Annotated in this window: 69 protein-coding genes, 1 rRNA gene and 1 riboswitch; of the genes, 42 read left to right on the top strand and 28 right to left on the bottom strand. The window is 69.6% G+C overall.

The genetic code is table 11. The annotated features are described in order from the left end of the window. Positions 1-70: ribosomal RNA gene (locus tag MBA17_RS31680) — 16S ribosomal RNA — on the bottom strand; the annotation flags it as partial. 594 nt (positions 71-664) lie between these two features. Between MBA17_RS31680 and MBA17_RS50625 the strand changes: the two genes are divergently transcribed. Beyond that, positions 665-2,761: a S9 family peptidase gene (locus MBA17_RS50625; protein WP_238500406.1), complete on the top strand. Its 2,097-nt coding sequence runs from the start codon at positions 665-667 to the stop codon at positions 2,759-2,761. Beyond that, positions 2,758-3,771, top strand: coding sequence for an L-glyceraldehyde 3-phosphate reductase (mgrA, locus tag MBA17_RS31670; protein WP_238500405.1), 1,014 nt, complete (start codon positions 2,758-2,760; stop codon positions 3,769-3,771). The genes MBA17_RS50625 and mgrA overlap by 4 nt, the downstream gene beginning before the upstream one ends. 157 nt (positions 3,772-3,928) lie before the next feature. Here the strand turns inward: mgrA and MBA17_RS31665 are convergent, their stop codons facing one another. Then, positions 3,929-6,370 carry a lysylphosphatidylglycerol synthase transmembrane domain-containing protein gene (locus tag MBA17_RS31665; RefSeq protein ID WP_238500404.1) on the bottom strand — a complete coding sequence of 814 codons (2,442 nt, stop codon included), beginning with the start codon at positions 6,368-6,370 and terminating at the stop codon, positions 3,929-3,931. Between the two features lie 106 nt (positions 6,371-6,476). Between MBA17_RS31665 and MBA17_RS31660 the strand changes: the two genes are divergently transcribed. From MBA17_RS31660 to MBA17_RS31640, 5 genes are all read left to right on the top strand, one after another. Continuing rightward, positions 6,477-6,926 (top strand): RpiB/LacA/LacB family sugar-phosphate isomerase, encoded by a 450-nt coding sequence (locus tag MBA17_RS31660; protein ID WP_274386217.1) that lies wholly within the window; start codon positions 6,477-6,479, stop codon positions 6,924-6,926. Between the two features lie 163 nt (positions 6,927-7,089). Continuing rightward, the gene (locus tag MBA17_RS31655; protein WP_238500402.1) at positions 7,090-8,436 is read left to right on the top strand and encodes a M28 family metallopeptidase; all 1,347 of its coding nucleotides are present in this window, start codon (positions 7,090-7,092) and stop codon (positions 8,434-8,436) included. 40 nt (positions 8,437-8,476) lie between these two features. Further along, entirely contained in the window at positions 8,477-10,522 is a 2,046-nt protein-coding gene (locus MBA17_RS31650; protein WP_238500401.1) for a molybdopterin-containing oxidoreductase family protein, read from the top strand. 94 nt (positions 10,523-10,616) lie between these two features. Beyond that, positions 10,617-11,072: a hypothetical protein gene (locus tag MBA17_RS31645; protein ID WP_238500400.1), complete on the top strand. Its 456-nt coding sequence runs from the start codon at positions 10,617-10,619 to the stop codon at positions 11,070-11,072. A gap of 50 nt (positions 11,073-11,122) precedes the next feature. Further along, the gene (locus MBA17_RS31640; protein WP_455432894.1) at positions 11,123-11,488 is read left to right on the top strand and encodes a VOC family protein; all 366 of its coding nucleotides are present in this window, start codon (positions 11,123-11,125) and stop codon (positions 11,486-11,488) included. A gap of 9 nt (positions 11,489-11,497) precedes the next feature. Here MBA17_RS31640 and MBA17_RS31635 read toward each other — a convergent pair whose 3' ends face one another. Both MBA17_RS31635 and MBA17_RS31630 read right to left on the bottom strand, forming a co-directional pair. Next, positions 11,498-11,818, bottom strand: coding sequence for a DMT family transporter (locus MBA17_RS31635; protein ID WP_238500398.1), 321 nt, complete (start codon positions 11,816-11,818; stop codon positions 11,498-11,500). Between the two features lie 16 nt (positions 11,819-11,834). Further along, a riboswitch (guanidine-III (ykkC-III) riboswitch) is annotated at positions 11,835-11,901 on the bottom strand. Positions 11,902-11,908: 7 nt separating this feature from the next. Further along, positions 11,909-12,718, bottom strand: coding sequence for a class I SAM-dependent methyltransferase (locus MBA17_RS31630; RefSeq protein WP_238500397.1), 810 nt, complete (start codon positions 12,716-12,718; stop codon positions 11,909-11,911). A 111-nt stretch (positions 12,719-12,829) separates the two neighbouring features. Between MBA17_RS31630 and MBA17_RS31625 the strand changes: the two genes are divergently transcribed. Next, on the top strand, positions 12,830-14,641 hold the full coding sequence (locus MBA17_RS31625; RefSeq protein WP_238500396.1) for an acyl-CoA dehydrogenase: 1,812 nt from the start codon (positions 12,830-12,832) through the stop codon (positions 14,639-14,641). Positions 14,642-14,715: 74 nt separating this feature from the next. Beyond that, the gene (locus MBA17_RS31620) at positions 14,716-14,940 is read left to right on the top strand and encodes a DUF6458 family protein (RefSeq protein WP_238500395.1); all 225 of its coding nucleotides are present in this window, start codon (positions 14,716-14,718) and stop codon (positions 14,938-14,940) included. A 21-nt stretch (positions 14,941-14,961) separates the two neighbouring features. Here MBA17_RS31620 and MBA17_RS31615 read toward each other — a convergent pair whose 3' ends face one another. Both MBA17_RS31615 and MBA17_RS31610 read right to left on the bottom strand, forming a co-directional pair. Further along, positions 14,962-16,695, bottom strand: coding sequence for an AfsR/SARP family transcriptional regulator (locus MBA17_RS31615; RefSeq protein WP_238500394.1), 1,734 nt, complete (start codon positions 16,693-16,695; stop codon positions 14,962-14,964). Between the two features lie 38 nt (positions 16,696-16,733). Further along, on the bottom strand, positions 16,734-19,520 hold the full coding sequence (locus tag MBA17_RS31610; protein WP_238500393.1) for an AfsR/SARP family transcriptional regulator: 2,787 nt from the start codon (positions 19,518-19,520) through the stop codon (positions 16,734-16,736). A gap of 178 nt (positions 19,521-19,698) precedes the next feature. Between MBA17_RS31610 and MBA17_RS31605 the strand changes: the two genes are divergently transcribed. Continuing rightward, complete coding sequence (locus tag MBA17_RS31605) at positions 19,699-20,031, top strand: hypothetical protein (protein ID WP_238500392.1); 333 nt, start codon at positions 19,699-19,701, stop codon at positions 20,029-20,031. A 42-nt stretch (positions 20,032-20,073) separates the two neighbouring features. On the opposite strand, the gene MBA17_RS31600 is transcribed toward MBA17_RS31605, so the two are convergent. The 4 genes from MBA17_RS31600 to pdhA all read right to left on the bottom strand — a co-directional run bounded on the left by MBA17_RS31600 (position 20,074) and on the right by pdhA (position 24,030). Then, positions 20,074-20,367, bottom strand: coding sequence for a Dabb family protein (locus tag MBA17_RS31600; RefSeq protein WP_238500391.1), 294 nt, complete (start codon positions 20,365-20,367; stop codon positions 20,074-20,076). 146 nt (positions 20,368-20,513) lie between these two features. Then, on the bottom strand, positions 20,514-21,923 hold the full coding sequence (locus MBA17_RS31595; protein ID WP_238500390.1) for a dihydrolipoamide acetyltransferase family protein: 1,410 nt from the start codon (positions 21,921-21,923) through the stop codon (positions 20,514-20,516). Positions 21,924-21,934: 11 nt separating this feature from the next. Then, a complete protein-coding gene (locus tag MBA17_RS31590) occupies positions 21,935-22,912 on the bottom strand; it encodes an alpha-ketoacid dehydrogenase subunit beta (protein WP_238500389.1) in 978 nt (325 codons plus the stop codon). Beyond that, entirely contained in the window at positions 22,909-24,030 is a 1,122-nt protein-coding gene (gene pdhA / locus MBA17_RS31585; RefSeq protein ID WP_238500388.1) for a pyruvate dehydrogenase (acetyl-transferring) E1 component subunit alpha, read from the bottom strand. The genes MBA17_RS31590 and pdhA overlap by 4 nt, the downstream gene beginning before the upstream one ends. 266 nt (positions 24,031-24,296) lie before the next feature. Between pdhA and purS the strand changes: the two genes are divergently transcribed. From purS to MBA17_RS31540, 9 genes are all read left to right on the top strand, one after another. Continuing rightward, a complete protein-coding gene (gene purS / locus MBA17_RS31580; RefSeq protein ID WP_238500387.1) occupies positions 24,297-24,542 on the top strand; it encodes a phosphoribosylformylglycinamidine synthase subunit PurS in 246 nt (81 codons plus the stop codon). 223 nt (positions 24,543-24,765) lie between these two features. Continuing rightward, positions 24,766-25,155, top strand: coding sequence for an ATP-binding protein (locus MBA17_RS31575; protein ID WP_238500386.1), 390 nt, complete (start codon positions 24,766-24,768; stop codon positions 25,153-25,155). Between the two features lie 127 nt (positions 25,156-25,282). Next, complete coding sequence (purQ, locus tag MBA17_RS31570) at positions 25,283-25,963, top strand: phosphoribosylformylglycinamidine synthase subunit PurQ (RefSeq protein ID WP_238500385.1); 681 nt, start codon at positions 25,283-25,285, stop codon at positions 25,961-25,963. Beyond that, positions 25,960-28,212, top strand: coding sequence for a phosphoribosylformylglycinamidine synthase subunit PurL (gene purL, locus MBA17_RS31565; RefSeq protein WP_238500384.1), 2,253 nt, complete (start codon positions 25,960-25,962; stop codon positions 28,210-28,212). Before purQ ends, purL begins: the two co-directional genes overlap by 4 nt. Positions 28,213-28,376: 164 nt before the next feature. Further along, on the top strand, positions 28,377-29,612 hold the full coding sequence (locus tag MBA17_RS31560) for an AAA family ATPase (protein ID WP_238500383.1): 1,236 nt from the start codon (positions 28,377-28,379) through the stop codon (positions 29,610-29,612). A 77-nt stretch (positions 29,613-29,689) separates the two neighbouring features. Then, the gene (locus MBA17_RS31555; RefSeq protein ID WP_238500382.1) at positions 29,690-30,310 is read left to right on the top strand and encodes an RloB family protein; all 621 of its coding nucleotides are present in this window, start codon (positions 29,690-29,692) and stop codon (positions 30,308-30,310) included. A 328-nt stretch (positions 30,311-30,638) separates the two neighbouring features. Then, positions 30,639-32,726: an adenylate/guanylate cyclase domain-containing protein gene (locus tag MBA17_RS31550; protein WP_238500381.1), complete on the top strand. Its 2,088-nt coding sequence runs from the start codon at positions 30,639-30,641 to the stop codon at positions 32,724-32,726. 55 nt (positions 32,727-32,781) lie between these two features. Beyond that, positions 32,782-33,456 carry a Crp/Fnr family transcriptional regulator gene (locus MBA17_RS31545; protein ID WP_238500380.1) on the top strand — a complete coding sequence of 225 codons (675 nt, stop codon included), beginning with the start codon at positions 32,782-32,784 and terminating at the stop codon, positions 33,454-33,456. A 35-nt stretch (positions 33,457-33,491) separates the two neighbouring features. Then, positions 33,492-34,973, top strand: coding sequence for an MFS transporter (locus MBA17_RS31540; protein WP_238500379.1), 1,482 nt, complete (start codon positions 33,492-33,494; stop codon positions 34,971-34,973). Here MBA17_RS31540 and MBA17_RS31535 read toward each other — a convergent pair. Next, positions 34,880-35,566, bottom strand: a complete 687-nt coding sequence (locus MBA17_RS31535; protein ID WP_238500418.1) for a TetR family transcriptional regulator — start codon at positions 35,564-35,566, stop codon at positions 34,880-34,882. The genes MBA17_RS31540 and MBA17_RS31535 overlap by 94 nt on opposite strands. Positions 35,567-35,637: 71 nt before the next feature. Between MBA17_RS31535 and MBA17_RS31530 the strand changes: the two genes are divergently transcribed. Continuing rightward, positions 35,638-37,074: an MFS transporter gene (locus tag MBA17_RS31530; RefSeq protein WP_238500378.1), complete on the top strand. Its 1,437-nt coding sequence runs from the start codon at positions 35,638-35,640 to the stop codon at positions 37,072-37,074. Positions 37,075-37,143: 69 nt separating this feature from the next. Here the strand turns inward: MBA17_RS31530 and MBA17_RS31525 are convergent, their stop codons facing one another. Then, a complete protein-coding gene (locus MBA17_RS31525; protein ID WP_238500377.1) occupies positions 37,144-37,725 on the bottom strand; it encodes a TetR family transcriptional regulator in 582 nt (193 codons plus the stop codon). An 84-nt stretch (positions 37,726-37,809) separates the two neighbouring features. Here MBA17_RS31525 and MBA17_RS31520 point away from each other — a divergent pair, with 84 nt between their 5' ends. The 3 genes from MBA17_RS31520 (at position 37,810) to MBA17_RS31510 (ending at position 40,531) form a co-directional block, all read left to right on the top strand. Further along, positions 37,810-38,715, top strand: a complete 906-nt coding sequence (locus MBA17_RS31520; RefSeq protein WP_238500376.1) for an SDR family NAD(P)-dependent oxidoreductase — start codon at positions 37,810-37,812, stop codon at positions 38,713-38,715. A gap of 215 nt (positions 38,716-38,930) precedes the next feature. Then, on the top strand, positions 38,931-39,512 hold the full coding sequence (locus MBA17_RS31515; protein WP_238500375.1) for an RNA polymerase sigma factor: 582 nt from the start codon (positions 38,931-38,933) through the stop codon (positions 39,510-39,512). A gap of 2 nt (positions 39,513-39,514) precedes the next feature. Then, positions 39,515-40,531 (top strand): LCP family protein, encoded by a 1,017-nt coding sequence (locus tag MBA17_RS31510; RefSeq protein ID WP_238500374.1) that lies wholly within the window; start codon positions 39,515-39,517, stop codon positions 40,529-40,531. Between the two features lie 106 nt (positions 40,532-40,637). On the opposite strand, the gene MBA17_RS31505 is transcribed toward MBA17_RS31510, so the two are convergent. After that, on the bottom strand, positions 40,638-42,728 hold the full coding sequence (locus tag MBA17_RS31505) for a PhoX family protein (RefSeq protein ID WP_274386216.1): 2,091 nt from the start codon (positions 42,726-42,728) through the stop codon (positions 40,638-40,640). 117 nt (positions 42,729-42,845) lie between these two features. Here MBA17_RS31505 and MBA17_RS31500 point away from each other — a divergent pair, with 117 nt between their 5' ends. Then, positions 42,846-43,286, top strand: coding sequence for a sterol carrier family protein (locus MBA17_RS31500; protein ID WP_238500372.1), 441 nt, complete (start codon positions 42,846-42,848; stop codon positions 43,284-43,286). A gap of 6 nt (positions 43,287-43,292) precedes the next feature. Here the strand turns inward: MBA17_RS31500 and MBA17_RS31495 are convergent, their stop codons facing one another. Continuing rightward, positions 43,293-44,768: a DUF4190 domain-containing protein gene (locus MBA17_RS31495; protein WP_238500371.1), complete on the bottom strand. Its 1,476-nt coding sequence runs from the start codon at positions 44,766-44,768 to the stop codon at positions 43,293-43,295. 216 nt (positions 44,769-44,984) lie between these two features. Between MBA17_RS31495 and MBA17_RS31490 the strand changes: the two genes are divergently transcribed. From MBA17_RS31490 to purM, 3 genes are read left to right on the top strand one after another with little or no spacing between them, the layout of a single operon-like run. Then, a complete protein-coding gene (locus MBA17_RS31490; protein WP_238500370.1) occupies positions 44,985-45,761 on the top strand; it encodes an SDR family NAD(P)-dependent oxidoreductase in 777 nt (258 codons plus the stop codon). Positions 45,762-45,804: 43 nt separating this feature from the next. After that, positions 45,805-47,241: an amidophosphoribosyltransferase gene (gene purF, locus MBA17_RS31485; protein WP_238500369.1), complete on the top strand. Its 1,437-nt coding sequence runs from the start codon at positions 45,805-45,807 to the stop codon at positions 47,239-47,241. Then, positions 47,238-48,263 carry a phosphoribosylformylglycinamidine cyclo-ligase gene (gene purM, locus MBA17_RS31480; protein WP_238500368.1) on the top strand — a complete coding sequence of 342 codons (1,026 nt, stop codon included), beginning with the start codon at positions 47,238-47,240 and terminating at the stop codon, positions 48,261-48,263. The genes purF and purM overlap by 4 nt, the downstream gene beginning before the upstream one ends. 85 nt (positions 48,264-48,348) lie before the next feature. Here the strand turns inward: purM and MBA17_RS31475 are convergent, their stop codons facing one another. Further along, positions 48,349-48,597 (bottom strand): DUF3073 domain-containing protein, encoded by a 249-nt coding sequence (locus MBA17_RS31475; RefSeq protein WP_238500367.1) that lies wholly within the window; start codon positions 48,595-48,597, stop codon positions 48,349-48,351. A gap of 151 nt (positions 48,598-48,748) precedes the next feature. Continuing rightward, positions 48,749-49,852 carry a Leu/Phe/Val dehydrogenase gene (locus MBA17_RS31470; RefSeq protein WP_238500366.1) on the bottom strand — a complete coding sequence of 368 codons (1,104 nt, stop codon included), beginning with the start codon at positions 49,850-49,852 and terminating at the stop codon, positions 48,749-48,751. A gap of 116 nt (positions 49,853-49,968) precedes the next feature. Between MBA17_RS31470 and MBA17_RS31465 the strand changes: the two genes are divergently transcribed. Both MBA17_RS31465 and bldC read left to right on the top strand, forming a co-directional pair. Next, positions 49,969-50,862 (top strand): DUF8083 family protein, encoded by an 894-nt coding sequence (locus tag MBA17_RS31465; RefSeq protein WP_238500365.1) that lies wholly within the window; start codon positions 49,969-49,971, stop codon positions 50,860-50,862. A gap of 322 nt (positions 50,863-51,184) precedes the next feature. Next, on the top strand, positions 51,185-51,388 hold the full coding sequence (gene bldC, locus MBA17_RS31460; protein WP_013133571.1) for a developmental transcriptional regulator BldC: 204 nt from the start codon (positions 51,185-51,187) through the stop codon (positions 51,386-51,388). Between the two features lie 137 nt (positions 51,389-51,525). Here the strand turns inward: bldC and MBA17_RS31455 are convergent, their stop codons facing one another. Then, complete coding sequence (locus MBA17_RS31455; protein WP_238500364.1) at positions 51,526-52,197, bottom strand: TetR/AcrR family transcriptional regulator; 672 nt, start codon at positions 52,195-52,197, stop codon at positions 51,526-51,528. Positions 52,198-52,350: 153 nt separating this feature from the next. Between MBA17_RS31455 and MBA17_RS31450 the strand changes: the two genes are divergently transcribed. The 3 genes from MBA17_RS31450 to MBA17_RS31440 all read left to right on the top strand — a co-directional run bounded on the left by MBA17_RS31450 (position 52,351) and on the right by MBA17_RS31440 (position 54,792). Then, positions 52,351-53,448: a LacI family DNA-binding transcriptional regulator gene (locus MBA17_RS31450; protein WP_238500363.1), complete on the top strand. Its 1,098-nt coding sequence runs from the start codon at positions 52,351-52,353 to the stop codon at positions 53,446-53,448. A gap of 193 nt (positions 53,449-53,641) precedes the next feature. Continuing rightward, entirely contained in the window at positions 53,642-53,893 is a 252-nt protein-coding gene (locus MBA17_RS31445) for a hypothetical protein (RefSeq protein WP_238500362.1), read from the top strand. 62 nt (positions 53,894-53,955) lie between these two features. Next, on the top strand, positions 53,956-54,792 hold the full coding sequence (locus MBA17_RS31440) for an N-acetylmuramoyl-L-alanine amidase (RefSeq protein WP_238500361.1): 837 nt from the start codon (positions 53,956-53,958) through the stop codon (positions 54,790-54,792). Here MBA17_RS31440 and MBA17_RS31435 read toward each other — a convergent pair. Beyond that, positions 54,784-55,863, bottom strand: a complete 1,080-nt coding sequence (locus MBA17_RS31435) for a quinone-dependent dihydroorotate dehydrogenase (protein ID WP_238500417.1) — start codon at positions 55,861-55,863, stop codon at positions 54,784-54,786. The genes MBA17_RS31440 and MBA17_RS31435 overlap by 9 nt on opposite strands. Before the next feature lie 27 nt (positions 55,864-55,890). Continuing rightward, positions 55,891-56,349 (bottom strand): ATP-binding protein, encoded by a 459-nt coding sequence (locus MBA17_RS31430; protein ID WP_238500360.1) that lies wholly within the window; start codon positions 56,347-56,349, stop codon positions 55,891-55,893. Positions 56,350-56,578: 229 nt separating this feature from the next. Between MBA17_RS31430 and MBA17_RS31425 the strand changes: the two genes are divergently transcribed. The 3 genes from MBA17_RS31425 to MBA17_RS31415 all read left to right on the top strand — a co-directional run bounded on the left by MBA17_RS31425 (position 56,579) and on the right by MBA17_RS31415 (position 63,764). Further along, positions 56,579-57,478 carry a helix-turn-helix domain-containing protein gene (locus tag MBA17_RS31425; protein ID WP_238500359.1) on the top strand — a complete coding sequence of 300 codons (900 nt, stop codon included), beginning with the start codon at positions 56,579-56,581 and terminating at the stop codon, positions 57,476-57,478. 161 nt (positions 57,479-57,639) lie between these two features. Further along, positions 57,640-57,873 carry a DUF397 domain-containing protein gene (locus MBA17_RS31420; protein WP_238500358.1) on the top strand — a complete coding sequence of 78 codons (234 nt, stop codon included), beginning with the start codon at positions 57,640-57,642 and terminating at the stop codon, positions 57,871-57,873. Between the two features lie 680 nt (positions 57,874-58,553). After that, on the top strand, positions 58,554-63,764 hold the full coding sequence (locus MBA17_RS31415; protein ID WP_238500357.1) for a tetratricopeptide repeat protein: 5,211 nt from the start codon (positions 58,554-58,556) through the stop codon (positions 63,762-63,764). A 173-nt stretch (positions 63,765-63,937) separates the two neighbouring features. Here MBA17_RS31415 and MBA17_RS31410 read toward each other — a convergent pair whose 3' ends face one another. From MBA17_RS31410 to MBA17_RS31395, 4 genes are all read right to left on the bottom strand, one after another. Continuing rightward, on the bottom strand, positions 63,938-64,582 hold the full coding sequence (locus MBA17_RS31410; protein WP_455432893.1) for a response regulator transcription factor: 645 nt from the start codon (positions 64,580-64,582) through the stop codon (positions 63,938-63,940). Continuing rightward, complete coding sequence (locus MBA17_RS31405; protein WP_238500356.1) at positions 64,579-65,787, bottom strand: sensor histidine kinase; 1,209 nt, start codon at positions 65,785-65,787, stop codon at positions 64,579-64,581. Before MBA17_RS31405 ends, MBA17_RS31410 begins: the two co-directional genes overlap by 4 nt. 28 nt (positions 65,788-65,815) lie before the next feature. Then, positions 65,816-66,292: a pyridoxamine 5'-phosphate oxidase family protein gene (locus MBA17_RS31400; protein ID WP_238500355.1), complete on the bottom strand. Its 477-nt coding sequence runs from the start codon at positions 66,290-66,292 to the stop codon at positions 65,816-65,818. A gap of 280 nt (positions 66,293-66,572) precedes the next feature. Beyond that, positions 66,573-68,075: a golvesin C-terminal-like domain-containing protein gene (locus MBA17_RS31395; RefSeq protein WP_238500354.1), complete on the bottom strand. Its 1,503-nt coding sequence runs from the start codon at positions 68,073-68,075 to the stop codon at positions 66,573-66,575. 192 nt (positions 68,076-68,267) lie between these two features. On the opposite strand from MBA17_RS31395, the gene MBA17_RS49770 reads away from it, so the two are divergent. The 7 genes from MBA17_RS49770 (at position 68,268) to katG (ending at position 80,182) form a co-directional block, all read left to right on the top strand. Further along, the gene (locus tag MBA17_RS49770; protein WP_455432892.1) at positions 68,268-70,283 is read left to right on the top strand and encodes a family 10 glycosylhydrolase; all 2,016 of its coding nucleotides are present in this window, start codon (positions 68,268-68,270) and stop codon (positions 70,281-70,283) included. A 518-nt stretch (positions 70,284-70,801) separates the two neighbouring features. Further along, positions 70,802-73,129 carry a rhamnogalacturonan lyase gene (locus MBA17_RS31380; protein WP_238500353.1) on the top strand — a complete coding sequence of 776 codons (2,328 nt, stop codon included), beginning with the start codon at positions 70,802-70,804 and terminating at the stop codon, positions 73,127-73,129. Positions 73,130-73,234: 105 nt separating this feature from the next. After that, positions 73,235-74,281 carry an NAD(P)-dependent alcohol dehydrogenase gene (locus MBA17_RS31375; RefSeq protein WP_238500352.1) on the top strand — a complete coding sequence of 349 codons (1,047 nt, stop codon included), beginning with the start codon at positions 73,235-73,237 and terminating at the stop codon, positions 74,279-74,281. 581 nt (positions 74,282-74,862) lie between these two features. Continuing rightward, a complete protein-coding gene (locus tag MBA17_RS31370) occupies positions 74,863-75,957 on the top strand; it encodes a ThiF family adenylyltransferase (RefSeq protein WP_238500351.1) in 1,095 nt (364 codons plus the stop codon). Next, on the top strand, positions 75,954-77,225 hold the full coding sequence (locus tag MBA17_RS31365; protein WP_238500350.1) for a hypothetical protein: 1,272 nt from the start codon (positions 75,954-75,956) through the stop codon (positions 77,223-77,225). Before MBA17_RS31370 ends, MBA17_RS31365 begins: the two co-directional genes overlap by 4 nt. A gap of 263 nt (positions 77,226-77,488) precedes the next feature. Beyond that, positions 77,489-77,923 (top strand): Fur family transcriptional regulator, encoded by a 435-nt coding sequence (locus MBA17_RS31360; protein WP_238500349.1) that lies wholly within the window; start codon positions 77,489-77,491, stop codon positions 77,921-77,923. A 33-nt stretch (positions 77,924-77,956) separates the two neighbouring features. Further along, complete coding sequence (katG, locus tag MBA17_RS31355; RefSeq protein ID WP_238500348.1) at positions 77,957-80,182, top strand: catalase/peroxidase HPI; 2,226 nt, start codon at positions 77,957-77,959, stop codon at positions 80,180-80,182. Positions 80,183-80,494: 312 nt separating this feature from the next. On the opposite strand, the gene MBA17_RS31350 is transcribed toward katG, so the two are convergent. From MBA17_RS31350 to MBA17_RS31330, 5 genes are all read right to left on the bottom strand, one after another. Next, positions 80,495-81,778 carry an RNA polymerase sigma factor gene (locus MBA17_RS31350; protein ID WP_238500347.1) on the bottom strand — a complete coding sequence of 428 codons (1,284 nt, stop codon included), beginning with the start codon at positions 81,776-81,778 and terminating at the stop codon, positions 80,495-80,497. A gap of 5 nt (positions 81,779-81,783) precedes the next feature. Next, on the bottom strand, positions 81,784-82,122 hold the full coding sequence (locus tag MBA17_RS31345; RefSeq protein ID WP_238500415.1) for a YciI family protein: 339 nt from the start codon (positions 82,120-82,122) through the stop codon (positions 81,784-81,786). Between the two features lie 253 nt (positions 82,123-82,375). Continuing rightward, the gene (locus MBA17_RS31340; RefSeq protein ID WP_238500346.1) at positions 82,376-82,978 is read right to left on the bottom strand and encodes a hypothetical protein; all 603 of its coding nucleotides are present in this window, start codon (positions 82,976-82,978) and stop codon (positions 82,376-82,378) included. 89 nt (positions 82,979-83,067) lie between these two features. Then, complete coding sequence (locus MBA17_RS31335) at positions 83,068-83,436, bottom strand: hypothetical protein (RefSeq protein WP_238500345.1); 369 nt, start codon at positions 83,434-83,436, stop codon at positions 83,068-83,070. An 8-nt stretch (positions 83,437-83,444) separates the two neighbouring features. Next, on the bottom strand, positions 83,445-84,167 hold the full coding sequence (locus MBA17_RS31330; RefSeq protein ID WP_238500344.1) for an SDR family oxidoreductase: 723 nt from the start codon (positions 84,165-84,167) through the stop codon (positions 83,445-83,447). Between the last annotated feature and the right edge of the window lie 28 nt (positions 84,168-84,195).

Raw genomic sequence — 84,195 nt, 5'->3', positions numbered from 1 at the left:
TCCGCTCGACTTGCATGTGTTAAGCACGCCGCCAGCGTTCGTCCTGAGCCAGGATCAAACTCTCCAAAAAATGCTTGGAAACTTCACCTGGCTGACATAAATGTCAACCAAAGGAATCCGTCACAATTAACGTGACGGGGTTGTGCATCATGCACTGGCTTTTGAACACACTGTTGAGTTCTCAAGAAACGGACGCGTACACCCTCAAACCAGTTCCGGAGAACCAGCCCTCAGGGGCGCTCATTTCCTTGTTTCGATGTCCTTATTCTATTTCCACTCGCTGTTTTCAGTCAAATCAGCAGGTGTTCTAGAATTCGAACCGCCCCGTTTCCGGGACAACCCCTCTAACTTACCAGCTCTTAGTCGGTTCTGCGAACCGTGCTTCAGAACTGCTGATTTCAAGGGGGTGCCGACCAAGACAGCGCAAGCCAAGCCGATGCTCAGATGAGTGATCAGATTTGGTTGCGCCGGGCTTTGCCGACAACGAAAGATTAGCAGCCCTCCGGATGAGCTCGGGACACAATCGCCGACCCCGCAGGGAGATCCGGCGCACCGGCCGGCCGTTCCCGCAGGTGGCGCGCCGTACTTCGGAGTTCGGGTGAACACCCCCCGGCGAACTCGCGGGGCCCCGGCGAGGTGAGGGAGGCGACATAGACTCGGCCGGGTGAGTAGTGACACACCACCGGTGGCGAAGAAGATACCCAGCGAGCGGACCCATCACGGGGACTCGGTACGGGATGACTACGCGTGGCTGATCAGTAAGGACGATCCAGACACCGTTGCCTACCTGGAGGCGGAGAACGCCTTCACCAAGGAGTCCACCGCACACCTGGAGGAAATAGGGGAGAACGTCTTCCAGGAAATCAAGAAACGGACCCTTGAGACTGATCTGTCCGTGCCGACTCGCAAGGGCGGGTGGTGGTACTACTCCCGGACCGAGGAAGGCCGCCAGTACGGCATCCAGTGCCGGGTCGCGGCCGACGGCGAGACACCGCCCGAGATGGGCGAGGGCGGGCCGTTGCCCGGGGAGCAGGTGCTCCTCGACGGCAACGAACTCGCGGGCGACAGCGCCTTCTTCTCCATGGGCGCCTCCGCGGTCAGCCCGGACGGCACGCGGCTCGCCTACTCCACCGACTTCACGGGTGACGAGCGGTTCACCCTGAAGATCAAGGATCTCGTCACCGGCGAGACGCTGAAGGACGAGATCCCCGGCATCTTCTACGGCGGCACCTGGTCGGGCGACGGCTCGGTGTTCTTCTACACCAGGATCGACGACGCCTGGCGTCCCTTCCAGGTGTACCGCCACACGATCGGGGCTCCCGCCGAGGACGACGTACTGATCTTCGAGGAGTCCGACGAGCGGTTCTGGGTCGGCATCGGGCTCTCCCGGAGCGAGCGCTACCTGGTCCTCAGCGCGGGCAGCAAGATCACCAATGAGGTGCGCGTCCTCGACGCCGACGACCCGACGGGCGAGTTCACCGTGGTCAGGCCGCGGCGCACCGGCGTGGAGTACGGCCTCGACCACGCCGGCGACCACTTCCTCATCCTGCACAACGACGGCGCGGAGAACTTCGAGCTGGCCACCGCGCCGATCGACGACCCGGGCTCCTGGACGCCGCTGATCGAGCACCGCACGGACACCCGGCTGCTCGACATCGACGCCTTCGCGACCCACACCGTCGTGCACTTCCGGCGTGACGGGCTGACCGGCGTCAGGGTCCTGCCGAACGAGGCGGAGCCGTACGAGATCGGGTTTCCCGAGCCGATCTACACGGTGGAGCCCGGCGGGAACCCGGAGTTCGACACGAGGCGGATCCGGCTGGCCTACACCAGCATGGTCACCCCGCCCTCGGTCTACGACTACGACCTGGCCGGCCGCGAGCTGATCCTGCTGAAGCAGAAGCCGGTGCTGGGCGGCTACGACCCGGCCGACTACGAGCAGCATCGGGAGTGGGCCACCGCCGACGACGGCACGCGGGTGCCGATCTCCATCGTGCTGCGCAAGGGCACGGAACGGCCGGCGCCGACGGTCCTGTACGGCTACGGCAGCTACGAGATGTCGATCGACCCGGCCTTCTCCGTCGCCAGGCTCAGCCTGCTCGACCGAGGGCTGGTCTTCGCGATCGCGCACGTCAGGGGCGGCGGTGAGATGGGCCGCAGGTGGTACGAGGACGGCAAGTTCACCAGCAAGAAGAACACCTTCACCGACTTCGTCGCCTGCGCGCGGCATCTGAAGAACGCGGGCTGGTCGAGCGGAGTCGTCGCCAGGGGCGGCTCGGCGGGCGGGCTGCTCATGGGGGCGGTCACGAACCTGGCGCCCGAGGAGTTCGCGGGCGTGGTCGCCGAGGTGCCGTTCGTCGACGCGCTGAACACCATCCTCGATCCCTCGCTGCCGCTGACCGTCATCGAGTGGGACGAGTGGGGCGACCCCCTGCACAACCCGGACGTCTACGCCTACATGAAGTCGTACACGCCGTACGAGAACGTCGACGGCCGCGTCTACCCGCCGATCCTGGCGATCACCAGCTTCAACGACACCCGGGTGTTCTACCACGAGCCCGCGAAGTGGATCGCCCGGCTCAGGGCGACGGCCCAGGGCGGCCCGTTCCTGTTGAAGACGGAGATGGGAGCCGGGCACGGCGGCCGCAGCGGCCGTTACGACGCCTGGCACGAGGAGGCGTTCGTCCTCTCCTGGATTCTGGACAGGCTCGGATCCCCCGAAAAGGCACAAACCGAGATCACGGAGTTGGGTGCACGATGACTTACGTCGCTTCCGAGGACAGGTACGGCCGGCAGCCGTACAACCGGTGTGGCAGGAGCGGGCTGAAACTGCCCGCCGTCTCGCTCGGACTGTGGCACAACTTCGGCGACGACAAGCCGATCGACACCCAGCGGGCCATCCTCAGACGCGCCTTCGACCTCGGGGTGAGCCACTTCGACCTGGCCAACAACTACGGCCCGCCGTACGGCTCGGCCGAGACCAACTTCGGGCACATCTTCCGCGAGGATTTCGCGAAGTACCGGGATCAGCTGGTCATCTCGACCAAGGCGGGCTACGACATGTGGCCGGGGCCCTATGGCGAGTGGGGATCGCGGAAGTATCTGCTGGCCAGCCTCGACCAGTCGCTCGCCCGGATGGGACTCGACTACGTCGACATCTTCTACAGCCACCGGTTCGACCCGGAGACGCCGCTGGAGGAGACGATGGGCGCGCTGGACCACGCGGTGCGCTCGGGCAGGGCGCTCTACGCGGGCATCTCGTCCTACTCGCCGGAGAAGACCGCCGAGGCGGCCGCCATCCTGCGGGAAATGGGCACTCCGCTGCTCATCCACCAGCCGTCGTACTCCATGCTCAACCGGTGGATCGAGGGCGGGCTGCTCGACACGCTCGAAGCCGAGGGTGTGGGATGCATCGCGTTCTCACCGCTCGCGCAGGGGATGCTGACCGACCGGTATCTGAACGGCATCCCCGAGGGCTCGCGGGCCTCCCAGGGCAAGTCGCTCAGCCCTGACCTGCTGACGGACGAGGCCCTGCGACACGTGCGCACACTGAACGAGATCGCCGGCCGACGCGGCCAGTCCCTCGCGCAGATGGCACTGTCGTGGGCGCTCCGCGACCGGCGGGTGACCTCGGTGCTGATCGGCGCGAGCAGCGTCAAGCAGCTTGAGGACAACATCGCGGCCGTCGACACCCTCGGGTTCACCCCGCAGGAACTGGACGCCATCGACAAGGACGCGGTCGAGGCCGGCATCAACCTCTGGCCCGCCTGATACCCCTGGGCGACGTCGGCCGCTGGCCGTCTGATCTGCGGACCACCTGATGGCTGGACGGCCTGGCAGCTGGTCGGCCTCGTGGCTGGACCGCCCGGTGGGTGGTCGGCCTCGTGGCTGGACCACCTGATGGCCGGACGGCCACGAGGCCACGAGGCTAGATGGCCTCGTGGCGTTGTAGCCAGGTGAAGGAGGCCCAGCCCGGTAGCACGGGCAGCCAGAACGTGAGCAGCCGGTAGAGCAGCACCGCCGAGGTGGCCACCTCGGCGGGCAGCCCCGACAGCGTCAGGCCGAGGGAGAGCGCGCCTTCGACCGCGCCCAGGCCGCCCGGCGTGGGCGCGGCGGAGCCGATGGCGTTCGCGGCGAGGAAGACCACCGCGACGGTCGCGAAGCTCAGCGTGCCGCCGAAGGCCCGGATGCACGCGTCGAGGCAGGTCACGAAGGCCAGTGTGAGCAGCAGCGTGCCGGAGAAGCCCTCCAGGATCTTGCGGGGTGACTGGAGCACGTCGAGCAGTCGCGGCACCACGCCGGAGAACAGCGACCGCACCCGCGTGGTGATCATCCGGCGAAGCATCGGGATGCCCAGCACGATCAGGACCACCATGGCGAGGCCGAGCAGCACGATCAGCAGGCCGCGCGACGGCGTCAGCGAGGACGCCGCCGAGGAGCCGGTGAGGTAGGCGAAGAACGCCAGCAGCACCAGGTGGAAGGTCAGCCCGATGAGCTGGGAGGCTCCCACGCTGGCGACGGCCTGCCCTGGCGGGATGCCGCGTTTCTGCAGGTAGCGGGTGTTGATCGCGACTCCGCTCACGGCGGCGGGCGCGACGAGCTTGACGAAGGACCCGGCGAACTGCACCAGCACGGTACGGCCCATCGGCAGCGACTCGGGCACGAATCCCTTGAGCATCAGCGCCGCCGCCAGGTAGCTCAGCCCCGAGGCGACCAGGGCCAGCCCGGTCCAGGCCCAATCCGCCGTGGTGATCACCTGAACGAGGTTCACCTGGGTGAGCTGCGAGAGCAGGATGTAGGCGGCCAGCGCGCTGCCGATGATCGTCACGATGGTGCGCGGCCGGAACCGCTCCAGGCGGACCTCCGCGATCTCGCCCCTCGGCGTCAGTTCGACGATCTGCTCGCGGATCGCCGACAGCAGGTTCTTGTGCTGCCTGAGCGCCGACCGGGTCGTCCGGGTGAGTGCGATGCGCTGAAGCAGCGGCAGCGCCCCGGCCAGGGCCTCGGACCCGAGTACGGCCGCCGCCACGCGGACCGAGCGCTCGGCGCCCACGCGCAGCGACAGGTAGGTGAGGAGCTGGGCGATGTCCAGCCTGAGCAGCAGGTCGCCGGCGGCGATCTCACCGCTGCGCGCGTCGACCAGCACCACGTGTCCCGACCGGTCGAGGTGGATGCTCTCGCCCTCCAGCCGCCGGTGGGCGAGCCGCTGGGCCTGGAGCAGGCGGACCTGTTCCCAGATCTCCATCAGCACCCGGTCGGTGATCTCGTCGTCGGGGACGTCCTCCAGGGCGCGGGTCTCCAGGTGCTCGTAGGCCAGCAACGCGGCCTCGGTGCCGATCTCGCTGGTGCCCAGCAGGCGGGGGATGCCAGCCCCGGCGGCCTGCGCGGCGTACGCCATCAGCGCCTCGCGCTCCAGTTCGGCCCGCAGCGAGCGGATGGCCCGCCTGCGCGTCTCGGAGTTGAGCAGCAGCCGCCGCCACAGCCGGTAGAGCAGCCCGGCCACCTGCCGGTCGCGGTCGAGCACGGTGACGTCGATGCGGCGGCCGTCGTCGAGGCCGACGGCGTAGCGGCGGCTGCCCTGCGGGTCGTCGTCGATCCTGCGCGCCTTGACCGGGGCGAAGTCGAGCCTGCGCAGCGCGGCGATCATCGTGCTGCCGGGCGGCCTGGTGTTCGGGCTGCCGACCACGTAGAGCGTGCCGTACCCGAGGCCGAGGCCGACCAGGATGCTGACGATCACGCCGAGCACGGTGGCGTCGGTCGCGGTGAACAGCGCGAACATGTCCAGTGCGATGGCCACCCACATCAGGGCGCGCCACATCGGGCGGCGGGAGATGCGGACCGCGGTCATGTAGGCGACGACGGAGGTGAGCAGGGTGTTGAGCGGCTCGACTCCGGGGCGGTCGCCGGTGAGCAGTTGCCGCAGGTCCGTGGAGCCGGAGACCAGCAGCCACTCGCCCAGGGTGAAGGAGAGCAGCACGGCGACGATCGCGGCGATCAGACCTTCGGCGACGCGCAGGCTGTCGCGGCGGAAGACACGCTCGACCGCGAAGGCGACCGGGATGATGAGCACGGCGCCGCCGCCGACGAAGCCCGCCGCGAGGATCAGTGGACCGGGCGCCCGGCCGGTGCCGACCTCGACGTCCTGCTCGATGCCGTTGAGCGTCTGCTTGGCGACCAGGGCCAGCAGCACCACTCCGGCCAGCAGCAGGAGGGTGGCCAGGAAGCGCAGCGCGTCGGAGGGCCGCCTGATGCGTTGCGGCAGCAGTGGCTCGATCACCAGCACCTGCGGGGGAACAGCGGGACCGCCCGGAGGAGGCACATCGTCCTCCGCCGGGTTCCGCGCCCCGTCATGATCCCTGATTTGTGTCACCGCCCGTGATTCTGCCCTTTCCCGGTTGATTTCGCCTCATCGACGATCGTCCAGGACCCCCCCTGTACGCGTGCGATCTTCCCCCATACTCTCCACAATCTGTGTCATGCGTATATCACTCGCTTCGGACAGCCTGGACGGCGTGGCGTCACTCGTGGCACCCGAACTCGAGCGAAGAGGTCATACCGTGATACTGCATGGTGCTTTGGCGGATGAGCGCGCGGATTGGGCATGGGCTTGCGCGGAGGCCGCGGGGGCGGTCGCGTCGGGGGACGCCGACCAGGCGGTCGTCTGCTGCTGGACCGGCACGGGCGCGTCCATCGCGGCGAACAAGGTGCGCGGGGTGCGGGCCGCGCTCTGCGTCGACGCCGTCACCGCGGGCGGCGCCCGTACCTGGAACGACGCCAACGTGCTCGCGCTGAGCCTGCGGCTGACCTCGCCGCCGGTGCTGGTGGAGATCCTGGACGCCTGGTTCGCCGGCGTGCCCAGCGCCGACGACTCCGACCGGGCCAACATCGCGCACGTGGACGAGCTGGACTGGGGATCGCACCGCTGATCGGCTCCGCCCGGCCCCCTTGGCCACGACATCGCGAACATAAGACCGGGCGGCCAGAAGTCCGGCGTGCCGGATGGCCAGGCGAGAGCCCGTACGGCGGGCGTTGACGCGCCAACGCATCGCCATACTGGCCGAATCGTAATCGTCCTGTCACTCTTAGTACATGCGCTGCCATCTGCTTGCCGCCGCCGCGGCGATCGTGCCACTCGTCTCCGTACCCACGCCCGACCCGGTGGACCTGGTCGTGGATCAGGTGCGAGGTGCCGCCGTCAAGGCCCATCTCGCCGCGTTCCAGCGGATCGCCGACCAGTACGGCGACACCCGCGCCTCCGGCACGCCGGGCTACGACGCCTCCGCGTCCTACGTGGCGAGCCGCCTGCGAGCGGCGGGCTACCAGGTGCGGGAGCAGGCGTTCACGTTCCCGTTCTACCGCGAGATCGAAAAGCCGGTGCTGCGGAGGGGCCGGGCCTCACATCTGGTGAAGACCCTGGAGTACTCCCCTTCGAGCGAGGTCCGCGCGAAGGCCAGGCCGGTGGGGGCCAACGGGTGCGTGGCCGCCGACTACCGCGGCGCCCAGGGGTCCATCGCCCTGGTGCAGCGGGGCGAGTGCTCCTTCCGGGTGAAGGCGGATCTCGCCCAGGCCGCCGGAGCCGTCGGGGTGATCGTCGTCAACACCGCCGCCGATGCTCCCGACGGCACGCTGAGCAAGCCGGGACTGCGGATTCCCGTGGTCGCGGTGGGCCAGACGACCGGTCCCAAGATCAGCGGGAAGCAGGTGCGCCTGCGGGTGCGCACCGAGAGCGAGGATCGCGTCACCCGGAACGTCATCGCCGACTCGCCCGGCGGCCGGGCCGACCGCACGATCGTGCTCGGCGCCCACCTCGACTCGGTGATCGCGGGGCCGGGGATCAACGACAACGGATCGGGCAGCGCGGGGTTGCTGGAGGTGGCGCTGCGGATGCACGCGGTCAGGCCGGCCAACAAGCTGCGTTTCGCCTGGTGGGGGGCCGAGGAGCTGGGCCTGCTGGGGTCGACTCACTACGTGTCGCAGCTGCCGCCCGACCAGTACAGGACCATCGCCGCGTACCTCAACTTCGACATGATCGCGTCGACGAACTTCACCTACGGGATCTACGACGGTGACGACTCCGATGCCGTGGGCGCGGGTCCCGGCCCGGCGGGTTCGGCGCAGATCGAGAAAGACTTCGAGGGGTTCTTCCGGAGCCGCCGTCTGCCGTTCGTCGGGACCGACTTCAGCGGGCGTTCCGACTACGGGCCGTTCATCAAGGTGGGGATTCCGGCCGGTGGGCTGTTCACCGGGGCGGAAGGGCTGAAGACGGCGGCCGAGGCCGAGAAGTTCGGCGGTACGGCGGGCCAGCCGTTCGACTCGTGCTACCACAAGGCGTGTGACAACATCACCAACCTGAACGACACCGCGCTCGACGTGAACTCGGACGCGATCGCCACGCTGGCCGCGACGTACGCGTTCAAGGCGCCGTCCCGAAACTAAACAGTAGATCCCGACATTACGGACATCCTAGAATCCGGGTATGTCACGTGAACTGCGGGTGCTCGGGGCCTGCCCGCTCGACTGCCCCGATACGTGTTCCTGGGTGGTCGGCGTCGAGGACGGCAAAGCGGTTTCGATGCGGGGCAATCCCGAGCATCCGTTCACGCGTGGCGCGCTGTGCGTGAAGGTCAACCGGTATCTGGAGCACACCCGCGCCGACGACCGGATCCTGCACCCGCTGCGGCGGGTCGGACCCAAGGGATCGGGCCGGTTCGAGCGGATCACCTGGGACCAGGCCCTCGACGAGATCGCCACCAGGCTGACCGCGATCATCGAGGAGTACGGCGGCGAGGCGATCTGGCCGTACCAGGGCACCGGGACCCTCGGTTACATCCAGGGCGAGTCGGGATACGCGGGGCGGCGGCTCTGGAACGTCCTCGGCGCCTCGCGGCACGACCTCAACATCTGTGCCAGGGCCGGCGCCATGGGCCTCACCTACACGAACGGAACGTCCGGCGGCATGGACCCCGAGACGTTCGCCCGTTCCAGGCTGATCCTTTTGTGGGGCACCAACACGCTGACCAGCGGGCACCACCTGTGGAAGTTCGTCCAGGACGCCCGCAAGGCGGGGGCGCACGTCGTCTGCATCGATCCGATCAGGACCAGGACCGCGGACCAGGCCGACGAGCACCTGCCGATCCGGCCGGGCACCGACGCGGCGCTCGCCCTCGGCCTGCTGAACGTGGTGCTCGAAGAGGGCGCCGAGGACCGCGACTACCTGGCGAACCACACGCTCGGGTGGGACGAGTTCCAGCAGGAGATCCTCCGCTATCCCCCGGCACGGGTCGCCGAGATCACCGGTCTCTCCGAGGAGTCCATCCGCGCCCTCGGCGTACGGCTGGCACACACCCGTCCCACCGGGATCCGGGCGACGATGGGCATGCAGCGCCACGAGGGCGGCGGCACGGCCCTGCGCACGATCGCCTGCATCCCCGGCGTGACCGGCGACTGGCGGCACCCGGGCGGCGGGGTGTCCTACGACACCTCGCCGTACGCGCCGCTCAACGTGCAGCCCCGCTACGACCTGCTCGACCAGCCGGTGCGCAAGCTCACCATGACCCGCCTGGCCGAGGGCCTGGAGGACACCGGCAACCCGGTCAAGTGCCTGTGGGTCTACGCCGCCAACCCGCTCACCAGCACCCCCGACCAGAACCGCATCCGCCGCGCCCTGGCCCGCGAGGACCTCTTCACCGTCGTGATGGAGCAGTTCCCGACCGACACCGTCGACTACGCCGACCTCGTGCTGCCCGCCACGATGCAGATCGAGCACGCCGACCTGCACGCCGGCTACGGCCACCTGTATCTGCTGTGGAACGAGCCCGCCGTCGCGCCGCCCGGCGAGTGCCTGTCCACCACCGAGACCTTCCGCCGGGTGGCCGCCCGCCTGGGCCTCGACGAGCCGGCGCTGTACGACTCCGACCTGGAGCTCGCCGAACAACTCCTCACCTCCGACCATCCGTCGCTGGACGGCGTCACCTTGGACCGGCTGCGCAAGGAGGGCTGGGTCAGGCTCAACGTCGCCGACCCGTTCGTCCCATTCACCGATGGTTTCCCCACACCCAGCGGCAAACTGGAGTTCGTCTCCGCCAGGGCCGCCGCGATGGGCCACGGCCGGGTCGCGGGCTATGTCCCCTCGATGGTCTCCCGTACGGCGAGCCGCGGGCCGTACCCCCTGGCCTTGATCACACCGGCGTCGCACACGTTCCTGAACACCATCTTCGCCAACAATCCCGAGTTGCTGCGGCGGGCCAAGGGGCCGCGGGTGCTGGTCAACGAGGCGGACGCCGTCTCCCGCGGGCTGGTGGACGGCCAGCGGATCAAGGTCTTCAACGCCGGCGGCGAGTTCGTCGCCGATCTGGAGGTCTCCGACCGGGTCCAGCCAGGTGTGATCGCCAGCGCCAAGGGCCGCTGGTCGAAGCTCAGTGCCGGCGGGACCAGCGTGAACGCCGTGGTGGAGGAGCGTGACGCCGACATGGCGAAGGGCGCGGTCTTCCACGACAACCTGGTGGAGATCGCGCCGGCTTGACAAAGGACCCTGAGACGTGGGTGCGTCCGCCAGGGTAAGAACCAGGGTTCGTCCCCGATGCGGACAGGGGGGCCGATGACGCACTCTGGGATACATGAACGAACTGACTCGACGCGAAGAGATGTCACTGGCGGGCGCGGCGCTGCGTGGCGCGCCGTGGAAGGCCGCGGCGATCAGCGGCGGCGTCCTGGCCGCGACCAGCTTCGGCATGGGCGTGCTGCTGCCGGGCTCCGCCGACCTCACCTGGGCGCTGTGCCTGGGGATCACGATGTTCACGCTGGTGGCGGCCGTCGGTGCGATCGGCAAGCCGAACGTCGCCGACCGGGTGACCCGGCAGGCTCGCCTGTGGTCGCTGAAGCACCCGTTCAAGTTCGCGCTCTACCCCGGTGCGGGGGCGGCCGTCCTGATGTATCCGGTCCAGCTCATCCTCGACGGCGAGGGCATGTTCGGGGCGGCGTTCGACGCCCTGTGGGGCGGCGCGGTGGTCTACCTGATCGCGGGCGTGCTGGCGCTGGCGCTCCGGGGCAGGGCCGGTTCGAAACCGGCTTGACGGCTTTGCCGGTGTCACGGTTGGGTGGGCCCATGATTGGTATTCACTTTGTGACCATCGACGCACGCCGGCCGTACGAGCTCGCCCAGTGGTGGAGCCGTGTCACCGGCTGGACCATCGACGGCGACGAGCCCGGTGACGAAGAGGTGGCCCTGGTGTCCCCCGAGGGCCAGCCGAACCTGCTGTTCATCCAGGTGCCGGAGGACAAGACGGTCAAGAATCGCCTGCACCTGGACCTGTGGCCGCTCGACGACACGACCCGCGACGACGAGATCGCCCGGATGATCGCGCTCGGGGCCGAGCCGTACGAGGACCACCGGGAGCCTGACGGGCTCCGCCGCGGGTGGATGACGCTGCTCGACCCGGAGGGCAACGAGTTCTGCGTGGTCAGGGGGGAGGCCGAGCGGGTCGAGTGATCCGCTGGGTCAGTGGGCGCCGGCGAGGTTGAGGCCGACCACGCCGGCCAGGATCAGCCCGATCGACACGATCCTGACGAGTGACGTGTCGTCGCCCAGGGCGATCATGCCGAGTGCCGCCGTGCCGACCGCGCCGATCCCCGTCCACACCGCGTAGGCCGTGCCGACCTGGAGATCCTTGAGGGCCAGTGCGAGCAGGCCGAAGCTGAGCAGTGCGAAACCCAGGAAGCCGGCCGCCCACCACACGTGTGAGAACCCGTCGCTCATCTTGAGCGAGTAGGCCATGGCGACCTCGAACAGGCCGGCGACGATGAGCAGGATCCAAGCCACGACGTCTCCCCTCCGGGATGCGTCGTCTTGTCGATCCGGGTACGGCGCGTCTCGTCCGGGAGAACCTCGGTGGAGGCCTCTGCTTTCAGGCTAGCAAACCTCCCATGACATGGTCGTCCACCGTCGCGGCGGCAGCGGCCACACGCCCAGGACCAGGGCGGCGTCGGCGACCTCCGCGGCACGTGCGGGATCGAGGCAGAGCCGCCGGCAGGCGCTCCCGGCCAGCTCCTCCACCGATTCGAACAGGTCGTCGGGGGCGGGATAGGTCTCCTCGTCCACATCGTGTCCCATCGCGGCGGCCAGGTCGACGGCGTCCCGGGCGGTCGGCGTGACCGGCCGGGTGACGCCGTGGAAGTGCGCCCACAGCGGCGCGGCCCAGCTCGTCGGGTGCTCCTCCGGCAGCTCGACGACGACCCGGCGGCGGGCGTGCGCGGTCAGCGCGGCGAAGAACTCCGCCAGGTCGGGCACGTTGAACACCACATGGGCGCACATCGCTACATCCGCGACCGGGACCTTGTCCGCGATGTCCGGCCAGCGCCCCTCGATCGTGACGGCTTCGGGGGAGAGTTCGCCGAGCCGGGCGAGCATGCCGGCGTTCTCGTCGACGGCGATCAGCCGCGCGCGCCGATCCTTGGCGGCGGGCAGGCCGGCGGCGCCCGTCCCCGCGCCCACGTCGAGCAGTGTTCCGCCCTCGGGCAACGCCGCAAGGACCCGTTCGAACGTCGGACCACCGGGGCGGGCGAGTGACGCGTCCGTACGGCGGGCGAAGCGGTCCACCGCGTGTCCCCACGGGTTGACGGGCGCGTTCGCGGCGATCTCGGCGGGGATGGCCCAGCGTTCCAGGTCGGCCCGCCAGCGCGCCGCGAGTGCCGCGGGGGAGTCCGTGCTTCGTTCCGTCATCTCTCCGGAATACCCCGGTTCCAGGGTTCCTGGCGGGGTTACCGGCGGGTAGCATAGCCAGTAAGGTTACTCACCAGTAGGTTCCCCCGGGGTGCGAGGAGTTGACAGGCCATGGGCCACTTCCAGAGCAATGTGCGCGACTTGGAGTTCAACCTCTTCGAGGTGTTCGGCCGCCAGGAGATCCTCGGCACCGGGCCCTACGCGGATCTGGACGAGGACACCGCGCGGAGCATCCTCGACGAGGTGAACCGCCTGGCCACGGGCATCGTCGCCGACTCGTTCGAGGAGGGCGACCGCAACCCGCCCGTCTTCGACCCGGCCACCGGCTCCGTCACAATGTCCGCCTCGGTCAAGGCGTCGTACCAGGCGCTCGTCGACGGCGGCTGGATCAACCTCCACCTCCCCCAGGAACTCGGCGGCCCCGGCATCCCGAGCAGCCTCGCCTGGTCGGCCGCCGAGCTGGTGCTCGGCGCCAACCCCGGGCTCTACATGTACGGCGCGGGCCCCAGCTTCGCCCACACCCTGTGGCAGGTCGGCACTCCCGCGCAGAAGCGTTTCGCCGAGCTGGCCATCGAGCGCAACTGGGGCGCCACGATGGTGCTGACCGAGCCCGACGCCGGCTCCGACGTCGGAGCGGGCCGGGCCAGGGCGATCGAGCAGCCCGACGGCACCTGGCTCATCGAGGGCGTCAAGCGCTTCATCACCAGCGCCGAGCACGACATGAGCGAGAACATCTTCCACCTGGTGCTCGCCCGCCGTGACGGCGCCGGCCCCGGCACCAAGGGACTGTCGATGTTCCTGGTGCCGAAGTTCCACGTGGACCTGGAGACCGGCGAGCTCGGCGAGCGCAACGGCGTCTATGTGACCAACGTCGAGAAGAAGATGGGTCTGAAGGTCTCCACGACCTGCGAGCTCACCTTCGGCGACCGGCATCCCGCGATCGGCACCCTGGTCGGCGACGTCCACCAGGGGATCCGGCAGATGTTCATGATCATCGAGCACGCCCGGATGATGGTCGGCACCAAGGCCATCGCCACCCTCTCGACCGGCTACCTCAACGCGCTGGCCTACGCCAAGGAGCGCAGGCAGGGCGCGGACCTGGCCAGGATGGCCGACAAGGCGGCACCGCGGGTCACCATCATCGACCACCCCGACGTACGCCGCGAGCTCATGCTGCAGAAGACGTACGCGGAGGGCATGCGCGCGCTCGTGTGCTACACGGCGACCTTCCAGGACGCGGTCCAGATGAACCCGGACGACGCGGCCGCCGAGGCGATGAACGACCTGCTGCTTCCCCTCGTCAAGGGCGTCGGGTCCGAGCGGTCCTACGAGATGCTGTCCCGCTCGCTGCAGACCCTCGGCGGCTCCGGCTACCTGCAGGACTACCCGATCGAGCAGTACATCAGGGACGCCAAGATCGACTCCCTGTACGAGGGGACCACCGCGATCCAGGGCCTCGACCTGTTCTTCCGCAAGATCCTGCGGAACGAGGGCGCGGCCATCGGCTCGCTGATCGCCGAGATCACCGCCTTCGCCGGCTCCGAGGCGGGCAACGGCCGCCTGAAGGAGGAGCGCAAGCTGCTCACCGAGGCCGCCGCCGAGGTCAAGACCATGGGTGACACCATGGCGGGCTGGGCGATCGGCGCGCTGGAGGACTCCCGCGAGGTCTACAAGGTCGGCCTCAACACGACCAGGCTGCTGCTCGCCCTCGGCGACCTGGTGATCGGCTGGCTGCTGCTCCGCCAGGCGGAGGTGGCCCTGACCGCCCTCGCCGACGGTGGCGAGGACCAGGCGTTCTACACCGGCAAGGTCGCGGGCGCCGCCTTCTTCGCCCAGACCGTACTCCCCCGCCTCACCGCCGAGCGCCAGATCCTGACCGCCACCGGGCTCGGCATCATGGAAATCCCCGACGAGGCCTTCTAGGAGCTGATCGATTCCGCACGGCCAAGCCGGGTATGACGGTGTGCGGATGTTCTCTTTACCGTTCGGAGGCCGTGATGGGTGTCGGGGTCAGCATTTTCTTCCTCACCCTTGGTGCGATCCTGAAGTTCGCGATCGCCGACAACGTGCTCGGCGACGACATCAGCATCGACACGATCGGGCTGATCTTCATGATCGTCGGCGGCGCGGGCGTGGTGCTCAGCCTCGTGCTGGCACCACGCAGGGGAGCCACCTCCGACGATCGGCTGATGCATCGCGAGAACCACCCTCCCGAGGTGTGAGAACCCGCCCGCTCAGACCGCTCACACCGGGATGGCCTCCTCCGCCCGGGCACGCTCCCCGGCGTACAACCGGACCAGCCCCTGCAACCGGTACGACGCCCGCAGGGAGGGCCGGAGGAGCTGGGCGTCGACCAGTTCGTCGACCAGCTCCTCGGTACGGCTCGCCGAGGTGTCGAGCAGCCCGGCGAGCCACTGCGCCGAGATGCGCTCCGGCGACTCGGCCAGCTTCCTGAACGCGTGCGCCGCGTCGCTGGAGAGATCACGGTAGGACAGCTCGAACCCGGCACGCACCTCACCCAGCTGGTCCAGCCGGTCGTCGGCCAGCCGTACGGCCAGGTCGCCCAGGGTCCACTCCGGGCGGGTCACCAGCCGGGCGGCGGCGATCCGCAGGCCGAGCGGCAGCCCGTCGCACAGCGCGGCCAGCCGCAAGGTTCCCGCCGCGTCGTCGGTCACCCCGGCGATCCGCGCGACGAGCTGCGCCGCCTCCGAGACCGGCAGCACGTCCAGCGGCACGGCGCACGCGCCCATCCCCGCCACCAGACCCTGCAGCCGCCGCCTGGACGTCACGATCACGCAGCAGCCCTCGGACCCCGGCAGCAGCGCGCGCACCTGCGCCGAGGACGCCGCGTTGTCCAGCACGATCAGCACCCGGCGTTCGCGCAGCGTGCTGCGGAAGAGCAGCGCGCGCTCCTCGCCGCCGTCGGGAATCAGCTCGTCCGCGATGCCCAGCGCGCGCAGGAACCGGGCCAGGATCAGCGCGGCGGGCACCGGATCGGCGTCCGGGTCATATCCCCGGAGATCGGCGAACAGCTGACCGTCGGGGAACCTGTCGGCCACCCGGTGCGCCCAGTGCAGGGCCAGCGCCGACTTCCCGACCCCCGCCATGCCGCTGATCACCCCCATCCGGAGATGGCGGCCGCGCTGACCGAGCAGCGTGTCCATCAGCTCCAGCTCGGCGGCTCGGCCGGTGAACGCCCAGGCGGCCGGCGGCAGCTGCGCGGGCGCGCGGGCGAGCAGGATCGTGTCGTACAGATCGCGCAGACCTCTGCCCGGGTCCAGCCCGTGCTCCTCGACGAGGACCCGGTGTCCCTCCCGGTAGACCTCCAGCGCCTCGCCGTACCTGCCGGACCGGGACAGGGCCAGCATCAGCCCCTCGCGCAGCCGTTCGTTCAGCGGGTGCTCGGTCACCAGGACGTCCAGCTCGCCGATCAGCTCGCGGTGCCGGCCCCGGGAGAGCTCCAGGTCCATCCACTCCTCGGCCGCCGTGAGCCGCAGCTCCTCGATCAGCCGGGCCCGCGCGGCGACGATCGGGCTGTCCAGCCCGGCGAGCACCGGGCCGCCCCACAACGCCAGCGCCTCGCGCAGCAACCCCGCCGCCCGCTCCCCCGTCGTCTCACGGGCCAGCCCGACCTTGCGCTTCACCTCCTCCAGATCCAGCCGTACGGCCTGCGACCGCACGCGGTAGCCGCCGCTGACCGTCTCGATCACCTCTGCCGTGCAGCCCGCCTCCTTGAACGCCTTGCGGAGCGCCCAGACGTGGATGGAGATCTGTGAACGTGCCGACCTGGGCGGTTCCTCGTTCCACATCGCCTCGGTCAGCCGCTCCACCGGAACGGCCCGGCCGGCGTCCAGCAGGAGCGCGGCCAGCAGCAGCTGTGGACATGGTCCGCCGAGGTTGACCGGCCGCCCCCCGGCGGCGGCCACCAGCGGCCCTAGAATTCGGATGTCGACGTGCCTCGTGTCCCCGTACGTCATGAAACGCACTGTAAAAGAGTCGCCGATATCCGGCACCCTCACAGCTGATGGGATATGACCTCCGGAGTGGTGGGTTCGCGGCTGTCCTCAATCACCCGGCACTCCTCCGCGGTGATCAGTCCGAGCTCCCGCAGGATCGCCGCCGAGTGCCGCCAGGACGCGCGCCCGTCCCGCCCCAGGTCGTGCAGCGCCCGGCCCAGCCCCCACAGGTGCTCGGCCTCCCAGTAGGTGCCGGCGTAGTGCCGTGCCCGGCCCTCGCGCAGAACCTCCTCGAACACCACGACCGCCTGCTCGGGGTCGCCCGCGACCCGGTGGGCATTGCCGAGGTTGCCCAGCGACATGATCTCGGTGAGCCACGAGGTCGTCGTCCGCCTCGCGAGCTCCACCGCGGCCCGGTGCGCGGCGACCGCCTCCGCGTACCTCCCCAGCCTGCCGTAGGTGAGCCCGGTGCTCGTCATGCAGGCGGCCTCCCGCCGCCGGTCCCCCTGCGCGGCGCACACGGCGCGGGCCTCGGCCAGGCTCTCCAGCGACTCCTCCAGTCGTCCCAGCGCCCGCAGCGCCGCTCCCCTGCCCTGCAGTGCCAGAGCCACCCCCGCTCCGGTGCCCGCCGAGCGCCACATCTCCAGCGCCTTGTCGAAGTGGACGAGCGCCTCCGGCAACCGGCTGATCGCGAAGTAGACCCACGCGATGTCGTTGTGACCCAGACCATGATGAACGGGATCACCGGTACGGTCGGCGGCCCGCAGCGTCAGCTCGCCGAGCGCGCGTTGCTCCTGCCACCTGGCACGTTGCTCCAGCGAGGTGTTCAGCGCACCCGTCAGTCCGACGGCGATGCCGGGATGGTCGCTGTCGACGGCCTGGCGGGCCGCGTGGATGAGGTTCTCCGTCTCGGTCTGGATCCACGTGTCGCCCTGGCCTGTGTGGGGCACCGGGCCGGCGGCGCCCGCCGGCACCTCGGGACCGAGCCGGACCCTCCAGTCTCCCGGGGTGGCGGCGAGCACCGCCGTACGCGCCAGGTGGAGATAGCGCCACAGGACGCGCTCCACCGCCTGCTTACGCGACCGCGCCGACTCCTCGGCGCCCGCACGCTCCCTGGCGAACAGGCAGAGCAGGTCGTGCAGGCGGTAACGACCTGGCACGTGCTCCTCCACGAGCTGGCTCTCCACGAGCCGGTCGAGGAGCCCCGCCGCCGTCCCCTCCGGCAGCCCGGCGAGCGCAGCCGCGGCGAAGAGCCCGGTGTCGGGGCCGTTGAGCAGGCCGAGCAGGCGGAACATCCTGGCGACCTCGGGACTGTCGAGACTCTGGTAGCTGACCATGAAGGTGGCGCGCACCGCCTGGTCGTCGACCTCCAGCTCGGCGAGCCGGCGCTGCTGGACGGCCAGCCGGTCGGCCATGGTCCTCATCGTCCAGTCGGGCCGGGCGTTCAACCGGGCTCCGGCGATGCCCAGGGCGAGCGGTAACCCGCCGCACAGCGCCGCGACCTCGGCCACGCCCTCCCTCCGCCCGCCCGCGATCCTGCTGAGCAACTCGATCGCGTCGTCTTCCGGGAGCACGTCGAGCCGCTGGTGGATGATGCCGTCGAGGTGGCCGAGCACCGGCCGGCTGGTGATCAGCACGGCGCAGGTCGCGCTGCCCGGCAGCAGGGGGCGCACCTGCGCCGCGTCCACCGCGTCGTCGAGGACCACCAGCAGCCGCTTGCCGTTGGTGAGCGAACGGAACCTGGCCGCCGCCTCGTCATCGTCGGCGGGCACGGCGGCGGACAATCCCAGCGACCTCAGGAACCTCGCCAGGACGTCACCCGGTTTGGCGGGGGTCGCGTCGGGGGTGGCGCCGGCGAGGTTCACGTACAGCTGGCCGTCGGGGAAGTCCGCGGCCATCCGGTGGGCGACGTGGATGGCCAGCGCCGACTTGCCGATGCCGCCCGGCCCGGCGATGGCCACCCGGCCGCCGTGGCTCCCCTTTCCGGCCAGCAGCTCGCACAGCCGCTCGATCTCCTCGTCCCGCCCGGTGAACGTGCCCACGTCGCCGGGCAGCTCCGCCGGGACCATCGCCGCCATATCGCCGTGCCGGGGCTCCGGGGAGGGCAGGCCGAGCGAGGGATCCTCACGCAGGATCGCCTGTTCCAGCTCGCGCAGCTCGGGGCCGGGCTCCTGGCCCAGCTCGTCGACCAGCAGGACCCGGCCTTCGCGGTAGACCTCCAGCGCGTCGGCCTGGCGGCCCGATCGGGACAGCGCGAGCATCAGGGCGGCGCGCAGCCGTTCCCTGAACGGCTGCTCGGCGAGCAGGCTCGTCAGATCGCCGACCAGCTCACGATGCTGCCCCAGGGCCAGTTTCAGCTCCGCCCACTCCTCGGCGGCGGCCAGCCGCAGTTCCTCAAGCCGCCGCGCCCCGTCGGCGATGACCGCGCTGTCCAGCCCCGCGAGCACCGGCCCGCGCCACAGGGCGAGCGCCTCCTCCAGCACCGCGACCGCCTCCTCGGTACGGCCGGCCGCGACCTCCTCCTCGGCCCGTGCCAGGCGCCGTTCGGCGGTCAGCACGTCGATCCGCGCGTTCTCCGCCCGGATCCGGTAGCCGCTGTCGACGGTCTCGATCACGTCCGCGTTGCCGAGGGCCCTGCGCAACGCGGAGACGTGGATGGAGAGCTGCGTCCGCGCCGAACCCGGCGGCTCCGCCCCCCACACCGACTCGATCAGGCCGTCCAGCGGCACCCGCCGCCCGGGCGACAGCAGCAGGGTCGCCAGCAGCAACCTGGGCCGCACCCCGCCCAGACCGACCGGGCGACCGTCGACGACCGCCTCCAGAGGACCCAGAATCCGGAATTCCATCGGCTCCTCCCGCATCCCCGCATCGTAGGGGGTGCGCGGAGCCCGAAGTTGATCGACGGGTCACTCGATGATGTGGCTTGATCGCCACACGTTCGGCTGATCGCCGTGTCGGCCTGACAGATCGATCCTGGTTGCCGCATCGGCGCCGACGACACCGTCGCCGGCCACCTCAGCCGCGATGGCGGCGTCGTCGCCGGTCGCGGCATGCGGCGTCGGCTCTTACCACGTGATCGACAAGAAAGATCTCGGCAAAGCCGTCGTCTATCTGATGTACAACGGCACGACCAACTGTGTGGTCACCTGGAAAGACACGACAGACGATGTAAACGTCGGGGCCTACATCCGGCCCGCAGGCGGAACATCGCGTACGGAATACGATGACTACAAGTACTACGCCGGCCCGGTGAAGGTTAACGCTCCGGGGCAATGCATCTCGTGGGGCGGCGTTTATGGTGGCGACACGAGTTCCACGAATCTGTGGTACATCTCACCCATGGAGCACTGCGACTAAAGCAAAGCCCGCAGGCGATCCCGACCGGCCGATTCCCGACCGTCAGAGGGTGTACTGGACGGCGGCGCGGCCCGCGACGATCGGCTTGATGGTCTCGGCGATCACGGCCTGGTGGAGCGGGTGGTCGCGGTAGACCAGGTAGTCGTCGACGGAGTCGAAGTCGGCCACGACGGCGAAGTGGTAGTTGCCGTCGTTGATGCCCGCGTCGGCGCCGATGCGGTAGTCCCTGATCTGGGCGATGGCCCCGGGCAGCTCCCGCAGGCGGGTCGCGACCTCGGCCCGCTGCTCCTCGGTCGAGTCATCGGTCCAGGTGAACAGCACCACGTGGCGGAGCATCCGCTCTCCTTCTCTCAGCGCGGACCGGCCCTTGGCGCGGTCATCGAGCGTAGTCCGGAGAGCCGAACCCGACCTCCCGGCGTACGCCCCGCACCTTACGCGACCGCCTCCGCCCCCGGACGGGCGGAGGCGGTCGCGGCCCTGGGTCAGCTCCAGGCGAGGGTGCGCAGCGGGTCCTCCAGCATGGCCCCGACGTCGCGGAGCAGCAGCGACCCCAGCTCGCCGTCGATGACGCGGTGGTCGAAGGACAGTGCGAGCGTGCACACGCTGCGCGGCACGACCTGGCCGTCCACCACCCAGGGCAGGTCCCTGATCTGGCCGAGGGCGAGGATCGCCACCTCGCCGGGGTTGATGATCGGGGTGCCCGTGTCGACGCCGAACACGCCCACGTTGGTGATCGTGATCGTGCCGCCCGCCATGTCAGCCGGCTGCGTCTTGCCCGCCCTGGCGGTCTCGGCGAGCGCGGCCAAGGCTTGGGCCAGGTCTCGGAGCGAGAGGGAGTCGGCGTTCTTGATGTTGGGCACGAGCAGCCCGCGCGGGGTGGCGGCCGCGATGCCAAGGTTCACGTAGTGCTTGACCACGATCTCCTGGGCCTCCTCGTCCCAGGTGGAGTTGGCCATCGGATATCTGCGGGCGGCGACCAGCAGCGCCTTGGCGAGCAGCAGCAGGGGGGAGACCTTGATCTCGGCGTAGTCGGGCATCGCCCGGAGCCGCCGTACCGCCTGTACGGTCTCGGTCACGTCCACCTGGAGGAACTCGGTGACATGCGGAGCGGTGAAGGCGGAGGCCACCATCGCCTGCGCGGTGGCGCGCCGTACTCCCTTGATCGGGACGCGTTCCTCCTGGCCTCGTACGGCGGGCCGTACGGCGGGCGGGGGCTGGTCGGCGGCGGCGTGGACGTCGTCCCTGGTGATCGTGCCGTGCGGACCGGTGCCGGTGAGGGCGGTGAGGTCGACGCCCAGGTCCTTGGCGAGCTTGCGGACCGGGGGCTTGGCCAGCACGTCCGCCCGTGTGCCCCGCTCGGCGACGTGGGTTTCTCCGGCTGTCAGAGGCGGGCTCGCCTGGGACGGGATCACCTGGGACGGGCGAGGCTCAGGGGCGTGGTTCCCCGCCGGCGGCTGCTGGGCGGGTTTGCGGGGGCGGCGTTTGGTGGCGTCCATCTTGACGCCGTAGCCGACCAGCACCGGCTGGCGTTGCTCCTTGGGGGCGGGGCTGCCGTGGACGCCGGGTTCGACGGCGCCTTCGGCCGGTGGGGTGGGCACCAGGTCCTCGGCCCGCGCCGCGCGCCCGTCGTCAGCCGGCCCCGGCGGAGCCTCCTCCTCGGTGTCCACGGCGATGATGGGGGTGCCGACGTCGACGGTCTGGCCCTCGTCCACCATCAGACCGGCCACCACGCCCTCGAACGGGCACGGCAGTTCGACAATGGCCTTGGCGGTCTCGATCTCGACGATCGTCTGGTTCACCTTGACCGAGTCGCCGACCTTGACGTGCCAGCGGACGATCTCGGCTTCGGTGAGCCCTTCCCCGACGTCGGGGAGCCTGAACTCGCTTCGCATGAACCCACCTCTCAGAAGGTGAACGAACGGTCGACGGCGTCGAGCACTCGGTCGAGATCGGGCAGGTAGTGGTCCTCCAGCCGGGAGGGCGGGTAGGGGGTGGAGAAGCCGCCGACTCGGAGCACCGGGGCCTCCAGCCGGTAGAAGCACGTTTCGGTGATCCGGGCGGCCAGCTCCGCGCCGTACCCGCTGAAGACGGGCGCCTCGTGCACGACCGCGCAGCGGCCGGTCCGCTTGACCGACTCCATCACCAGCGCGCTGTCGAGCGGGTTGAGCGAGCGCAGGTCGACGACCTCGACCGAGCGCCCGTCCTCCTCGGCCGCCGTGGCGGCCTCCAGGCAGGTCTTCACCATCGGCCCGTAGGCGATCAGCGTGAGGTCGGTGCCCGGCCGTACGATCTTGGCCGCGTCGAAGGGGTACCAGTCGGCGCCCGCCGTGTCGACCTCGGCCTTCTCCCAGTAACGGCGCTTGGGCTCGAAGAAGATGACCGGGTCGTCGCAGCGGATCGCCTGCTGGATCATGCTGTAGCCGTCGGCCGGGTTGGAGCAGGCGACCACGCGCAGGCCGCTGGTGTGGGTGAAGTACGCCTCGGGGGACTCGCTGTGGTGCTCGACCGCGCCGATGCCGCCACCGCAGGGGATGCGGATGACGACGGGCAGCTTGAGCTCGCCGAGCGAGCGCATCGGCATCTTGGCGAGCTGGGTGATGATCTGGTCGGCGGCGGGGAAGACGAAGCCGTCGAACTGGATCTCGCAGACCGGGCGGTAGCCGCGTAGCGCGAGACCGATGGCGGTGCCGATGATGCCCGATTCGGCGAGCGGGGTGTCGATGACCCGCAGCTCTCCGAAGTCCTTCTGCAGACCGTCGGTGACCCGGAAGACGCCGCCGAGCTTGCCGACGTCCTCGCCCATGACGAGGACTTTGGGGTCGTCCTCCATGGCCTTGCGGAGTCCCTCGTTGATGGCTTTGGCCAGGGCCAGCGTGGTCATGATCCGTCAGCTCCCTCGAAGGTCGCGAGGTAAGCCGCGAACTGCTCGCGCTCCTCGTCCATCAGCGCGTGCCGCTCCGCGTAGACGTGATCGAAGATGGCCAACGGGCCGGGGTCGGGCATCGCCAGGCAGCGCTTGCGCACGTCGCGCCCGAGCTGGTCGGCCTCCGTGTCGATCGCGTCGAAGAACTCCTGGTCGGCGAGCTGGTTCTTGAACATGTACGCCTTCACCCGCTCGATCGGGTCCTTGAGCTTCCATGCTTCGAGCTCGCCCGCGACGCGGTAGCGGGTGGGGTCGTCGGAGGTCGTGTGGGCGCCCATCCGGTAGGTGAACGCCTCGATCAGGGTCGGTCCCTGGCCGCTCCGCGCGTCGTCGAGCGCCTTGCGGGTCACCGCGAGGCAGGCGAAGACGTCGTTGCCGTCGACCCGGATGCCGGGGAAGCCGAAGCCGCTCGCGCGCCGGTAGAGCGGGATGCGGCTCTGCTTCTCCAGCGGTTCGGAGATCGCCCACTGGTTGTTCTGACAGAAGAAGACCACCGGGGCGTTGAAGACGCTCGCCCAGATGAAGGACTCGTTCACGTCGCCCTGCGAGGTGGCGCCGTCGCCGAAGTAGACGAGCGCGGCGGCCTCGGCGCTGTCACGCTGGATGCCCATGGCGTAACCGACCGCGTGCAGGGTCTGGCTGCCGATCACGATCGTGTACAGGTGGAAGTTGTGCTCGGCCGGGTTCCAGCCGCCGTGGTTCACGCCGCGGAAGAGGCCGAGCAGCTTGACCGGATCGACGTCGCGGCACCAGGCCACGCCGTGCTCCCGATAGGTGGGAAAAGCCATGTCGGCGTCGGTCATCGCCCGCCCCGAACCGATCTGGGCGGCCTCCTGGCCGAGCAGCGAGGCCCAGATGCCCAGCTCGCCCTGCCGTTGGAGGGCCACGGCCTCCAGATCGACCCTGCGCACCAGGACCAGATCACGGTAGAGCCCGCGGATCTCGTCCGGCGTCAACTCGATGTCGTAGTCGGGGTGCTCGACCCGCTCTCCCTCAGGGGTGAGGAGCTGGACGAGTTCCGGGGGATCCTCGGTTCCACCCAACTGGCTGAAACCACGAGAGGCGTCGATTGCCACGTTGCCACTCCTGTTTTGCTCGGGGCCGCAGGGGATGGGGTCACCACCTGTCGTACGGCCGGCTCGCCACGCCCACGGTCCGGTTGGTGGTGGTCCATGTGCGTATGGGGACATCGTGGCAGAGGTCACATGCCTTGTGCACCCGCTCCCATGTGCTTTCCTCACCTCGTTCCTCACCGTTCCCGATGAGCCCCGGAACACACCGCCCGGAACCAGGCAGTAGCCTGGTTCCGCTCCAACCCCACCGCCCCAAGCAGGAGGAACACGTGGCGCGCGTCATCGTCGACGTCATGCTCAAACCGGAGATCCTCGACCCGCAGGGGCAGGCCATCGCCCGTGCGCTCCCCCGCCTGGGCTTCTCGGGCGTCTCCGCGGTACGGCAGGGCAAGCGGTTCGAGGTCGAGATCGACGGTCCCGCCGACGAGGCCGCTCTTGCGGACGTCCGAAACATGGCCGAGACACTCCTGGCGAACACCGTCATCGAAGACTTCACCGTGCGGGTGGAGGGGTAGAACAGCACATTTGACACACAAGACTTCGACACCAGGGTGTAAAGCCACCTTCGGACGTGCCACAATCCCACGGGTTGACCAACAGTAAATAACAACAGCGTTATTTTGCGGTTAGCCCTGATTTCTCGGGGAAACCTTCCAAGCGTGTAGTTCCTCGCCGGGGAGGGGTCCGGTGGATATTGAGTTCTCGTTGGCCTTGCCTAGGGATGCGGTAGGTATCCCGATGGTCCGCAGAGTCCTGGGGGATGCCCTGCGTTCGCTGGGCGTGGCGGAGAACTGCGTCGCCGACGTCCTGCTGGCCGCGTCCGAAGCCTGCGCCAACGCCGTACGGCACGGCGGCCCGGCCAACCGCTACGAGGTGACGGCCGCCATCGGCGAAGGCCGTTGCGATCTGCGCATCATCGACAAGGGTCTCGGCCTGGCCGCGCTGCCTGATCGCTATCCGCCCGCCGACATGGAGAACGGCCGCGGCATCCTGATCATGCAGGCGGTCGTCGACGAGATCTCCTTCGACATCAATCCCGGCCGTGGCACCACCGTCCACCTGCGCAAGCTCCTCCTGTGGGACGACGAGTCCGCCGTCCGCCGCGATCGGGTGCTGGCCACCGTGTGAGCGCACCGGGCACTGTCCGGTCCGTTTGCCCTGACCGGATAGCCTGAGGCGTACCTACCGCCGCAGACCACTGTCCGATTGGGTGAGACGGTGGCGCGGCGCTCTCGCGTGGAGGGGAACGACAGCCATGAGTGCTGCCCGGGTGGGCGTGGTCACTTTTCCCGGAACTCTTGACGATCAGGACGCCGCGCGTGCCGTACGGCACGCGGGTGGTGAGGCGGTGCCGCTGTGGCACGCGGACACCGACCTGAAGGGCGTCGACGCGCTCTTCCTGCCCGGAGGGTTCTCCTACGGCGACTATCTGCGCTGCGGGGCCATCTCACGGTTCGCGCCGCTGATGGGCGAGGTCGTCCGGGCGGCCGGTGCCGGGCTGCCGGTGCTGGGCACCTGCAACGGGTTCCAGATCCTTTGTGAGGCCCACCTGCTGCCCGGTGCGCTGGTGCGGAACGGCGGGCTGCACTACGTGTGCCGTGACCAGCGGCTTCGGATCGAGAGCACGGACACCCCCTGGACCTCCGGCTACACCGCCGGCCAGGAGGTGGTCATCCCGATCAAGCACGGTGAGGGCCGCTATGTGGCCGCCCCCGACACGATCGACGCCCTTGAGGCCGGCGGTCAGGTGGTCGTCCGTTATCTCGGCAACCCGAACGGCTCGCTCAACGACATCGCCGGCATCCGCAACGAGGCGGGCAACGTCGTCGGCCTGATGCCGCACCCGGAGCACGCCGTCGAGGACCTCACCGGCGGACCGGGTACCGATGGCCTCGGGTTCTTCACCTCTATCCTCAAGAAGCTGGTCAACGCATGATCGACTCTGTCAGCCGGGCGGAGCAGACCCCCGGCGAGCGCCTGCCGTACGTCGAGCTGGGCATGAAGGACGAGGAGTACCAGCGGGTCAGGGACATCCTCGGCCGCCGCCCGACGAGCAGCGAGCTCGCCATCTACAGCGTCATGTGGAGCGAGCACTGCTCCTACAAGTCGTCCAAGGTGCATCTGCGGCAGTTCGGGACGAAGGCCCCGAAATCCGAGGCGTTGCTCGTGGGCATGGGTGAGAACGCCGGCGTGGTCGACATCGGCGACGGCTGGGCGGCCACGTTCAAGATCGAGTCGCACAACCACCCGTCGTACGTCGAGCCCCATCAGGGCGCGGCCACCGGCGTGGGCGGCATCGTCCGCGACATCATGTCGATGGGCGCGCGGCCGGTCGCGGTCATGGACGCGCTGCGCTTCGGCGCCGCCGACGCCCCCGACACGCGCAGGGTGCTCCCCGGCGTCGTCGAGGGCATCAGCTCGTACGGCAACTGCCTCGGCCTGCCCAACATCGGCGGCGAGCTGGCCTTCGACCCCTGCTACATCGGCAACCCGCTGGTGAACGCGCTGTGCGTGGGCCTGCTGCGCAAGGACCAGATCAAGCTGGCCACCGCGCCGGGCCCGGGCAACAAGGTCGTCCTCTTCGGCGCGCTGACCGGCCCCGACGGGATCGGCGGCGCCTCCGTGCTGGCCTCGGCGACCTTCGAGGACGGCTCGGAGACCAAGCGGCCCAGCGTCCAGGTCGGCGACCCGTTCATGGAGAAGCTGCTGATCGAGTGCTGCCTGGAGTTGTTCCAGGCCGACGTGGTCGTGGGCATCCAGGACCTCGGCGCGGCCGGAGTCTCCTGCGCGACCACGGAGCTGGCCGCGAACGGCACCGGCGGCATGGACGTCCAGCTCGACCTGGTGCCGCTGCGCGACCCGACGCTGCGGCCCGAAGAGATCCTGATGTCGGAGTCGCAGGAACGGATGATGGCGGTCGTCACACCCGCCGACATCCCCGCCTTCCTGGAGATCTGCGCCAAGTGGGACATCCCGGCGACCGTGATCGGCGAGGTGACCGACACCAAGCGTCTGGTGATGACCTGGCACGGCGAGACCATCGTCGATCTGCCGCCCGGCACCGCCGCCAACGAGGGTCCCGTCTACGAGCGCCCGTTCCACGAGCCCGAGGGGCAGTCGGCCCTCAACGCCGACGACCCCGCCCGGCTCGCCCGCCCCGACGACCTGCGCGCGACCCTGCTGCGGCTGCTCGGCTCGCCCAACCTGGCCTCCAAGGAATGGGTCACCGGCCAGTACGACAGATATGTGCGCGGCAACACCGTGCTCGCCCAGCCGGCCGACGCGGGGGTGCTCAGGGTCAGCGAGGTGATGCCCGGCGCCACCGAGACCAACCGCGGCATCGCCCTCGCCACCGACGGCAACGGCCGCTACGCCCGGCTCGATCCCTACGCCGGAGCGCAGCTCGCCCTCGCCGAGTCCTACCGCAACGTCGCGGTGACCGGCGCCCGCCCGCTCGCCGTCACCAACTGCCTCAACTTCGGCTCGCCGGAGGACCCCGAGGTCATGTGGCAGTTCGCCGAGGCCGTACGCGGCCTGGCCGACGCCTGCAAGGCTCTCGGCGTCCCCGTCACCGGTGGCAACGTCTCCTTCTACAACCAGACCGGCGCGGCCCCCATCCACCCGACCCCCGTCGTCGGCGTCCTCGGCGTCCTCGAAGACGTACGGCGACGCGTCCCGTCCGGGTTCACCGGGCTGGGCGAGCGGGTGGTGCTGCTCGGCGAGACCGCCGACGAGTTCGGCGGCTCGCAGTGGGCCCAGGTCGACCACGACCACCTCGGCGGCCTTCCCCCTGCCGTGAACCTGGAAGCCGAGCGCGCCCTGGCCACGGTCCTGGTCGAAGCCGCCACGCGCGGCCTGCTGACCGGCTCACACGACCTCTCCGACGGCGGCCTGGCCATCGCCATCGCGGAAGCCTGCCTGGCGAACGACGTCGGCTGCGTCGTCACCCTCCCCGGCGACGACGCCTTCACCGACCTGTTCAGCGAGTCGGCCTCCCGCGCCCTGGTGACCGTCGTCCCTGAGTCCTTCCACGCCTTCGCCGAGCTCTGCTCCGTCCACGAGGTGCCCTGCTCCACCCTGGGCGTCACGGGCGGCTCGTCCCTCGTCGTCGAGGGCGTCCTCGACATCCCCCTCCCGGAGCTGCGCCAGACCCACGAATCCCCCCTCCCCGCCCTCTTCGGCTGACCTCCACCCCACACGGCCCGCGCGAACCACGCCCGGGCCGTGTTCTCTTTTCCCTGTAGGAGCGTCGATCAGGATCGAATCCGAATCACAGGGCCATCTGTGCAGGTTTTCGTTCACATCGGCCATAGAATGAGGCTGACTTCCTACCTGTGGAGAGGCTCGGCATGCTGGTCGGTTTTCGGGCCGCAAACGTCCTTTCGTTCCGTGGAGAGATCGAACTGTCATTGCTCGCGCCTGAAGGTGGCGATCGAGCCGCACGGTCGATCAGCGACCTCCGCGTCTCACCCGTCGCCGCCGTCTTCGGAGCCAACGCCTCGGGTAAGACGAATTTGCTCGGCGCCATGCGATGGATGCGCCATGCCGTCCTGGATTCGGTGGCCGACTGGGCCAGGGCCAAGGGGGTTCCGCGACAACCGTTCGCGGTCGATCGCGAGGCGGCGGAGGAAGCCTCCCTCTTCGAAGTCGACGTGGTCATCGGGGCCGATCGGTACGTCTATGGATTCGAAGTGTCTGACAGGCGCGTGGAGACCGAATGGCTTCATGTCTATCCGCGCGGGAGCCGTCGCCGTCAGGTCTGGTTTGATCGTGACGCGGACAGGAACGAGCAGTTCCGCTTTCCCAGCGACCGGCTGAAAGGCCCGAAGAAGCCGCTGATCGAGTACACCAGACCCAACGCGCTCTTCCTCACCGCTGCGGGATCGCTGCACGTCAAGCAGTTGGCGCCACTGTTCTCATGGTTCAACGACAATCTGTGGCTGGTCAGCCCGGGTGACGATCTGCACCGGCTGGATGCACACAGCCGACGAAAGCTTCTTGATCCGATCTTCCGGAAACGCGTTGAAAGGCTGCTGTCCGTAGCAGATCTTGGCATTACCGGCATCGAGGTCGAGGACAAAGACGAAGAGGCGCCGGCGGTCTCCCTTGTCCATCAAGGCAGGAACGGCTCGGTGGCGTTCGACATCCGCCACCAGGAGTCGTTGGGGACGCTGACCTGGCTTGCCTTGCTCATCCCCCTGCTCAAAGCGCTCGACGACGGGGCCGTCCTGCTGATCGACGAGCTTGATTCCAGCTTGCATCCCGTCCTGGTCGCCGAGATCGTCCGCCTGTTCGAGGACACCGTCGCCAATCCACTTGGCGCTCAACTGGTGTTCACCGGGCACGATGTGACCCTGCTCAGCAAGGCTCACCTTGAGCGTCCTCTGGACCGCGAGCAGGTCTGGATCACGGAGAAGATGAGCACGGGCGAATCCAGGCTGTATCCGCTCACCGATATGGGTGTACGGACGGACGAGAGCATGGAACGCGGATACCTCCGCGGCCGTTATGGCGGGATTCCGCGGATCGGGCTCAGAGACATGGCGGTGGAGACGGAGCAGCGCCGTACCGAGGCCGGCGGGTGAGCCCGGTCAGAAAGAGAGGAGCCCCGAAGGGGGGTCCTCGTGTCCCACGCGCCGTCACCGAGGGCAGGGGACGTCAGGTGATCTACGCCGTCGTGGAAGGTGAGAGCACCGAACGGGATTACCTGAAGTATCTCGAGGAGGAATACGCGGGGGAGCCTCGCGCTTTCGAGATTCACGTGATCTGGGAGCGGAAAGGCCTCAAACCGCGTGAGGTCGTCGCTCGGGCACTGGAGAAGATCAGCGAGCTCGACGATCTGAAGCGCGAGCAGGTATGGGCCTTCTTCGACAGGGATCAGCACACCCGCGTTCAGGAGTCCTATGCCGACGCCCTGGCACAAGGGGTCAACGTCGCGTTCTCCCATCCATCCTTCGATCTGTGGCTCTTGCTGCACTTCGTGGCCGGGCCTCCTGGGGCACAGGGCGGCTCTAGCTCGAATGTCCATCAGCTGCTGCGGGGCAGCCACCTCGCCTACCGCGATTTCGACAAGCGGGGCAAGCACGTGACCGGGATACGGCGGCAGGCGTTGAAGGGGCGTGCGGAGCATGCCGCCCAGCTGGCCAGGGTGCTGGTAGGCAACTGCCCTAGTCTTGGCTGCTCCCCCACGAAGGGTCACGCCGCGGATTGCGGGGTGCTCGCCCGTGACCCATCGACCGAGGTCTGGAAGCTGCTGGCAGAGCTGGGCATCGTCTCTCGTTGAAGGTGGCGGCCGGAGATGGCGAGTCGGGCCTGCCGTCCAGCATCGCGCTTCGCTGTTCGGGGGACCGTGCTCGAAGACGACGTGGTGGTCAGCGTGTGACGCGTTATCGCCAGCCAGGCCTACGTCGTCCTTGCTTGGAGGCCGGGTCGGAGCGTTCCGCCGGTCGGTCGGCTGGGGCTCATAAGTCGGGCTTGGCTGGACATGGTCATCCGGCGTCGCGCTTCGGGATAATGAACTCCGTTCGGGGGAAACCGCGCCTTCTGGCCGCGGGCGAACATGACGGGGCGCACACCCATGCGGCGAGCGTCCGCTGATCTGGAGGGCGATCGTGCCGACCAGCGCTTCCATGCCGGAAACCACCCCATCGGGCCACGACCCCGAGCCCTACCTGCCACCGGCCACCCAGCCGGTCCGCGCGGTCGTGTGGGCGATCCACCTGATCGTGCCGATGCTCGGCCTGTGGCTGCTGCTGGCGAATCCGCACATCGACGTCAAATGGCAACACGAGGTGAGCCATTTCTGGCTGATCCTCGGGGTCGCGGGCATCAATGTGGTGCTCGGGGCGATGATCAGCCAGGCGTCGGCCCGCCGGTCGGACGCGCGGCTGCTGCTGGTCTCGCTCGTCTTCCTGAGCACCGCCGGCTTCTTCTTCCTGCACGGGCTGACCACCCCGACGATCATCCTTCCGAAGGGGACCATCGGCTTCGACCTCGCCCAGCCCGTCGGGCTGACGGTCGCCTCGGTCTTCGCGTTCGTCTCCGCACTGCCCCTTTCCGAACGCGCCGCGCGTGCCGTGCTGAAGAACGCCGACCTGCTGCGCGGCGGGCTCATCGTGCTGCTCGTCGGCTGGGGGGTCGCGTCGCTGGTGCCGGGGCTCAGGGCGCTGCAGGACCGCCCGCCGCCCGGCGGGGCGACGCTGGGGCTGGGGGCGATCCCCTCGGTGCTGCTGTACACGGCCGCGGCGGCGCTGATGTTCCGCACCCACCGGCGGCGGCCGGCGGCGCTACTGATCAGCCTGATCACCGCGTACGCGCTGCTCGCCGAGGCGATGGTGGCGGGGATGTCGCACCACAACTGGCAGCTCTCCTGGTGGGAGTGGCACCTGCTGCTGACGCTGGCGTTCGGGTTCGTCGCCTACAGCGCCTACATCCAGTTCCGCCGGGAGGGTTCCAGCGCGGGACTGTTCGACTCGATCACGCTCGCGGCGACGGTCAGGCGGATCCAGGCGCAGTACGAGGAGGCGCTGGAGGAGCTCGTCGGCCATCTGCGCCGCCGTACGGAGTCGGGGGTGCCGGTGGCGACCCGGCTGGCGGGAAAGTTCCGGCTGACCGAAAGTCAGGCGGCGGTGCTCGACCGGGCGGGCGAGGCGCTCGCGTCCGAGCGGGAGCTGTCGGACCGGCTCGGCGCGCTGGTCGACGTGGGGCGCAGCGCGCGGGTGGGGCTGCCCGAGCAGGAGCTGCTCTCCCGGGCCCTCGACCGTGTCCGGCGGGCGTACGGCGACGTGCGGATGGGCCTGGTCGCGGACGGCCTGGTCGCGATGGGATCCAGGGAGTACGGCGAGCACGACTTCCCCGGCGGGGAACCGGTCCGGCACGACGGGATGCTCGTGCACCCGCTCACGGTCAAGGGACGGCTCGCGGGCGCGCTCAGGGTGCCGGTGGGCAGGACCTCGCAGGACGAGACGCTGGCGGCCCTGCTGGCGGGACAGATATCCATCTCGCTGGAGAACGCCCGGTTGTACGGCGAGCTGTCCACCCTCTTCCGGCAGTACATGTCACCGGACGTGGCGGCCTCGTTGCTGGCCGACCCGGAGCAGGCGGCCCTCGGCGGCTCGCTGGTGGAACTCACCTCGCTGTTCGCCGACCTGAAGGGGTTCACCACGTTCTCCGAGCGGGTCTCGCCGGGGGAGATCGTCGACATGCTCAACCGGTACCACACGGCCGCCGTGCCCTGCATCCTGGCGAACGGCGGCACGGTCGTGCAGTTCGTCGGGGACGCCCTGCTCGCCCTGTTCAACGCGCCCGCCCGCCGGCCGGACCACGCGCGGGCCGCGGCCAGGGCGGGGCTGGCCATGCAGGAGGCGGCGATCAGGGTGGCCGAGGAGGTCGCCCGGGAGCAGGTCGCCGGAGCCCTGAACGGGGTGGAGTGGCCGCGGTTCCGGGTCGGGATCAACACCGGCACCGCCCTCGTCGGCAACATCGGCAGCCCCGAGCTGCGCGGTTTCAACGCCATGGGCGACGCCGTGAACGTCGCCGCCCGCCTCCAGACGCTCGCCGAGCCGGGCACGGTCGTGATCGGCTCGTCCACCCTCGACCAGCTCGGCCCGGGGGCCGAGGTGAGCTCCCTGGGCAAGCTGACCCTGAAGGGCAAGGAACAGCCGGTCGACGGCTACGTGCTGCACGCGCTGGGGGGATAATCCCCTCCCGTACGTGGATAATCCGGATGAAGACCCTTGAGAGGTCAAAGCCACCATGAACCAGCCGGTCCCCTTCGAACCCGATGAGTTCCTGTCGTTACTCACCCCGGAGGAACTGGCGACACTCCGGGCGAACGGGCGGCCACGGCGTTGGGACCGGGGCGACACGGTCATCAACGAGGGAGACGCCGCCGACTGGGTGCTGGTGCTCACCGCGGGCAGGGTCAAGGTCTCCTCGCACACCGCGAGCGGCACCGAGGTGGTGCTGGCGATCCGGGGCCCGGGGGCCCTGCTGGGCGACATGTCCGCCATCGACGGAGGGCCGCGGTCGGGCACGGTGACCACCCTGGAGCCGGTCGAGGGCATCGTGATCGGCGACTTCCCCGGATTCCTCCACCAGCACGGGCGGATCGCCGTACTGCTCATGAAGCTGATCATCGGCAGGCTGCGCGACGCCGACCGCAAGCGCATCGAGTACGGCGCGTTCGACACCACCGGCCGCGTCGCCACCCGGCTCGTCGAGCTGGCCGAGCGGTACGGCGAGCCGTCGGGCGGCGGGGTCCGGGTGGCGTTGCCGCTCTCCCAGGACGAGCTGGCCGGGTGGACCGGCGCGTCCAGGGAGGCGGTCAGCAAGTCGCTGCGGGCGCTGCGGGATCGCGGGCTGATCGCGACCGGCAGGCGACGGGTGGTCATCCACGATCTCGAAGGGCTGCGCAAGCGAGCCAGGTGAACCGCAGGCGTACGCGGTACGCCGGATTGGAAGGCATGGTCGCCGCCCCCCAGGAGCTTCCTGGCACGCCCGAATACGTCAGAAGGCTCAGGTACGCGTGGCGGGTCTGCTCGGTGACCAGCCTCGGACTGGTGCTGATCGGGATCTCCGGCAGCACGCTCAACGTCGCGCTTCCCGAGGTGGTGCGGCACTTCCGGGCCGACGCGTTCGCGGCTACCTGGATTCTGCTGTCGTTCCTGCTGGTCAACACGGCCACGCTGGTGTTCTTCGGGCGCGTCGCCGACCTGTTGGGCAGGCGGGAGGTGTATCTGGCGGGGTTCGCCCTGTTCACGGTCGCCTCGTTGCTGGCCGGGCTGTCGCCGAACGTCGGCCTGCTGATCGCCATGCGTGCCGTACAGGCGGTGGGGGCGGCCATGATCCTGGCGAACGGCACGGTACTGATCACCGACGCCTTCCCGCCTGACCGGCTCAGCCAGGGCATGGGCGTCTACATCGGCACGCTCTCCGTCGCCCAACTCGCCGGGCCCACACTGGGCGGCCTGATCGCCGAGACGGCCGGCTGGCAGTGGATCTTCTGGATCAACGTGCCCGCCGGGCTGATCGCGCTGGTCTGGGGCGGTCTCACGCTGCGGCGGACGCCGCGTGGCCGCCGCGAACCGGTCGACGCGGTGGGCAACCTGATCGTCTTCGCCCTGCTGTCGGCCGCGTTGATGGCGCTCAGCGAGGCGGGCTCCCGCGGGCCGTCCAGCCCGGTGGTGATCGTCGGCGGTCTGGTCGCCGTCGCGCTGGTCCCGGTGCTGGTGCTGGTGGAGAGGCGGGCGTCGCATCCGGTGCTCGATCTGCGGGTATTCGGCGAGCGGGTGCTCGCGATGGCCAACCTGGCGTCGTTCTGCAACGCCGTCGCCCGTGCCTCGCTGATCCTGCTCGCCGCGCTCTACTTCCAGGCGGCCAGGGGCGACGACGCGCTCGCCGCCGCGCTCGCCGTGCTGCCCGTCCCGATCGGGATGGCCCTCGCCTCGCCGCTGGCCGGCGCGCTCGGCCGCCGTGTCGCGCCCTACTGGCTCTCGGTGGGCGGCTCGCTGTTCAGCTCGGCGGGCCTGCTGGTGCTGCTGCTCTCGACCGATCCGGCCACGCCGTACTGGATCCTGGCGGCCGGGCTGTTCGTGTGCGGATGCGGCAGCGGGACGTTCCTGACGGGCAACACGACCCAGGTCATGAGCGCCCTGCCGGCGGGCAGCCTCGGGGTGGTGAACGGCTTCCGGCTCATGATCATGAATGTCGGGATCGTGCTCAGCGTGGCCCTGACCCTCAGCGTGCTGTCCGGCTCGGTCGCGCCGGCCGTACGTCCGCTGGTCTACCAGGGCACCCTCTCGCGGCTCTCGCCGGTCGCGCTCGACCAGCTCATGACCGGCTTCCAGCGCACCTACGCGGTGTTGTTCGGGGTCGCGTTGCTGGGCGCCTTCCTGGCGGCCATGGCCTCCACGCCGGACATCAGGAGGTCCAGGCCGAAGGAGTGATAGAAGCCGATGTCGACGGGCTCCTCCAGGGTGGCGGCGTACTCCACGATGCTGGGGAAGCGGTCGGCGGGCAGCGACTCCATCGACAGCCGGTGCAGGCGGCGCCGTTCGGCGGCCTCCTCGGGGGGCAGCTCCCGCGATTCCTCCGGCTGGCCGCGGACCAGCCCGATCGCGCCGGTCAGCAGGTACGACGAGGTGTAGGCGCCCTCGGCGAGGGTGAATCCCGCCTCCCGGAGGAGCGCCAGCGAGGAGTCCGTGAGCCGCAGGAAGGCGTTGACGGATTCCCTGTCACACCGGTCGAGCAGGTCGGGCAGGCAGGGGTGCGCCCGAAGCTCATCGATCACGCCCGCCACCATCACCCGCAGCCGGACGTTCCATGACCCGCCGGCCGCGTCCTCCTCGATCACATCCCGCAGCACGTGGTCGACGAGCGCGGTGAACAACTCCTCCTTGTTCTTGAAGTGCCAGTAGAGGGCCATCGGCGTGACCTCGAGCTCGGCCGCCAGGCGCCGGATCGTGAGCCCTTCCAGCCCTTCCCGGTCGGCGAGCCGGAGCGCTTGGACCAGGACGGCCTCACGGGACAGTTTGCTCATCACTTGACAACTGTACAACGTATAAGTTCCACTATACGGCGTACATGTACGTCGTATAGTTTGGAGCGGTCGTGGCAGACGGCAGGAGATGGTGGGCGCTCGGCGCGGTGGCGCTCGGGACGTTCATGACCTACCTCGACAACAACATCGTCAACGTGGCGTTGCCGACGATCCAGCGGGAGCTCGGCCTGACCCTCTCCGGCCTGGAATGGATCACCAGCAGCTACATCCTGGTCTTCGCCGGGCTCATGCTGCTCGGCGGCAGGCTGGCGGACGTCCTCGGCCGACGGCGGGTGTTCCTCGCCGGTCTGGTCGTGTTCACCCTGGCTTCGCTGGCCGCCGGGCTCGCCTGGGACGGCCCCACGCTGATCGCGGCCAGAGCCGTGCAGGGCATCGGTGCGGCGTTCCTCACCCCCACCGCGCTGGCCCTGATCACCTCGCTCTTCCCCGACACGCGAGAGCGGGGCACGGCGATCGGCCTGTGGAGCGCCGTGGGCGCGCTGTCCATGGCGTTCGGCCCGCTGGCCGGCGGATTCATCAGCGAACGCTGGGACTGGGGATGGGTCTTCCTGATCAACGTGCCACTCGGTGTGGCAACGATCGGGTTCGGCCTGTGGGCCATCCGGGTGCCCGCCGACCGAACCAGCCGCCACCTCGACATGCCCGGCATCACGACGTCGACGATCGCCCTCTTCGCACTGACCTACGCGCTGATCGAGGGCGAGAACACCGGCTGGACCTCGGCACCGATCCTCACCGCGCTCGGCGTGGCACTGCTGTCCGCGACGCTCTTCCTCGTGATCGAGACGCGTACGGCGGAGCCGATGATCGACCTCTCGCTGTTCCGGTCACGGGTGTTCAGCGGCGGCATCCTGGCCCAGGGCCTGTGGTCGTTCGGCATCTTCGGCGTCTACTTCTTCAGCGCCCTGTGGCTGCAGAACATCCTCGGCTTCTCCCCCACGGAGGCCGGCGCGGCGTTCGTCCCGATGGCGCTGCTCACGGCCGTCGCCGCCACCCAGGCCCAGCGGATCGCCGGTCTGATCGGCAACGGCCTCGCCATCGCCCTCGGCCTGACCCTGATGGCCGTGGCCATCTTCGCCCTCTCCCTCATCGGCAGCGACGGCGGCTACCTCGACCTGCTGCCCTGGTTCCTGCTCTACGGCCTGGGCGGAGGCATGCTCATCCATCTGACCGCCGTCATCATCAGCACGCTCCCGGTGTCCCGCGCCGGGATCGCCTCCGGCGTGATCAACGTCTCCCGCGAGGTCTCCGGCCTGTTCGGCGTGACGGTGCTCGGCGCGATCCTCACGGCCAGGCAGTCCGCGGCGCTGGAGGCGGGCGCCAACCCGCTGGCCGCCTTCCTCGACGGCTACCAGGTCGCCCTCGTCGTCACCGCCGCCGCCCTGTTGATCGGCGTCCCCCTCAGCCTCTACTCCCTCCGGACCAGCCGACCCGACCGCCCCCAGGCCCCCTTCCCCACGAAAACCCCGGACCCCGTCAACCACTGACCGCTGCTGTGCCTTCTCCGCTCCGCCTGGGCCGCGGCTCCGAAGGGTCGTCCGATCAGGTCGTTCTGATCAGGAGGGGCGCAGGGTCGTGAAGGCTCGATCGATCAGGGTGGCTCGGTCGGTGGCGCCACCGGTTCTGAGCCACTCGGACGAGGCCGCGTCCAGGGCCGCGCCCGCGGCGGCGGTGTAGAACTCCGCGGTGAATCCGTCCAGGCCGGAGCCGGGGCGTTCGCGAAGGGCGTCGGCGATGAGCCGGCGGGACTCGTCGCGCCTCTGGTGGAGGCGGGCGCGCAGGGTGGGGGTGGACTCGATCAGCCGCAGCCGGGCGAGCTGGTCGGTGGACTCGCGGATCCTGGCCTCCCACGCGTGCAGTACGGCGCGCAGGCAGTCCCAGGGCGTCTCCTCGGCCGGACGGGCTCGCACCTCCTCGGCGAACCCCTCTCCCATCACGTCCACCACCCCGAGCACCATGTCCTCCTTCGTGGCGAAATAGCGGAACAGGCTGCGTTTGGACAGCCCGGCGACCCGGGCCACATCGTCGACCGTCGTCGTGTCGAACCCGCGCTCCACGAACAGGCCGAGGGCCAGCTCGGCCAGCTCGGCACGGACGGCCCGCCGGGCCCGCCCTCTGACCCCATCGGCTTCCTCCATGCACCGCAGTCTACTAATCGTCGCTTGATGACACTATTGTCACTGAGTGACATAGGATGGCGGCGACCCCGAGGAGGCGACACCATGACGCAGATGGACGGCCGCACGGTTCTCGTGACCGGTGGCACCGGCGGCATCGGCAAGGAGACGGCACGAGGGCTGGCCAGGCTCGGCGCCCGCGTCGTCGTGGTCGGGCGCGACGCCCGCCGGGCCGCGGAGGCCGCCGAGGAACTACGGCACACCACCGGAAACGGGCAGGTCCACGCCCTCACCGCCGACCTTTCCCGCCAGCGCGACGTGCGCCGGCTCGCCGGGGAGGTGGCGGAGCGGCACGGCGAGTTGCACGTGCTGCTCAACAACGCGGGCGCGAACCCGCCGAGCAGGATCCTGACGGAGGACGGCGTGGAGACCGCGTTCGCGGTCAACGTCCTCGCCCCCTACCTGCTGACCACGCTCCTGCTGCCGATCCTGCGGCACTCCGCCCCCGCCCGCGTCGTCAACATCACCGGCGGCGTGCCGCGCGGCCGGATCGACCCGGCCAACCTGCAGGCGGAGCGGTCGTTCGCCGGCTGGCTCACCGACACCCAGTACAACCGGTCCAAGCTCGCCCTCATGGCGATGAGCCGCACGTTCGCCGAGCTTGAGCCGCCCGGCGGGGTGACCGTCAACGTCGGCTATCCGGGACACGCGTACACGCCGATGAACAAGGCCTCGGGCATCGGCAGCTATCCGGTGCTGGCCCGGCCGATCGTGCCGCTGCTCCGGGTGCTGATGCCGCGGGTGTGGGGAGACCTGGAGAAGCCCGCCCGCAACGGGATCCGGCTCGCCGCCGACCCCACCTTCGAAGGGCTGACCGGTACCTACCTCGACATCAAGGGACGAACCGCCGGATGGCCGGCGACCACGGCCGACCCCGATGTCCGGGCGGCGGTGTGGGAGGCGTGCGAGAAGCTGACCTCTGGCGACCGCCACCCGGGCACGCCGGGCTGAGTTCATCGGAATCGCGTCCATGAGGGGACCTGGACAAGGGTCCGGATCAGACAGCCGGCCGCGTACGGCGCGCCGTACGTATGACGGTTTCCGGCACTGACTCCAGCCGTGGCATCGGGGGCACGGGACGGCGTGAACCCGGATGGGGACTTGTGGCGAGACATCGCTGACCACTTCTCCCACGGAAGGCCGGCCGCCATGCCAGGGTGCCAGCAATGACAGCACCGCCCACCGCGCCGACCAGCGACGGCGCGCTGATAGCCGAGTCACGGGCCGATCCGGAGGCGTTCGCCACGCTCTTCGACCGTTATTCGGGGATGCTCTACCGGTATGTCTCCCGCCGGTTGGGACCGGAGGTCGCCGAAGATCTCGTCGGGGAGACGTTCCTGGTCGCCTTCGCCCGGCGGAAGCACTACGACGTGGCCTACGCCGACGCCCGGCCGTGGCTGTTCGGCATCGCCACCAAGCTGATCTCCCGGCACCGCCGTACCGAGGCCGCCCGTTACCGGGCGCTCCTGCGCAGCCCCGCCGAGGTCATCGTGGAGTCGCCCGCCAATCGGGTCGCCGCGGGCGTCACGGCTCAGGCGTCCCGTCCGGCGCTCGCCCGCGCGCTGACGGAGCTCTCCGCCCGCGATCGTGACGTCCTGCTGCTGATCGCCTGGAGCGACCTGTCGTACGAGGAGGTCGCGCGGGCCCTGGACATCCCGATCGGCACCGTGCGGTCCCGCCTGAACAGGGCCAGACGCAAGGTCCGCGCGAAGTTCGGCGATCTCAACCCGATGCACGAGGAGGAGTGACCATGGACGATCTGACGATGCTCCGCGACCTCGGCGGCCAGCTGGAGCACGAACCGCCCGCCACGCTCGCACGGCAGCGGCAGCGGCTGCTCGCCCCTCCTCCCCGGCGGGTCCGCGGCTGGACGATGCTCGCGCTGGCCGCGGCGGTCACCGCCCTCGTCGCCGTGATCCCCACCGTAATCCCTACCGTGATTCCTACCGTTGACCTGGACGGGTCCGCGGCCCGGCCCGCGCCGGACGGGCCCCTCAACGTGCTGCTGGTAGGCACCGACAGCGAGTCGGGCTCGCCCCGATTCCGGACCGGCCGTGGCACGCGCACCGACACGATGATCCTGCTGCACCTGGCCGCCGACCGGAAGAAGGCGACGGTCCTCAACATCCCCCGCGACTCGATCGTCGACATCCCCCCCTGCCTGTCCACCGCCGGGACGAACCTCCCCGCCAGGACCGACATGATCAACCAGGCCTACGCCACGGGCGGGCAGGCCTGTGTCCTGAACACGGTCGAGTCGACCACCCGGATCCGCGTCGACCACCTGGTGGAACTCGACTTCTCCGCCTTCGAAGGCATGGTGGACGCGCTCGGCGGGGTCGAGGTGAGCCTGCCCCGGCCGGTGGACGACCTCAAGACGAAGCTGAAACTCCCCGCCGGCAGGCATCTGCTCAACGGTGACCAGGCACTGGGCTACGTACGGCTCCGCAACTACGGCGACGGCTCCGACCTGAGCCGGATCAAACGCCAGCAGGGATTCATGAAGGCCCTGGTGAAGAAGGCAGCCGGGCAGCTGACCGATCCCGTACGGCTGGCGGCCTTCCTCGGCGCGGCCACGAAGTCGATCAAAACCGACCCCTCGCTCGACGTGGGCACGATGAGCGCCATCCTCAGCAGCCTGACCGAGCTCAAGCCCGGCGCCATCACCTACACGACCGTCCCCACCCGCCCGCACCCCGAGGACCGCAACCGCCTCCAGTGGCTCCCCGGCCCCGCCGAACGACTCTTCGCCCCCCTCCGCAAGTGACGGAGCGACCTCGCCATGATGACTCGGGGGTGGGGGGGGGGGGGGCGCGCCCCCCCCCCCCCCCCCCACCCCCGAAGAAACGCGTGCCGTACGTGGTTCGGGCGGGTCAGGAGCCGATCTTCTTGCCCTTCGTGTGCCAGACGACGGCCACCGAGGGGCGGGGCTGGGAGTCGCCGCCGTCAGGCCAGTGGCTGGCGGGGGCGTCGGGGGTGGCGTCGTCGCTCTCGCCGGGGTGCTGGACGGCGACGAAGACGCTGAGCTGGTCGGGGGCGATCAGCGGGCCGCAGGTCTCGGCGCCGACGGGGACGGTGAGGAACTGGCGGACGTAGCCGCGCTCCTTGCCGGAGACGGGGACGACGAACAGGCCGTCGTTCTTCTCCAGCGCGTTGCCGTCGGTGGAGATCCACAGGTTGCCGGCCGCGTCGAAGGCGACGTTGTCGGGGCAGGAGATCGGGGAGACCTTGGACTTGTCGAACCCGGCGAAGTAGGTCGAGGCGTCCTTGGGGTCGCCGCAGACGAGCGGCAGCGCCCAGGCGAAGGTCGTGGCCGCGGCGTCGTCGCGCCGTTCGACGATCTCCAGGATGTGACCGTGCTTGTTGGCGGGGCGCGGGTTGGCCTCGTCGACCTGGGCCGGGGTCCGGTTGGAGTTGTTGGTGAGGGCGACGTAGATCGCGCCGTTGACGGGGTTGCGCTCGACGTCCTCGGGGCGGTCCATCTTGGTGGCGCCCACCTTGTCGGCGGCCAGCCGGGTGTAGATGAGGACCTCGGCGGCGCTCATCCCTTCCACGTGCGACTTGTCGCCGCTGACCAGCGGGATCCACTCGCCCTTGCCGTCGAACTCGCCGTCCGCCGGCAGCTTGCCCGACCCGTCGATCTCGGACTTCGGGCTGTCGCCGGTGAACTTGGCGACGTAAAGGGTGCCCTCGTCGAGCAGGGTGCGGTTGTGCCGGTCGTGCCCCCGGATGAACCGGTCCTTGGACACGAACTTGTAGATGTACTCGAAGCGGGAGTCGTCGCCCATGTAGGCCACGACCCGGCCGTCCTTGGACAGCGAGGTGGTGGCGGCCTCGTGGGCGAACCGGCCGAGCGCGGTGCGCTTGATCGGCGTCGAGTCCGGGTCGAGGGGGTCGATCTCCACGATCCACCCGAAGCGGTTGACCTCGTTGTGGTGCTTGGCGAGGTCGAAGCGCTCCTCGATGCGGTCGAAGCGCCGGTTGCCGCTCGGGATCGCCTGGGTGGTGCTCACGCCGTACCTGGTCAGGGCCGGCTTCTGGGCGGCGGGGACACCGTTGCCGCCCACGAAGTACTGGTTGAAGTTCTCCTCGGCGGTCAGCACGGTGCCCCACGGGGTCGTGCCGCCCGCGCAGTTGTTGAGCATCCCGAAGACCTTTTCGCCCGACGCGTCATCGGGCGTCTTCAGCAGGTCGTGGCCGGCGGCGGGGCCGGAGAAGCGCATCTCGGTCGTCGCCGTGACCCGCCGGTTGTACCTCCGCCGGCCGCTCGTGACCAGCTTCCACTCCCCGGTACGGCCGGCCCGGTCGATCTCGACGACCGATCCGCCGTGGGCCGCCAGCGCGATCTTGATCTGCTCCTCGGTCGCCGCCGTGCCGTCCGTGTAGCCCCTGAACATCAGGACCTCGTCGGTGTACTCGTGGTTCACCCACAGCAGCCCGCGATCCCGGCCGAGCGGGAAGAACGTCACGAAGTCGCAGTTGTAGCCGAACTGCTTCTCCTGCGCCTCGGCCGTCTGGGCGTCGAAGTCGAACTCCGGCGCCCCCGGCAGCACCGGGTCGCCCCACCGCACCACCACCGACGACTCGTACCCCTCGGGCACCGTCAGCTTGTCCTCCGTGTTCGGCGCGACAGCCGTGAAACGCAGGTTGCCCCTGCTGCCGTGCCCTTCAACCCCGGCCTCCGCGGCGGCGGGGGCGGCTGCCGCCACCACGCCGGCCGCTCCCGTGCCCACCACGAGGGCGCCCAGCGCGCCTGCCCGGAGGACCCCGCGACGCGACACGGCCTCGGCGACCACGTCACCGAAGTAGCGGTTCTCGCTGGTGTTGGGAATGTCGTGCGCGCAGGCGTTGCCGCATCGGAATTGGCAGGTAAGCGAGCTACGACCGCCCTTGTGCGGGTCCGTCAGCAGCGGAAGCAGCCTACCCGGCGAGAGATTCGCCACTGATCCTCCAAGTTTCTCCATTGTCGTACCGCCGGGACGCTACGGCTACCGCCCGAACCGCAGGTGAACGATGTTTGCCCAGACGATGAACCATTGCCGCTCACCGGCGCGCGGGAGGGACACGGCATCATTGGCAACGTGCCACCGCTCAAGCCTGTGCCCGACAAGGTCCGCGCCGCGCTCGACGCGCAACTGTCCGCGCTCGGCGAACCGCCCTACGACGGCCCCGACCAGGGATTGCTCGCCGCGTGCGTACCCGTGGTGCTCCGCGCCTACGAGCGGGGGCTCCGGCCCGAACGGGAAGCGGCCCGCTACGCCGTACGGCACATGCTGGATCGGCTGGCCGCCGCGGCGCCCGGCCGTACGGTGGAGGTGCGGGTGCCTCCGTATGCGGCGGTGCAGTGCGTCGCGGGGCCCCGGCACACCCGCGGCACCCCGCCCAACGTCGTCGAGACCGACGGGCACACCTGGCTGGAACTGGCGACCGGCACGCTGACCTGGGCCGACGCGATGGCTCGCGGCAGTGTCAGCGCGAGCGGAGCCCGCGCCGACCTGTCCGCGCACCTGCCCGTGACCTGAGCCCGGTCACTGCCCGGTGCCCACCCCCAGTTTGTCCTCGACGCAGCGCTGCGCGAGTTCCTGGGTGGGGAGGTTCATGCAGTCGCTGAAGTTGGTGTAGAACCAGGCGATCGCGATCGTCGCCAGGATAAGCGCGAGGGCGCTGAGGATGATCCCGGCCCAGGCCCGGCCCTTGTTCGCGTTCTTGACCACCGCGATGATGCCGAGGATGATCCCGACGATCGCGGTGAGGATGCCCAGCCCGCAGAGGAAGAGCAGGAAGAGGCTGACGATCCCGAGCACCAGCGAGGCCGTGCCCAGCCCGCCGCCCTGCTTGGGCGCCCCGTAGCCGCCGGGCTGCCCGCCGTAGCCCTGCGGCGGGTAGGGCGGCTGCCCCCCACCGCCGTACGGCCCCGGCCCCGCGTAACCACCCGGCTCCTGCGACGGGTAACCGCCTTGCCCCGCACCGGGCTCCTGCGGCGGGTAACCACCCTGACCGGCGCCCGGCTCCTGCGGCGGGTAACCGCCCTGGCCCAGCTCCTGCGGCGGATAACCGCCCTGGTAGCCACCCGGCTCCTGCGACATGCGACCACCTTGATCCGCATCCGGCGGCGGGTGACCGCCTCGGTCTCCGTAGCCGCCCTCGGGTGGGCCCTGGCCCGCGAACGCCTCACCGCCGCCTGAGTACCCTGGCCACTCACCTGGGGCGCCCTCGGGCGGCGCGTGCGGACGCCCTCCCGCGGGACCGCCGCCCTCCTCGCCCGGCCTGCCTCGCCTCTCCACCGGCATGGGCGTCCCGCGGTACGGCTCGCCGGGCTGTGCGGTGGGCGGGTCGTAGCGGGAGGGGCGGGTGCTGCCGGCCGGCTCCTGATCACCCGGTTCCGCGGCGCTCTCCCAGCCCGGGTAGGGCGGCGTCGCCCCCGGCATCGGGAACGCCTGGGTGTCGCCCACTCCGGGCTCGTCGTCGCCGGCGGGCGGCTTGCCGCGGACCTGCTGGGGCTCCGGAACCTCGGGAGCGACCGGCTGGTCGGGATACGGAGGAATGCCGGGCTCGTCCCCCTGCGTGGCTCCCGGATCGGATCGACCCATCCACCCCTCGCCCGAACCCGGCTCGGCCCCCCGGGCAGGCCGTTCGGCGCCCTCGGACTCCCAGGCAGGCCGTTCGGCGCCCTCCGGCGACTCCCGGCCGGGCTCGGGCTCCCACCGGGACGCCCGCGGGGGCGGCTCGTCGGAGCCGGCCCAGGAGGGCTCCCCCGGCGGCTGGTCGACCTCGGGCCACGGCGGGCCCGCCGGCGTCCCCCAGGCGTCCTCCTGGGGGGCCTGGGGGGGCTCGGGAGCCTCGCTCGGCACCGCCCGTTCTGCGCCCGTCCGTTCCGTATCGGTCTGTTCTGTGCCCGTCTCGTCTGCGCCCGCCTGGTCTGAGCCCGTCTGGTCGACGTCGTCGCGGTCGGGGCGGCGCTCACGCGGATCGTGTGGCCGGTTCGGGTCCCCTGGTGTGGTCACGTCTGCTCTCCTCCCGACCTGATGAACGGCATGCCGGACACTCCACCATCGCGCGACCCCCACCAGATGGCGAGGGCTGACACGGCAAAACACCGGCGATCGTTCGGTAACGCTGCCCAAAGGAGCGTGACGCTCACCCGCCCCCCCGGCTTGCATCGCGTACGGCCAACTGATTAGCTGGCTAACGTTAGTCGGCTAATCATAGGAGCGGGCACCGTGGACACTGGATTGACGAACAAGGTCGTGCTGGTCACCGGCGGATCGTCGGGCATCGGGGCCGCCACGGCGGTGGCCTACGGGGCGGCGGGCGCCCGGGTCGCGCTCACCTACCGCTCCGGCCCCGACCGGGCACGGCAGGTGGCCGAGCGCGTCGAGCAGGCCGGCGGCGAGGCGCTCGCCGTACCTCTCGATCTGGAACGGCACGAGACCATCGAACCGGCGGTCGCCGCGGTGACCGAGCGGTGGGGAGACGTGGACGTGCTGATCGGCAACGCGGTGCGGTGGGGCACCATCATGCCGAACAGCATCCCGTTCGAGGAGGTGCCCGCCGAGGAGTGGACGGCCGGCCTGCACGCCAACGTCGTGGGCAACGCGCTGCTGGTCAAGGCGGTGCTCCCGGGCATGCGCGCGAACGGGTTCGGGCGGATCGTGCTGATCTCCTCGGGAGTGGCCGAGGAGGGAGTGCCGGGCCCCGGCGTGTACGGCACGGCGAAGATGGCCCTGCACGGCATGGCCCGCGCGCTCGCCTGGGACGCGGGCAGGGACGGGATCCTGGTCAACGTCGTGGCGGCCGGGCTCACCCTGACCGAGCGGGAACGGCCGGTCAGCCAGGAGATGCTCGACTCGGTCGCGGCGCGCACGCCCACCCGCAGGCTCTCCACCGCCGAGGACACCGCCGGCCTGATCCTCTACCTGGGATCGGGGGCCAACCGGAACCTGACGGGCGAGATCGTCAGGGACGGGTCGAACGCCGCCCGATCGGCTCACCTGTGACCCAGGGTGCAAGCAGGGAACCGCTCGACTTAGACTGAAGCACGTGCTTAAAGGCGACGGCCGGTTGGGCCATGACCTTGACCCCCATGACCGCGCACCGAAGGACGCATGTGGCGTCTTCGGTGTGTGGGCTTCAGGGGAGGAAGTTTCCAAACTCACCTATTACGGGCTGTACGCGTTGCAGCACCGTGGCCAGGAGTCCGCGGGCATCGCGGTCAGCGACGGTAACCGCATCCTGGTCTACAAGGACATGGGCCTGGTCTCTCAGGTCTTCGACGAGTCGGTGCTGGGCACCCTGCGCGGGCACCTCGCCGTCGGCCACTGCCGTTACTCCACCACGGGCTCCAGTGTCTGGGAGAACGCCCAGCCCACGCTGAGTTCCACCGAGATGGGCGGGCTGGCGCTCGCCCACAACGGCAACCTCATCAACACCCGTCAGCTGGCCCAGCGCCTCAAGCCCGGCACCACCCGGGCCACCACCGACACCGACGTGCTGACCACGCTGCTCGCCCAGGACCCCAGCCAGTCCATCGAGGACACGGCGGCCGAGCTGCTTCCCCAGGTCAGGGGCGCCTACTCGCTGGTATTCATGGACGAGAAGACGCTCTACGCCGCCCGTGACCCGCAGGGCGTCCGCCCGCTGGTCCTGGGGCGCCTGGAGCGCGGGTGGGTCGTCGCCTCGGAGACCGCGGCGCTCGACATCGTCGGCGCGTCGTACGTCCGCGAGATCGAGCCCGGCGAGATGCTGACGATCGACGAGCGCGGCGTGCGCTCGCGCAGGTTCGCCCTGGCCGAGCCGAAGGGCTGCCTCTTCGAGTACGTCTACCTGGCCAGGCCGGACACCACGATCGCCGGCCGTGGCGTGCAGGCCACCCGGGTCGAGGTGGGCCGCCGGCTGGCCCGCGAGCACCCGGTCGAGGCCGACCTGGTCATCCCGACGCCCGAGTCCGGCACTCCCGCCGCGATCGGTTACGCCGAGGCCAGCGGGATCCCCTACGGTCAAGGTCTGGTAAAGAATTCCTACGTCGGCCGCACCTTCATCCAGCCGTCGCAGACGATCCGGCAGCTCGGCATCCGGCTGAAGCTCAACCCGCTGCGCGAGGTGATCGAGGGCAAGCGGCTGGTGGTCGTCGACGACTCCATCGTGCGCGGCAACACCCAGCGGGCGATCGTGAAGATGCTCCGCGAGGCCGGCGCCCGCGAGGTGCACGTGCGGATCTCCTCCCCGCCCGTGGCCTGGCCCTGCTTCTACGGCATCGACTTCGCCACCAGGGCCGAGCTGATCGCCGGTTCGCTGGAGGTGGACGAGATCCGCGACTCCCTCGGCGCCGACTCGCTCGGCTACATCTCGCTGGAGGAGCTGACCGCGGCCACCACGATCCCGGCCGAGCGACTGTGCCGGGCCTGCTTCACCGGCTCGTACCCGATCCCGATCGATCAGGACAGCGTCGGCAAATACCTCCTGGAGGAAGTCGTATGACCAGCTACGCCGCCGCGGGCGTGGACATCCAGGCAGGCGACCGCGCCGTCGAGCTGATGAAATCGCGGGTCGCCCGGGCGCGGCGGCCCGAGGTGATCGACGACGCCAGCGGTTTCGCGGGGCTGTTCGACGCCTCCGCGCTGCACGGCTACCGCAGGCCGCTGCTCGCCAGCTCCACCGACGGCGTCGGCACCAAGGTGATGATCGCCCAGGCCATGGGCAGGTACGACACGATCGGCATCGACCTGGTCGGCATGGTCGTCGACGACCTGGTCGTCTGCGGCGCCGAGCCGCTGTTCATGACCGACTACATCGCCTGCGGCAAGGTCGTGCCCGAGCGGATCGCCGACATCGTGGGCGGTGTCGCCGAGGGCTGCCGCCTGGCGGGCTGCGCGCTGGTCGGCGGCGAGACGGCCGAGCACCCGGGCGCCATGGGCGCCGACGAGTTCGACCTGGCCGGCGCGGGCACCGGTGTGGTGGAGGCCGACGCGCTGCTCGGCCCCGGCCGGGTTCAGCAGGGCGACGTGGTGATCGCGCTGGCCTCCTCCGGGGTCCACTCCAACGGTTACTCCCTGGTCAGGCATGTGATGAAGGCCGCCGGGCTGTCGCTGTCGCAGGAGGTTCCCGAGCTGGGCCGTACGCTCGGCGAGGAGTTGCTGGAGCCGACGCGGATCTACTCCCTCGACTGCCTGGCGCTGGCACGTTCCGAGGTGGTGCACGCCTTCGCGCACGTCACCGGCGGCGGGCTCACCGCCAACCTGGCCCGGTCGTTGCCGCCCGGCCTCGACGCGGTGCTCGACCGGTCCTCGTGGACCACACCCGCGGTGTTCGAGTTGCTCGCCGCGCGCGGCGGGGTGTCGCAGCAGGACATGGACCAGACGTTCAACCTCGGCGTGGGCATGTGCGCGATCGTGCCCGCGAGCGGAGTCGATCCCGCCCTCGCGATCCTGCGCGAGCGCGCGGTGCCTTCGTGGGTGCTCGGCGAGGTCGTGCCCGGCACCGGCCAGGCGCGCTATCGCTGAATTCCGCGAAACCGGGCCCGCACGGAGAAGACACCCGGTGGCTGTCGCCGCCCGGGTGTCTTGCTCTGCTCAACAAAAGAAGTGACTAACCTCGTCGAGACGGGCCGTCTTCGCGGTCCTCGTCATCGACATAGTCGTCGGCGTAATCGGCATACCGATCGGCCAGCTCATCGTTCTCATCGTTTGAGTCATGAGCGTCGTCGTCGTTGTGGTTGGAGTCGTTGTGGTTGACTCCGAGCTCCTCGCGAAGACGATCAAGATCGGTGCCGCCACTGTTGTACTTCAGCTGGCGGGCAACCTTCACCTGCTTGGCCTTGGCTCGGCCGCGCCCCATCGGCTCGACCCCCTCATGCGGGGTCGCACCCGACCCCTCGTCGCTAACGCACCACGCACTGACGCCACCTGACTTACGGCGTCAGCTCCTCGTTCGCCTATTACCGTACCTGTTTTGCGCCCGGCTCGGTACGCCGTATGGGCGTGGGGCGTCAGCGGCCCAACCAAATGGCCCGAATCCGCCCGACTTCCGACATTCTGCGCTCCGCTAGCCTATCCGCTGCGACGGCGGGAGGTACCCCTTCCTCTGACGCGATCCCGAAAATCTTGAGGGTCGTGTCGAAGATCTGGGACGCCTTCGCGCGGGCCCGATCCATGTTGAAACCGCCGATCTCGTCGGCGACCTGGATCACACCGCCGGAGTTGACGACGTAGTCGGGCGCGTAGAGGATCCCGCGGTCGGCGAGCAGTTTCTCCACTCCCGGATGGGCGAGCTGGTTGTTGGCTCCGCCGCAGACGATGGTCGCGCGCAGCCTGGCCACGGTGTCGTCGTCGAGCGCGCCGCCGAGCGCGCAGGGGGCGTAGACGTCCAGCTCGGCCGCGGTGAGTTCGGCCTGGTCAGCCGCCACTTCCACGCGCGGGTGGCGCTGCCGTACGCGCTGCACGGCCTGGTCGTCGACGTCGCAGACGATCACCTCGGCGCCGTCCTCGACGAGGAGGTCGACCAGGCGGTGGCCGACCTTGCCCACCCCCTCCACGCCGATTCTGCGACCGCGCAGGGTGGGCGTGTCGTAGGAGTGCGCGGCGGCGGCCCGCATGCCCTGGAACACGCCGTAGGCAGTGAGGATGGAGGAGTCTCCCGCGCCGCCGTTGGCCGGGGTGCGGCCCGTCACGTACTCGCTCTCGCGGGCGATGACGTCCATGTCCTCGCTGTAGGTGCCGACGTCGCAGGCGGTGAGATAGCGCCCGCCGAGCGACTGCACGAAGCGGCCGTAGGCGCGCAGCAGCGCCTCGCTCTTGTCCTTGGCCGGGTCGCCGATGATGACGGCCTTGCCGCCTCCCAGGTCGAGTCCCGCCAGGGCGTTCTTGTAGGCCATCGCCCGTGAGAGATTGAGCACATCGGCCAGCGCGGCCTGTTCGCTTTCGTATGGGTAGAACCTGGTGCCCCCGAGGCTGGGGCCGAGCGCGGTGCTGTAGATCGCGATGATGGCGCGCAGGCCGCTGCGCTCGTCGGCGCAGAAGACGACTTGCTCGTGCGCGGCCTGGCTGGTCGTAGGGCTGGCGTCCTTGTGGGACAGCCCGAAGACGTCGGTCACTGTGGTGACTCCCGGTCCGGTCCGCCGCGACGATGCGGCAGAGATCACACTCAGCGTATCCACAAGCAGAGGAGTGAGACCGGACAACAAGGGGTGCTTCATGACACGATGCCATCGTGCTGCCCTATGCCGCGTACCTTCGCGTCTACGAGCCGCTGAGCGCGTTCGCCGAACCAGACCGCCGTGTCTGGGTCACCTATGCCGAATCGCGCGAGCGGCCGCGCCGGGCCGGTGCGCTGCGCGCGGAGCACGGCGAGTCGGTCCGACGCCTGCTGAGCGTGCCTCCGCTGCCCGCCCCCGCCCAGGAGAGTCCCAACGCCTACCTGCGGCGGGTCGAGGATGTGCTCTATGTGTGCCCGTGGCAGAGCCGGCTGCGTTCTTGGCTGGCCTTCTCCCGCTTCCGCGGCAGCACGCCGGCCAAGATGATGGACCGGTTCGTGCCCAAGGCGATCGTGGAGCAGACCGCGGACGACTTCGACCGGTTCAAGCAGAAGGGCGGCTCCGCCGCGCTGCGGACCTACATCCTCACCACCACCTGGCACGTTCCCACGGCCTGGCTGGTGCCGTTCGACGGCGCGGAGCGCTGGCTGGTGCTCGACCAGCAGGCCCCCCAGCCGGAGCCCGCCCAGCCGGGCCAGGAGGCCGGCTCGACCACCACCGCTCCGACCCGTAACCTGCTCTACGTCACCTCGATGGCGCAGGCGCGCAGGCGGGTGGCCCGTGCACTGTCGGTGATCCGCCGGCACGTGGGCGAGGTCGCCACGACCACAGAGGTCGAGGAGGTGGGCAGGTGGCTGGAGGAGTTCCACCCGCACTCGCTCGTCGAGCTCGACTACGGCGGCCTGGTTCATCTGATGGACGACGAGACCCTGCAGTCCGATCAGTCCGTGGCCGAGCTGGGAGCCGCTCTGACGGGTTTAGACACAGGCCAGGAAGAGCTTGCCTTCGCCATGTACCAACGGGTGATCCTGCGGTGGAAGTCGATCCAACTCCTGGAATCTGCCAACTGAGCCCCAAATCATCCGTCTGACCTGCATCTGTTGGTCAGGGGGAACCCACCCACGCTTCTGCGAACTGAGTAGTTTGCCGTTTTCACTGCGATACCACGAAACGTGTCGCTAGAATCACCGAGCGTGACATCACCACGTGGACATGGAGTTGGGCCCCAGAAAGGCTCGCCAATCGCTCTACGTGGCTGTATGGTCACATCGGGTGATGCCGCTTATGGCCCAGAAAAGCCGCACGCGAAGGGTCATACGGGGACCATCCGTGACAAGCGCAATAGCAGTCGCAGGATCGCTCGCCGGTCCACACGGAGGAGAGGCCGCACAAATGTCAGCTCGTACACCCGAGGCCGAGCCACTGCTCACGCCAGCAGAGGTCGCGACCATGTTCCGCGTCGACCCCAAGACCGTTACCCGGTGGGCCAAGGCGGGCAAGTTGACGTCCATCCGGACCCTCGGCGGTCACCGGCGCTACCGGGAGACCGAGGTTCGGGCGCTGCTCGCGGGGATTCCGCAGCAGCGCTCCGAGTAGGGCGGGGACCGTCACCAGTCGTAGGGGGGATCAGCGACGCGCTCGCGTCATCGATGTGAGCGCGCTCGCCACTCACTGTGACCTTCAGGGGTCACCAGTGGCCACGGCGCCGGCCGCCCGGCGCCGCCCCCTCCCCTTCACGGGCGTGTGAAGCCCGTCAGCACCACCACGACCTCCTCGTCGTGGTCGGCCGCGACCCTGAGCAGGGCGAGCATCTGCGCGACGAGCACCCGCTCCAGCACCGCCCTTTCGAGGTCCCGGTGCTCAAGCCAGTCCAGGCCGGCCGTCTCGACCGACGCGATCCACGAGCGCAGCGTGACCCGTAGCACGGGCCCCGGATCGGTCACCCGCATCTGCCTGGAGATCAGCCGGAACAACCGCTGCCTGACCCCGTCGACGATCTCGCCGACCTCGCCGCTGCGGTTGGCCGGCCCGCCCCTCAACAGGGCGGCGAACCCCGCCGCGTGCTCCTCGACGAAGTCGAAGTAGCGGCTCAGACCGGCGGCCAGTTCATCGACGGGACGCCCGCCGCCATGCGGGAGCAGGCGCTCCTCCAACTCGGTGGCAGCGCTCCGCAACGACGCCACGTAGAGCTCCTGCTTGCCGCCGAAATAGTGGTAGACGAGCGCCCGTGACGCTCCCGCCGCCGAAGCGACGTCGTCGATCGACACCTCCTCGGCGTCGTGCCGGCTGAACAGCTCCAGCGCGGCGGCCATGAGCTCCTCGCGGCGGCGATCCACGCTGAGTCTTCGCCTGACCGGCCGCGCCAGCGACTTTCCCCGCTCGGCGGCTCCGGATGTCGCACCCACACCCAGACACTAGCGGAGAGGGCACGGACGGCGGCCTGGGGAAGATCGCGAAACCTCCGCTCACCGCCTGCCAAAACGGCAGTTACCCGTACCCTGTGCCGAACTCGATCGTTTGGTGTGGCAGGTGCCCATCCACGCTCCGCGGGGAGACACATGTCAGGACCGCCCGTCAATACCACCGCCACCCGAACCCGGGTTCTCGCGGCCGCCGTCGTATCCGACGGCTTCGGCCCGCGCCCCCGGCCCACCATCCGCAACGTGGCCGAGCGAGCCGGCGTCTCCAAATCGCTGGTCTCCCTGGTGCTACGCGGATCTCCGCACGTCAGCGAGCATCGAAGGCAAGCCGTACTCGAAGCCGCGAGGGAACTCGGCTACCGGCCCAACGCGGTGGCCAGAAGTCTCGTCGAGGGCCGTACCCATCTGGTCGGCGCGCTCGTGGCCGACCTGCACAATCCGTTCTACTCCGAGTTCCTCGACGGCCTGCAGGAGAGTCTGCACGGCGACGGGCTGCGTCTGCTGATCGGCAACAGCCAGTGGGAGCGCGCCTTCGAGGACGAGGCCGTGGAGGCGTTCCTCGAACTTCGGGTGGACGGACTGGTCCTGCTGGGCATCCCGCCGGTCAGCGAGACGCTCAGCGAGGCGACGGCCTATACCCCGACGGTCGTGGTCGGCGAACGCGACTTCGAACTGGACGGCGTGGACATCGTGGTCGACGACGACCAACTCGGCGCCCGGCTCGCCGTGGACCACCTCGTGCAACTCGGCCACCGGAGCATCGCGCACATCGAGGGGGCGCGGTCGTCGGCCGCCAGGTTCCGCTGCGAGGGCTACCTGGTGGCGATGCGCAGGCACGCGCTGGCGCCGTACATCATGGTCGAGCACGGCGACTTCAGCGAGGAGGGCGGCCGACGCGCGGCTCGTAACCTGCTGACGCGCGACCCCCGGCCGACGGCCGTCTTCGCCGCCAGCGACATGGTCGCCCTCGGCGTGCTGACCGCCGCCAGCGAGCTGGGCCTGCGGGTCCCCGAGGACCTCTCCGTGGTCGGCTACGACAACACGCACCTGTCGGCCATCCACCACATCTCGCTGACCAGCGTGGACCAGCCGCGGCGCGCGATGGGCAGATCCGCGGCCGCGCTGCTCAGCGACCGGATCGCCGACCCCGGCAAGGTCACGCGTCTCCGCCAGGTCACCCCCACACTCGTCGTACGGCGAAGCACGGGTCCGGCCCCGGAGCGGCCCGACGGATGAAAGGAAGGCCCAAGTCTGGGTCAATCTCCGAAGTGGCACCGAACGACTGGTGTTGACTCGGGCCGTGACGCCGACCCCCGCCGGGTCGCCCGACCGGTTTCCCGAGACCGGACGACTCGCCTGTCACGGGGCAGCGAGTGGGGCTCTGGTGTGCCCGCCGGGTGAGTGGTCGGTGTCTTACCGGGAGTAAGACATGCGTGATCCGGAACTGGTCTCCTGTGCCCAGCGCGCCGCGGCGGAGCTCGAACGAGCGTGGGCACAATGGCGTGCCACCCGCGGCCGAGCGGGCGATGGCGGCGCCGAGTCCGTGGCCAGCTACGTGGCCCACTCCATCGACCATCCCTGGGGACGGCCGCGCGTGGTGCTCGGCCTGGACGCCGAGGACGCCAGAGAGCTCGCCGCCCTGCTGCAGAGGCTAGAGGTCGGCGAACGCGTCCCCAGATAACGGCTCGGCCACACACCGAGGGCACGTAAGTTGGGTGGCTGATAGCTTTTGGGTGTAGGGGGATGAAAGTGATCAGTCGAGCACGTGTCACCACAGTCGCCGCCCTGTGCGGGCTGACCACAGCCTGCGGCGGGGCCGTCGCCAATGGTTCCGGCTCCCTGCCCGCACCTTCGGCCACCGCCGCCGCCACCGCCGCCGCGGAACCGATGGCCACTCCCCCCTCCTCCGGAGGGGTGAGCGCCAAACCGCTGGCCGGCAAGACCGTGGTCATCGACCCAGGTCACAACGGGGGCAACTACAAGAACCCCAAGGTCATCAACCGCCAGGTGAACGTGCTCACCAAGTGGAAGCCGTGCGACACCACCGGCACCTCCACCAACAACGGTTACAGCGAGGCCGCCTTCAACTGGGACGTCTCCCAGCGCCTCGTCAAGATCCTCAAGGACCGCGGCGCCACGGTGAAGCTCACCCGGCCCAACAACACCGGTGTCGGCCCGTGCATCACCCAGCGGGCCGCGATCGGCAACAAGGCGAAGGCGGACGCGGCGATCTCGGTGCACGCCGACGGATCCGCCGCGGGCAACCACGGTTTCCACGTCATCATGCCGAAGAAGATCGACGGGCCGGTCGATCCGGTGGTGGGCGACTCGCGCAAGCTCGGCATCGCGGTCCGCGACGCGCTCAAGTCCGGCGGGCAGCCGTACTCCACCTATATCGGTGCCAAGGGCCTCGACTTCCGCAACGACCTCGGCGGGCTCAACCTCTCGACCGTGCCCAAGATCTTCGTCGAGTTCGGGAACATGCGGAACGCGAAGGAGGCGGCCGCCTTCCAGACCGCGAAGTTCCGCCAGAAGATGGCCACCTCCCTGGCCGACGGCCTGCAGAAATACCTAAACTGATGGTTTGCCCGCCGTACGGCCGATGATCTCCTGGACGGACGTGGCGCCGTGGCGGCGGAGCCGGCGGGCGAGTTGGCGGTGGATGCGGGCCGCCCACAGCGGCCCGCCGTAGATCATGCCGGTGTAGCCCTGGACCAGGGTGGCTCCGGCGAGCAGGCGTTCCCAGACGTCGTCGACGTCTTCCACGCCGCCGACGGAGACCAGGGTGAGACGGTCGCCGACGCGGGCTCGCAGTCTGCGCAGGACCTGGAGGGAGCGGGCCTTGAGCGGGCGGCCGGAGAGCCCGCCGGTCTCGGCGCTGCTGACACCCTCGCGACTGATCGTGGTGTTGGTGGCGATGATGCCGTCCAGGCCCAGCTCCAGGGCGAGGTCGGCGACCGCGTCGATGTCCTGGTCCGCGAGGTCCGGGGCGATCTTCACCAACAGCGGCGTACGGCGGGGCGTGCCGTCGGCCACCTGCTTGACCGACTCCAGCAACGGCCGCAGCAGATCGACGGCCTGGAGGGCACGCAGGCCGGGGGTGTTCGGCGAGCTGACGTTCACCACGAGGTAGTCGGCGAGCGGGGCCAGCTCCTTGGCGCTGGTCACGTAGTCGTCGACGGCCTCGGACTCGGGGACCACCTTGGTCTTGCCGATGTTGACGCCCACCACCACCGGGAGGCCGCGCGGTCTGCGGAGCCTGCGCGCGGCGGCCTGTGCCCCGGCGTTGTTGAAGCCCATCCGGTTGATCACGGCATGCTCCTTGACCAGCCGGAACAGCCGTGGTCGGGCGTTGCCGGGCTGGGGGTGCGCGGTGATCGTGCCGACCTCGACGTGGCCGAAGCCGAAGGCGGCCATCGCCTCGACGCATCCCGCGTCCTTGTCGAAGCCGGCGGCCAGGCCGAGGGGACCGGGGAAGTGCACACCGAACGCCTGGACGCGGAGCGCCGGGTCGCGGGGGGCCAGCCTGCCGTACAGCAGGCGTTTGACCAGCGGGAGGACCGAGAGCAGCCGTAGCGCCCTGACCGTCAGATGGTGCACGGCCTCGGCGTCGTACCGCGTCAGGATCTGCGTGAACACGAGTCGATACATCAACGGTGAAGCTTACCGTGACCAGGCTCAGCGGGTGAGGACGGCCCAGACGAGTTTGCCGTGGTCGTTGACCTGGATCCAGCCCCAGGAGGAGCAGAGCGCATCGACGAGGTGCAGGCCGCGGCCGGACTCGGCGAAGCAGTCCTCCTCCTCCGACATGACGGGGAGCGCGGCGCTGGAGTCGGTGACGGCGCAGGCCAGGTTGACGCCGTTGCGGATCAGGCGGACCCGCACCACACCGCCCACGTGCCGGATCGCGTTGGTGACCAGCTCGGAGATGACGACCTGAGCGTCGAACACCAGGTCACCCGCACCCCACTCGGACAGCAGGGAGGTGGCGAACTCCCGCGCAACGGCAGCGGACGCGGGATCGCGGGTGTCAAGGTCCGGGATCTCGGCGTTGGCATTGCTCACCAGAGCGGTGAGCAGCCACCCCGGAGGTGGCTCCCCCGTCGCGGCTTGCCGGCGTGCTACAGGTGTCGTCATGGATGGTCCCCAGGGCGATCGAGATGTTGCGCGCGGTCGGGCAAGGCATTTCAGTAGTCCATCTTTGCTCGCAGCTTAACTGTGATGCAAGTACATCGGAGGGATGCTGATGCAAGTTCTTCCGGCAGTTACAGATGCATGTGCAGATGCACATGCAGTTGATTGTGCAGTGAGAGGGATTCATGAGAGACTGCTTGATTGTTCAACTGGCTTGGCAGGGAGCAACACGTTGATCACACAACCGGCGATAACCGAGGCCACACCCCACCAGTCGGCCGCAGGGCCCACCATCCTGCGGATCTTATTGGGAGCCCAGTTGCGGCGGCTCCGCCAAGCCAGGGGCATTTCGCGCGAAGCCGCAGGTCACGCCATTCGTGGGTCGCACGCCAAGATCAGTCGCCTGGAGCTCGGCCGGGTCAGCTTCAAGGAGCGCGACGTCGCCGACCTGCTGACGCTCTACGGCGTCACCGACACCGTGGAGCAGTCCACGCTGCTCGTCCTCGCCCGGCAGGCCAACACTCCCGGCTGGTGGCATAAGTACAACGACCTACTACCTCAATGGTTCGAAGTGTATGTCGGATTGGAGGGCGCGGCCTCCGCCATCCGGTCCTATGAGATCCAGTTCATCCCCGGCCTCCTGCAGACCTGCGACTACGCCCGCGCCGTGATCATGCTGGCGCACGGCACCGCGTCCGACGACGAGCTCGCCCGCCGGATCGATCTGCGGTTGCGGCGGCAGCGGCGGCTCACCGATCCCGACGCCCCGGCGCTGTGGGCCGTGATGGACGAGGCGGCGCTGCGCCGCCCGCACGGCGGCAAAGAGGTGATGCGCCGCCAGATCGAGCACCTGCTGGAGATCACCTACCTGCCCAACGTGACTCTGCAGATCGTGCCGTTCGACCGTGGCGGACACGCGGCCGCCGGCGGCCCGTTCAGCATCCTGCGCTTCGACGAGCGCGAGCTGCCCGACGTGGTCTACATGGAACAGCTTGAAAGCGCCCTTTACTTGGACAAACAAGAAGAAACCGATCGATACATGCAGGTCATGGACCGCCTCTGCGTGCAGGCCGACTCCGCCGCGACCAGCAAGCGGTTCCTTGAGAAGCTCCTCGGCGAACTGTCCGACTGACGATTCCCCCGAGGAACCAGGGGCTGTCACTGTCGCCGCCATTGATCGATCATCTATCACCTCATTGATCACACTTTCCCGGCCCGGATGCCGTATCTTGCGGTCTGCAAGCGCAAATGCACGTGCATTCGTACGCACTCGTGATCTCGGGGAGAGACGGAATGGACGAGGTCTTCAACGGCGTGTCCGCCGACCGGCTGGCCGCCACCTGGCGGAAGAGCCGGCACAGCAACCCGAACGGCAACTGCGTCGAAGTAGCGACGCTGGTGGGCGGCGACGTCGCCTTCCGCAACTCCCGTCATCCCGACGGGCCCGCACTCATATACACCCCGGCTGAGATCACCGCCTTCATCATGGGCGCCAAGGACGGTGAGTTCGACGATCTGATCGTCTGAGCCGGGACGAGCGCGCCGGGCGCGGGCCCTCGGACCCGTGCCCGGTCAGCGCAGCCACCGGGTCACCGACCCGAAGCTCCCCCGTACGGCGCGGCACGAGGCGGATGCCGAACCAGGTCTTGCCGAACCAGTCTTGCTGAACCAGGTCTTGCCATCCCAGGTCTTGCCATCCCATTTGCGGTGTTTTGACAGTGTTCTGATCGGCTTCTGCCGCCCTGCTGGACCACCGGGTCGAAAGCGGTCATCACGCACCGGTCGCAGATCTCCGACACCCGGAAGTCGATCCCGCCGATGCGCACCTCGCTCCACCCGTCACGCGCCGAGAGACTGTCCCCGTGCTCGTCGACCACCGCCCCCCGAAGGCCCGAGGCTCGACCACGGCCGCGCCGACCGCCACCCTGGCAGCCGATTTGAGTGGATAAATCCTTATTTAACCAACTCGCATGGCTGAAGGACTAGGCACGTGAGAGCGCTCTCCCAGCCGGACTGTTCCGCCCCGGTCTCCTCATTCATCCGGTGGCGCTGATACGAGTCCACGGTCGGCGATAATTACGCAATTTCCGCGTTTCCCGATTTATCAACTCACGCGTGAGGGTGGGAGTGTAGGTTCCTGCGTGCTTCGCACGCTGATCACGCACGCGGGGCCCGGACACATCCTCGACCATCAATCGGAGCACGTCATGTCTGCATGGACCGATCGGCTCGCGACGGCCAGGCGGTCATGGGAGGACGGCGACCTGGAGGGGGCCGCGGCGGGCCTGCGCGAGGTCGCGGCCTGCGGTGATCTGGAGCTGGCCGCCGAGGCGGTCCACCTGCTGGCGGGCGTGCTCGAAGACCAGGGTGAGATGGGAGGCGCGCGAGCCGCGCACCGCTCGGTCCTGGAGTCGGGGCACCCGATCTTCGCCCAGCGGTCCGCGCTCTCACTGGGCATGCTGCTGATCGGCGACCACGAGTGGGCCGCCGCGCACCGGCCGCTGACCCTGGCCGCCGCCGGCGCCGACCCCGAACTCGCCGCGCTGGCCGACGCCGCGCTCGCGCACGTCCACATCGAACTCGGCGACGTCCAAGGGGCGCGGGCCGCCCTGGAGCGGGCCAAGCGAGCGGACGACCCCGAGATGGGCGACCTCCTCGCCGACCTCTCCCTGCCCGCGCCGCCCGCGGAGTCGGACGCCGCGCTCGCGACCCTGCTGCGAGCCGAGGAACTCCTGGAGGACGGCTCGGACGCCGCCGCGGAGGCGGTCTTCCGCCAAGTCCTGACCTGCGGCGACCCCGACCTCGTCTCGCGCGCCGCGTTCCGCCTCTACCTGCTCTACACCGAGCGCGCGGAGTTCGAGGCGGCTCGCGAAGTGATCGAACGGGCCATCGCCGTCGGCCATCCCGACCACCTGGCCATGGCCTACCAGGGACTCGGCGGCGTCCTCGTCGATCTGGGCGAGCACGCCCAGGCCCGCGAGGCGTACCGGCGCGCGGCCGAGGACCCGCGGGCCGAGGTCCGGTTGCCCGCCCTGCTTCGCGAGGCCGAGGTCGCCTACACGCTGGGCGACCTCGCCGGCTCCCGGGCGCTGTGCGAGCGGGTGGTGGCCAGCGGCCATCCCGACCACATCGTGGAGGCGCGCACCAAACTCGCCACGCTGGCCCACGAGAGCGGCGACACCCGGATCGCGATAGCCACCTGGCACGAGGTGATCGCCTCCGGCGACCCGGAGTGGGCGCCGCATGCCGTACTCCGGCTGGCCGAGTTGCACAAGGACGCGAGCGATCCGGCGGAACGCTCGCTCATCACCGAGGCCCTGCGCGCCGCGGCCGAAGGCGACGGCGACGCGGCCTTCAACGCGGGGCTGGTCCTGCACCACCTGGCGAGCCGGGAACCGCTCGCCGATCCGGTCGCCGAGCAGGCGCTCGTGGACGCCGACCTGGGCCTGGACCGGCTGCGCCAGGACGACCTGCCCGGCGCCCGTACGGCGCTGCGCCGCGCGATCGACGCGGACGTCGCCGGGCAGTCCGGCCGGGCGGCCATCGCGCTGGCCCTCCTCGAACTCCTTGAGGGCGACCGCGAGCAGGCCGAGGAACTGCTCGGGGACACGGCGGAGAACTCGGGCGTCGACGACAGGCAGTCCGGGCTGCTGGCCACGCTCTTCCTGACCCTGCTCGGCACCTCGGAGAGCGATCTCCATCCGGTGATCCTCGGCTTCGCCGAGCACCAGCGGCTCGGCCGTGAACAGGGCATGGCCCGCTACCGCGCGGCGATGGACGCGGGCGACGAGGTGGCCCGCGTGATCTGGGCGCAGATGCTGGCCTCGCTCGGGCACGGACTGTCCGAGGCGGTGACCCTGCTGAGGGACGCCGTCGGCTCGGGCGACGCGCTGGCCGTCTCCTTCGGCGGCATCGTGCTCGGCGAGGCGTTGCACGGGCAGGGCGAACAGGACGAGGCGGTCGAGGTGCTGCGGAACGCGCTGCGCCACGGCCACCCCGCGCTCGACCCCTGGGTCAAGTTCCAGCTCGCGCTGGTGCTGGCGGACCAGGAGGCCAGGCAGGTGCTGGAGGCGGTGATCGACTCCGGCCATCCGGGGCTGAGCCGCGGCGCGGAGACCCGGCTGCTGACCTTGCTGGAACGTCTCGGCGACCTCGTCGGCACGGCCCGGCTGCACGAGCGGGTCGTCGAGCGCGGCGACCCCTTACAGGCACCGCGCAACGCGTGGCTGCTCGGACTCACCCGGGTCAGGCTCGACGACCTCGACGGCGCGCGGGCCGCCTTCGACCTGGTGCCGGAGACCCACGAGGAACTGGCCGACAGCGGGATCTTCGCCCGCGCGCTGCTCGGCGGCGACCACGCGGAGGCGGCGGCGGCGTTCGCCCGGCTGCCACGGGGCGACTCCCGGCACACCATGGCCACCCTGCTGGTCCGCGAGGTCGCCGACGCCCAGCACCGCGGCGGCCGGTTCACCGCCACCGACGGCGCGCTGTCGATCGTCGCGTACGGCGGGCCCGAGCCGGACGCCACTCACGCCCTGCTGATGCTCGGCGCGCTGCGGCACGACCTGGGCGACCTGGACGGCGCCCTCACCGCCTTCGAACAAGCCGCGGGCCTCCACCCGGCCCCGAACCCCCACTCCCCTCCCGCCCCGGACCCGGACGGAAACTCGACCCCGCATCCCGGCTCGTCCCCCCACACGGACTCGCCCCCGCATCCCGCCCCGGACGCACACACCGATCCGACCCCGCACACCCATCCGACCTCAGACGCCGACCCAGGCTCGGACACTCGTCCAACCCCAGACGCCCGCCCGACCCTGGACGCCCGCCCGACCCTGGACGCCCGTCCGGGCTCGGACACCGGTCCGGGCTCGGACACCGGTCCGGGCTCGGACACCGGTCCGGGCTCGGACACCGACCCAGGCTCGGACGTCGGCGAGCGCTCCGCTCTGGTCGGGCCGGCCTTCAAGGGGATCGGCGACGTACGGCAGGCGCGCGGGGACCTCGCGGGGGCGGCCGAGGCGTACCGGGCGGCTGTCGAGGCCGGTGACGAGCGCTCCGCGTTCTCGCTGTGCCAGGTCCTGGTACGGCTGGGCGAGATCGACGCGGCCCGCGAGGCGACCGACGACGACCTGGATCTCGCCCAGGCCCTGACCGAGGCGGGCGACCACCTCGGGGCGGCGGCGGTGCTCCGCCGTACGGAGGGCGCGGTGGCGGCCTTCAACCTCGGGGTGGTGCTTGAGGAGGCGGGGGACACGCAGGGCGCGATCGAGGCGCAGCGGCGCGCGGCCACTCACCCGGAGGTCGCCGCGCGGGCCACGTACACGCTGGGCTGCCTGCTCGCGCGCACCGGGGACGTGGCGGGCGCTCGCCGCGAGCTCGAACGCGCCGCCGCGGACCCCGACGTCGCCCCGTGGGCCTGGTTCGCGCTCGGCGAGTGTCTTGAGTCGGCCGGTGCGGCCGACGGCGCGCGCCAGGCGTTCGAGCGGGCCGCCGAACACGAGGGGGCGGTCATCGCCACCCGCGCCCGGGACCGCCTCGGCCGTGCCACCCCGCTCGAACACGGCCTGCTGACCCGCGACGTCGGCCTGCTCGCCGAGTTGTACGGCTCGCCGCGGCTGGCCGAGTTCGCCTTCGCCCTGCACGACCTCGACCTGCCCACCGTGGCCACCCTGCTGGGCCGGTTCTCCGGGCACGAGGGTGCGAAGGCGTGCGAGATGGCCTTCGGATGCGCCCACGACTGCCTGGACTCCGGCGATCGGGACGAGGGTGCGAAACTGCTCGCCCTGGTCGGCGAACACGCGGCGGGCGCAACGGCCGCACGCGCCCTGATCGGCTCCGCCGGCCTGCTGGCCGAGGACGGCGAGTACGGCAGGGCGGAGATGCTGTGCCACCGAGCCGTCTCCTGCGGCGACGCGGACACGACCCGCAGGGCCTGGAGTCACATCGGCGACTGGCGTCTGCGATTCGGCGACGAGGAGGCCGCGCTGGCCGCCTACCGGGCGGCGTGCGACACGGGAGATCCGGGCATCCGCCTCGCCGATCTGCTGGAGAGACGCGGTGACGTGGCCGGCGCCAGGCAGGTCCTGGAGGCGGCGGCCGCCGATCCGGACGCGCTGGTGCAGCTCATGCTGCTGTTGTGGCGGCATGGCGAGCACGCGGACCTGGCGGGCTTCGCCGTACGGGCGGCGGAACTCGACGACGTGGAGGTGGCCGCCCTCGCCCAGCGGATGCTCGGCTGGGTGAGCGAGGCGGCCGGCGACGACGAGAGCGCCCTCGCGCACCTGCGGCGGGCCGTCGCGGGCGACGACCCGTACAGTTCCGGCATGGCACGGGTCGAGCTGGCCCGGGTGCTGCACGCGCGGGGCAACGACGCGGCGGCCATGGCGGAGTTGGAGACGGCCGCGCACCATGCGGAGCCGTCCGTGGCGGTCCGGGCGGGGAACGCCCTGGGCGCTCTGCTCGCGGAGATCGGCGCGCTCCGGCGGGCGGCGACGGCCTTCGCCCGCGCCGCGGCGGCGGACCTGGGGCCGGACGCGCCGCCCGAGCTGGAGACGGAGGCGCAGCGGGCGTTGAACAACATCGCCGGGGTGGCCGGGACGGCGTTCGAGGCGGGGGACGAGCAGACGGTCATCGTGGCGCTGGACCTCCTGCTCGACCTCGGGCTGACCGCCGACGTGCTGGACCTCGCGGAGGAGTGCGGCGACGCCGCCCAGCGGCACGTGCGCGAACGTCTCCGCGACCATCCTGACCTGCATGTACGGCTGCTCGCCGACGACTCCCTGCTCGACACCGGCGTCTCCGCCGCCGCCCTCGAAGAGGCGGCCACCTCGGGTGACCCGATCGCGCTGACCCTGCTCGCGCAGAACCTGACGGACGCCGGGCAGATCGGCGAGGCCAGGGACGCCTACAGCCAGGTGATCGCCGACGGTCACCGCAGCCTCGCCCCGCGAGCCATGATCGGCCTCGGCCAGACGTATCACGACCACGACGAGGAGCGCGCGCGCGAGTGTTACCTGGGTGCGATCGACGCCGAGGAGACGCATATCGCGGCCCTCGCCGCCATGTATCTCGGCGCCCTCGCCAAACGGAGCCGCGACTTCGCCGGGGCGCTCCCCTGGTACCAGCGGGTGATCGACTCAGGCGACCCCACGGAGGCCCCGCTCGCCGCCGCCCATCTGGGCGAGCTGTGCTACTGGCTCGGCGACCGTGACGGCGCCCTGAAGTACTACGAACTCACGCTGCGCGGCACCGACCAGCCCGAACTCGTCGCCGAGGCCGCCTGCCGCCTGGGCGAGATCCGCCACCAGGACGGCGACCTCACGGCCGCCCGCGACCTCCTCATCCGGGCGAGCGCCACCGGCGACCCCACCTTCGGCCCGCAGGCGGAACTCCTGCTCCGCAAACTCCCGTCCTGAACCAACACATCCTGCCAACGCGTCCTGAAACAGCTCGCCCGTACAGCTCAGCCCGGGTACGGCTCAGCCCGACAGCCAGGACATGACCACGGCGAGACCGCTCATCGCGACGAGGCCGAGGATCAGTGTCAGGGCCACTACTTTTTGCTTCATACCTCCGAGCCTAACCACCGCTAGACGAGACCCTGGTCATGAGCGAAGACGATGGCGGCCGAACGGTCGCGCAGGCCGAGCTTGGTGAGGATGCGGCCCAGGTGACTCTTCACCGTCGCCTCGCTGACGTGCAGGGCGGCGGCCACCTCGGCGTTGGTGGCGCCCCTGCCGACGTGCCGCAGCACATCGTGCTCCCGCTGGGTGAGCAGATCGGTCATCGCGCCGGCCCTCCCGTGGCGGCCGGCGACGCGCCGGTAGGCGTCGAGCACCCGGCCGACCACCTGGGGGTCCAGCCAGGAGCCGCCCTCGGCGACGGTCGTGGTGGCCCTGACGATGTCCTCGCCGGGGGCGTCCTTGAGCACGAATCCGGCGGCTCCCGCGCCGAGCGCCGCCGCCACGGTGTCGTCGTCGTCGAAGGTGGTGAGGATCAGGACGGGCGGCGCCCCTTCCCTCGCCCGGAGCCTGCGGGTGGCCTCGGCGCCGTCCATCCGGCGCATCCGGACGTCCATCACCACCACGTCGGGCCGGCACCGGTCGACGGCGGCGGCCACCTGGTCGCCGTCCTCGCACTCGCCCACGATGGCGATGCCGTCCTGGGGTTCGAGGATGCGGCGCAGTCCGGCCCGCACCAGCGGCTGGTCGTCGACGAGCAGCACCTGGATCACGCCGCCGCCTCGATGGGAAGGCTCGCCTGGACCAGCCACCGGCCGTCCCGCGCACCGGTCTCGATGACACCGCCGGCCGCGGCGACCCGTTCCCGCATGCCGATCAGCCCGCTGCCCTGGGACGGTCCGGCGGCGCGCTGGCCGACGGGGTTGCCGACCTGCAGCGACATCCCGCCGTCGGCGACGCGCAACGTGACCGTCGCCGGGCCGCTGCCGTGCCGGGCGGCGTTGGCCAGGGCCTCCTGCAGGACACGGTAGACGGCCAGTTCGGCGGCGGGCGAGGAGCACCGCTCGTCGATCGCGAGGGACAGCCGCACCGGATGCCCCGCCGCCCGGTAGCTGTCGACCAGCGCCTCGATGTCGTCGAGACCGGGCTGCGCGGCGTCCACCGCCGTGACCTCGTCGGAACGCAGGAACCTGACGATGCGCCGGATGTCGGCCAGGCTCGACCGGCCATGCCGTTCGGCCTCCTCGAGCGCCTCCTCCGCCTCGGCGGGCGAGGACCGCCGCACCGCCATCCGCGCGGCGGTGATGTGCAGCATCGTGACGGCCAGCGTGTGCGCCACCACGTCGTGGACGTCCTGCGCGACCCGGCGGCGTTGCTCGGCCGCGGCCTGCGCGGCGAGCGCCTGCCTGGCCTCCGCGATCTTCGCGGTGGCGATGTACGTCAGCTTGACCGCGTACCCGGCCGCCACACAGAACGCGAAGCCCATGTGCCACGTCACCCCGATGGTCGCGTCCCCCCAGAACAGCGGCACCCCGAAGGCGGCGTACCCGGCGATCGTCGTGCCCACCGCGATCCGGGTGGAGCCGGAGGCGATGGTGAGGAGCACCACCAGCAGGACCGGAAAGGTCGCCAGGCGGTAGGCGACCTCGCCGCCCAGGCTCAGCGCACCGGTGAACTCCTGCCCGATCCCCAGTACGGCGAGCGGCGTGAGAGTCGCGGCGGCGAAGGTCCATGTCGGCCCGTTGTCGGCGCGCAGCCAGACCAGCCAGGGCACGGCCGCCACGGCGAGCAGGGCGAGCCCGGCCACACCCGGATCCCCGGACAGGACCGCCGTCACCGCGGCGGCGGCGAGCATCGCCAGCGAGAGGAACGGCGTGCCGTACCTCAGACCGGCCGGCCGTTCCTCGGTGACCCCGGCGCGTTGCAGATCCTGCTCCCACGAGCAGTCGGGGGCGGGCGGACCGGGGGGCGGGCTCATGACGTCCATGGTGCCAGCCACCTGCTTCTCAGACCATCTCCACGCTGCGCCCGCCACCGAGCGGATCCCGGATCAGCGTGCGCAGCGGCACCCCGAACCCGAACGTCGAGACCCTCCGCGACGGGGTCACCTGGATGAAGCAGTTGCCCGGCAGGTCGAGCTCCCCGTGCGAGGTGATCGCCTTGAGCTTCCCGGCCTCGACCAGCTCGGCGATTCGCGGGTCGTCCCCGGGGATGAGTTCCGCCCGCCCCTGGAAGTGCAGGCTGAACGGCGGGACGAAGGGATAGCGCCGGGCCGTGACGCAGACGGCGACCCGGCCGTTCTCCCGGATGTTGCGCGCCTTGACGCTGCTCTCGAAGGTGCTCATGTAGAGGTGCCCTGCCGCCTCGGCGTACAGCACGCCCGCGATGTGCGGCCGGTTCGCCGACGACGACGTCGCGATGGTGCAGAAGCTCCCGCGCGCGATGACCCGCCGTACGATCGCCTGTTGTTTCTGATCTGACATGTCCAGCCTCCTTGGGTCTATACGACGACCTTAGAAAGCGGGTCCTGGGTGGCACATCGGTCCCCAGGCGAGAGGTCGTTCCTCCTGGGGGCGGATACACCTACGACCCCGGACGGTGGCCGACATGCGTCCAGTAACGTTCACCGGCTCCAGCAGCCGAGATCGCCTCAGATGTGCCCCTGACCGAAGGGCAAAGCATGTAGCACGTTGCGGCTACGCAGGGCGACATGAGGTACGGCCCGCGCCTCAGGGGAAGAAGGCGCGGGCCGTGCCCCTCGGGTCAGAGGCGGGAGATGCGGACGGCGTCGGCGATGACGTAGCCGGTGCCGGAGGTCCAGCGGCTGACGCCGACGATGTTCTGGTCGCCGGCGTTCAGGGAGAAGGTGCCGATGGTGTGCCAGCCGCCTCCGCCGGACCGCTGGTCGACGTAGACCGTCTGGTTACCGCCGGTGGCGGCCACGATGTAGGGGGCGGAGCTGTTGTAGCCGGGGTCCGCCGGGTACCAGACCTCGACGCGGTGGGTGCCCGCGACGGGGATGTTCGTCCGGAACCAGGCCGGGTCGCTGGCGGCGACCGGAGTGGCGAACCGGTAGTCCGCTCCGTGACGCTGGCCGGAGAAGGCGGACGTGCCCCAGTTCGCACTGGCGGTGAACTGCCCCGCCGTGGCGTTGTCCAGGGTGACGGTCCAGGACGGGGTGCCGCCGCCACCGGTCACGTACTCCATGTACTTGGCCCAGTTCCAGTTGGGGCCGGGGTCGGTGTGCGTCGCGCCGGGCACCTGGTTGTGTCCGACGATGTGTGTGCGGTCCTTGGGGATGCCGTGTTTGTCGGCGATGGCGCGGGTCAGCGCGGCGGAGGAGCGGTACATCGCGTCGGTGAACCACGAGGCGTTGTTGACGAAGCCCTCGTGCTCGATCCCGACGGACCTGGAGTTCCAGTTCCCGGCGTGCCAGGCGACGTCCTTGTGCCGGACCATCTGGGTGACGGCGCCGTCGGAGGAGCGTACGACGTAGTGCGACGAGACGTTGGAACTCGCGTTCTGGAACCAGGAGATGGTGCCGGCGTACGAGCCCTGGGCCACGTGGATCACGATCCGGTCGATCGCGGAGCTCGACGGCCGGTTGGCGACGGCGTAGTTTCCGGAGTAGGCGGGCACCCAGGCCGCGGGCGGGTAGTCCGGGCCGGCGGCCGCCGCGTTGAGGTCGCGCGTCCGGGCGAGGCGGCCCCGGTCCGCGGTGACCTCCTGCGGCTTGACGGTGACGCCGGCGCTCTGCAGGCCGGTGCCCAGGAGTTCGTAGACGGTGTCGGCGTAGAGGCGTGCCGTGTCGTCGGTCGAGGCGTTGCCGTACTTGGCGACCGCCTGGTACCAACGGCCGGCGTCCTTGCGCGCGGTCTCGTCGAGACCCAGTTCGTCGGCGTACGAGCGCAGGACGGCGGCGCCGCCGAGGATGTTGGCGTCGGTGTCGGCGCGCAGGTCGGCGACCGGCAGGCGGGTGAGTTCGGCCGCCTTTTCGAGGGAGTGCGTGGTCGGGTTGCTGACCAGGTGCATCACGCCGTACCCGCCGCTGGCACTGGGCTCGCCGCCGTGGCCGTCGAGGTGGGTCTCGGCGTAGGCCAGGGCGACCAGAAGGTCCCTGGGCACGTCGTGGGCGGAGGCGGCGCGGTCGAACGCGCCGGCCAGCGGCTCGTCGGCGACGGCGACCGCCGGACGGCCGGCGAGGACCAGGAGGGCGGCGGCGAGGCAGGCCAGGATGGCGACTAATCGGGTGCGGGTGAGCGTCATGATCGCTCCTCGATCGGGGGGTGCCAACTGGCATGCACAGTAAGTGCATCTCATGACAAATGTCGATAATTGACATTACCGAGTTTGTGGACGAAAATTTTCTCCCTTATCGCGAAGGGGCAAGAAACGGCGTAAAACGGACATAGTGAAGACTGTTGCGCTTTCGGGTTGCGAAGTTGAAACTTTCTTTCTGTGACGACGTATCGCGCGGCCCGGCGGTGGCGGCTCCCGACCATGGGCATCACGGCTCTCCTGCTCGCCCTCACCACCGGCGTCGCGCCCGCCGCGGCGTCCGAGGTCGTCTCCCCGCCGGCGGCGGGCACGTCGGCAACGCTCGCCTGCACCACGGACCCGGCCACCCCGAAGCGCCAGTTCCGGGGCATGTGGATCGCCAGCGTGGCCAACATCGACTGGCCGAGCAGGACCGGCCTGAGCGTCCAGGCGCAGCAGTCGGAGTTCCGGGCCTGGCTCGACCTCGCCGTCCAGAGGCGCATGAACGCCGTCGTCGTGCAGGTCAGGCCCACGGCCGACGCGTTCTGGCCGTCACCCCACGAGCCGTGGTCGCAGTGGCTGACCGGCACCCAGGGAGTGAACCCGGGCTACGACCCGATGGCGTTCATGGTCGCCGAGGCGCACGCCCGCAACCTGGAGTTCCACGCCTGGTTCAACCCTTACCGGATCGCCAACCACGCCGACGCCTCCCGGCTCGTGGCGAGCCACCCCGCCAGGCAGAACCCCGGCTGGCGGTTCGCGTACGGCGGCAAGCTCTACTACAACCCGGGAATCCCCGCCGTCAGGACCTTCATCGAGACCGCCGTCATGGACGCCGTCACCCGCTACGACCTCGACGGCGTGCACCTCGACGACTACTTCTATCCCTATCCGGTCAGCGGCCAGACGATCCCCGACGCCGCCACCTACGCCCAGTACGGCGGCGGCTTCACCTCCATCCACGACTGGCGGCGCGACAACGTCAACGTGCTGGTGAAGGAGCTCGACCAGCGGATCCACACGGCCAAGCCGGAAGTCAGGTTCGGCGTCAGCCCGTTCGGCATCTGGCGCAACTCCGCCACCGACCCGCTCGGCTCCCAGACCTCCGGCATGCAGTCCTACGACGCCATCTACGCCGACACCCGGCGCTGGGTGAAGGAGGGCTGGGTCGACTACATCGCACCGCAGATCTACTGGCACATCGGCTTCGCCACCGCCGACTACGAGACCCTCACCGCCTGGTGGGCGGCCACGGTGCGGGGAACCGGCGTCCAGTTGCTCGTCGGGCAGGCCGCCTACCGGGCCGGGGCGAGCGGCCAGGACGCCGCCTGGCAACGGACCGCCGAGCTCAGCGACCACCTCCGCTACAACCGGCAGCACCCGGAGGTGGCCGGCGACATCCTGTTCAGCGCCAAGGACGTCAAGGCCGACCGCATCGGCGCCATCACCCGACTGGCGGCCGACCACTACACCAAACCCGCACTCCTCCCCTCGTACGGCACCGCCGCCCCGCCGCCCGCCCCCGCCATCACCGCCGCCACCCGCACCTCCGGCGGGGTAGCGCTCACCTGGCAACGCGGCGGCACCAGCACCCCGGTCTCCTACGCGATCTACCGGGTGAACGGCGCCCCCGCCCCCGACGAGTGCACCTTCGCCGACGCCCGCAACCTCCTCACCACCACCCGGGGGACCACCTTCACCGACGCCACCGCCACGGCCACCGGCGCCTACACCTACTACGTGACGGCCCTTTCCCGGTCGCACCACGAGAGCACGCCGAGCGCCGGGAGATCCGTCACGGGCACCGGGGGCGACAGCATCGTCGTCGACAACGCGGCCCCCGGTTTCACCGCCGGCTCCGCCTGGGGCACCTCCACGTTCTCCGCCCAGATGCACGGCACCGACTACCGCTTCGCCTCCCCCGTCGCGGCCAGTGACCCGGCCTGGTTCGCGGCCCAGCTCCCCGCCGCCGGAAACTATCGGATCGAGATCTGGTACCCGGCGAATTCCGGCTACAACAGCGCGACCCCGTTCATCGTGGCCACCGCCGGCGGCAACCAGACCATCAACGTGGACCAACGCGTCAACGGCGGCCAGTGGCGCACCCTGGGCACGTTCTCCCTCGCCGCCGGCACCCGCAACGTCGTAGGCGTCAGCCGCTGGACCTCCACCACCGGCTACGTCATCGCCGACGCCGTCCGAATCACGAAGATCTGACCTCGACACCACGCTGACGTCCGGCTCACCCCCCGCGGTCAGCCGGTTTTCCGGCGCGGATTTCGGTCACCGCTCCTCCCCGGCCGGCGTGTTCGTGTCCTTCCAGACCCTGCGAGAGTGCAGGCCTTTCGTTTATCGGCTGTCCGGTCGGCGGATTAGCATCGGCGCTCTGGAATGCGAAACTCGGACACCATCACAAGATCAACGCTGTGAGCTGGGGTTTAGCAGTAAAACTGCACATACATTCGCTTGACAAAGCCATCGGGTCGTCAATAGCCTCCGCTTTGTTTGTATCGATTTAATCCGTCCTGGGGCAGGAAGTGAACCCCGCGGAACGCCTGCCCCCACGCATCGACGCACCGCATCGGCCGCCTCGCTCATTCGCCGACCTGACCCCGCACCCCGCCCCCCGCAGCCGTCAGCGAGCACAGCCCCGGCACCCGGTTCGAAGCACGAGGCAACCTGTGGTGCCGCATAAGGATCGTCCCCCAGCGAGCCTTACCTTAGGAGCCCGTGGCATGAGTCCCCCCAGCATTCGTCGCGCACTCACCGCCGTTTCCTCGGCACTGCTCTGCACCACCCTGGTAACCGTTCCGGCCGCCGCCGACGACAACGACCACGGGCGGCCGGGCAAGGGCGTCCAGCTCGAACACCTCGACCGAGGACTCGTCGCCGCGGCCACCGGTGAAGGCGTCTTTCTCAGCTGGCGGCTACTCGGCGACGAGGTGTCCGGGCACGGCGACACCGGAATGACCGGCGCCGACTTCCGGGTCTACCGGGACGGGCGGCCGATCGCGACGGTCACCGGCAGCACCAACTACCGCGATGCCGACGGCACCGGCGCCGCCGAGTACCGTGTGGCCGCGATCGTCGACGGCGACGAGGGGCGGCGCAGCGCGGCGGTCGCGCCGTGGTCCGGCTCGTTTCACGACCTGCCGCTGCGGAAACCCGCCGGCGGTGTCACGCCGGCCGGCGAGCCGTACACCTATTCGGCCAACGACATGAGCGTCGGCGACGTCAACGGCGACGGACGGTACGAGTTCATCGTCAAATGGGACCCGTCGAATGCCAAGGACGTCTCCCAGCGCGGATACACGGGCTCGACCTTTCTCGACACCTACGAACTCGACGGCACCCTGCTCTGGCGGCTCGACCTCGGGGTCAACATCCGCGCCGGAGCCCATTACACCCAGTTCCTGGTCTACGACTTCGACGGTGACGGCCGTTCGGAGATGATGCTGAAGACCGCCCCCGGCACGAAGATGATCCGCTATCACGCCAACGGCGACGTGGCCTCCGAACGCCACATCACCCTGCCCAAGCAGGATCTCCGGGCCGGATACTCGAACACCGACGACTATCGCAAGAGCGCCGCCGGCTACTTCGACCACGTCGTCGAGATGTTCCAGGGGTGGCACGAACATCCCGAGGTGGTCGCCGGACGCTGGCCGGCGACTCTTGAGCAGGCGTTCGGCATCGAACCGACCCGCGACTACCCGCTCTCCCGGGAAGACGCCACGGAACTCGCGAACCACTTCGTCGACGTCTACGCGCCCAGCCGCAGCGCCAACAACCGGCTGCGGGAGTTCGCCGGCTTCGTCATCACCGGGCCGGAGTATCTGTCGGTGTTGGACGGCGCCAACGGCAGGGAACTGCAGACGATTCGCTACAAGCCCGGTCGCGGCGATGACGGGCTGCTCTGGGGCGACTACGCGATGGCCCGCATCGAACCGGCCAACCGCGTCGATCGGTTCCTGGCCGGCGTCGCCTACCTGGACGGCAGGCGCCCGTCCGCCGTCTTCGCCCGCGGCTACTACACCCGCTCCACGCTCGTGGCCTACGACTGGAACGGCAGAAAGCTGAAGGAGGTCTGGTACGTCGACAGCGGCCACGTGCCGATGTCGAACCCGTTCAACGCGGCGCCGCACGGAGTGAACGGCACCGATCCGGAGTTCGCCACCCTCACCACCCAGGGATTCCACTCCCTGAGCGCGGCCGACGTGGACGGCGACGGCAAGCAGGAGATCATCTACGGCGCCGCGACGATCGACCACGACGGCAGCCTGCTGTACTCCTCGTTCGCCGAAGCCCCGCCGGAGAGCAGCGTGCCGGGGCAGCACGTCCGGCTGGGCCACGGTGACGCCATGCACGTCGGCGACCTCGACCCCGATCGTGCGGGCTTGGAGATCTGGACGGTGCACGAGGGCGGCCCGTGGGCTCCCTGCGGCTGGGCGATGCGTGACGCCGCCGACGGCGAGGTGCTCTTCGGCGGCTACAGCGGCGTGGACACCGGACGTGGCATGGTCGGCGACATCGACCCCGCCATCCGCGGTTTCGAGGCGTGGTCCTCGATGCCCCCCAACCAGGCGGTCCAGGCGGGCCTGTGGTCGGCTCGCGGCGACTACCTGGGCAGAAACGCTCCGGGCACCAACATGAGCATCCGCTGGGCGGCCGACATGACCACCCAGCTCGTCAACGGCACCGCCACCACCGTCCTGCAGACCCCGACCATCGACGACTGGAAGCGCGGCACCGTGCTCAGGGCGGAGGGCACGCTGACCAACAACGGGACGAAGGGCAACCCCGGACTGGTCGCCGACGTCTTCGGCGACTGGCGCGAGGAACTGCTGGTCCGAACCGCCGACAGCACCGCGATCCGCGTCCACCTCAGCACCGAGGCGACGGACCGCAAGCTGTACACCCTCATGCACGACCCGCAGTACCGGGTGGAGGTCGCCCGGCAGCAGACGACCTACAACCAGCCCGCGTATCCGAGCTTCTACTTCGGCTCGGACCTCGACTGGTCGCGGGTCCCCGTGCCGCGCTTCTGGACTCCTCAGAGGTAAAGCCGCCGGGCCCGGCGGAGGTAAAGCCACCGGGCCCGGCGCCCGCCCTTTCCTGACCAGAACCGCCCTCGCGATCGAGACACTCGGCGTCGCGGCCGTGTTCAATTGCCAACCGGCAAACAGTCGAATTGCGAACGCGAGACTTCAATACGATCTCCATTTGGTGGTTACAATCAGGCCATGAAGGCCGCCGTTCGCACCAGATATGGCCCGCCAGACGTGATTCGTGTCTCAGCGGCGGAGAAGCCCACGGTCAAGGACGACGAACTGCTCGTCAAGGTCCATGCGGCGACGGTCAATCGCACGGACTGCGGCCTGCGGGCCGCCAAGCCCTTCATCTGGAGATTCCTCATGGGGCTTGTCAGGCCAAGGGTGACGATCCTCGGAAACGAATTCGCGGGAGAAGTCGAGGCCGTGGGCGGCGGCGTCACGTCCTTCAAGGTCGGCGACCGGGTGTTCGGATACAACGACGGCACGTTCGGGGCCCATGCCGAATACATGTCGATTCCGCAGGACGGCACGCTCGCGCTCATGCCGGCGGGCCTGACCTACGAGGAGGCCGCTCCCAGCATCGAGGGTTCGCACTACGCCCTCTCGCTCATCAGGAGTGCGAAGGTCCAGGCCGGCCACAACGTGCTGGTCTACGGCGCGAGCGGCGCCATCGGGTCGGCGGCGGTCCAGCTGCTGAGGAGTCTCGGCGTCCGCGTGACAGCGGTCTGCGGGACGAAGAACGTGGAGCTGGTCAGGGGCCTGGGCGCCGACGAAGTCATCGACTACACGGCCGAGGACTTCACGAAGGACGAACAGCGATACGACGTCGTCATCGACGCGGTCGGCAAGAGCACGTTCGGCCGATGCAGGCGGCTGCTGAAACCGCGCGGAATCTATGTCGCGTCTGACCTGGGCCCATTTCTCCAGAATCCGATCCTGGCACTGACCACTCCGCTGCTCCGCGGCAAGAAGGTCGTGTTTCCCCTCCCGACGAACGACCCGGCGACGGCGACGTATTTCAAGGAACTGATCGAGTCCGGCGAGTTCAAGCCTGTCATCGACCGTCGGTATCCATTGGACGAGATCGTCGAAGCCTTCCGCTACGTCGAGACAGGCCAGAAAACAGGAAACGTCGTGATCATTATCGAGCATTCAAACTAGGGCGGCCGGTCAGCTCACATCACCGATTTCCTGGGCGCAGTAGACGACCGCCTGTCAGTGCCGTACGAACTGCGCGCCAAACCGGCCCTGACATCGCATCGATGGTGAGCACGACCTTTCCTGAAGCCGGTGCTCATCTACACCTGCGGAGTCCTGATCGAACTGCCTGACGGTCGGTACGGCCTCGATCGGCAGATCGCCCTACGGCGGCCTGTTGCCGTTCGCCTGCCTGGTACCGAGCCGTCCCGAACGCCCCTGTAGCTCCGCGAGCCTGATGGTCGATCGGTCACCGAACACCACCAGGTCAGGTGACAACCGCGCGTATAAATATCCCCTTACATCTGGAATATCGGATATGTATGATCACCGATAACGGTCTCGATCCCTGGGAGGCACCATGGAGAAGCTGGATCAGGTAACCGACGACAAGAAGGCCACCAAGAAGATCAAGCTCGAGATCAAGCGGCTCGAGAAGGTCGAGACCACCGGACTGCGTGAGGGTGGCTGATCTCTAACGATCCGCCGGCCGGTCGGGGCGAACCTGACCGGCCTCCTCATGTCTTGTGACCTGGAAGGTTCTCGTGCGCGTCCCCCGCATCAAGCGCGTTCACCAGCCCATGACGCTGCCCGGCGATCGCATCATGATCGGCCTCATGCAGCAGGGCATATCATCCGAGATCCAGGATGACGAGGACGGCTCGATCGCCCGGCTGATCGTCCTGATGGATGGCACCCGTACCGTCGACGAGGTCTGCGCCGCCTTCGCCGAGACCCATCCCGACGTCGATGAGCAGGACGTCCGTGGAGTCATCTCGGGGCTGATCGACGCCGGGTTCGTCGAGGAGGCCGGCGCGCCGCTGCCGGGCAATCTCACCGAGCGCGAGGCCAGGCGCTACGAGCCGGCCAGGAACTACTTCGCCTGGATCGACCCGGTTCCGCGCAGCTCGCCGTACGAGATCCAGTCCAAGATCAAGGATGCCAGGGTCTGCCTGCTCGGCATCGGCGGCACGGGCTCGGCGGTGGCGGCGGGACTGGTCTCCAGCGGCATCGGCGCCCTCCACCTGGCCGACTTCGACACCGTCGAGGAAGCCAACCTCACCCGCCAGCTTCTCTACACCGAGGCGGACATCGGCCGCCCCAAGATCGACACTGCCGTCGCACGCCTGCGCCAGATGAACAGCCTGGTCGAAGTCACCGGAAGCACCCTGAAGGCCGGCGGATCCGACGACATCGCCCGGCTGATGGACGAGTGCGACGTGTTCATCCTGTGCGCGGACGAACCTCACCCGGACATCATGTTCTGGACCAACGACGCGGCGCTGCGCACGCGCACACCGTGGTTCGTCAGCTTCTACACCGGGCCGATGGCCGTGGTCGGATCCCTGATTCCGTACCAGACCGGGTGCTGGATGTGCCTGCGGCGCCAGGAGGACCAGCGCGAGTTCAAGGCCCACGGCCGCTCGCTCACCGAGGAACGCCCCAACGCCGTGATCGCGGCCAGCGCCAACATCAGCGGGCACCTGTGCGCCCTGGAGGTGATGTACCACCTCGGCGGCCTGCCCGTGCAGGCCCGTGGCCGCGTCTTCCACTGGAACTACGGCATGTGGGACCACTCCTACCACATCGACATCCCGCACTACGACGACTGCCCGGCGTGCGGAGCCGTACCGTCGTGACCGCCGCGCCGCTCACCGCCGAGAGCCGGGTCGGCTTCCACCGGCTGATCGTCCGCCCGGACGACGACGATCCGGACGTCGTGGTGGCCGGCAGAGCGGAGATCGGGGAGTTCATCGAACTTCCCGCCGTGTACGGCGAGGCGATCCGGCTGCTGGGCGAGGGACTGCCGGTCAGCGCCGTGGAGCAGCGACTGGCGGCCGAGCAGGACGTGGAGATCGACGTCGCCGAACTCGTGGAGGCGCTGACCGAACTGGGCTTCGTCGACTCGGTGGACGAGCACCGGCTGCCGGACCCCGGCGCGGACGCGCCGCCCAGCCACTTCCGGTGGCTGACCGACCGGCACGTGAGCTGGATCTTCAGTCGGCCGATGAAGCTCGGCTGGCTCCTGGTCGTGGGGGCGGCGCTGGTCACGCTGGTGATCAGGCCCGACCTGCTGCCGCACTACGAGGACTTCTTCTGGGGCGAGTACGTCGGGCTCACGGTGCTGGTGAACACCGTGATGGTGTCGTTGACGCTCAGCACGCACGAGATGATGCACCTGATGGCCGCCCGGTCGCTCGGCGTGCCCGGGCGTATCGGCTTCGGCACCCGGCTGCACAACCTCGTCGTGCAGACCGACGTCACCGCGGTGTGGGGGGTGCCCAGACGGTCCCGGTACCGCGTCTACCTGGCGGGGATGGCCTGGGACCTGTTCATCATGGCGTCGCTCATCCTGCTGGTCGCCAACGTGGCCCTGCCGTCCCTGGTGCAGGCCCTGTTCCAGGCGCTGGTCGTGGCGGTGCTCATGACCATCCCCTTCCAACTCCAGGTCTACATGCGCACGGACCTGTACTACGTCCTTCGCGACCTGCTGCGGGCCCGCAACCTGTTCGACGACGGGCTGGCCTTCGCCCGCTACCTGCGCGCGAGAATCGTCGCACTCCTGCGCCGCCGCCCCTGCCCGATCGAGGACCCGACCATCGACCTCGCCCCCCACGAGCGGCGGGCCACCCGGGTCTACTCCGTCTTCCTGGTCGTCGGCGCCACGGTCTCGCTCACCGCCTTCGCGCTGTTCGCCGCCCCGATCGCGATCGTCGCGCTGTTCCGCGCGATCGGCTCCCTCATCGACGGACTCAACGGCGGCTCGGTGCTGCTGGCGCTGGACTCCGGGCTGCTGATCCTCATCGAAGGCGCCATCCAGGCCCTCTTCGTGGTGACCTTCCTCCGGAGCCATCCCCACTGGTTCAAACGCCGCCGCCCAGCCGATCGTGACGCGTCCGCCGGGTAGTCGTCGTCGGGTGGCGCGCCGGTGTCGATCACGCGTTCGGTGACCAGCGCCTCGCCGATCACGCGTTCGGTGACGAGCGCCTCGCCGATCACGCGTACGCGTTCTGGCAACGAGACAGCCCGACCATGCCCCTCCCAAGGCCCCCAAGGCCCGCCCGGATCGCACGACACGCCGCAGCGGGCCGACCGTCGCCTGCCACCGCACTAGACTTGGGTCATTCAATAACTTGTACTATTTGTGTTTATATAGGTAGGTTCGGCGTCATGACCGCATCCAGGACCCCGACAACCGCCGAGGAGCTGCGCGGTGTAGGCCTGCGGGTGACGGCCGCCCGCGTCGCGCTGCTCGAAACCGTCCGGAACGGTGACCACCTCGGTGTCGAGGCGATCGCCTCCGGGGTCCGCGATCGTGTCGGCCATGTCTCCCTTCAAGCCGTGTACGAGGCCCTCCACGCGCTCACCGCAGCGGGACTCCTACGCCGCATCGAACCGGCCGGCAGCCCGGCCCGGTTCGAGGGGCGAGTCGGGGACAACCACCACCACATCGTGTGCCGGTCGTGCGGTGCCGTCGCCGACGTCGACTGCGCGGTCGGCGAGGCGCCCTGCCTGTCCTCCTCCGACGACCACGGCTTCGCGATCGACGAGGCCGAGGTCATCTTCTGGGGCCTGTGCCCCGACTGCACCGCCCGCAGTTCCTGAGCACCGAAATCCGCCTAGTCCGGAAGGATTCCCATGTCTGAGAACCATGATGCAATCGTCGTAGACGCGAAGACGGAGGATGGAGGTGGCTGCCCGGTCGCGCGCGCCCCGCACCCGACTCAGGGCGGCGGAAACCGCCAGTGGTGGCCGGAGCGGCTCAACCTGAGGATCCTCGCCAAGAACCCCGCCGTGGCCAACCCCCTCGGCGAGGAGTTCGACTACGCCGAGGCGTTCAAGACCCTCGACCTCCCGGCCGTGAAACGGGACATCGCGGAGGTGTTGACGACCTCGCAGGACTGGTGGCCGGCCGACTTCGGCCACTACGGCCCGTTCATGATCCGGATGGCCTGGCACAGCGCGGGCACCTACCGGATCAGCGACGGCCGCGGCGGCGCCGGAGCCGGGCAGCAGCGCTTCGCCCCCCTCAACAGCTGGCCGGACAACGGAAACCTCGACAAGGCCCGCCGCCTCCTGTGGCCGGTCAAGAAGAAGTACGGCCAGCGGCTCTCGTGGGCCGACCTCATGATCCTCACCGGCAACGTCGCCCTGGAGTCGATGGGCTTCAAGACCTTCGGCTTCGCCGGCGGTCGTGCGGACGTCTGGGAGCCCGACGAGGACGTCTACTGGGGCCCCGAGTCCACCTGGCTCGGCGACGAGCGCTACACCGGTGACCGGGAGCTCGAGAACCCCCTCGGCGCGGTCCAGATGGGCCTGATCTACGTCAACCCGGAGGGCCCGAACGGCAACCCGGACCCGCTCGCCGCGGCCCGCGACATCCGTGAGACGTTCCGCCGGATGGCGATGAACGACGAGGAGACGGTCGCCCTGGTCGCGGGCGGCCACACCTTCGGCAAGACCCATGGCGCGGGCCCGGCGGACAGCGTGGGCGCCGACCCCGAGGGCGCCTCGATCGAGGAGCAGGGCCTCGGCTGGAAGAACGCCTACGGCACCGGCAAGGGCGGCGACACGATCACCAGCGGTCTCGAGGGTATCTGGACGGACACCCCGATCACCTGGGACAACAGCTTCTTCGAGATCCTCTTCGGCTATGAGTGGGAGCTGTTCAAGAGCCCCGCCGGCGCGAACCAGTGGAAGCCGAAGAACGGCGCCGGAACGGGTACCGTCCCCGACGCCCACGACTCGTCGAAGAGCCACGCCCCGACGATGCTGACGACCGACCTCGCGCTCCGCGTGGACCCGGTCTACGAGCAGATCTCGCGTCGCTTCCTGGAGAACCCCGACGCCTTCGCGGACGCCTTCGCCCGGGCGTGGTTCAAGCTGACCCACCGTGACATGGGCCCGATCGTGCGCTACCTCGGCTCGGAGGTCCCGGCCGAGACGCTGCTGTGGCAGGACCCCCTCCCCGCGGTGACGCACGCGATCATCGACGCCGAGGACATCGCCTCCCTCAAGGACCGGATCCTCGCCTCGGGCCTGTCGGTGTCCCAGCTCGTGTCCACCGCGTGGGCGTCGGCCTCGTCCTTCCGCGGCAGCGACAAGCGCGGCGGCGCCAACGGCGCGCGCATCCGCCTCCAGCCGCAGAGCGGGTGGGAGGTCAACGACCCCGACCAGCTGGCGACGGTGCTCCGCACCCTGGAGGGAATCCAGGAGGCCTTCAACACCGCCTCGGCCGGCGGGAAGCAGGTCTCGCTCGCTGACCTGATCGTGCTCGCCGGTGGTGCGGCCGTCGAGCAGGCCGCCAAGGCCGCCGGTTTCGAGGTGAAGGTCCCCTTCACGCCGGGCCGCGCGGACGCGTCGCAGGACCAGACCGACGTGGAGTCGTTCGCCGCCCTCGAGCCGACCGCCGACGGGTTCCGCAACTACCTCGGGAAGGGCAACCGCCTGCCGGCCGAGTTCCTGCTGATCGACCGGGCGAACCTGCTGACCCTCAGCGCCCCCGAGCTGACGGCCCTCGTCGGTGGCCTCCGCGTCCTGGGCGCGAACCACCAGCAGTCGCCGCTCGGCGCCCTCACCACAACCCCCGGCACTCTGACCAACGACTTCTTCGTCAACCTGCTCGACCTGGGCACGACGTGGAAGGCGACGTCCGAGGACGCGAACACGTTCGAGGGTCGCGACGCCGTCACGGGCGACGTCAAGTGGACCGGCAGCCGTACCGACCTCGTCTTCGGGTCGAACTCCGAGCTGCGCGCGCTCGCCGAGGTCTACGCGAGCGACGACGCGAAGGAGAAGTTCGTGAACGACTTCGTCGCGGCGTGGCACAAGGTGATGAACCTCGACCGGTTCGACCTCGTCTGACCATGACGTCCAGGTCGGCCCACACCGGCCGACCTGGACGTTCTCGGTCCCCAAAGATCTTTGACCAGCACCCTGGCCAGATGTACTGCCCAGGCAGGTCGATATCGGGTCGATGCCGATGATCTCGCAGTCGGGCACGTGCTCGATCAGCGTGTCCAGCTCCGGGAACGTGCCCTCGAGCAAGGGCTCGGCGGTGATCACCCACGGGGCGAAGCGCGGGACGTAGTAGGCCTCGTATCCTGTGACGGCCCCGTCCCAGCCTTGGGCGAGACGGGCGAGTCGTTCGGTGTGATGGAGTGCCGTGCGGGATGGCTACGAGCCGAGCTGCTCGATCATGTCCAGCCTGCGTCGCAGGAGCGCGCGTTCCGGTTCGGTGCCGGCCAGGTTGAGCGCCTCGCGGTAGACCGAGGCGGCCTCGGTGTGACGGCCGAGCCGGTGCAGCAGGTCGGCCCGGGCGGCCGGGTAGGGGTGGTACCCGCGCAGCAGTGGTTCGTCGGCCAGCTCGTCGAGCAGTGCCAGGCCCGCCTGCGGGCCGTCGCGCATCGCCACGGCCGCGGCCCGGTTCAGCGCGATGACCGGAGACGGCGCGATTGCGAGGAGCACTTCGTAGAGCGCCACGATCTGTGGCCAGTCGGTGGTGGCGAGGGTCGCGGCCTCGTCGTGCAGGGCGGCGATCGCGGCCTGCACTCCGTACGGGCCGGGTGGGCCGCCGGTCAGTGCGACGGACACCAGGCCGCAGCCTTCCTCGATCATCGGACCGTCCCAGCGACCACGGTCCTGCTCCTCGATCAGCACCAGCTCGCCGTCCGGGCCGGTGCGGGCGTCGCGCCGGGCGTGGACCAGCAGCATCAGCCCGAGCAGCCCGGCGACCTCCCGCTCGACGGGCAGCAACCGGCGCAGGATCCGGACCAGCCGAATGGCCTCCTCGGCGAGGTCGAGCCGCTGCAGATGCGGGCCTGAGCTGGCCGCGTAACCCTCGGTGAAGATCGAATAGATCACCTGGAGGACCCCCGGCAACCGCTCCGGCAACTCGTCCGCGCCGGGCACACGGAACGGGATCCGGGCTTCGCGGATCTTCTTCTTTGCCCGCGTGATCCGCTTGGCCATCGTCTCCGGCGGGACCAGGAAGGCTCGTGCCACCTCGGGCGTGGTCAGCCCGGCCAGGCAGCGCAGGGTCAGCGCCGCACGGTCCTCGGCCGCGAGCGCCGGGTGAGCGCAGGTGAAGAACAACTGCAGCCGCTCGTCCGGCAGGTCCCCGCCCAACTCGGCGGCAGAGACAGGGCCCGCCCGCTCCGCCTCCACCTGCAGGACGGCCAGCCGCGCGGCGTAGACCTGGTCGCGTCGCAGCCGATCGACGGCTTTGCGGCGCGCCGTGGTCATCAGCCATGCGCCGGGCTTGGGCGGAACACCCTCGGCCGGCCAGTGCGCCAGGGCTGCCTCGATCGCGTCGGAGGTGACCTCCTCGGCCAGGTCGAGATCGCCGAAGCGGCGGACGAGGGCCGCCAGCAACCGACCGCGTTCTTCGCGGAACACCGCCTCCACGGACGCCACCGGCACCTCGGCCGGTGTCCCGGCGGCAGCGGCCTGCTCGCCCATCGCGCTCAGCCCCCGAAGTCGGCGACCGGCCGGACCACGACAGACCCGTCCCGCGCGCCAGGACAGCGAGCGGCCCAGTCGAGGGCGACGTCAAGATCCGGCACATCGATCACGTAGAAGCCGCCGAGAACCTCCCGAGTCTCGGCGAACGGCCCGTCGGTCACGGTCCGCCTGCCGTCCTGGCCGACCCGCACCGTCGTGGCGGTGACCAGGTCGGCCAACGACTCCCCGGAGACCCAGATCCCCGCTTCCTTCACCTCCATGTCGTAGGCCATCCAGTCCTCGACACCGCACCCGGCTGCCCCGCCGTTCTCGTCAGCAGCACCGGCGATGATCAGCAACATGTACTTCACGGTTCGGCTCCCTCAGCGTCCTGTCCTCCGTGCGGCAGGGCTGCCGCACGACATCACTACGAACGGGACACAGCCAAATGGACACGCCCCGAGACATTCTTCCGCGACGAGACTCGCCGACCCTGGTCAGCTGCTGCACCAAGGTGGTCTGGGCAGTACACGGGCTGTCAGGGTTGCTCACTGGAAATCAAAACCCCGGGCCGGGTTCGGCTCGGGGCGTTTGGCTGGGATCCGGTCTCAGCGCTCAACCGTCGGCAGCCGGATATCGGGTCGCCGCCAGGTCTTCGGCGAGATCCTCCAAGGTCAGTTCGGCGTTCAGCACAGAGACCACCGCCTGCGTCAATGGGCGCAGCGCGTAGACGTGACGCACAGCCTCAAGATCTATGGAGACTTCGTAATAGTCCTCAGCGAACCTCTGAAACGCCTCGGGCGACGGTTCCATGAGGAGACTGAACAAGCCCACCGCCCCGTCGGGATCGTTCGTGCCGTCCGGGTAGTCGATCTCCCCCACCCGCCAGCGGTCGTCCCCTATCTCGCGCCACAAGCAGGCGGTCACCACCGGCATCCCGTCCTCGTCGCAGAAGGCCGGCTCTTCCACGCAGGGCCGGAAGACCCCCGGGACCGAGTCCAGCACACCGGGCCACGGCCCATCGTTGCCATACGGGCTCATCACCGCTTCGTGATCGAAGCCGCGGACGTACGCGCCCGCCGCCGAGAAGACGATGGAGTACTCGTCTCCGGAGCCGTTCCTCATGGAGGCCATCTCCTCCGTCGGAGACCAGTCGGCGGTGAAGGAGTGGTGCCGGCTCTCCCACTCCGGGCTCAAGACCGCCTCCAGCACCGCCATGGACCGGCAGAGATCACGAAGCACCGGAACATCGGGCAGCCGGCGGGCCACCTCATGAGCAGTCATGCCCCCATCCAACCGGGAGAGAGCTAGATCCAACGGCGAATGGCGTCGATCGTCGTTTCCGGTGAGGTGTTGAAGCAGAACCGGATCCCGGGTGTCGTCATCACCAACACGTTGATCAGCCGTTCGAACAGGAGGGTGTGTTCGGGCATCATGCGCACACCGCCTCCGATCATCACCACGCCGAAGGGCCCCTCCGGCAACCGTTCTCGGAGGGTTTTCTCCGCCTCATCCGGGTCGGTACCGACCAGGCACGACACCGCGTCGAAGCCCGCCGCCCGCAGCGCCGCGTCGCCCTGCTCGATCCGTGCGGTGAGCGTCGCCTCGTCAAGGCCGGGAAGTCCGGTGAAGTCGATCGCGCTCGGATGCAGTCCGATGGTCAAAATGGTCGTCATCATCGCTCCTACCAGGGAACAGGGCCGTTGCGGTCGAAGAAGCCTCCGGTCGGCCCGCCAGGGTCCAAGGTAGCCAACTTGATGATCGCATCGGCCCCCTCCGCGACGGTGTCGATACCCGTGTGATGGTTCATGTCGGTGGCGGGGTTGCCTGGATCCGCGGCGTTGACCTTGAACCCGGGCAGCGCTCTGGCGTACTGGGACACGATCATGTTGAGTGCCGCCTTCGATGAGGCGTAGTCCATGGCCAGGAAGCCGAACTCGGGGCGGGCGGGGTCGCCGGCGTGCGTCAGCGAGGCGAGAGCGCTGGACACCATGACGATGCGGGGCTGCTCCGACTTCCGAAGCAACGGCAGGAACGCGTGCGTAACCCGCACCTGGCCGAACACGTTGACCTCGTACAGTTCCCGAAGCGCATCGGCGTCCATGTCGGCCGGATCCAGCAACGGGCCACCGACTCCCGCGTTGTTGACCAGCACATCCACGTGATCCACGCGCTCGGCGACGGCCTTCACCGCTGCCGCCGCCGATTCGTCCGAGGTCACGTCGAGCTCGACGAACTCGACGTCGAGCCCTTCACCCGCCAGCGTGTCCGCGGCGTGCATGCCGCGTGCCCGGTCCCGGGCGGCCAGGAGGACCAGCCATTCTCGTTCGGCCAGGCGGCGTACGGTCTCCCGGCCCAGTCCTTTGTTCGCTCCGGTGACCAGCGCCACCGTCTTCACGGTTGTCATGGAGTCGATCGTGGGTGCGCGAGCCCGG

It is taken from the genome of Dolomitihabitans soli (genome assembly GCF_022213955.1).
Lineage (GTDB): Bacteria > Actinomycetota > Actinomycetes > Streptosporangiales > Streptosporangiaceae > Streptosporangium_A > Streptosporangium_A soli.
The sequence above is the reverse complement of the archived record's forward strand: the minus strand, read 5'-3'. Positions and strand labels throughout refer to the sequence as shown.

Excerpts from the sequence above, each read along its gene's own strand:
- MBA17_RS31645 (WP_238500400.1), top strand. The coding sequence starts at position 10,617 with ATGAACGAACTGACTCGACGCGAAGAGATGTCACTGGCGGGCGCGGCG.
- MBA17_RS31330 (WP_238500344.1), bottom strand. The coding sequence starts at position 84,167 with ATGACAACCGTGAAGACGGTGGCGCTGGTCACCGGAGCGAACAAAGGA.
- MBA17_RS31360 (WP_238500349.1), top strand. The coding sequence starts at position 77,489 with ATGACCGCATCCAGGACCCCGACAACCGCCGAGGAGCTGCGCGGTGTA.
- MBA17_RS31450 (WP_238500363.1), top strand. The coding sequence starts at position 52,351 with ATGTCAGGACCGCCCGTCAATACCACCGCCACCCGAACCCGGGTTCTC.
- MBA17_RS31380 (WP_238500353.1), top strand. The coding sequence starts at position 70,802 with ATGAGTCCCCCCAGCATTCGTCGCGCACTCACCGCCGTTTCCTCGGCA.
- MBA17_RS31435 (WP_238500417.1), bottom strand. The coding sequence starts at position 55,863 with ATGTATCGACTCGTGTTCACGCAGATCCTGACGCGGTACGACGCCGAG.
- MBA17_RS31350 (WP_238500347.1), bottom strand. The coding sequence starts at position 81,778 with ATGGGCGAGCAGGCCGCTGCCGCCGGGACACCGGCCGAGGTGCCGGTG.
- MBA17_RS31420 (WP_238500358.1), top strand. The coding sequence starts at position 57,640 with ATGGACGAGGTCTTCAACGGCGTGTCCGCCGACCGGCTGGCCGCCACC.
- MBA17_RS31445 (WP_238500362.1), top strand. The coding sequence starts at position 53,642 with ATGCGTGATCCGGAACTGGTCTCCTGTGCCCAGCGCGCCGCGGCGGAG.
- MBA17_RS31345 (WP_238500415.1), bottom strand. The coding sequence starts at position 82,122 with ATGTTGCTGATCATCGCCGGTGCTGCTGACGAGAACGGCGGGGCAGCC.
- MBA17_RS31395 (WP_238500354.1), bottom strand. The coding sequence starts at position 68,075 with ATGACGCTCACCCGCACCCGATTAGTCGCCATCCTGGCCTGCCTCGCC.
- MBA17_RS31415 (WP_238500357.1), top strand. The coding sequence starts at position 58,554 with ATGTCTGCATGGACCGATCGGCTCGCGACGGCCAGGCGGTCATGGGAG.
- MBA17_RS31405 (WP_238500356.1), bottom strand. The coding sequence starts at position 65,787 with ATGAGCCCGCCCCCCGGTCCGCCCGCCCCCGACTGCTCGTGGGAGCAG.
- MBA17_RS31505 (WP_274386216.1), bottom strand. The coding sequence starts at position 42,728 with ATGGAGAAACTTGGAGGATCAGTGGCGAATCTCTCGCCGGGTAGGCTG.
- MBA17_RS31600 (WP_238500391.1), bottom strand. The coding sequence starts at position 20,367 with ATGCTCCGCCACGTGGTGCTGTTCACCTGGACCGATGACTCGACCGAG.
- MBA17_RS31620 (WP_238500395.1), top strand. The coding sequence starts at position 14,716 with ATGGGTGTCGGGGTCAGCATTTTCTTCCTCACCCTTGGTGCGATCCTG.
- MBA17_RS31525 (WP_238500377.1), bottom strand. The coding sequence starts at position 37,725 with ATGGAGGAAGCCGATGGGGTCAGAGGGCGGGCCCGGCGGGCCGTCCGT.
- MBA17_RS31560 (WP_238500383.1), top strand. The coding sequence starts at position 28,377 with ATGCTGGTCGGTTTTCGGGCCGCAAACGTCCTTTCGTTCCGTGGAGAG.
- MBA17_RS31545 (WP_238500380.1), top strand. The coding sequence starts at position 32,782 with ATGAACCAGCCGGTCCCCTTCGAACCCGATGAGTTCCTGTCGTTACTC.
- purM (WP_238500368.1), top strand. The coding sequence starts at position 47,238 with ATGACCAGCTACGCCGCCGCGGGCGTGGACATCCAGGCAGGCGACCGC.
- MBA17_RS31535 (WP_238500418.1), bottom strand. The coding sequence starts at position 35,566 with ATGAGCAAACTGTCCCGTGAGGCCGTCCTGGTCCAAGCGCTCCGGCTC.
- mgrA (WP_238500405.1), top strand. The coding sequence starts at position 2,758 with ATGACTTACGTCGCTTCCGAGGACAGGTACGGCCGGCAGCCGTACAAC.
- MBA17_RS31340 (WP_238500346.1), bottom strand. The coding sequence starts at position 82,978 with ATGGCGGTGCTGGAGGCGGTCTTGAGCCCGGAGTGGGAGAGCCGGCAC.
- MBA17_RS31615 (WP_238500394.1), bottom strand. The coding sequence starts at position 16,695 with ATGACGTACGGGGACACGAGGCACGTCGACATCCGAATTCTAGGGCCG.
- MBA17_RS31595 (WP_238500390.1), bottom strand. The coding sequence starts at position 21,923 with ATGCGAAGCGAGTTCAGGCTCCCCGACGTCGGGGAAGGGCTCACCGAA.
- purL (WP_238500384.1), top strand. The coding sequence starts at position 25,960 with ATGATCGACTCTGTCAGCCGGGCGGAGCAGACCCCCGGCGAGCGCCTG.
- bldC (WP_013133571.1), top strand. The coding sequence starts at position 51,185 with ATGTCAGCTCGTACACCCGAGGCCGAGCCACTGCTCACGCCAGCAGAG.
- MBA17_RS31540 (WP_238500379.1), top strand. The coding sequence starts at position 33,492 with ATGGTCGCCGCCCCCCAGGAGCTTCCTGGCACGCCCGAATACGTCAGA.
- MBA17_RS31575 (WP_238500386.1), top strand. The coding sequence starts at position 24,766 with ATGGTCCGCAGAGTCCTGGGGGATGCCCTGCGTTCGCTGGGCGTGGCG.
- MBA17_RS31625 (WP_238500396.1), top strand. The coding sequence starts at position 12,830 with ATGGGCCACTTCCAGAGCAATGTGCGCGACTTGGAGTTCAACCTCTTC.
- MBA17_RS31655 (WP_238500402.1), top strand. The coding sequence starts at position 7,090 with ATGCGCTGCCATCTGCTTGCCGCCGCCGCGGCGATCGTGCCACTCGTC.
- MBA17_RS31400 (WP_238500355.1), bottom strand. The coding sequence starts at position 66,292 with ATGTCAGATCAGAAACAACAGGCGATCGTACGGCGGGTCATCGCGCGC.
- MBA17_RS31630 (WP_238500397.1), bottom strand. The coding sequence starts at position 12,718 with ATGACGGAACGAAGCACGGACTCCCCCGCGGCACTCGCGGCGCGCTGG.
- MBA17_RS31430 (WP_238500360.1), bottom strand. The coding sequence starts at position 56,349 with ATGACGACACCTGTAGCACGCCGGCAAGCCGCGACGGGGGAGCCACCT.
- katG (WP_238500348.1), top strand. The coding sequence starts at position 77,957 with ATGTCTGAGAACCATGATGCAATCGTCGTAGACGCGAAGACGGAGGAT.
- MBA17_RS31510 (WP_238500374.1), top strand. The coding sequence starts at position 39,515 with ATGGACGATCTGACGATGCTCCGCGACCTCGGCGGCCAGCTGGAGCAC.
- MBA17_RS31440 (WP_238500361.1), top strand. The coding sequence starts at position 53,956 with ATGAAAGTGATCAGTCGAGCACGTGTCACCACAGTCGCCGCCCTGTGC.
- MBA17_RS31475 (WP_238500367.1), bottom strand. The coding sequence starts at position 48,597 with ATGGGGCGCGGCCGAGCCAAGGCCAAGCAGGTGAAGGTTGCCCGCCAG.
- MBA17_RS31335 (WP_238500345.1), bottom strand. The coding sequence starts at position 83,436 with ATGACGACCATTTTGACCATCGGACTGCATCCGAGCGCGATCGACTTC.
- MBA17_RS31660 (WP_274386217.1), top strand. The coding sequence starts at position 6,477 with ATGCGTATATCACTCGCTTCGGACAGCCTGGACGGCGTGGCGTCACTC.
- MBA17_RS31590 (WP_238500389.1), bottom strand. The coding sequence starts at position 22,912 with ATGACCACGCTGGCCCTGGCCAAAGCCATCAACGAGGGACTCCGCAAG.
- purQ (WP_238500385.1), top strand. The coding sequence starts at position 25,283 with ATGAGTGCTGCCCGGGTGGGCGTGGTCACTTTTCCCGGAACTCTTGAC.
- MBA17_RS31610 (WP_238500393.1), bottom strand. The coding sequence starts at position 19,520 with ATGGAATTCCGGATTCTGGGTCCTCTGGAGGCGGTCGTCGACGGTCGC.
- MBA17_RS31520 (WP_238500376.1), top strand. The coding sequence starts at position 37,810 with ATGACGCAGATGGACGGCCGCACGGTTCTCGTGACCGGTGGCACCGGC.
- MBA17_RS31515 (WP_238500375.1), top strand. The coding sequence starts at position 38,931 with ATGACAGCACCGCCCACCGCGCCGACCAGCGACGGCGCGCTGATAGCC.
- MBA17_RS31605 (WP_238500392.1), top strand. The coding sequence starts at position 19,699 with ATGGCGGCGTCGTCGCCGGTCGCGGCATGCGGCGTCGGCTCTTACCAC.
- MBA17_RS31650 (WP_238500401.1), top strand. The coding sequence starts at position 8,477 with ATGTCACGTGAACTGCGGGTGCTCGGGGCCTGCCCGCTCGACTGCCCC.